95 protein-coding genes and 1 pseudogene are annotated in these 107707 nt (G+C 66.9%); 41 read left to right on the forward strand and 55 right to left on the reverse strand.

The genetic code is table 11. The annotated features are described in order from the left end of the window. Both ASD05_RS08575 and ASD05_RS08580 read left to right on the forward strand, forming a co-directional pair. A pseudogene (locus ASD05_RS08575) lies at nucleotides 1-609 on the forward strand (type II secretion system protein GspD); the annotation flags it as partial. 316 nt (nucleotides 610-925) lie between these two features. Next, nucleotides 926-1696 (forward strand): fumarylacetoacetate hydrolase family protein, encoded by a 771-nt coding sequence (locus ASD05_RS08580; protein WP_056590438.1) that lies wholly within the window; start codon nucleotides 926-928, stop codon nucleotides 1694-1696. On the opposite strand, the gene ASD05_RS08585 is transcribed toward ASD05_RS08580, so the two are convergent. Next, the gene (locus ASD05_RS08585) at nucleotides 1645-2607 is read right to left on the reverse strand and encodes a LysR substrate-binding domain-containing protein (RefSeq protein WP_056590441.1); all 963 of its coding nucleotides are present in this window, start codon (nucleotides 2605-2607) and stop codon (nucleotides 1645-1647) included. The genes ASD05_RS08580 and ASD05_RS08585 overlap by 52 nt on opposite strands. Before the next feature lie 91 nt (nucleotides 2608-2698). Between ASD05_RS08585 and ASD05_RS08590 the strand changes: the two genes are divergently transcribed. Beyond that, nucleotides 2699-3889: an MFS transporter gene (locus ASD05_RS08590; protein WP_056590445.1), complete on the forward strand. Its 1191-nt coding sequence runs from the start codon at nucleotides 2699-2701 to the stop codon at nucleotides 3887-3889. 26 nt (nucleotides 3890-3915) lie between these two features. On the opposite strand, the gene ASD05_RS08595 is transcribed toward ASD05_RS08590, so the two are convergent. Together ASD05_RS08595 and ASD05_RS08600 are read right to left on the reverse strand one after the other, a co-directional pair. Further along, nucleotides 3916-6693: a diguanylate cyclase domain-containing protein gene (locus ASD05_RS08595; protein ID WP_056590448.1), complete on the reverse strand. Its 2778-nt coding sequence runs from the start codon at nucleotides 6691-6693 to the stop codon at nucleotides 3916-3918. Nucleotides 6694-6826: 133 nt separating this feature from the next. Next, complete coding sequence (locus ASD05_RS08600) at nucleotides 6827-7567, reverse strand: FMN-dependent NADH-azoreductase (protein WP_056590451.1); 741 nt, start codon at nucleotides 7565-7567, stop codon at nucleotides 6827-6829. Nucleotides 7568-7675: 108 nt separating this feature from the next. On the opposite strand from ASD05_RS08600, the gene ASD05_RS08605 reads away from it, so the two are divergent. The 3 genes from ASD05_RS08605 to ASD05_RS08615 all read left to right on the forward strand — a co-directional run bounded on the left by ASD05_RS08605 (nucleotide 7676) and on the right by ASD05_RS08615 (nucleotide 10991). After that, nucleotides 7676-8617, forward strand: coding sequence for a LysR substrate-binding domain-containing protein (locus ASD05_RS08605; protein WP_056590454.1), 942 nt, complete (start codon nucleotides 7676-7678; stop codon nucleotides 8615-8617). A 305-nt stretch (nucleotides 8618-8922) separates the two neighbouring features. Next, nucleotides 8923-10275, forward strand: coding sequence for a serine hydrolase domain-containing protein (locus ASD05_RS08610; RefSeq protein ID WP_235507909.1), 1353 nt, complete (start codon nucleotides 8923-8925; stop codon nucleotides 10273-10275). After that, on the forward strand, nucleotides 10272-10991 hold the full coding sequence (locus ASD05_RS08615) for a hypothetical protein (RefSeq protein ID WP_056590460.1): 720 nt from the start codon (nucleotides 10272-10274) through the stop codon (nucleotides 10989-10991). The genes ASD05_RS08610 and ASD05_RS08615 overlap by 4 nt, the downstream gene beginning before the upstream one ends. A 3-nt stretch (nucleotides 10992-10994) precedes the next feature. On the opposite strand, the gene ASD05_RS08620 is transcribed toward ASD05_RS08615, so the two are convergent. The 3 genes from ASD05_RS08620 to ASD05_RS08630 all read right to left on the reverse strand — a co-directional run bounded on the left by ASD05_RS08620 (nucleotide 10995) and on the right by ASD05_RS08630 (nucleotide 12726). Next, a complete protein-coding gene (locus ASD05_RS08620) occupies nucleotides 10995-11210 on the reverse strand; it encodes a general secretion pathway protein GspL (RefSeq protein WP_082572017.1) in 216 nt (71 codons plus the stop codon). A 75-nt stretch (nucleotides 11211-11285) separates the two neighbouring features. Further along, the gene (locus ASD05_RS08625) at nucleotides 11286-11531 is read right to left on the reverse strand and encodes a hypothetical protein (RefSeq protein ID WP_007832741.1); all 246 of its coding nucleotides are present in this window, start codon (nucleotides 11529-11531) and stop codon (nucleotides 11286-11288) included. 289 nt (nucleotides 11532-11820) lie between these two features. Then, nucleotides 11821-12726, reverse strand: a complete 906-nt coding sequence (locus ASD05_RS08630) for an SDR family oxidoreductase (RefSeq protein ID WP_056590467.1) — start codon at nucleotides 12724-12726, stop codon at nucleotides 11821-11823. A gap of 157 nt (nucleotides 12727-12883) precedes the next feature. Between ASD05_RS08630 and ASD05_RS08635 the strand changes: the two genes are divergently transcribed. Both ASD05_RS08635 and ASD05_RS08640 read left to right on the forward strand, forming a co-directional pair. Then, nucleotides 12884-13045, forward strand: a complete 162-nt coding sequence (locus ASD05_RS08635) for a hypothetical protein (RefSeq protein WP_235507910.1) — start codon at nucleotides 12884-12886, stop codon at nucleotides 13043-13045. After that, nucleotides 13042-13506: a hypothetical protein gene (locus tag ASD05_RS08640; RefSeq protein WP_056590475.1), complete on the forward strand. Its 465-nt coding sequence runs from the start codon at nucleotides 13042-13044 to the stop codon at nucleotides 13504-13506. Before ASD05_RS08635 ends, ASD05_RS08640 begins: the two co-directional genes overlap by 4 nt. A gap of 30 nt (nucleotides 13507-13536) precedes the next feature. On the opposite strand, the gene ASD05_RS08645 is transcribed toward ASD05_RS08640, so the two are convergent. The 18 genes from ASD05_RS08645 to ASD05_RS08730 all read right to left on the reverse strand — a co-directional run bounded on the left by ASD05_RS08645 (nucleotide 13537) and on the right by ASD05_RS08730 (nucleotide 34839). After that, a complete protein-coding gene (locus tag ASD05_RS08645; protein ID WP_056590477.1) occupies nucleotides 13537-14475 on the reverse strand; it encodes a glutathione S-transferase family protein in 939 nt (312 codons plus the stop codon). A 30-nt stretch (nucleotides 14476-14505) separates the two neighbouring features. Then, on the reverse strand, nucleotides 14506-16146 hold the full coding sequence (locus ASD05_RS08650; RefSeq protein WP_056590480.1) for an isovaleryl-CoA dehydrogenase: 1641 nt from the start codon (nucleotides 16144-16146) through the stop codon (nucleotides 14506-14508). Nucleotides 16147-16187: 41 nt separating this feature from the next. After that, nucleotides 16188-17204 carry an NADP-dependent oxidoreductase gene (locus ASD05_RS08655; protein WP_056590483.1) on the reverse strand — a complete coding sequence of 339 codons (1017 nt, stop codon included), beginning with the start codon at nucleotides 17202-17204 and terminating at the stop codon, nucleotides 16188-16190. A 28-nt stretch (nucleotides 17205-17232) separates the two neighbouring features. Beyond that, the gene (locus tag ASD05_RS08660) at nucleotides 17233-17700 is read right to left on the reverse strand and encodes a PaaI family thioesterase (protein WP_007832732.1); all 468 of its coding nucleotides are present in this window, start codon (nucleotides 17698-17700) and stop codon (nucleotides 17233-17235) included. Nucleotide 17701: 1 nt separating this feature from the next. After that, nucleotides 17702-18499: an SDR family oxidoreductase gene (locus ASD05_RS08665; RefSeq protein WP_056590485.1), complete on the reverse strand. Its 798-nt coding sequence runs from the start codon at nucleotides 18497-18499 to the stop codon at nucleotides 17702-17704. A gap of 141 nt (nucleotides 18500-18640) precedes the next feature. Continuing rightward, the gene (locus ASD05_RS08670; protein WP_056590488.1) at nucleotides 18641-18943 is read right to left on the reverse strand and encodes a Dabb family protein; all 303 of its coding nucleotides are present in this window, start codon (nucleotides 18941-18943) and stop codon (nucleotides 18641-18643) included. Nucleotides 18944-18954: 11 nt separating this feature from the next. Next, the gene (locus tag ASD05_RS08675) at nucleotides 18955-19221 is read right to left on the reverse strand and encodes a hypothetical protein (RefSeq protein ID WP_056590491.1); all 267 of its coding nucleotides are present in this window, start codon (nucleotides 19219-19221) and stop codon (nucleotides 18955-18957) included. Continuing rightward, nucleotides 19221-21074, reverse strand: coding sequence for an acyl-CoA dehydrogenase (locus ASD05_RS08680; protein WP_056590494.1), 1854 nt, complete (start codon nucleotides 21072-21074; stop codon nucleotides 19221-19223). Before ASD05_RS08680 ends, ASD05_RS08675 begins: the two co-directional genes overlap by 1 nt. Before the next feature lie 137 nt (nucleotides 21075-21211). Beyond that, nucleotides 21212-22387 carry an acetyl-CoA C-acyltransferase gene (locus tag ASD05_RS08685; protein ID WP_056590497.1) on the reverse strand — a complete coding sequence of 392 codons (1176 nt, stop codon included), beginning with the start codon at nucleotides 22385-22387 and terminating at the stop codon, nucleotides 21212-21214. 46 nt (nucleotides 22388-22433) lie between these two features. Next, complete coding sequence (locus tag ASD05_RS08690; RefSeq protein WP_056590500.1) at nucleotides 22434-23909, reverse strand: M20 family peptidase; 1476 nt, start codon at nucleotides 23907-23909, stop codon at nucleotides 22434-22436. 25 nt (nucleotides 23910-23934) lie between these two features. Beyond that, complete coding sequence (locus ASD05_RS08695) at nucleotides 23935-26040, reverse strand: 3-hydroxyacyl-CoA dehydrogenase NAD-binding domain-containing protein (RefSeq protein ID WP_056590503.1); 2106 nt, start codon at nucleotides 26038-26040, stop codon at nucleotides 23935-23937. A 239-nt stretch (nucleotides 26041-26279) separates the two neighbouring features. Then, nucleotides 26280-26975, reverse strand: a complete 696-nt coding sequence (locus tag ASD05_RS08700; RefSeq protein WP_056590506.1) for an ABC transporter ATP-binding protein — start codon at nucleotides 26973-26975, stop codon at nucleotides 26280-26282. Nucleotides 26976-27181: 206 nt separating this feature from the next. Continuing rightward, nucleotides 27182-28021 (reverse strand): ABC transporter ATP-binding protein, encoded by an 840-nt coding sequence (locus ASD05_RS08705; protein WP_235507911.1) that lies wholly within the window; start codon nucleotides 28019-28021, stop codon nucleotides 27182-27184. Then, nucleotides 28018-29355 (reverse strand): branched-chain amino acid ABC transporter permease, encoded by a 1338-nt coding sequence (locus ASD05_RS08710; RefSeq protein ID WP_056590509.1) that lies wholly within the window; start codon nucleotides 29353-29355, stop codon nucleotides 28018-28020. Before ASD05_RS08710 ends, ASD05_RS08705 begins: the two co-directional genes overlap by 4 nt. A gap of 4 nt (nucleotides 29356-29359) precedes the next feature. Continuing rightward, on the reverse strand, nucleotides 29360-30313 hold the full coding sequence (locus tag ASD05_RS08715) for a branched-chain amino acid ABC transporter permease (RefSeq protein ID WP_056590513.1): 954 nt from the start codon (nucleotides 30311-30313) through the stop codon (nucleotides 29360-29362). 80 nt (nucleotides 30314-30393) lie between these two features. Next, nucleotides 30394-31626, reverse strand: coding sequence for a branched-chain amino acid ABC transporter substrate-binding protein (locus ASD05_RS08720; RefSeq protein WP_056590516.1), 1233 nt, complete (start codon nucleotides 31624-31626; stop codon nucleotides 30394-30396). A 199-nt stretch (nucleotides 31627-31825) separates the two neighbouring features. Next, on the reverse strand, nucleotides 31826-33055 hold the full coding sequence (locus ASD05_RS08725) for a branched-chain amino acid ABC transporter substrate-binding protein (RefSeq protein ID WP_056590519.1): 1230 nt from the start codon (nucleotides 33053-33055) through the stop codon (nucleotides 31826-31828). A gap of 140 nt (nucleotides 33056-33195) precedes the next feature. After that, nucleotides 33196-34839: a 3-(methylthio)propionyl-CoA ligase gene (locus ASD05_RS08730; RefSeq protein ID WP_056590523.1), complete on the reverse strand. Its 1644-nt coding sequence runs from the start codon at nucleotides 34837-34839 to the stop codon at nucleotides 33196-33198. Between the two features lie 231 nt (nucleotides 34840-35070). On the opposite strand from ASD05_RS08730, the gene ASD05_RS08735 reads away from it, so the two are divergent. From ASD05_RS08735 to ASD05_RS08760, 6 genes are all read left to right on the forward strand, one after another. After that, nucleotides 35071-36150 (forward strand): AraC family transcriptional regulator, encoded by a 1080-nt coding sequence (locus ASD05_RS08735; RefSeq protein ID WP_082572019.1) that lies wholly within the window; start codon nucleotides 35071-35073, stop codon nucleotides 36148-36150. Between the two features lie 63 nt (nucleotides 36151-36213). Next, nucleotides 36214-37695: a protein adenylyltransferase SelO gene (locus ASD05_RS08740; protein WP_056590526.1), complete on the forward strand. Its 1482-nt coding sequence runs from the start codon at nucleotides 36214-36216 to the stop codon at nucleotides 37693-37695. Then, nucleotides 37692-38102, forward strand: coding sequence for a peptide-methionine (R)-S-oxide reductase MsrB (gene msrB, locus ASD05_RS08745; RefSeq protein WP_007837799.1), 411 nt, complete (start codon nucleotides 37692-37694; stop codon nucleotides 38100-38102). Before ASD05_RS08740 ends, msrB begins: the two co-directional genes overlap by 4 nt. After that, a complete protein-coding gene (locus tag ASD05_RS08750) occupies nucleotides 38099-38641 on the forward strand; it encodes a septation protein A (RefSeq protein ID WP_007837800.1) in 543 nt (180 codons plus the stop codon). The genes msrB and ASD05_RS08750 overlap by 4 nt, the downstream gene beginning before the upstream one ends. Then, nucleotides 38641-38913, forward strand: a complete 273-nt coding sequence (locus tag ASD05_RS08755; RefSeq protein WP_056590529.1) for a BolA family protein — start codon at nucleotides 38641-38643, stop codon at nucleotides 38911-38913. Before ASD05_RS08750 ends, ASD05_RS08755 begins: the two co-directional genes overlap by 1 nt. A 71-nt stretch (nucleotides 38914-38984) precedes the next feature. Then, complete coding sequence (locus ASD05_RS08760; RefSeq protein ID WP_056590532.1) at nucleotides 38985-39770, forward strand: peptidylprolyl isomerase; 786 nt, start codon at nucleotides 38985-38987, stop codon at nucleotides 39768-39770. A gap of 79 nt (nucleotides 39771-39849) precedes the next feature. Here the strand turns inward: ASD05_RS08760 and purL are convergent, their stop codons facing one another. Continuing rightward, nucleotides 39850-43818, reverse strand: a complete 3969-nt coding sequence (gene purL / locus ASD05_RS08765; protein ID WP_056590535.1) for a phosphoribosylformylglycinamidine synthase — start codon at nucleotides 43816-43818, stop codon at nucleotides 39850-39852. Between the two features lie 239 nt (nucleotides 43819-44057). Between purL and map the strand changes: the two genes are divergently transcribed. Genes map through ASD05_RS08780 form a run of 3 tightly spaced genes read left to right on the forward strand, consistent with a single transcriptional unit; the run spans nucleotide 44058 to nucleotide 48592 of the window. Beyond that, a complete protein-coding gene (gene map, locus ASD05_RS08770) occupies nucleotides 44058-44882 on the forward strand; it encodes a type I methionyl aminopeptidase (RefSeq protein WP_056590539.1) in 825 nt (274 codons plus the stop codon). Nucleotides 44883-44904: 22 nt separating this feature from the next. After that, nucleotides 44905-47511, forward strand: a complete 2607-nt coding sequence (locus ASD05_RS08775) for a [protein-PII] uridylyltransferase (RefSeq protein ID WP_056590542.1) — start codon at nucleotides 44905-44907, stop codon at nucleotides 47509-47511. A gap of 43 nt (nucleotides 47512-47554) precedes the next feature. Beyond that, nucleotides 47555-48592: a sensor domain-containing diguanylate cyclase gene (locus ASD05_RS08780; RefSeq protein ID WP_056590669.1), complete on the forward strand. Its 1038-nt coding sequence runs from the start codon at nucleotides 47555-47557 to the stop codon at nucleotides 48590-48592. A gap of 19 nt (nucleotides 48593-48611) precedes the next feature. On the opposite strand, the gene ASD05_RS08785 is transcribed toward ASD05_RS08780, so the two are convergent. Next, nucleotides 48612-49961, reverse strand: coding sequence for a putative bifunctional diguanylate cyclase/phosphodiesterase (locus tag ASD05_RS08785; RefSeq protein WP_056590544.1), 1350 nt, complete (start codon nucleotides 49959-49961; stop codon nucleotides 48612-48614). Nucleotides 49962-50085: 124 nt separating this feature from the next. Next, a complete protein-coding gene (locus ASD05_RS08790; protein ID WP_056590547.1) occupies nucleotides 50086-50430 on the reverse strand; it encodes a hypothetical protein in 345 nt (114 codons plus the stop codon). 187 nt (nucleotides 50431-50617) lie between these two features. On the opposite strand from ASD05_RS08790, the gene ASD05_RS08795 reads away from it, so the two are divergent. Next, the gene (locus ASD05_RS08795) at nucleotides 50618-51295 is read left to right on the forward strand and encodes an HAD family hydrolase (RefSeq protein ID WP_056590671.1); all 678 of its coding nucleotides are present in this window, start codon (nucleotides 50618-50620) and stop codon (nucleotides 51293-51295) included. Continuing rightward, the gene (gene pgm / locus ASD05_RS08800) at nucleotides 51292-52947 is read left to right on the forward strand and encodes a phosphoglucomutase (alpha-D-glucose-1,6-bisphosphate-dependent) (RefSeq protein ID WP_056590550.1); all 1656 of its coding nucleotides are present in this window, start codon (nucleotides 51292-51294) and stop codon (nucleotides 52945-52947) included. Before ASD05_RS08795 ends, pgm begins: the two co-directional genes overlap by 4 nt. 49 nt (nucleotides 52948-52996) lie before the next feature. Here the strand turns inward: pgm and ASD05_RS08805 are convergent, their stop codons facing one another. The 4 genes from ASD05_RS08805 to ASD05_RS08820 all read right to left on the reverse strand — a co-directional run bounded on the left by ASD05_RS08805 (nucleotide 52997) and on the right by ASD05_RS08820 (nucleotide 57711). Next, nucleotides 52997-54358 (reverse strand): homoserine dehydrogenase, encoded by a 1362-nt coding sequence (locus ASD05_RS08805; protein ID WP_056590553.1) that lies wholly within the window; start codon nucleotides 54356-54358, stop codon nucleotides 52997-52999. Nucleotides 54359-54629: 271 nt separating this feature from the next. After that, nucleotides 54630-55685, reverse strand: a complete 1056-nt coding sequence (locus ASD05_RS08810) for an amino acid ABC transporter permease (RefSeq protein ID WP_056590556.1) — start codon at nucleotides 55683-55685, stop codon at nucleotides 54630-54632. Continuing rightward, nucleotides 55682-56680 (reverse strand): amino acid ABC transporter permease, encoded by a 999-nt coding sequence (locus ASD05_RS08815; RefSeq protein WP_056590559.1) that lies wholly within the window; start codon nucleotides 56678-56680, stop codon nucleotides 55682-55684. Before ASD05_RS08815 ends, ASD05_RS08810 begins: the two co-directional genes overlap by 4 nt. Further along, the gene (locus ASD05_RS08820; RefSeq protein ID WP_056590562.1) at nucleotides 56677-57711 is read right to left on the reverse strand and encodes an amino acid ABC transporter substrate-binding protein; all 1035 of its coding nucleotides are present in this window, start codon (nucleotides 57709-57711) and stop codon (nucleotides 56677-56679) included. The genes ASD05_RS08815 and ASD05_RS08820 overlap by 4 nt, the downstream gene beginning before the upstream one ends. A 173-nt stretch (nucleotides 57712-57884) precedes the next feature. Between ASD05_RS08820 and ASD05_RS08825 the strand changes: the two genes are divergently transcribed. Then, the gene (locus ASD05_RS08825; RefSeq protein WP_056590565.1) at nucleotides 57885-58280 is read left to right on the forward strand and encodes a DoxX family protein; all 396 of its coding nucleotides are present in this window, start codon (nucleotides 57885-57887) and stop codon (nucleotides 58278-58280) included. 6 nt (nucleotides 58281-58286) lie between these two features. Here the strand turns inward: ASD05_RS08825 and def are convergent, their stop codons facing one another. The 5 genes from def to smc form a co-directional block, all read right to left on the reverse strand. Continuing rightward, complete coding sequence (gene def / locus ASD05_RS08830) at nucleotides 58287-58826, reverse strand: peptide deformylase (protein ID WP_056590568.1); 540 nt, start codon at nucleotides 58824-58826, stop codon at nucleotides 58287-58289. A 36-nt stretch (nucleotides 58827-58862) separates the two neighbouring features. Next, on the reverse strand, nucleotides 58863-59294 hold the full coding sequence (locus ASD05_RS29415) for a hypothetical protein (RefSeq protein ID WP_082572018.1): 432 nt from the start codon (nucleotides 59292-59294) through the stop codon (nucleotides 58863-58865). A gap of 115 nt (nucleotides 59295-59409) precedes the next feature. Continuing rightward, nucleotides 59410-61497 carry an NAD-dependent DNA ligase LigA gene (gene ligA, locus ASD05_RS08835; RefSeq protein ID WP_056590571.1) on the reverse strand — a complete coding sequence of 696 codons (2088 nt, stop codon included), beginning with the start codon at nucleotides 61495-61497 and terminating at the stop codon, nucleotides 59410-59412. Between the two features lie 25 nt (nucleotides 61498-61522). Further along, on the reverse strand, nucleotides 61523-62626 hold the full coding sequence (locus tag ASD05_RS08840) for a cell division protein ZipA C-terminal FtsZ-binding domain-containing protein (RefSeq protein ID WP_056590574.1): 1104 nt from the start codon (nucleotides 62624-62626) through the stop codon (nucleotides 61523-61525). Between the two features lie 14 nt (nucleotides 62627-62640). Further along, complete coding sequence (smc, locus tag ASD05_RS08845) at nucleotides 62641-66156, reverse strand: chromosome segregation protein SMC (RefSeq protein WP_056590577.1); 3516 nt, start codon at nucleotides 66154-66156, stop codon at nucleotides 62641-62643. Between the two features lie 173 nt (nucleotides 66157-66329). On the opposite strand from smc, the gene ASD05_RS08850 reads away from it, so the two are divergent. From ASD05_RS08850 to ASD05_RS08865, 4 genes are all read left to right on the forward strand, one after another. Next, a complete protein-coding gene (locus ASD05_RS08850) occupies nucleotides 66330-67040 on the forward strand; it encodes a hypothetical protein (RefSeq protein ID WP_235507913.1) in 711 nt (236 codons plus the stop codon). A gap of 72 nt (nucleotides 67041-67112) precedes the next feature. Continuing rightward, the gene (locus tag ASD05_RS08855) at nucleotides 67113-67427 is read left to right on the forward strand and encodes a helix-turn-helix domain-containing protein (protein ID WP_056590583.1); all 315 of its coding nucleotides are present in this window, start codon (nucleotides 67113-67115) and stop codon (nucleotides 67425-67427) included. Then, nucleotides 67424-68716, forward strand: coding sequence for a type II toxin-antitoxin system HipA family toxin (locus ASD05_RS08860; RefSeq protein ID WP_056590586.1), 1293 nt, complete (start codon nucleotides 67424-67426; stop codon nucleotides 68714-68716). Before ASD05_RS08855 ends, ASD05_RS08860 begins: the two co-directional genes overlap by 4 nt. Before the next feature lie 64 nt (nucleotides 68717-68780). Further along, complete coding sequence (locus ASD05_RS08865; RefSeq protein ID WP_007837844.1) at nucleotides 68781-69473, forward strand: hypothetical protein; 693 nt, start codon at nucleotides 68781-68783, stop codon at nucleotides 69471-69473. A gap of 24 nt (nucleotides 69474-69497) precedes the next feature. Here the strand turns inward: ASD05_RS08865 and fabG are convergent, their stop codons facing one another. From fabG to ASD05_RS08915, 10 genes are all read right to left on the reverse strand, one after another. Beyond that, nucleotides 69498-70229 carry a 3-oxoacyl-ACP reductase FabG gene (fabG, locus tag ASD05_RS08870; RefSeq protein WP_056590589.1) on the reverse strand — a complete coding sequence of 244 codons (732 nt, stop codon included), beginning with the start codon at nucleotides 70227-70229 and terminating at the stop codon, nucleotides 69498-69500. Next, nucleotides 70226-70699 carry a hypothetical protein gene (locus ASD05_RS08875; protein WP_056590593.1) on the reverse strand — a complete coding sequence of 158 codons (474 nt, stop codon included), beginning with the start codon at nucleotides 70697-70699 and terminating at the stop codon, nucleotides 70226-70228. Before ASD05_RS08875 ends, fabG begins: the two co-directional genes overlap by 4 nt. Beyond that, nucleotides 70696-71463, reverse strand: a complete 768-nt coding sequence (locus ASD05_RS08880; protein WP_056590596.1) for a class I SAM-dependent methyltransferase — start codon at nucleotides 71461-71463, stop codon at nucleotides 70696-70698. The genes ASD05_RS08875 and ASD05_RS08880 overlap by 4 nt, the downstream gene beginning before the upstream one ends. Further along, nucleotides 71460-72299 (reverse strand): polysaccharide deacetylase family protein, encoded by an 840-nt coding sequence (locus ASD05_RS08885; RefSeq protein WP_056590599.1) that lies wholly within the window; start codon nucleotides 72297-72299, stop codon nucleotides 71460-71462. The genes ASD05_RS08880 and ASD05_RS08885 overlap by 4 nt, the downstream gene beginning before the upstream one ends. Beyond that, nucleotides 72299-74692 carry an MMPL family transporter gene (locus ASD05_RS08890; protein ID WP_056590602.1) on the reverse strand — a complete coding sequence of 798 codons (2394 nt, stop codon included), beginning with the start codon at nucleotides 74690-74692 and terminating at the stop codon, nucleotides 72299-72301. Before ASD05_RS08890 ends, ASD05_RS08885 begins: the two co-directional genes overlap by 1 nt. Then, on the reverse strand, nucleotides 74692-75318 hold the full coding sequence (locus ASD05_RS08895) for a LolA-related protein (RefSeq protein WP_056590605.1): 627 nt from the start codon (nucleotides 75316-75318) through the stop codon (nucleotides 74692-74694). The genes ASD05_RS08890 and ASD05_RS08895 overlap by 1 nt, the downstream gene beginning before the upstream one ends. Further along, nucleotides 75290-76312: a hypothetical protein gene (locus ASD05_RS08900; protein ID WP_056590608.1), complete on the reverse strand. Its 1023-nt coding sequence runs from the start codon at nucleotides 76310-76312 to the stop codon at nucleotides 75290-75292. The genes ASD05_RS08895 and ASD05_RS08900 overlap by 29 nt, the downstream gene beginning before the upstream one ends. Further along, complete coding sequence (locus tag ASD05_RS08905) at nucleotides 76312-78027, reverse strand: AMP-binding protein (protein ID WP_056590613.1); 1716 nt, start codon at nucleotides 78025-78027, stop codon at nucleotides 76312-76314. Before ASD05_RS08905 ends, ASD05_RS08900 begins: the two co-directional genes overlap by 1 nt. 16 nt (nucleotides 78028-78043) lie before the next feature. Beyond that, the gene (locus tag ASD05_RS08910) at nucleotides 78044-78622 is read right to left on the reverse strand and encodes a hypothetical protein (protein ID WP_235507914.1); all 579 of its coding nucleotides are present in this window, start codon (nucleotides 78620-78622) and stop codon (nucleotides 78044-78046) included. A 70-nt stretch (nucleotides 78623-78692) separates the two neighbouring features. Next, complete coding sequence (locus ASD05_RS08915; protein WP_007837856.1) at nucleotides 78693-79004, reverse strand: phosphopantetheine-binding protein; 312 nt, start codon at nucleotides 79002-79004, stop codon at nucleotides 78693-78695. 126 nt (nucleotides 79005-79130) lie between these two features. Between ASD05_RS08915 and ASD05_RS08920 the strand changes: the two genes are divergently transcribed. Then, complete coding sequence (locus ASD05_RS08920; protein WP_056590617.1) at nucleotides 79131-80645, forward strand: helicase HerA-like domain-containing protein; 1515 nt, start codon at nucleotides 79131-79133, stop codon at nucleotides 80643-80645. 19 nt (nucleotides 80646-80664) lie between these two features. On the opposite strand, the gene ASD05_RS08925 is transcribed toward ASD05_RS08920, so the two are convergent. Both ASD05_RS08925 and ASD05_RS08930 read right to left on the reverse strand, forming a co-directional pair. After that, nucleotides 80665-81306, reverse strand: coding sequence for an NrsF family protein (locus ASD05_RS08925; protein WP_056590621.1), 642 nt, complete (start codon nucleotides 81304-81306; stop codon nucleotides 80665-80667). Beyond that, on the reverse strand, nucleotides 81303-81893 hold the full coding sequence (locus ASD05_RS08930; RefSeq protein WP_056590623.1) for a sigma-70 family RNA polymerase sigma factor: 591 nt from the start codon (nucleotides 81891-81893) through the stop codon (nucleotides 81303-81305). The genes ASD05_RS08925 and ASD05_RS08930 overlap by 4 nt, the downstream gene beginning before the upstream one ends. 112 nt (nucleotides 81894-82005) lie before the next feature. On the opposite strand from ASD05_RS08930, the gene ASD05_RS08935 reads away from it, so the two are divergent. The 12 genes from ASD05_RS08935 to ASD05_RS08990 all read left to right on the forward strand — a co-directional run bounded on the left by ASD05_RS08935 (nucleotide 82006) and on the right by ASD05_RS08990 (nucleotide 96935). Then, nucleotides 82006-83316 (forward strand): GTP cyclohydrolase II, encoded by a 1311-nt coding sequence (locus tag ASD05_RS08935; RefSeq protein ID WP_007837869.1) that lies wholly within the window; start codon nucleotides 82006-82008, stop codon nucleotides 83314-83316. Further along, nucleotides 83313-84722, forward strand: coding sequence for a URC4/urg3 family protein (locus ASD05_RS08940; protein ID WP_056590626.1), 1410 nt, complete (start codon nucleotides 83313-83315; stop codon nucleotides 84720-84722). Before ASD05_RS08935 ends, ASD05_RS08940 begins: the two co-directional genes overlap by 4 nt. A 35-nt stretch (nucleotides 84723-84757) precedes the next feature. Next, the gene (gene upp, locus ASD05_RS08945; RefSeq protein ID WP_007837874.1) at nucleotides 84758-85387 is read left to right on the forward strand and encodes a uracil phosphoribosyltransferase; all 630 of its coding nucleotides are present in this window, start codon (nucleotides 84758-84760) and stop codon (nucleotides 85385-85387) included. Between the two features lie 151 nt (nucleotides 85388-85538). Then, nucleotides 85539-86540, forward strand: a complete 1002-nt coding sequence (locus tag ASD05_RS08950; RefSeq protein WP_056590629.1) for a BMP family protein — start codon at nucleotides 85539-85541, stop codon at nucleotides 86538-86540. 10 nt (nucleotides 86541-86550) lie between these two features. After that, nucleotides 86551-89364 (forward strand): polysaccharide deacetylase family protein, encoded by a 2814-nt coding sequence (locus tag ASD05_RS08955; RefSeq protein ID WP_056590633.1) that lies wholly within the window; start codon nucleotides 86551-86553, stop codon nucleotides 89362-89364. Beyond that, complete coding sequence (locus ASD05_RS08960) at nucleotides 89361-90332, forward strand: 5'-methylthioadenosine/S-adenosylhomocysteine nucleosidase (protein ID WP_200955409.1); 972 nt, start codon at nucleotides 89361-89363, stop codon at nucleotides 90330-90332. The genes ASD05_RS08955 and ASD05_RS08960 overlap by 4 nt, the downstream gene beginning before the upstream one ends. A gap of 127 nt (nucleotides 90333-90459) precedes the next feature. Then, on the forward strand, nucleotides 90460-92067 hold the full coding sequence (locus ASD05_RS08965) for an ABC transporter ATP-binding protein (RefSeq protein WP_056590635.1): 1608 nt from the start codon (nucleotides 90460-90462) through the stop codon (nucleotides 92065-92067). Beyond that, the gene (locus ASD05_RS08970) at nucleotides 92067-93128 is read left to right on the forward strand and encodes an ABC transporter permease (protein ID WP_200955411.1); all 1062 of its coding nucleotides are present in this window, start codon (nucleotides 92067-92069) and stop codon (nucleotides 93126-93128) included. Before ASD05_RS08965 ends, ASD05_RS08970 begins: the two co-directional genes overlap by 1 nt. A gap of 130 nt (nucleotides 93129-93258) precedes the next feature. Further along, the gene (locus ASD05_RS08975; protein ID WP_056590640.1) at nucleotides 93259-94182 is read left to right on the forward strand and encodes an ABC transporter permease; all 924 of its coding nucleotides are present in this window, start codon (nucleotides 93259-93261) and stop codon (nucleotides 94180-94182) included. After that, nucleotides 94182-94646: a hypothetical protein gene (locus tag ASD05_RS08980; RefSeq protein WP_056590643.1), complete on the forward strand. Its 465-nt coding sequence runs from the start codon at nucleotides 94182-94184 to the stop codon at nucleotides 94644-94646. Before ASD05_RS08975 ends, ASD05_RS08980 begins: the two co-directional genes overlap by 1 nt. A gap of 44 nt (nucleotides 94647-94690) precedes the next feature. Continuing rightward, complete coding sequence (locus tag ASD05_RS08985) at nucleotides 94691-95977, forward strand: amidohydrolase family protein (RefSeq protein WP_056590646.1); 1287 nt, start codon at nucleotides 94691-94693, stop codon at nucleotides 95975-95977. Between the two features lie 73 nt (nucleotides 95978-96050). Then, entirely contained in the window at nucleotides 96051-96935 is an 885-nt protein-coding gene (locus ASD05_RS08990) for an alpha/beta hydrolase (RefSeq protein WP_056590649.1), read from the forward strand. Here the strand turns inward: ASD05_RS08990 and ASD05_RS08995 are convergent. Beyond that, nucleotides 96932-97765 (reverse strand): NAD-dependent protein deacetylase, encoded by an 834-nt coding sequence (locus ASD05_RS08995; RefSeq protein WP_056590652.1) that lies wholly within the window; start codon nucleotides 97763-97765, stop codon nucleotides 96932-96934. The genes ASD05_RS08990 and ASD05_RS08995 overlap by 4 nt on opposite strands. Nucleotides 97766-97834: 69 nt before the next feature. Here ASD05_RS08995 and ASD05_RS09000 point away from each other — a divergent pair, with 69 nt between their 5' ends. Further along, nucleotides 97835-98812 (forward strand): Bug family tripartite tricarboxylate transporter substrate binding protein, encoded by a 978-nt coding sequence (locus ASD05_RS09000; RefSeq protein ID WP_056590655.1) that lies wholly within the window; start codon nucleotides 97835-97837, stop codon nucleotides 98810-98812. Between the two features lie 55 nt (nucleotides 98813-98867). Here ASD05_RS09000 and sbcB read toward each other — a convergent pair whose 3' ends face one another. From sbcB to icd, 5 genes are all read right to left on the reverse strand, one after another. After that, nucleotides 98868-100307 carry an exodeoxyribonuclease I gene (gene sbcB / locus ASD05_RS09005; protein ID WP_056590658.1) on the reverse strand — a complete coding sequence of 480 codons (1440 nt, stop codon included), beginning with the start codon at nucleotides 100305-100307 and terminating at the stop codon, nucleotides 98868-98870. Then, nucleotides 100308-101753 carry a cardiolipin synthase gene (gene cls, locus ASD05_RS09010; protein WP_056590661.1) on the reverse strand — a complete coding sequence of 482 codons (1446 nt, stop codon included), beginning with the start codon at nucleotides 101751-101753 and terminating at the stop codon, nucleotides 100308-100310. 105 nt (nucleotides 101754-101858) lie between these two features. Continuing rightward, entirely contained in the window at nucleotides 101859-104180 is a 2322-nt protein-coding gene (gene clpA, locus ASD05_RS09015) for an ATP-dependent Clp protease ATP-binding subunit ClpA (RefSeq protein WP_007838831.1), read from the reverse strand. Between the two features lie 67 nt (nucleotides 104181-104247). Continuing rightward, the gene (clpS, locus tag ASD05_RS09020) at nucleotides 104248-104607 is read right to left on the reverse strand and encodes an ATP-dependent Clp protease adapter ClpS (RefSeq protein ID WP_042674481.1); all 360 of its coding nucleotides are present in this window, start codon (nucleotides 104605-104607) and stop codon (nucleotides 104248-104250) included. A gap of 227 nt (nucleotides 104608-104834) precedes the next feature. Beyond that, on the reverse strand, nucleotides 104835-106094 hold the full coding sequence (gene icd / locus ASD05_RS09025) for an NADP-dependent isocitrate dehydrogenase (RefSeq protein ID WP_007838827.1): 1260 nt from the start codon (nucleotides 106092-106094) through the stop codon (nucleotides 104835-104837). A gap of 219 nt (nucleotides 106095-106313) precedes the next feature. On the opposite strand from icd, the gene ASD05_RS09030 reads away from it, so the two are divergent. The 3 genes from ASD05_RS09030 (at nucleotide 106314) to ASD05_RS09040 (ending at nucleotide 107542) form a co-directional block, all read left to right on the forward strand. Further along, nucleotides 106314-106637, forward strand: coding sequence for a hypothetical protein (locus ASD05_RS09030; RefSeq protein ID WP_007838825.1), 324 nt, complete (start codon nucleotides 106314-106316; stop codon nucleotides 106635-106637). Nucleotides 106638-106792: 155 nt separating this feature from the next. Next, nucleotides 106793-106993 (forward strand): hypothetical protein, encoded by a 201-nt coding sequence (locus ASD05_RS09035; protein WP_056590677.1) that lies wholly within the window; start codon nucleotides 106793-106795, stop codon nucleotides 106991-106993. 90 nt (nucleotides 106994-107083) lie between these two features. Then, nucleotides 107084-107542 carry a DUF192 domain-containing protein gene (locus ASD05_RS09040; RefSeq protein ID WP_056590664.1) on the forward strand — a complete coding sequence of 153 codons (459 nt, stop codon included), beginning with the start codon at nucleotides 107084-107086 and terminating at the stop codon, nucleotides 107540-107542. Between the two features lie 68 nt (nucleotides 107543-107610). On the opposite strand, the gene ASD05_RS30035 is transcribed toward ASD05_RS09040, so the two are convergent. Beyond that, on the reverse strand, nucleotides 107611-107707 hold a 97-nt coding region (locus tag ASD05_RS30035; protein WP_321165240.1), incomplete at its 5' end, for a Fe-Mn family superoxide dismutase.

Below are 107707 nucleotides of genomic sequence, written 5' to 3' on the forward strand. Positions count from 1 at the left end.
CCGTTCACCACCGTCGAGCGCAAGGACGTCGGCCTCACCCTGCGCGTGCGCCCGACCATCAACGAGAACGGCACGGTGCGGATGACGATCTTCCAGGARACCTCGACCGTCGACCAGAAYTCGCTGAGCAACCCCAACGGCCCGACCACCAACAAGCGCTCGATCGAGTCCAGCGTGCTGGTGGAAGACGGCGGCCTGGTCATGCTGGGCGGCCTGCTTTCGGACACCTACAACAACAACATCGAGAAGGTGCCGCTGGCCGGCGACATCCCGGTGCTCGGCAACCTGTTCAAGAACGAGAACCGCACGCGCAGCAAGAGCAACCTCATGATGTTCCTGCGACCCGCGGTGATGCGCGACGGCGCTTCGTCCGAGGCCTTCGCCTACGACCGYTACGACGAGATCCGCGGCCAGCAGCTGCAGACGCAGCCGAACACCGACAACGTCATGCTGCGCGGCGTGAACGCTGCACCGGTACTGCCCGACTCCGCACTGCAGCGCTCGAACAACCGCGGCAGCGGCAGCACCCGCATGGAAGGCACGCAGCTCATTCCGCCGCCGCAGCCGCCAGCCGATACGCGCGAACTCGCTCTGCCTGCAAGAAGCTGAGGGACTGCTTGAGGTCGCTCGGGGTGCGATCCCGCCGACGGGGTACCTTGCTCCGCGAATTTCCCCCGCCCTTCGGGCTCCTCCTTTATTTCGCTGCGCAAGGCACCCCGCCGTCGTGATCGATCAGAGCACTTGTCGATCGGCCGCGAACCAGCAGCGTGTCCCCGTGCACAGGACACCGGGTGCTCCCCGCAGCGAAATAAAGGAGGAGCCGAAGGCGGGGGACATTCGCGGAGGGGAGTACCCGGTGGCCTGTGCACGCACCCCGAACAAAAGCACCCGAACGCACCCAGCAGAAACTGAGAAGATCCAGAACATGACCCCATCCCAGACCGCCCTCACCGACGCACTCGTGACCGCGCGCCGCGGCAACCACACCCTCGATGCCACGCGCTGGACCGACGCGCTCGAAACCGACATCCAGGCCTATGAAGTGCAGAACGCCGTCGCGGCCGCGCTCGGCTGGTTCAACGCTCAGCCCGTGCCCGGCACGTGGAAGTCGGGCGGCGGTTCGCGCAGCGCGACGCTCACACATGCGCCACTGCCTCCCGCCGGTGTGCGCCAGGGCCCGGCGAACTTCAGCGACCTCGTGTTCCATGCGCCCGGCATCGAGGCCGAGATTGCCTTGCGGCTCGGACAGAACGTTACGCCGGCACAGGCCGCGCAGCTCGATCACGACAACACCGCATCGCTCATCGACGCCATGGCCGTGTCGGTCGAAATCGTCGACTCCCGCTGGCAAGACCTCGCCGCCACGCCCGCCCTGCTGCGCCTTGCCGATTCGCAGGTGCACGGCGCACTCGCGCTCGGCGAATGGACGCCTTACGCCGCCGTCGACTGGGCCTCGCAGCGCTGCGAAACGAAGGTCGGCAACGCAGAGACCGTGGTGCGCGAAGGCACGCATCCGCTGGCCGACCCCGCATGGCTGCTGCCGATCTGGCTGCGCCACCTGACCCGCCACGGCCAGACCGTTCCCGCGGGCACGGTGGTCACCACCGGCTCGTGGGTCGGCATCGTGCCCTGCCGGCGCGGCGATCAGGTGACGGTGGAGTTTGCCGACATAGGCGCCGTTCGCTTGATCGTGTAGCGCTCGCCGCCCACCCCCGAGCACGCCACCAGAAAGTCGAGCACCGCCCGAACCCGCGCGGGCAGCGTGCCGGCCTTGCCGATGTAGACCGCGTGGATCGGCTCCACCTCTCCCGGGTTGAACTCTTCGAGCAACGGCACGAGCCGACCGGCGTCGATGTCGTGCTGGATGTGATACAGCGACAGCCGCGCCACGCCAGCCCCCGCGATGGCCAGCCGGCGCAGCGTTTCGCCATCGCCCGCGCGCACCGGACCGGCCACGGGCAGCCACACCATGCGGCCGTCGACACGCAGCGGCCAGTCGGGCGAACTGCGCCGGTAGCTCCAGCCCAGTCGGTTGTGCGCCTCCAGCTCCTGCGGCGTGCGCGGCGTGCCGTACTTCGCGAGGTAGTCTGGCGCGGCGACGATGGACTGGCTGGTCCCACCGAGCCGACGCGCCACGAGATCGGACGACGGCAATTGGCCCCAGCGGATGGCGATGTCCGCGCGCTCATCCATCAAGTCGACGATGCGGTCGGTCAGCGCAATGTCGAGCGTGATCTGCGGATGCTGTTCGAGCAGGCGCGGCACCAATGGCACCAGCTTGTGGTGCCCGAACGAGACGCTGGCATTGATGCTCACGCGCCCGCGCGCCGCCGCACCGGCCGCCGCGCAGCGCTCGGCCTCGTCAATGTCGGCCAGCACGCGCAGGCTGCGTTCGTAGAACTCCGTGCCTTCGGGCGTGAGTTGCAGCTTGCGCGTGGAACGGTGCACGAGCTGGATGCCCAGGCGCAATTCAAGCCGCGCCACGAGCTTGCTCACGGCCGAAGGCGTCATGCTCAGCAGGCGCGCCGCCGCCGAGAACCCGCCAGACTCGACCACCTGCACGAAGGCTTCCATTTCGCCGGAACGGTTGACGTCGATGCGCGGCATGGCTCCTCCGGTCTATGAATTCAAGTCACAAGTATGTGTACCTGCGGCATTCTAGTCATCAGTGACTTTCGTCCGCACAGTACAGGGCATCATGCCAATCGCTCTAATCGCCCTCACCGCCGGTGCCTTCGGTATAGGCACCACCGAGTTCGTCATCATGGGCCTGCTGATGCAGGTCTCGACGGATCTTCACGTCTCCATCACGGCCGCCGGCCTGCTGATCTCGGGCTACGCGCTCGGGGTCGCGGTCGGCGCGCCGGTGCTCACCATCGCCACCCGCAAGCTGCCGCGCAAGACCGTGCTGCTCGCGCTCATGGGAATCTTCACGCTCGGCAATCTCGCCTGCGCCGTGGCGCCCAACTACGAGATGCTGATGGCCGCACGCGTCATCACCTCGCTGGCGCACGGCACCTTCTTCGGCGTCGGCTCGGTGGTGGCCACTGGCCTGGTGGCGCCCGAACGGCGCGCCTCGGCCATCGCGATCATGTTCACCGGCCTGACCGCCGCCACGCTGCTCGGCGTGCCGGCCGGCGCGTGGCTGGGCCTGCAGTTCGGCTGGCGCTCGGCTTTCTGGGCCGTGACGCTGATCGGCGTGCTGGCCTTCACGGTGCTCGCCGTGTTCGTGCCGCGCGCGAAGGGAGAGGCTGGGTCCGCGCCGCTGCGCGAAGAACTGGCCGTGCTGGCGCGCCCGCAGGTGCTGCTCGGCCTGGCGATGACGGTGCTCGGCTTTGCCGGCGTGTTCGTGGTGTTCACCTACATCCAGCCCTTGCTCACGCAGATCACCGGTCTGTCGGAGTCGGCCGTGTCGCCCATCCTGCTTGTGTTTGGCGGCGGGCTGGCCGTCGGCAATATCCTGGGCGGCAAGCTGGCCGACCGCGCGCCGATGGCCGCCGTGCTCGGTACGCTGGCGGCGCTGGCCGTCGTGCTGAGTGCGATGCAGTTCACCATCGGCACGCCGTTCACGGCGGTGGTGTTCGTCGGCCTGCTCGGCGTGGCTTCGTTCGCCACCGTGGCGCCGATGCAGTTGCGGGTACTGGAGAAGGCCTCGGGCGCGGGTCAGAACCTCGCGTCGAGCCTGAACATCGCTGCCTTCAACCTCGGCAACGCGCTCGGCGCGTGGGTCGGCGGCGTGGTCATCGACCATGGGCCGGGATTGCGCGCGCTGGGCTGGGCGGCGGCCCTGCTCACGCTGGTGGGCCTGATGATCGCGCTGTGGAGCCGCTCGCTCGACCGGCGCGAACCGCGCAATGTACTGGGGGACAGCGCTTCGGCGCGGGTTTGATTCACCGGCGGTCGCAGCCGCCGAACTCAGTGCTGCCGCGTGATCAGATCGCTGCGCGCCCCCTCAACAGGCATGAAGAACTCGAACCGATCGCGCCCCGCCGCCTTGGCGTTGTAGAGCGCCGTATCGGCCCGCGCCAGCAACTCCTCGGCAGTGACGGAGGAATCGGCCGCGCGGTGAAACGCGATGCCGACGCTGGTCGTCACCTTGATGCGCTGGCCGTCCACCGTAAAGGGCGGCGTGTGGATGCGCTCCACGATCTTTGCCGCGACAGTGGCCGCGGTGTCCGGTGCGGTCAGGCCTTCGAGCACGAGCACGAACTCGTCGCCCGCCAGCCGGGCCACCATATCGGTGCCGCGCACGCAGCCCAGAAGCCGCCGCGCATATTCGGTGAGCACCGCATCGCCCACCGCATGGCCCATCGTGTCGTTGATGGCCTTGAAATGGTCGATGTCGAGGAACATCAGCGCCATCGCATTGCCCGCGAGCCGCCCGCGCAGCACCGCCCCGGGCAGGTATTCGTTGAACGCCAGCCGGTTGGGCAGGCCGGTGAGCGTGTCGAGCCGTGCCAGCTCGATGAGCTTGTGCTCCACCACCTTCAGCGCCGTGATGTCGTGCGCCAGCGAGAAAATTCCGTGCGTCATGCCGTCTTCGCGCACGTCGGGCACGTAGGTGACCTGCGTGATGCGATCGAAGCCCTGGCGCTGCATACGGGCCTCGAACTCCGCCCGCTCCCCGCCCAGCGCCCGCGCGAGCATCGGCTGGCGCGACTCGTACACCTCGCGGCCCAGCACGTCCTGCACCTGGCGCCCCAGTACCTGGGCCGGGTCGAGCCCGAGCCATTCGCGGCTGGTGGCATTGGCGAAGGTGATCTTCTCGTCGCGGTCGATGTAGGTGATCAGCGCCGGCATGTTGTCGGTGATGGCGCGCAGGCGCAGTTCGCTCTCGGCCAGGCGCAGCTCCGCCTGCTTCAGCGCCGTGATGTTGAAGGACATGAGGTAGAAGCCGACGACCTCGCCGCGCAGGTTCTTGTCCGGCATCAGGTTGGCCTGGAAGTACCCCTCCCTGCCATGCATGGGAGCGCGAACCGGGAAACGCACCTTCTTGCCCGAGAACACGACGGGCAGGTAGGGCTTGAGCTGCGCATGCACCGCCTTGCCGAGAGCCGAGCGCAGGGTCGTTCCCTTCAGCGAAGCGCTCTGGTCCAGCCCCGCTGTCTGGCGCGCCCTGACGTTGGCGAACAGGCAGTTCTGCTCGCGGTCGAAGTAGCCGACCAGCGCCGGGATGTTGTCGGTCACGTCGCGCAGCCGCTTTTCCTGCTCGGTCAGGGCCCGGCGGATGTTCACGTCCTCGGTGATGTCGAAGGTCATCGAGAACACGCCGCGGACCACGCCGTCGGCATCGATGTCGGGAATGTAGTGGGCCTTGAACGTGCGGCCGCCAATGCCCAGCGCCGGGTCGCCGGACTTCTCGAGGATCACGGTCTCGCCGGCCAGCGCGCGCCGGAAGCTCGGCTCCACCAGCGCGAAATCCGCGGGGCCGCGCACTTCCGGCATCAGGCGGCCCACCAGCGTCTTGTCCTTGTGCAGGGCCCGCACGTGCGCATTGACGAAGGTGTAGCGCATCGACGCATCGACGTGCGACACCATCGCCGGGATGTTGTCGGCAATGATGCGTACCTGAGCCTCGCTGTGCGCAAGGCTGAGCTCGATGGCGCGCCGCTGCGCCATCAGTTCGTCGAAGGTGCGCGAGAGATCGCCGATCTCGTCGAAGGCGTAGGTGCGCGCCGCCGCGGTCCCGGTAGACGCCTCCTGGGTGGATTGCATGTGCTGGTGCAGTTCGGACAGCGGCTTCAGCTGCCGGCGCACCACTGCCAGGGCCAGCGCGCCCGCGGTCAGCGCCAGCGCCAGTGCCCCGAACCACGCACCGCGTTCGATGGCATTGATGCCCGCGAAGGCCTCGCTGCGCGGGTACATGGCACCGACGATCCAGTTCGCCTGCTCGGCGCGGTCGAAGGCATAGAGGCCGCGCACGCCGGCTTTGTTGACGCCCTCGCTCGAGCCCTGGAAGCCGGCCAGCGCGCGAAGGACCTCGGGGTCGCCGCCGCCGTTCGCCTGAATGTGGTTCAGGATGCGCGAGGTGTCCGGATGGTCGACCACGATGCCATCCGCGGTCGTCACGAACAGATAGCCGGTCTTGCCGAACTTGATGTCGGCGAGCGCACCCAGGATGTTGCGATCCTTCAGGTTGATGGCACCCGAGATCACGAACCTCACCTGTCCCGCGTTGTCGAGCACCGGCGCGGTGATGGCCACCTGTGCCAGCCCGTTGAGCCGGTTGCGGTACGGCTCGGATACGAGACCGGCCCGGGACGCAACCGTTCGCTGGAAATAGGGCCGATCCTTCACGTTCACGGTACCGATGCGGTTCGCACCGTTGAGGTTGGCCACGAGGTTGCCGTCCATGTCGAGGAAGGCGACGTTGTCGAAGGCCTGACGCAGCGAGGCGTGCCTTTCGAGGAAGGCCTGCAGCGGCACGGTGTCCTGGAAGTCCTGCGCTTCCACGCTATCGCCGAAGGTCTGCAGCAGGATCAGCCGGCTGCCGAATTTCTGGTCGATGGAGTCGGCGATGGCGGCCACGCGGGAGAGCTGCTCGGCCTCGATCGAGGCTCGCATGTTGCTCTTGACGAAGTGCAGAGCGAAGGTGGCAATCGCGAAGGTGGCCGTCAGGACCACCGCCATCACGCCGAGGCTCAGGCGTGTGTGCAAACCGAACCGGAATTTCGAGAAACCTGTTTGAGTCATTGAACTGTTCGGACCGGTACGTTGCCGGAGGGAATTTCCGGACAGTATCGGTGCGATCCACGCACCGGCAAAGGGCTTGGATGCAGGGCGCGGCGAACCGCTCCATGACTCGGGAAAAATGATCACCTTTGCCTTACTTTTGTTCGGACAAGGACCGGTCTGCCTGGCAAACATCTGTAGCCCCCGACCGCGCACGCGCACGCGGGGCGATCAGTGCATCGACGAGGCTGTCCGCGCGCTGCTCCGCGCGCCGCATCGAATCCGCAAGCTGCTCGCCGCCGAATTCGTCGGACTCCACCGCCGCCTCGAACACTTCGGTGATGCCGATATACCCGAGCGCCGAACGCACGCTGCTCTCAGTGTGGTTGAGGTGCGCGACGCGGCCGCCCGCGTCGTAGCCATGGTCGCCGCGCGCGCCCAGCAGCACCACGCGCTTGCCCGCGTCCGCCAGCAGTGGCCAGTACGGCACCGCGCCGCGCGAACGGTCGAAGCCGAAGGTGCGGCCCACGCGCACGATGTTGTCGATCCAGGCCTTGAACTGCGCGGGCACGCTGAAGTTGTACATGGGCAGGCCGATCACGACCACGTCGGCGGCAACGAGCTGGTCGACGAGCCGGTCGCTCTCGGCGAGCGCCTCGGCCATCCATGGCTCGCGCGCGGCCGGCGGCGTGAAGGCCGCGTGGATCCAGCGGCCGTCGACGTGCGCGGGTGGCTGCCGGCCCACGTCGAGGTAGTCGATGCGGTCGGCGGGCCGCGCCTTGCGCCAGCGCTCGACGAAACGCGCCGAGAGGCGGCGCGTGTGCGAGCCGTGGAGGTCGGTGTCGGAACGGCCCGGTCGGGCGCTGGCGTCGATGTGGAGGAGGTTCATGGTCATGGTCTTGATGGATGAATTGGTATCTTTCGTCCCGCGCGGCCGGAATGGTGCGCAGGCCTTGAATCTAGGTTCACGAGCCACTCATCACAAACGACGATTTCTCCACACATGAACGAGATTGGCTCATCCATCCGCCCTCTCCGGCGGCTGCCTCCCCTGCTGTCACTTCGCGCCTTCGAGGCTGCGGCCGCGCACCTGAGCTTTCAGCGCGCGGCGCTCGAACTGTCGGTCACGCCGTCGGCCATCAGCCACCAGGTGCGTGCGCTCGAAGACACGCTGGGCCAGCCGCTGTTCCGCCGGCTCACGCGGCAGCTCGCGCTGACGCCAGCGGGCCAGCGGCTGTTCGCCGACCTGCGCATGGGCTTCGACATGCTCGAAGCCGGCGTCGACAAGCTGCGCCGCCCGGCCGCGTCGCAGGCCGTCACCCTTACCACCAACACCGCATTCGCCGCGCGCTGGGTGCTGCCGCGCATGGAGGCGTTCCGCAGGGCCTGCCCCGGAGTCGAGCTGCGGCTGCATGCGAGCGACACCTTGGTCGACCTGGCGCGCGGCGACGCCGACATCGCTGTTCGCTCGGGCCACGGCAACTGGCCGGGGCTGGTGTCGCGCGAGCTGATGCCCGAGCGCTATGCGCCTTTGTGCAGCCCGATGCTGGGCCTCAAGCGCGCCGCAGACCTGCCGAGGCACCAGCTGATCCATTGCGACTGGCAGCCGCAGGCGCTCGCACCTGCCGTGTGGACGCGCTGGTTTCGCGAAGCCGGCATCGCGCCGCCGAGGGGGCGCGCGATGAAGGCCTCGGGCCTGTCGTTCTCCGACGAGACACACGCGACGCTGGCCGCGCTCGCAGGACATGGCGTGGCGCTGCTGAGCCTCACGCTGTCGGCCGAAGAGCTGCGCAGCGGCGCGCTGGTGCAGCCCTTCGGTCCTGCGCTCGACACCGGCAGCTACTTTCTGGCGGTCGCACGCGGCAGCGAGAACGAGCCGGCCGTGCGGGCAGTGTGGGAATGGATCGCGTCGCAGGCCGCACCGGAGCCGCAATCGCGAGGCTGAGGACAAGCTGGACGCAGAACTTTCAGGCTGTCGCAGTTCTCGTGGAGACTCGCGTTCCAACAACAAAGTGAGGAGAAGTCATGACGAGGTTTGCCCGCATCCCTCTTGCCATCGCAACAGGCGCGCTTCTTGTAATGGCTTTGGCTTCATGTGGAGGAGGCGGCGGGGGTGGCGGAGGCGCAGGCATCGGCATAGGGCTGGGTACGGGTTCTGGAGGAACGACACCGGTCACCGGCGCCCCCGAGCTACCTGCACGCGAGGCCCTCATCGCTCGCGCGAGAACCTTCGAACTCGACACGCCCTACGTGCCGCCACCCGGTGATCCGCTGGAGCACAACACCTCGGGCTACGCCAAGACGATGTGCTCCGCCGCATTCATCACCGGACTCGATCCCGGATTCGCCGTCGAGAGCGTGGGCTACTTCACAGGGCCCTACGACCAGCGCAAGAAGGTCGGCACGCCGGTGGTCGACCGCGACAAGAAGGAAGTCCGCATCGCCATGCCCAATGGGCCGACGCTGGTGGCGCGCTACTACGGTTCGCAGGGCTGCATCACGCTGCCAGCCGGCAACGACGGCGTGTTCTTCACGCCGGTGGCCGTCAAGAGCGCCCTGCCCGATCCCTCGACCCAGCCGTGGCCCATGGGCGACGTGACGCCCGCCGGTCCCGCGCCCGGCATCGACACGGCAAAGGTGGGCCAGGCAGTCGACGCGGCCTTCGAGCTGCCGGAGGCCTACACCGCAGCCTTCGTCGTCACGCACAAGGGACGCATCGTCGGCGAGCGCTACAGGAGCGGCATCACGGCGACCACGCCGCTCGAATCGTGGTCGATGGGCAAGAGCGTGACCGCGACGATGCTGGGCGTGCTGATGAAGCAGGGCGAATACCGGCTCGACCAGCGCGCGCCGATTCCCGAGTGGCAGGCCGCCGGCGACAAGCGCCAGGAGATCCGGATCGCGGACATCCTGCACATGTCGAGCGGGCTGCGCATCAAGGCACCCGATGACCCGGACTTCGACCCCAACGGCACCTACCCCGACCACACCTACCTCTACACCGGCCGCATCAACTCGTTCAACTACGCGGCCACCCGCCCGCAGCAGTGGCCGCCCAACACCGTCGGGCGCTATCGCAATACCGACCCGGTGCTGGCGAACTACCTGATCCGCCTTGCTGTCGAGAAGCGCGGCGAGGAGTACCTGTCGTTCCCGCAGAGAAACCTGTTCGACAAGATCGGCATCCGTACGATGACCCTGGAGACCGATCCGTATGGCAACTTCCTCGCGCAGGGCTATGACTTCATGTCGGCACGCGATTGGGCGCGCCTGGCCAACCTGTATCTGCAGGACGGCGTCTGGAATGGCGAGCGCATCCTGCCCGAAGGTTTCGTCAAGTTCGTGAGCACCCTTGCACCGGCCTGGGCGGCCGACAAGCGCCCGATCTACGGCGGGTTCTTCTGGTTGAACGGCACGAGCACGTGGCCGGTGCCGACCACGGCGTACTACATGCTGGGCGCGGGTGGGCAGACGGTGCTGATCGTTCCTTCGCACGACCTGGTGGTGGTGCGTCTGGGCCATGACAAGGGAGAGCGGGCATCGGCCACGAGCCTGCGAAAGGCGCTGTCGCTCTTGATGCAAGCCGTGCCCAGTTCGTCGTGAGCAACAGAGACCTCCTCGTTTCCCACTTCTGGAGCGGTGACGCCATCCGCAGCCGAAGCGTGAGCGATCTCGTGCTGACGAACACGCTCGACGTGCCCGCGCCACCTGCACGCCTGCTTGCGGATTGGGAGAGAGAGATTTCTTCGCACCTGTTGCTGGAACCCGGCGACGTCGAGCCGCTGCCCTTGGTCCGCGCGCGTGCACGCTGGCCGGACTACCGGCTCTGCGTGCAGGCCGTATCCGACTGGACGCGCACGCTCGGGCTGCCCGAGGTGCTTGCCTCCAGCGACGTCGCCCTCATGGCTTGCCGCGGCGCGAGGTACCACCATGACGGTGCGCAATACGGCGGCGCGGCCTTCTGCAATCTCTTCGTGAGCGAGGAGAAGGGGCTGGACTTGCACTTCCCCTTTGCAGGTCATCGAATCCCCCTTGTCCGGGGTACTGCCGTGATATTCGATACCGGCCAGCCTCATGCCGTCATTCGACGCGGCAGCAGCGGCTTCGATGTGGCCGACTTCGCGCCGGGCCAGGATTGCACGCAAATGTTCCTGACCTGGGAGCTTCCGATCGAAGACACCCATGTCGCGCGCGCTCTTCAGATCACTTTCGACGTCGACCCCTCGACCTCGTCACAACTGGAGGAAGAGCAGGTCCGGCTGAACGGCGAGCAGGCCGCCGTGTGCCCTAGTACCGGTCAGTGGCGCAGTGGCGAATGACCGTCAGCGGTTGACTGGAACAGCCCCGGCCGCCAGTTCCTTCAGGCACGCGCTGACCGCCTGGGGCGGTGCCTTTTCGTGACAGCGCGCTGCCGCCTCGCGGGCAACGGATTCGCTCAAGCGCCGCTCCCGCGCGGCCTCGACCTGGAATTCGACGACCCATTTCATGAGCATGGCCATCACGATCAGCAGTCCGATCAGGGCGGCCACCAGCGTCATGCGCCAGTCCTGAATGCGAAGGATCGACGCTGCGGACTTGCTCGCCGCGGGTGCTGTAGGTTCTTGCAAAGCCATTTAGCGCGGGAGGTCTGGAAAGACCCACATGCTCAACCCAAGAATCAGGCCGGCTCCCAGCGACACGATGGCCGCGGTCATGAGCATCGATGCCGCAACGATGTTGGGAACCCGAATGGCCCCGACCACGAAGGCAACGGCCGCCAGGATGCACAGGAGCACCGACAACCAGGCCATGTATGCCGGCCTGAGCTGGGTCGCCAAAGGTTCGTCCGGGCTGATGTCGGACAGGAACGGGGTGCGCATGAATTGCCTCCTCTTGCAAGATGTCGCGGCGGATCGGCTCAGGTTGACCTTGGGTCAAGCCCCTTCGGATCCGCTTGCAACTGCCCCTGAACTTCACCAAGAAAGTTACAGGGAGAGGTTATGAAAAATATGCGCCCTGGCTAAGGGAGTAGTTCGCAAACATCGCGCATGAAGAGCCGGTGCAGGCAGAAAGCTCGAGTGCCTGAGCAATATTTGACATATGTCAAAACCCGGCTCGTCCGCGTCGAAGCGCGGCGAGTTGCAGGCTTCTTGAAAAAGAAGCTCGAGGTCAGGCCGAGCGAAGCTGCTCGCGCAGCTTCTGCCCGATCTCCGGGCGTTCCAGGAATGGGTCGGCCGGATTCGTGATGGAGACGATGTTCTCCATGCGGCTCTTCACGTTGCCCAGCGCCTTCGGATGGCTGAACACGTAGAACTGGTTGGCGCTGATGGCGTCGAACACCTTGGCCGCCACTTCGGCCGCCGTGATCTTGCCGCTGCTCACCGCCTTGTTGCTCATGGCCTGGCCGATGAGCTGGCTCTTGGTGAGCTCGCTGTCCTTCGGTGCATTGGGCCGGTTGCGCTCGCTGCTGGTGATGCCCGTGGGCACGAAGTACGGGCACAGCAGGCTCGCGCCGATCTGGTCGGTGACGAGGTTCAGGTCCTGGTACATCGTCTCCGTAAGGCTCACGACTGCGGCCTTGGCCGCGTTGTAGATGCCCATGTTGGGTGGCGTCAGCAGGCCGGCCATGCTCGCGGTGTTGGTGATGTGGCCGCGATAGCCCGGGTCCTTGGCTGCCGCTTCGAGCATCATCGGCGTGAACAGGCGCACGCCGTGGATCACGCCCCACAGGTCCACGCCCAGCACCCATTCCCAGTCGGCCACGGTGTTCTCCCACACCAGGCCGCCAGCGCCCACGCCCGCGTTGTTGAACACGAAGTGCGGCGCGCCGAAGCGCTCCTTCACGGCCGCGGCCAGCGCTTCCATCTGTGCCGCGTTCGACACGTCGACCTTGCGCGCCAGCACCTGAGCGCCAGCGGCTTCCATTTCTGCCTGGGCCTTGTCGAGCGCATCCTGCTGCACGTCGACCAGCACGAGGTTCATGCCGCGGGCGGCGCCGATGCGCGCGCACTCCAGGCCGAAGCCCGAGCCCGCGCCGGTGAGAACGGCGGTCTTGCCCTTGAAGTCCTGAATCATTGGGTGCTTTCCTTTGGTTGACTCTGCATCGGCTATTGGAACGCTTTGCCCAGTGGTTGGCTGTCGTTCGTGTGACGCGCGCCGCGAGCGGTTTGTGGCGGATCCAAGCCGGGACCCCGCTCCCAGCATCCGTGACGGGGACTCGAAGCTCCTGACGTTGATTCACGAAGTCACGCACTTCGACGACACCTTCAGCTCATTCGATACCTGGTACGGCACGAAAAACGCAAGGGATCACGCTGAAGACCCGAGGTCCCGCGTCAACGCCGACAGCATCGCCGGCTACATTCTTGGTGTTGTGGCGAAGGCATCCATATGAAATACATCTTCAGGCCTTTGCTCGTCGCCGCCGTGCTGGCGAGCTCGAGCGCCATGGCCTGCAAACCTGTCGTGGTGACAAGGCTTACTTTCGCCGAGGGCTCCGCCGACCTTGAGCCGGCTCAGATCGCGAAGCTGGCGAATTTCGTTGACCGAGCGAACTCGACCTTCACCAAATACCTCGAGGTTTCGATCGATGGAGGGGCCACCGTCAAGACTCCGGGCAGGACGCCCGATGAAGCGGCCCGACTGGCAGAACAGCGAGCCCGAAAGGTGACCCAGGCATACAGGCAGTTCCAGCCGAACGAGATCAAGCTGGAAACCACTTCGAATATTTATGAAGACAACAGGATGTCGAGGGAAGCAGGCAACGACTTTGTCGTAGTCCAGTTTCACCCCGACTACGAGGCGCTGAAGCTGCCCGACTGCTCTCCAGTCCCGATCCCGGGATTCAAGCGTTAGGCAGAGCGTCGCCAGCCACGGCGAACGCCTCTAGGCATCAGCCTTCTTCAGCACATACCCGATGCGCGGAAAGTGCACGTGCACCGTGCCCACTCGCTCGTGGCTGCGCTCCAGCGTGTAGTGCGTGCGCGTGGCCGCGACCAACGTGCCCGGCGTTTCTTCCAACCCGAAGCTCTCGGCGCGGACGGTGACGTCGCTGCCGAGCGGAATGCCGTGGTCGTCCTGGAAAGTGCTGTCGGTCAGCAGCGTGTGCGGCGTCGCAGCCTTGGCGACTGCAATGGCCTCGTCGCTCGTGAACTTCTCGGGCACACCATGGCCGATGGCGGCCATGCGGTCCATCCAGTCGATCACCGCCGGCGTCAGGTCGAGGATGGTGCGCACCGACTCGATGCGGCGCGTGTACCAGAGCGGGTGATAGGCCGAGAAGTCGGCGATGGTGGGCACCTCGCCCAGCAGGTAGGGCTTCTCGTCGAGCATGTCCGACAGGCGGCGCAGGTACGACTTGTAGGCGCTGGCGGCATCGGCCGGGCGCAGGCGGGTCATGTTGCCCGCGCTCATCTTGCCGCGGTCTTCGCCGAAGGCCTTCGCGGCTTCGGGCGGCGCCTTGGCGAACACCTCGGCCGCGCCCTTGGGCTGCAGGCTCCAGGCCATGGCGGACCAGAACAGCGTGGTGTCGGCCCACTGCGCGAGGATGCGCGACATGCCTTTCTCAGGCTCCGGGTACAGCGTGGGTTCGGGTTGCAGATGTTCCAGCACGTCGGCGATGAGCGCGCTGTCGCAGTACATGTCGGCGCCGATCTGCAGGAACGGCGTCTTGCGGTAGCCACCGGTGAGCACCTCCACGTCGGGCTTGGGCATGATCGGCGGGATGAAGACCGATTTCCACGGCAGCTTCTTGGCGCCGAGGATCAGGCGCACCTTCTCCGAGAACGGCGAGGTCAGGTAGTGGTGGAGGATCAGGTCGGCCATGGTGTTTCCTGTGGGACTGTCGTTGTGTGTTCAGCGAGGTTGCGCGCGCTGGATGATCGAATCGAAATCGGTGCCCGCGGCCAGCGTGCCGAAGACATTGCCCCAGTCGCCGCCAAGGCGCGAAGCACAGAAGGCGCCGACGACGGCGGGGGGCGCGGTCTGCGCGAGCAGCGCGCCCTGCACGGCCAGCGCCACGTCCTGCGCGAGGCGTCGGGCCTCGGCTTCGGAGGCCATCGCTTCGATGCGCGCCGGCAGTGCGTCGGCGAGCCGGTCGAGCGCGGCGTGCTGGCCGCGCGCGGGTGCCAGCTCCTTCGCCAGCGCGGCCACTGCATCGCCCTTGCGCAGGCCGCGCAGCAGGTCGAGCGCCATGATGTTGCCAGCGCCTTCCCAGATGGAGTTGAGCGGCATCTCGCGGTAGATGCGGGCCATGATGCCTTCGCCGCCCTCTTCCACATAGCCGTTGCCGCCGAGGCACTCCATGGCTTCCTGCGCGAAATGGCTGCCGCGCTTGCAGATCCAGAACTTGGCGACAGGCGTGAGCAGGCGGGCCATCAGGCGCTCATGCTCGTCGGTCTGTTGGTCGAAGGCCCTGGCAAGGCGGATGGCGAGCGCGGTGGCGGCTTCGCTTTCGAGCGCGAGGTCGGCCAGCACGTTCTTCATCAAGGGTTGCTCGATCAGCGGCTTGCCGAAGGCGTCGCGCTGCGCCGCGTGGTTGAGCGCGATGCCCAGCGACTGGCGCATGAGGCCGCTGGTGCCCAGCGCGCAGTCGAGCCGCGTCATCGTGCCCATCTCGAGGATCTGCGGAATGCCGCGGCCCTCCTCGCCCACGAGCCATGCGCTTGCGCCCTGGAACTCGACTTCGGAACTCGCATTGGCCTTGTTGCCGAGCTTGTCCTTCAGGCGCTGGATCTGGATGCCGTTGCGCGTGCCGTCGGGCAGCACGCGCGGCAGGAAGAAGCAGCTGAGCCCGGCCGGCGCCTGCGCCAGTACCAGGAAGGCATCGCACATCGGCGCCGAGAAGAACCACTTGTGTCCGGTGATCGCATAGCGCTCGCCCCATGCGTCGCTGCCGTCGCGCACGGCCCGGGTGGTGTTGGCCCGCACGTCGGAGCCGCCCTGCTTCTCGGTCATGCCCATGCCCATGGTCACGCCGGGCTTGTCCTTGAAAAGCTTCAGCGCCGGGTCGTACCAGAGGCTGCCGAGCTTCGGTCCCCAGTCGGCGTACACCCCTGCATTGCTGCGCAGCGCGGGCGTGGCCGCATAGGTCATGGAGACGGGGCAAAGAATCGAAGGCTCCAGCTCGGTGAAGAGCATGAAGCCCGCCGCGCGCAGCACGTGCGGCGAGGCCGAGGTGCCGGTCCACGGCGTACCGTGCAGGCCCGCGCCCACCGCGGCGGTCATCAACGCGTGGTAGCTCGGATGGAACTCCACCTCGTCGATGCGCCGCCCGAAGCGGTCGTGCGTGTGCAGCTCGGGCGCGTGGATGTTGGCGAGCCGTGCATGCGCCTGCATGCCGGCTGTGCCGAGAGTGGCGCCCAGTTCGTGCAGCTGCGTGGTCTGCAGCGCGGGCGCGTTGAACTTCAGCGCATCGCGCAGGGGCCGGTTGGTGTCGAAGAGGTTGTAGTCCACCAGCGGCGTGGGCTGGTTGAACACCTCGTGCGTTGTTGCCATGACCGGCCTCCTTTGCCGCGCGTTCAGTTCATCGGGGGCAATCAGATCAGCTTGACCAGTTGCTTGCCGAAGTTCCGGCCCTTGAGCAGGCCCAGGAAGGCTTCAGGCGCAGCTTCGATGCCCTGCGCGATCGACTCGCGTGGCTTGAGCTTGCCGGTGCCAACCAGTGTGCCCAGCTCCGTCAGCGCCTCGGGCCACACTTCCATGTGCTCGCTGACGATGAAGCCTTCGATCTTCATGCGGTTGATGAGGATCAGCGCGGGGTTTGCCAGCGGCAACGGCTGGCCATCGTAGCCAGCGATCATTCCGCACAACGCCACGCGGGCGAAGGCGTTGGCGCGCAGCAGCACGGCGTCGAAGATGTAGCCGCCGACGTTCTCGAAGTAGCCGTCGATACCGTTCGGGCAAGCTTCCTTGAGCGCGGCGCTCATGGTCTTCACGTCGGGGTGCACGCGGTAGTCGATGCAGGCGTCGAAACCAAGCTCGTCGGTCACGTACTTGCACTTGTCGGGGCCGCCGGCAATGCCGACCACGCGGCAGCCGCGCGCCTTGGCCAGCGCACCGAAGGCGCTGCCGACCGCGCCGCTGGCGGCGGTGATGACCACCGTTTCACCGGCCTTGGGCGCAATGATCTTCACCAGTCCGTACCAGGCGGTAACGCCGGGCATGCCGACCGCGCCGAGGTAGTGCGACAGCGGCACATGCGTGGTGTCGACCTTCTTCAGCGCGCCGGGCTGCGAGGCGTCGACCACGCTGTATTCCTGCCAGCCGCCGAAGCCGACCACCTTGTCGCCCACGGCATACCGGGGGTGCTTGCTTTCGACCACTTCGCCGACGGTGCCGCCCTGCATGGTCTGGCCCAGCGGTTGCGGCTGCGCGTAGCTCTTCGAGTCGTTCATGCGCCCGCGCATGTACGGGTCGAGGCTCATGTAGTGGTGGCGCACGAGCACCTGGTTGTCCGCGAGCGCGGGGGTCTCGGCGGTCACGAGCTTGAAGTTGCCCGCCACGGCTTCGCCGTCAGGGCGGTTGTCGAGATGGATCTGCTTGTTGGTAGGCATGAAAAAAGTCTCCGGGAATGTGGTCGTGTCAGTCGGTCGATGGCGGTCGCATCTCGTTGACGCTCGAGGGGCCGGTAGGCAGCCGGCGCTTCACGTACTTGAAGGTGCCGGTGGCGTGGGCGCAAACGCGCTCCTGTTCGTCGTAGATTTTGGCCTCGGTGAAAGCCAGCGTCGCCGTCCGGTGAATGAGCGTGCCGCGCGCGTGCAGCGGGCCCACTGAAGGCTGCATGAAGCTGGTCTTCATCTCGATGGTGACCACGCCGGTCTCGGGCGCCACGCTGCGCGCTGCGGCCGCCATGGTGATGTCGAGCAGCGTCATGCAGGCGCCGCCGTGCGTCACGTCGAAAGTGTTCAGGTGCTCGGGCTTGGCGGTGTAGCAGATCTCGGACTCGCCGCCCTCGAACTTCGTCAGAGAAAAGCCCAGGTGGCGCGCGAACGGAATCTGGCTCGTGTACGAGCGGATGTTGATGTCGCTGGAATCGGAAGAAGAAGACATGTCAGGCAGCACCCAGCACGACGCTCACGCCGCCGTCGACAGCCAGCCATTGGCCGGTGATGTGCTTGCCGGCATCGCTCGCGTAAAGCAGCGTCAGGCCCTTCAGGTCTTCGTCGTCGCCCAGGCGGCCGAGCGGCGCCTGCGCGGCCATCTTCTCTTCGCCCAGCGACTTGATGAGGCCGGCCGCCATCTTCGTCATGAAGAAGCCCGGGCAGATCGCGTTCACGGTGATGTTGTACCTGCCCCATTCGGCAGCCAGCGTGCGCGTGAAGCCGATCACCGCGGTCTTCGAGGTGTTGTAGGCCAGCGTCTGCATCTCGGGCGGGTTGCCGTTCAGCCCGGCGATCGAGGCGATGTTGATGATGCGGCCGGTCTTCTTCGGGATCATGTAGCCGTTGGCGATCTGCTGCGACAGGATGAAGTAGCCGCGCACGTTGAGATTCATCACCTTGTCCCAGGCCTCGACCGGGTGGCTCTCGGCCGGCGCGCCCCAGCTGGCGCCCGCGTTGTTGATGAGGATGTCGACCGCGCCCATGCGCTGCAGCGTCTCGTCGGCCAGGCGGCGGGTGTCTTCTTCCTTCGAGCAGTCGGCGGCGATCCAGCGCGCGTCGATGCCCGCGGCCTGCAGTTCGGCGGCGGCCTGCTCCAGGTCGTCGGCCTTGCGCGAACTCAGCATGATCTTCGCGCCGGCTTCGCCCAATGCGTGTGCCATCTGCAGGCCCAGGCCGCGCGAGCCACCGGTGATGAGGGCGGTCTTGCCGGTGAGGTCGAAGAGTTGCTGGGTGGTGCGTGCGGTCATGGTGCGGTGTCTCCGTTAGGCGTTGGATTTGTCTTTGTCAGTCCGGGAAATGCCGCGGAACCGGCTTTGCCGGGCCGCAGGCGTTTTCCCCTGCAAGGGGGTTGGCGAAGCGACACGAAGTGCGCGCAGCCTGGGGGTGAGTCAAACCATGTAGTCCATGCATTGGCGGGCTTCGCGCACTGCGCCGATGAAGGGCTTCAACGCCACGTGCTGCGGGTGATCCGCATAGGCCGCAAGCGCGGCAGCGTCGGTGAATTCCGAGTACAGGATCAGGTCGTAGGTGGCTTCGAGCCCGGGTTGGGCAATGGCCACCTCGAAGCGCAGCGTGCCGGGCGACAGCTTGGCGCAGGCGTCGAGCAAGGCCTTGGCTTTCAACAGGTTGGTCGCCTTGTCGGTGCCTTCGGCGTGTTCCTTGAACTTCCACATCACGATGTGCTTGAGCATGGTGGGCCTCGTTACTTGCTGGTGGGGTTGTCGTTGGGCAGGCGCGAGCGCACGTAGATCAGCGCAAAGCCGATCAGCGCCACGACGCCGCCAGGCACGGCGATGGACCAGCCCAGCGCGGCGTCGGTGCGGCCGGTGGCGATGCCCACGATCACGACGAACAGGCCGCCGTAGATCAGGATCCAGATCCACTTCTCGAGCCGCGCGTGCGGCTTGGGAGGCTTGACGGAAGGGGTGTTGTTGCTGGGGTTGGCGTTCGGCGAATTGGTAGTGGCCATCAAAAGGCGTCCTCGGGCAAAGCGGTACAGGTCGGGTCGCGGGTTTCGACCACGTTGAGCCATGCGCCGATTTTCGGCAGCTCGTAGTGGAAGAAGTAGTCCGTGGCGCCGATCTTGCCAGCTGTTACCGCCCTCGCCTTTTCCGCGTCGATCTGCAGGGCCTTCAGGGCCACGTCGAGCCAGATCCAGGCCAGTACCGTGTGGCCGAAAGCCTGCATGTACGGCACCGCATTGGCCAGCGCATCGGCCGGGTCGCCGGTGGACCAGGCGGCCTCGGTGGCGCTGCCGATGCGCTGCAGCGCGGCGCCCAGCGCCTCGGCGTGCGCCGCCAGCGCCGGCACCTTGGCCGCTCGGACGATGGTGTCTGCCATGCGCCCGGCCAGCAGCTGCAGGCCGCGGCCCTTCTCCATCAGCACCTTGCGGCCCAGCAGGTCGGCGGCCTGGATGCCGTGGGTGCCCTCGTGGATCATGTTCAGGCGGTTGTCGCGCCAGTACTGCTCCACCGGAAAGTCGCGCGTATAGCCGTAGCCGCCGTGCACCTGGATGGCCAGCGAATTGGCCTCCAGGCACCACTCGCTGGGCCAGCTCTTGGCGATGGGCGTGAGCACTTCGAGCAGCAGGCGGGCGTCGTCGGCAGCCTGTGCATCGCCGGTCTTCTGCTCGTCGACCAGCCGGGCGCAGTACAGCTCCAGCGCCAGCGCGCCTTCGCAGTACGCCTTCTGGGCGAGCAGCATGCGGCGCACGTCGGCGTGCTCGATGATGCGCACCTGCGGCGCGGCCGAGTCTTTCGCAACCGCGGCGCCGGCGGCGTCCGGCTTCTTCACCAGGCGGCCCTGCGGCCGGCTCCTGGCGTATTCGAGCGAGGCGTGGTAGCCCGCCATGCCCAGCATGGTGGCCGCCGTGCCGACGCCGATGCGCGCCTCGTTCATCATGTGGAACATGCAGTGCAGGCCCTTGCCGGGTTCGCCGACGAGGTAGCCCACCGCGCCGGCCTTGCCGCCGACCGGGTACTTGCCCTCGCCGAAGTTCAGCAGCGTGTTGGTGGTGCCGCGCCAGCCCAGCTTGTGGTTGAGGCCCGCGAGCGCCACGTCGTTGCGCTCGCCCGTGAGTTCGCCCTGCGTGTCCACCATGCGCTTGGGCACGATGAACAGCGAGATACCGCGCGTGCCGGGCACCAGCTTGCCGTTCTCGTCCGGGATCTTGGCCAGCACGATGTGCACGATGTTCTCGGTCAGCTCGTGGTCGCCCGCCGAGATCCACATCTTGTTGCCCGTGAGGCGGTAGCGCGGGCCCAGCGGATCTTGTTGAAAGTCGTCGCCGTCGGGCACGGCGCGCGTGGCCACGTCGCTCAGCGACGAACCTGCCTGCGGTTCCGACAGGCACATGGTGCCGGCCCAGCGTCCGGAAAATTCATTCTTCGCGAACACCTCTTTCTGCATCTCGGTGCCGTGCACCATCAGCAGGTTGGCGTTGCCGCTCGTGAGCATGTTGGAGCCGATGCTCACCGAGGCCATCGCGAAGAAGCTGTTGGCCGCCGCCTGCATCGTGTAGGGCAGCTGCATGCCGCCGATGTCGTAGTCCTGCGCCGCGCTCATCATTCCCGATTCGACGAAGGCCTTGTGCGCGTCGTGCGTGGCCTGCGGCAGGATGACCTTCTCGCCGTCGAAATGCGGCTCCTGCGTGTCCACCGTCCGGTTGAACGGCGCGTACTTCTCGCGCGCGATGCGCTCGCAGGTGTCGAGCACCGCGTCGAAGGTTTCGCGCGAGTGGTCGGCGAAGCGTTCACGCTGGTTGAGCGACTCGGCGTCGAGCCAGTCGTAGAGCAGGAAGTCGAGGGTGGGACGAAGGCTCATGGCTGGATCTCGGTGTGAATGAACGCGCGGGTTCTGCGCCAGGAACACCGCGGAACCGGCTCAGCCGGGCCGCTGGTGTTGCCCCCGGAAGGGGGTGGGCGGAGGCGACACGCAGTGCGCCGCAGCCTGGGGGAGAGTCAAATGATTTCGAACACGCCCGCGGCACCCATGCCGCCGCCAATGCACATCGTGACCACGACCTTCTTCGCGCCACGGCGCTTGCCTTCGATGAGCGCGTGGCCCGTCAGGCGCTGGCCGCTCACGCCGTAGGGGTGGCCCACGGCGATGGCGCCGCCGTCAACGTTCAGGCGGTCGGCCGGAATGCCGAGCTTGTCGCGGCAATAGATCACCTGCACGGCGAAGGCTTCGTTCAACTCCCACAGGTCGATGTCGTTGACCGTGAGGCCCAGGCGCTTGAGCACCTTCGGGATCGCGAAGACGGGGCCGATGCCCATTTCGTCGGGCTCGCAGCCAGCCACGGCAAAGCCGAGGAAGCGGCCGAGCGGCTTCAGGCCCTTCTGCTGCGCGTACTTCTCGTCGACCACCACGCAGGCGCCGCCGCCGTCCGAGAACTGGCTGGCGTTGCCGGCCGAGATCAGGCCGCCAGGCATGGCCGAGCGGATGCCGCTGATGCCTTCCTTGGTGGTGCCCGGGCGGATGCCTTCGTCGTTCTCGACGGTGACTTCCTTGGTGCGCAGGCCCATCACGGGGTCGGCCACGCCAGCCAGCACGGTGATGGGGGCGATCTCGTCCTTGAAGCGGCCGGCTTCCAGCGCGGCGGTGGCCTTCTGCTGGCTGGCGGCGCCGTATTCGTCCATGGCGTCGCGGCCGATGTTGTAGCGCTTGGCGACCTGCTCGGCCGTCTGCAGCATGTTCCAGTAGATCTCGGGCTTGTGCTTCACGAGCCACGGGTCGGCCAGCATGTGCTTGTTGGCTTCGTTCTGCACGCACGAGATGCTCTCGACGCCGCCGGCCACGTACACGTCGCCCTCGCCCGCGATGATGCGCTGGGCGGCGGTGGCGATGGTCTGCAGGCCCGAGGAGCAGAAGCGGTTGATGGTCATGCCCGAGGTGGTGATCGGCAGGCCGGCGCGCAGCGCGATCTGGCGCGCGATGTTGGAGCCGGTCGCGCCTTCGGGCGTGGCACAGCCCATGATGACGTCATCGACCGAGGCGGGGTCGATGCCGGCGCGCTGCACGGCGTGCTGCACCGCGTGGCCGCCGAGCGTGGCGCCGTGCGTCATGTTGAAGGCACCCTTCCAGCTCTTCGCGAGCGGCGTGCGGGCGGTGGAAACGATGACGGCGCTGGTCATGGTGAGGTCCTTTGAAGCAGATGGAAGGAAAAAGAGAGAGCTGTCGTCATTGCGCCGGAGCAGCGTTGGTGTTGCTCAGGAGCTGGTGATAGAAGCCGATCATCTCGCCGTAGTTCGAGATGGCCAGGCGTTCGTTGTTGCCGTGGAAGCGGGCCAGGTCTTCGCTCTTCACGCGGAACGGCGAAAAGCGGAAGACGGCATCGCTCACGAGACTGAAGTGGCGCGAGTCGGTGGCAGCGGTCATGAGGCCGGGGGCCACCACCGCATCGGGAAAGCTCTGGCGCACGGCCTGCTGGATCGCGCGGTAGCCGGTGCTGTCGGTCGGCGACACCGGCGACGGCTCGGAGTTGCCCGGGTAGGCCTTGATCTTGATGTCGTCGTTGCCCAGCGCCTTGCGCAGGTGCGCCTCGGTGCTGGCCAAGGTGTCGCCCGGCAGCACGCGGAAGTTGACGGCGGCCTCGGCGCGGCCGGGCAGCACGTTGTCCTTGTTGCCGGCGCGAACGATGGTCAGCGCGGTGGTGGTGCGCAGCATGGCGTTGCTGCTCGGGCTCTTCTCGAGCTGGCCGCGCACCAGCGGCTCGGTGAGCCACAGGTTGGACAGCATCACGCGGTTGACGCCGCTCATTTCGGGCGCCAGCGCGCCGAACATCTGGCCGGCCACGCCGCGGATGCCGCCGGGCATCGGATTGGCCTCGAGCCGCGCGAGCGCCGCGCTCATGCTGCCGATCGCGCTGTGCTGCGGCGGCATCGACGAATGGCCGGGCGCGGTGTCAAGCGACAGGAAGAATGTGCCGTAGCCCTTCTCCGCCAGGCCGATGAGCGCTGCGGGCTTGCTCAGGCCCGGCAGCACGCCGTCGAGCACGAGCAGGCCTTCGTCGAGCACCCAGTCCAGGCGCACGTTGCGCGACTTGAGCAGTTCGGCAATGGGCAGCGCGCCGCGCAGTCCGCTCACCTCTTCGTCGTCGCCCATCACGAGGTAGACGGTCTGCCTGGGCTTGAAGCCGGCACCGATGAGCAGCTCGACGGCTTCCATCTGCGCGAACAGGTTGCTCTTGTCGTCGAGCGTGCCGCGGCCCCAGACGAAGCCGTCCTTGATCTCGCCGGCGAACGGGTCGACCGTCCACGCCTTCTCGGTGCCCGGTGCGATGGGCACCATGTCCTGGTGCGCCATCAGCGCGATGGGCCTGGCGCTCGGGTCGGTGCCGGCCCAGGTGTAGAGCAGCGCCTTGTTGCCGACCACTTCCTTCTTGAGAGTGGCATGCACCTTGGGGAACTGCTGTTCGAGGAATGCGTGCAGCTTGTCGAACTCGGCCGCGTTGGCGGCCGGGTCGTCCAGGCTCGACACCGTGCGGAACGTGATCGCCGTGGACAGCCGCTTGGCGGCCGCCTGCAGGTCGATGTTCAGCTTCGGCGCGGGCGCCACCGCCAGCTGCTGCGATGGCGTGGTCCAGGTCTTGACCGCCACGGCGGCTGCCAGCAGGACGATTGCCAGCAGCAGCCCGAGGAAGATGCGTTTCAACATGAGCGGTCTTGACCCCTGTTCAGTTTCAGCTGAACTGCTTGCCTTCGGCAACGAGCTTCTGGATCAGCGGCGCGGGCTGCCAGAACTCGCCGTCGTCGCGCGGGTTCTTCGCGAAGCGCTTCATCGTCTCGGCCACGTTGTAGAGGCCGACCTGCGATGCGTAGTGCATCGGGCCGCCGCGCCAGATCGGGAAGCCGTAGCCCGTGAGGTACACCATGTCGATGTCGCCCGACTTCGAGGCAATGCCGTCTTCGAGGATGTGCGCGCCTTCGTTGACCAGGGCGAACACCAGGCGCTGCACGATCTCTTCATCGGAAATCTTGCGCGGCGTGATGCCCAGTTCCTTGCGGTGGTCCTCGATCATCTTGTTGACGAGCTCGGACGGAATCGCGTCGCGCTTGCCGGCCTGGTAGTCGTACCACCCTGCCCCGGTCTTCTGGCCGAAGCGGCCCAGTTCGCAGAGCTTGTCGGCCGTGCCGCTGTACTTCATGTCGGCGCGCTCGACGGCACGGCGCTTGCGGATCGCCCAGCCGATGTCGTTGCCTGCGAGGTCGCCCATGCGGAACGGACCCATGGCAAAGCCGAACTTCTCGACGGCCTTGTCGACCTGCTGCGGCGTGGCGCCTTCGTCCAGCAGAAAGCCGGCCTGGCGGCTGTACTGCTCGATCATGCGGTTGCCGATGAAGCCGTCGCACACGCCCGAAACCACCGAGGTCTTCTTGATCTTCTTGCCGATGGCCATGACCGTGGCGAGCACGTCCTTGGCGGTGGCCTTGCCACGCACCACTTCGAGCAGCTTCATCACGTTGGCCGGGCTGAAGAAGTGCATGCCGACCACGTCCTGCGGACGCTCGGTGAACGATGCGATCTTGTCGACGTCGAGCGTGGAGGTGTTCGATGCCAGGATTGCACCCTTCTTGGCGACGCGGTCCAGTTCCTTGAAGACCTTTTCCTTCACGCCGATTTCTTCGAACACAGCCTCGATGATGAGGTCGGCGTCCTTCAGGTCGTCGTAGCTCAGCGTGGTGCTCAGGAGCGCCATGCGCTGCTCGTACTTGTCCTGCTTGAGCTTGCCTTTCTTGACCTGGGCTTCGTAGTTCTTCTTGATGGTGGCGACGCCGCGGTCGAGCGCCTCCTGCTTCATCTCGAGAATCTTCACGGGGATGCCCGCGTTCAGGAAGTTCATCGAGATGCCGCCGCCCATGGTGCCGGCGCCGATCACGCCCACGGCCTTGATCTCGCGCTTGGGCGTGTCTTCGGGCACGTCGGGGATCTTGCTCGCGGCGCGCTCGGCCATGAACAGGTGGCGCAGGGCCAGCGATTCGGGCGTGAACATCAGCGAGGTGAAGATGCGACGTTCTTCGGCCATGCCGGCGTCGAACTTCATCTTGGTGGCGGCCTGCACGGCGTCCACGCATTGCAGCGGCGCGGGGTAGTTCTTCGACATGCCGCCGACCATGTTCTTGGCGAACTGGAAGTAGGCGTCGCCCTGCGGGTGCTTGCACGGCAGGTTGCGCACCAGCGGCAGTGCGTCGCCGGTCTTGCCGGCCACGCTCTTGGCGAAAGCCACGGCTTCGTCGAACACAGACTCAGGCGAGTCGGCCAGCTTGTCGAACAGCTTCTGGCCGGGCAGGCTCGCGAGCAGTTCGCTCTTCACGGGTTCGCCGCCGACGATCATGTTCAGTGCGGTTTCCACGCCCAACACGCGCGGCAGGCGCTGCGTGCCGCCAGCGCCCGGGATCAGGCCGAGCTTGACTTCGGGCAGCGCGATGCTGGTGCCCGGTGCGGCCACACGATAGTGGCAACCCAGGGCCAGCTCGAGGCCGCCGCCCATGCACACCGAATGGATGGCCGCGACGATGGGCTTGGCCGAGGCTTCGAGCGCGAGGATCACGCTCAGCAAGTTGGGCTCCTGCAGCGCCTTGGGCGTGCCGAATTCCTTGATGTCCGCGCCGCCCGAGAACGCCTTGCCGGCGCCGGTGATGACGATGGCCTTGACGGCGTCGTCGGCGTTGGCCTTCGACAGGCCATCGGTGATGCCGATGCGCGTCGAGAAGCCGAGACCGTTGACCGGAGGGTTGGTCATGGTGATCACGGCGACATCGCCGAGCACTTTGTATTCAGCCGTCATGCTGCGTTCCTTGGTGTGAGAAGAAAAAGAAGAAAAAGCACGAGTGTTCTTTTTCGGGGGATTCTAGGCGTTTCGCGCGACCTAACAATGGCTCGCAGTCGCTGTAGAGACAAGGCCTTCCATGAGGAGGGCAGGACTTTCGGGAAACACCGCGGAACCGGCTTTGCCGGGCCGCAGGTGTTGCCCCCTGCAAGGGGGTTGGCGCAGCGACGCGAAGTGCGCGAAGCCTGGGGGTTTGCCTAAACCTCCAACCACTCTTTGCGAGTTGTCGCGTCAGCGCGCAGGCTGTCGGGCGTGCCGTCGAACACGATGCTGCCGTGGCCCATGACGAGCGCGCGGTCGGAGATCTGCATCGCGATGGTGAGCTTCTGCTCGATCAGCAGCACCGAGATGCCCTTGTCCTTCAGCGTGCGCAGGTACTGCCCCACCAGCTCGACGATCTTGGGCGCCAGGCCCTCGGTCGGCTCGTCGATGATGATGAGGTCGGGGTCGCCCATCAGCGTGCGGCACAGCGTGAGCATCTGCTGCTCGCCGCCGGAGAGCACGCCGGCCTCGGTGTGCTGGCGTTCCTTCAGGCGAGGGAACATGCCGTACATGTCGTCGAACGACCAGCGGCTGCCCTTGCCCGAGCCCTTCTGCCCCAGCAGCAGGTTCTGGTGCACCGTGAGCTTGGGGAAGATGTCGCGGTTCTCGGGCACGTAGCCGATGCCGAAGTGCGCGATCTCGTAGGCCTTTCGGCGCAGGATGTCCTGCCCCTTCCAGTGCAGGTCGCCTTCGGCGTGCACCAGGCCCATGATGGCCTTGGCGGTGGTCGAGCGGCCCGAGCCGTTGCGGCCCAGCAGCGCGACGATTTCGCCGGGGTTCACGTCGAAGGAAACGCCATGCAGCACATGGCTCTTGCCGTAGTAGGCGTGGATGTCGTGAAGCTTCAGCATGTCAGTTGGCTCGCGGCGCGTTGTGTTGCGGGTTGCTGGTGTTCGAGCGCTCTTGTTCAGGGCGTGTGCACAGGCCACCGGGTGCTCCCCTCCGCGAATGTCCCCCGGCTTCGCCTCCTCCTTTATTTCGCTGCGGGGAGCACCCGATGCCCTGTGCACGATGGGCACTCTGCTTGTGCCGGCAGTTCAACCGCTCTGCTGAACGATCACGCCGATGGGGTGCCTTGCGCAGCGAAATAAAGGAGGAGGCCGAAGGCCGGGGGACATTCGCGGAGCAAGGTACCCCGTCGGCGTGATCGTGCGACCGAAGACCCCAGATAGGCCTCCTGCACCCGCGCATTGGCGCGAACGGCGGCCGGCGTGTCGAAGGCAATGACTTCGCCATACACCACCACCGCGATCTTGTCGGCCAGTCCGAACACCACGCCCATGTCGTGCTCCACCGTCAGCAGCGTCTTGCCGACAGTCACGTACTTGATGAGCGAGATGAAATGCGAAGTCTCGGTCTTGCTCATGCCGGCCGTGGGTTCGTCCAGCAGGATCACGCTGGCGCCGCCCGCGATGGTCACGCCGATCTCCAGTGCGCGCTGCTCGGCGTAGGTGAGGTTCACCGCGTGCACGTCGCGCTTCTTCTCCAGGCCGATCTGCTTGATGAGTTCCTCGGTGCGCTCGTTGGCATCGTCGAGGTTCGAGAGGAAGCGCAGGAAGGTGTACTTGTAGCCCAGGCTCCACAGCACACCGCAGCGCAAGTTCTCGAAGACCGTGAGCTTCGGAAAGATGTTGGTGATCTGGAAGCTGCGCGACAGCCCGAGCCGGTTGATCTCGTAGGGCTGCTTGCCGTCGATGCGCTGGCCGTTGAGCAGCACCTCGCCGCTGGTGGGCGCGAGCCGACCGCTGATCAGGTTGAACAGCGTGGACTTGCCCGCACCGTTCGGCCCGATGATGGCGATGCGCTCGCCCGCCGTCACGGCCAGGTCGACGCCACGAATGATGTCGGTCTTGCCGAAGCTCTTGCGCAGGTTCTTGAGCTCGAGTGAATAGGTCATGCCGTCTCCCGCCGCTTGATCTCGGCTTCGATTTCTTCCTGCGCGTGGCCCCAGAGCTTCGCGAAGCGCCGGCGGAACACCTCGAACACACCCAGTCCCACCGCCAGCAAGGCCATCGCGACGACCCAGCTCGTGGCCGATGAGGTGTCGAGTTGCAGGCCCGCGAACGGCACCATGGGCCCGAGCGCCGCGTTGAGCTGCATGTGATAGATCATCTCGACAATGGCCGCCGCGCCCGCGAGCATGATGGCCGCACCGACGAACAGGCCCACGTACAGCAGGTAGAAGCGCTTGATCTTGCCGAACAGCGCCACGCGCACGTTCATCATGATCAGGCTGGCCACGCCGCCCGGCGCGAACATCACCATCAGCAGGAACACCAGGCCCACATACAGCAGCCAGGCCTTGCTGAGTTCCGACAGCAGCACCAGCGCGAACACCAGCAGCGCCGCGCCGATGATCGGCCCGAAGAAGAAGGTCGCGCCGCCGAGGAAGGTGAACAGCAGGTAGCTGCCCGAGCGCAGCCCGTTCAGGCTGTCGGCCGCGTTCACGATCTCGAAGTTGATGGCCGCCAGCCCGCCGCCGATGCCCGCGAAGAAGCCCGCGATGATGAAGGCGTAGTAGCGCACGCGCTGCGTGTTGTAGCCAATGAACTCCACGCGCTCGGGGTTGTCGCGCACCGCGTTCAGCATGCGCCCGAGCGGCGTGCCGGTGAAGGCGAACATCAGCCCGGTGCAGATGAAGCAATACACGGCGATCAAGTAGTACACCTGGTTCTGCGGCCCGAAGTTGATGCCGAAGAACGAGGCGCCGTACACGCGGTTGGTGGTGATGCCGCCCTCGCCGCCGAAGAAACTCGGGAACATCAGCGCCATGGCGGCCACCAGTTCGCCGAGGCCAAGCGTGATCATCGCGAAGGTGGTGCCCGACTTCTTGGTCGACACATAGCCGAACACCATGGCGAAGAACATGCCGCCGAGGCCGCCCACGAGCGGAATGAACACCAGCGGAATCGGCAGCTTGCCGGCACCGGCCAGGTTCATCGCGTGGATGGCGATGAAGGAGCCCAGGCCCACGTACACGGCGTGTCCGAAGCTGAGCATGCCACCCTGCCCCAGCAGCATGTTGTAGCTCAGGCAGATGATGATGAGATAGCCGATCTGCGACAGCATGGTCAGCGCCAGGCTGCTGGTGAAGATCATCGGCGCCACGATCAGCAGCAGCGCGAAGAACGACCAGATCAGGATGCGGCCGATGTTCAGCGGCTTGAAGCGGTAGTACCGGGTCGGCGCCTTGGCCGAAGCGGTTGGTGTGGTTGTCGTTGCGGTGTTCATGGCGTCAGTCCTCCCGCGTTCCGAGAAGACCCTTGGGCCTGAAGATGAGGATCAGCACCAGGAACAGGTACGGAAGAATGGGCGCCACCTGCGAGATGGTGAGCTTCAGCAGCTCGTAGCCGAAGGTCTGGTCGCTCACTGCCACGCCAAAGGCCTGCAAGCCGGTCGCGAGCGACTGGTCCATGGCCACGGCGAAGGTCTGCACGATGCCGATGATCAGCGAGGCCAGGAAGGCACCCGCCAGCGACCCCATGCCGCCGACCACCACCACCACGAAGATGATGGAGCCGACCGAACCCGCCATGGCAGGCTCGGTGACGTAGGTGTTGCCGCCGACCACGCCCGCGAGGCCCGCCAGCGCGGCGCCGCCGCCGAACACCAGCATGAACACGCGCGGCACGTTGTGGCCCAGCGCCTCGACCATGTCGGGGTGCTTCAGCGCCGCCTGGATGACCAGGCCGATGCGCGTGCGCGTGAGCAGCAGCCACACCGACACCAGCATCAGCACCGCCACCAGCATGATGAATGAGCGTGACTTGGGAAACTGCGTGCCGTAGAGCGTGAAGAGCGGCCCCTGCAGCGCCGACGGCAGGCCGTACGGCACCGTGGAGCGGCCCCACACCAGTTGCACCAGTTCGAGGATGAGGTACGAAAGGCCGAAGGTCACCAGCAGCTCGGGCACGTGGCCGAACTTGTGGACCCGGCGCAGGCAGTAGCGCTCGAAGGCCGCACCCAGCGCGAACACCAGCAGCGGCGCGATGAAGAGCGCAGGCCAGAAGCCGACGATGTTCGACAGCGTGTAGGCGAAGTAGGCGCCCAGCATGTAGAAACTGGCGTGCGCGAAATTGAGCACGCCCATCATGCTGAAGATCAGCGTGAGGCCGGAGCTCAGCATGAACAACAGCAAGCCGTAGCTCACGCCGTTGAGCAGCGAGATGACGAAGAATTCGACGTTCATCGGTCTTTCGTGTCAGGTGAAAAAAGAAAAAGGCCCGAGTGTTGAAGTCGGGCCTCGACCGCTTTGGCGCGTTCCCGTACTCAGGAGGGACGCTTCATCTGGCACGAGGTCGGCGTGCTGGCCACGTAGGCGTCGTAGAACTTCACGGGCGCCAGCGTGTAGCCGGTGTTCTCCGGGCTGTACGGATACTTGGTGCTGGCCTTCTCCCATTTGCTGATGTACAGGCCCTGCTGCGCCTGGTGGTCGGTCTTGCGCAGCTCGATCTCGCCGTTGAAGCTCTTGAACTTCAGCCCTTCCATCGCGGCCGCCACCTTGACGGGGTCGGTCGACTTGGTCTTCACGAAGGCTTCAGTCAGGGCCTGGAACACGGTGTAGATGTCGCTGGTGTAGAGGTCGTCGTTGAACTTCTTCTTGAACTCTTCGGCGTACTTCTGCATGTCGCCGCCCATGTTGTAGTGGGCATAGCTGACCTGGTACACCTTGCCGTCGGACGCGGCGCCCATGGCGGTCGGCGTGCCGGTGGTCACGGCGTAGTAGGTGTAGAACTTGACGTTCAGGCCCGAATCGTTGGCCGACTTGATCAGCAGCGCGAGGTCGGAGCCCCAGTTGCCGGTGATGACGGTGTCGGCGCCCGAGGCCTTGATCTTGGCGACGTAGGGCGCGAAGTCGCGCACCTGGGCCAGCGGGTGCAGGTCGTCGCCGACGATCTGGATGTCCGGGCGCTTGTGCTTCAGGTCTTCCTTGGCGAACTTGGAAACCTGCTGGCCATGCGCGTAGTTCTGGTTGAGCAGGTAGACCTTCTTGATCTCCGGCTGATCCTTCATGTAGGTGGTCAGCGCTTCCATCTTCATCGACGTGTCGGCGTCGAAGCGGTACTGCCAGTAGCTGCACTTGCTGTTGGTCAGGTCGGGGTCGACGGCCGCGTAGTTGAGGTACAGCGCTTCCTTGCCGGGATTGCGCGCGTTGTTCTTCTCGAGCGCATCGATGATGGCCAGTGCGGGGCCGGAGCCGTTGCCCTGCACGATGTAGCGTGCGCCCTGGTCGAGGGCCGAGCGCAGTGCGCTGGTGGTTTCCTGTGGGCTGAGCTTGTTGTCGATGCCGATGATCTCGAACTTCACGCCCGCCGCGTTCTTCTTGTTGAATTCTTCGGCGAAGAACTGGAAGGTCTTGAGCTGGTTCGTACCGACCGCAGCCATGAGGCCCGACAGCGGGTCGAGCCATGCGATCTTGACGGTTTCACCCTTCTGGGCAAGGGCGCCGGTGGCGGTTGCCGCGATGACGGCTGCGGCGGCGATTTTCAGAGCGAAATTCAATCTATATCTCCTGGTCAAACCGATTCGAAACGCCGCACGAGAGTACAAGCGTTTGCAGCCCCTCCCCTCAGGGAATGCCCGTAAGAGGGGTGCCGCAAAGGCCCGTTTCTATCGCGCATGCGACACCGCGTTTCCCCAAGCTGCTACCCATGGGTAGACATCTGCTACCCGCGGGTAGGAAACGCGCTCGCAAAGACGCTCAGGGGCGCTTCATCTGGCAGGTGGTGGGCGTGCTCGCCACGTACGACTCGTAGTACTTCACGGGAACATTCGTGTAGCCGGTGTTCTCCGCGTCGTAGGGGTACTTGGCGCTTGCCTTTTCCCAGCGCGAGATGTACAGGCCCTGCTGCAGTTGGTGGTCGGCCTTGCGCACCTCGACCTCGCCGTTGAAGCTCTTGATCTTCATGCCCTCCAGCGCCGCGGCCACCTTGACGGGGTCGGTCGACTTGGTGGCAACGAAGGCAGCGTCGAGCAGCGCGAACACGTGATAGATCGACGGCTGCGTGAGGTCGTCGTTCATCCGCTTCTTGTAGCCGGCGAGCAGCTTCTGGATCTCGCCGCCCATGTTGTAGTGGGCGTAGGCGACGGTGTAGACCTTGCCGTCCGAGGTGGCGCCCATCGCCGTGGGCGTGCCGGCGCCCGGCGCGTAGTAGGTCAGGAACTTGACGTTCAGGCCCGAGTCGTTGGCGGCCTTGATGAGCAGCGACAGGTCGGAGCCCCAGTTGCCGGTGATGACGGTGTCGGCGCCCGAGGCCTTGATCTTGGCGATATAGGGAGAGAAGTCGCGCACCTGCGCAAGCGGATGCAGGTCGTCGCCCACGATCTGGATGTCGGGGCGCTTGACCTTCAGGTCTTCCTTGGCGAACTTGGAAACCTGCACGCCGTGGGCGTAGTTCTGGCCGAGGATGTAGACCTTCTTGATGTCCGGCTGGTCCTTCATCCAGGTGGTGAGCGCCTCCATCTTCATGGAGGTGTCGGCGTCGAGCCGGAAGTGCCAGTAGCTGCACTTGCTGTTGGTCAGGTCGGGGTCGACGGCCGCGTAGTTCATGTACAGCAGCTCCTTGCCCGGATTGCGCGCGTTGTTCTTCTCGATGGCGTCGATGATCGCGAGCGCGGGGCCGGAGCCGTTGCCCTGCATGATGTAGCGCGCGCCCTGGTCTTGCGCCGAGCGCAGCGCGGCGGTGGTTTCCTGCGGGCTGAGCTTGTTGTCGAGCGCGATGATCTCGAACTTCACGCCCGACTGGTTCTTCTTGTTGAACTCTTCGGCAAGGAATTGCGTGGTCTTGAGCTGGTTGGTGCCGACCGCGGCCATGAGGCCGGAAAGCGGGTCGAGCCAGGCGATCTTGACCGTCTCGCCCTTCTGGGCGAATGCGGCAGTCAGGCTCACCAACATTGCACAGGCAGCTACTGACTTGATAGCAAATTGCATGAAGAGTCTCCAGTTTGTAAGGCGGAGTGCCAGCCTACAAGCGCCCTTTTTTTCGCCGCACAGGGATTGCCCGCAAGCCTGGCCGCCGAGGCGGCATTCCTATCGCCTGCGCGACAGCGCGGCAGGGCTCGCGCAGGTCTTCAAAGGGTCGGCAGCTTGTAGTCCTTGAGCAGTTCGCGCAGCCTGGTCTTCAAAATCTTGCCGGTGGCGCCGATGGGGATGGCTTCGACGAACACCACGTCGTCCGGGATCTGCCACTTGGCGGTCTTGCCCTCATAGAACTTCAGCAGTTCCTCGCGCGTGACTTCGGCGTTGGGCTTCTTCACGACCGCGATGATCGGCCGTTCGTCCCACTTGGGATGGAACACGCCGATGCACGCGGCCATGGCCACGGCCGGGTGCGCAACGGCGATGTTCTCGATCTCGATGGAGCTGATCCACTCGCCGCCGGACTTGATCACGTCCTTGCTGCGGTCGGTGATCTGCAGGTAGCCCTCGGCGTCGATGGTGGCGACGTCGCCCGTGGGGAACCAGCCGCGATTGCGCGCATCGGGGATGAGCGGGTTGCCGCCCTCGCCCTTGAAGTATTCCTTGACGATCCACGGGCCCTTGACCAGCAGGTCGCCGTAGGCCTTGCCGTCCCACGGCAGCTCGTTGCCGTCGCCATCGACGATCTTCATGTCGACGCCGAAAATGGCACGGCCCTGCTTCATGCGGATCTGCAGCTGCGCGTCGGCCGGCAACGACAGGTGCTTGTTCTTGAGGGTGCACAGCGTGCCCAGCGGGCTCATCTCGGTCATGCCCCAGGCGTGCAGCACCTCGACGTCGTAGATGTCCTGGAACGCCCTGATCATGGCCGGAGGGCAGGCCGAGCCGCCGATGACGGTGCGGTTGAGCTTCGAGAACTTCAGGCCGTTCGCCTGCATGTGGCCCAGCATCATCTGCCACACGGTGGGCACGCCGGCCGCGAAGGTCACGCCTTCGGATTCGATCAGCTCGTACACGGACTTGCCATCCAGCGCCGGGCCGGGAAACACGATCTTGCAGCCCACCAGCGCGGCCGAATACGGAATGCCCCAGGCGTTGACGTGGAACATCGGCACCACCGGCAGCACCGAGTCGCGCGCCGACAGGCGCATCACGTCCGGCAGGGCCGCGGCATAGGCATGCAGCATGGTCGAGCGGTGGCTGTAGAGCGCGGCCTTCGGATTGCCCGTGGTGCCGCTCGTGTAGCACATGCTCGACGCGGAGTTCTCGTCGAAGGTCGGCCATTCGTAGTCGGTGGACTGCGCGCCCATCCAGCCCTCGTAGCTCACGAGGTTGGGAATCCCGCTGTCGGCGGGCAGCTTGTCGGCATCACAGAGTGCAATCCATTTCCGGATCGTGGGGCACTTGGCATGCACCGCCTGCACCAGCGGAAGGAAGCTCAGGTCGAAGCACAGGATCTGGTCTTCGGCATGGTTGGCGATCCACGCGATCTGGTCGGGGTGCAGGCGCGGGTTGATGGTGTGCAGCACGCGGCCACTGCCGCTGACGCCGTAGTAGAGCTCCAGATGGCGGTAGCCGTTCCAGGCCAGAGTGGCGATGCGGTCGCTGAACAGCAGCTGCTCGCCGTCCAGCGCATTGGCCACCTGCCGGGCACGCGATGCGATACCGCCCCACGTCGTGCGGTGGATGTCGCCCTCGACCCTGCGCGAGACGATTTCGCCGTCGCCGTTGTGGCGCTCGGCAAACTCGATCAGCGACGAGATCAAAAGCGGTTGGTCTTGCATCAAACCCAGCATCTACGGACTCCTGAAAGAAATGACTTCATGAACTTGCGGACAACGGATTCACGCAAGCTTCGGCGACTTTCACAATGACACAAACCCGCACTGCGGAATCTGGCCTCGAATTCCCGGCCTGGTGCGCGACCCCGCATACTTCCGGCCGCCGAGCACGCGGAAAATTCTAGGAACCGGCGCCGTTTTCACCCCTATCGCAAGGAAGCCAAACGAATGACTTCAGGAGCCTCCGTGCCGCACCGCCAGCGCGGGCCGCAACGCCGGCCGGCCGGCATCCCGCAACCGGAGCTGCGCACCAGCTCGGCCGCGTGGCTCGAAGGCGTGCTCTCGATGTTCGAGGCCGAGGGGCTGGACGTGCCCTCGCTGCTGCGCGACGCCGGCTTCGATCCCGATTCGCTGCACCGGCAGAACACACGCATCCCGGTCGACGAGGTCACGGTGATGTGGCAGCTCGCGGTAGCCCGCGCCGGCAAGCCCACGCTGGGCCTGCGACGCGAGCTGGCCGCCACGCACAGCAAGCTGGGAACGGTGGGGCATGCGATGTCGTGCAGCGCCACGCTCGGGGCGGCGCTCGCGCGGCTGGCGCGCTACATGGCGGTGATCTCGGATGCGACCGGCTTCTCGCTGCACCCTGAGCCGCGCGGCTGCTGGCTGTCCATGGAACACACCGGCGGCAGCCTGCCGATTCCGCGCCAGCGCGTCGAATACGCCCTGCTGACCACGCTGATGCAGTGCCAGTGGCTCACGCGGCGCGAACTGCAGCCGCTGGCAATGGAGTTCGTCTACCCCGCGCCGGCCAGCGACCGGCTGCACCGGGAGGCCTTCGGCTGCGAGGTGCGCTTCAATGCAGCGGCCAACCGCCTGCTGCTGTCGAGCGCCGACATGGCGATTCCGCTGCCCACCTACCACGAGACGCTCGGCGAGATGCAGGAGCATCTGCTGGACGAGCAACTCGACCTGCTGGGCCGGGCCACCACCAGCAGCCTGGTGTGCGCCGAGATCGCGCGCCGGCTCCAGCACGGCGAGCCGCGCCGGCAGGACGTGGCCTCGGGTCTGGGCCTGGCCGAGCGCACGCTGCAGCGGCGGCTGCAGGAGGAGTCGGTGTCGTTCCAGTCGCTGCTCGACCGCACCCGTCGCGAGCTGGCGCAGCAGTACCTCGCCGACGACCGCCACACATTGACCGAAGTAGCCGACAGGCTGGGCTTCGTCGACAGCAGCAACTTTTTTCGCGCCTGCAAGCGCTGGTTCGGCGTGCCGCCGGCGCAATACCGGGCGCGCATCTGGGACGGGCCTGCCGCACTCGCGGCCTGAGGGCGCGCGGGCCGCGATGGCCCGTTCGGCAAGGGGTTACGCGCTGTGCCGGACAATCCGGGCATGAGCTTGCTTGCTGAAGACACCGAGGTCGCGGACCTGGGGTTGCGCTGGAAACCCGGTTTCGCCGCCTTGGGCCCGGCATTTTTCACTGAACTGAGGCCGACGCCCCTGCCCGATCCGTACTGGGTGGGCCGCAGCGAAGCCGTAGCACGCGAACTCGGGCTACCGGCCGGCTGGCATTCGTCGGACGGCACGCTCGCCGCCCTGACCGGCAACCTGCCCGTCGCCGGCACCCGACCCTTCGCGACGGTCTACAGCGGCCACCAGTTCGGCGTGTGGGCAGGCCAGCTCGGCGACGGGCGTGCGATCTCGATCGGCGAGACCGAAGGCGGGCTCGAAGTGCAGCTGAAGGGCGCGGGCCGCACGCCTTACTCGCGCGGCGGCGACGGCCGCGCGGTGCTGCGCTCCAGCATCCGGGAGTTTCTCTGCAGCGAGGCCATGCACGGCCTCGGCATCCCGACCACCCGCGCGCTGTGCGTGACGGGCTCCGACGCCCGCGTGTACCGCGAAGAGCCGGAAAGCGCGGCCGTCGTGACCCGCGTCGCACCGAGCTTCATCCGCTTCGGCCACTTCGAGCACTTCGCGGCCAACCAGCGCGAAGATGAGTTGCGCGCGCTGGCCGACTACGTCATCGACCGCTACTACCCGGCCTGCCGCACCACCGGGCGCTTCAACGGCAACGCGTATGCCGCCTTCCTCGAAGCCGTGAGCGAGCGCACCGCCGCCCTGCTCGCCCGATGGCAGGCCGTGGGCTTCTGCCACGGGGTGATGAACACCGACAACATGAGCATCCTCGGGCTCACCATCGACTACGGCCCGTTCCAGTTCCTCGATGGCTTCGACCCGCGCCACATCTGCAACCACAGTGACACCAGCGGGCGCTACGCCTTCAACCAGCAGCCCAACGTGGCCTACTGGAACCTGTTCTGCCTCGCGCAGGCGCTGCTGCCGCTGATCGGCGACCAGGAAGTCGCGGTGGCCGCCCTGGAGTCGTACAAGACCGCGTTCCCGAACGAGTTCGAGGGCCGCATGCGCGCCAAGCTCGGACTCGCGAGCCCGGCCGAAGGCGACCGCGCGCTGATCGAAGGCGTGCTCAAGCTGCTGGCCGCCGGCAAGGTCGACTACACGATCTTCTGGCGCCGGCTCTCGAACCACATGGCCGACGGCAACGTCGAGCCGGTGCGCGACCTGTTCCTGGACCGCGAGGGCTTCGATGCGTGGCTGCTAGCGTTTTCAGAGCGCCATACGACCGCTGGACGCACGCAAGCCGCCGATCTGATGCTCAAATCCAACCCCAGGTTCGTGCTGCGCAACCACCTGGGGCAGCAAGCGATCGAAGCAAGTCAGCAAAAAGACCACTCGGCTGTGGCAACCTTGCTGGCTGTGCTCGAGACCCCATTTGAAGAACATCCCGACGCCGACGCACTCGCCGGCTTCCCGCCCGACTGGGCCTCCACGATCGAAATCAGCTGCTCATCATGACCACTCCCGTACAGAAAACCGACGCCGAATGGAAAGCCCTGCTCGCTGAAAAAGGCGCCGAGCCCGCGGCCTTCGAGGTGACGCGCCACGCGGCCACCGAACGCCCCTTCACCGGCAAGTACGAAGCGCACTGGGACGACGGCACCTACCACTGCGTGTGCTGCGGCGCCAAGCTGTTCGAGTCATCGACCAAGTTCGATGCCGGCTGCGGCTGGCCCAGCTTCTCCGAAGAAGCGGTGCCCGGCGCCATCAGGAACATCGTCGACCGATCGCACGGCATGGTGCGCACCGAGAACGTGTGCGCCAATTGCGGCGCCCACCTGGGCCACGTGTTCCCCGACGGCCCGACCGAAACCGGCCTGCGCTACTGCATGAACTCGGCGTCGCTCGACTTCCATAAAAAATGAAACTGCTCCTCGACTTCTTCCCCATCCTCCTGTTCTTCGGCGCCTACAAGCTCGCCGACATCTACACCGCCACCGGCGTGCTCATGGCCGCCACCGTGGTGCAGATGGCCATCATCTATGCCATGGAGCGCAAGCTGCAGGCGATGCAGAAGGCCACGCTGGTGCTGATCCTGCTGTTCGGCACGCTCACACTGGTGCTGCACGACGACCGCTTCATCAAGTGGAAGCCTACGGTGTTGTACGGCGCGATGGCCATCGCGCTGGCGGTGGCGCTCTGGGCGCTGAAGAAGAACTTCCTGAAGATGCTGCTGGGCTCGCAGCTCGAGCTGCCCGACCGCATCTGGGGCCGGCTCAACGTGGCGTGGATCGGCTACTGCCTCTTCATGGCGCTGATCAACGGCTACGTGGCGGCGTACTTCACGACCGAGGCCTGGGTCAACTTCAAGCTCTGGGGCTATGTGTTCCCGATCGTCTTCCTGGTGGCGCAGGGTCTCTACATCGCGCCGCACATCAAGGGCGACGACAAGCCGACCGCCTGATGCGCACCGACTCCCTCCCCACCGCCGCCGACCTCGAAGCCGCACTGCGCGAGGCGCTGGCCCCGACGCAGCTCGAAGTAATCGACGAAAGCAGCGCCCACGCGGGCCACGCCGGTGCCAATGCGCAAGGACGAGGCAGCCATTTCCGAGTGCGCATCGCCTCGCCGCTGTTCGCCGGAAAGCCCCGCGTGGCGCGGCATCGGCTTGTGTATGATGCCCTCCAGGTTTTTATCGCGCAGGGCCTTCACGCCATCGCCATCGAGGTGCTTTGAGCCCTCTGTCCGCTTTCTTTCACGCGCCTATTCCTACACGCGCATTTCTTGTCCAGCCTGATATTCATTTCATGAAAAAACACATCTTGCAGGCCGTTGCGGCCGCAGCGTTGATCGGTGCCATTCCGGTGGCGGCTCTGGCGCAGAACGCAGCCATCGTGAACGGCAAGCCGGTGCCCAAGGCACGCATGGACGTTCTGGCGCAGCAGCTGGCCGCCGCAGGACGCCCGGTGACGCCCGAGATGCAGAGCCAGCTGCGTGAGGAAATCGTGGCGCGCGAAGTGTTCATGCAGGAAGCCCAGAAGCAAGGCCTGGACGCCAGCGAGGACTACAAGAATCAGCTCGAACTCGCCCGCCAGGCCATCCTGATCCGCGCGCTGTTCGAGAACTACCGCAAGACCAACCCCATCTCGGACGCCGACGTGAAGGCCGAGTACGACAAGTTCGTTGCTGCCAACGGCGGCAAGGAATACAAGGCGCGCCACATCCTGGTCGAGACCGAAGACCAGGCCAAGAAGATCATGGCCGACCTGAAGAAGGGCGCCAAGTTCGAAGACATCGCCAAGAAGCAGAGCAAGGACCCGGGCTCGGGCGCCAACGGCGGCGACCTCGACTGGGCCAACCCCGCAGGCTTCGTTCCCGAGTTCTCGGAAGCGATGATCAAGCTCAAGAAGGGCGAGACCACCCCCGCTCCGATCAAGACCCAGTTCGGCTGGCACATCATCCGCGTCGACGACATCCGCCAGGCCCAGCTGCCGAAGCTGGAAGAGGTGAAGCCGCAGATCACGCAGCAGCTGCAGCAGCAACGCCTGCAGAAGTACCAGGAAGAACTGCGCGCGAAGGCAAAAGTCGAGTAAGCCTCAGACTTTCTCTTTCATAAAAAAACGGCCCTCGGGCCGTTTTTTTATGGGCCGCCGAAGCGACCTCGGGCGGCGGTCAACCCACCCACTTGCGCGCGTTGCGCCAGATCTGCATCCACGGGCTCAGCTCGCTGCGGTCGCCCGGCGTCCAGCTCATCTGGATGTTGCGGAACACGCGCTCGGGGTGAGGCATCACCGCGGTGAAGCGGCCATCGGGCGTGGTCACAGAGGTCAGGCCGCCCGCGCTGCCGTTCGGGTTGAACGGATACTGCTCGGTCGGTTGGCCGTGGTTGTCCACGAAGCGCATTGCGCCGATGGCCTTGGCGGCGTCGCCGCGGTGCTTGAAGTTGGCATAGCCCTCGCCGTGCGCCACCGCGATCGGCAGGCGGCTGCCGGCCATGCCCTGGAAGAAGATGCTCGGCGATTCGAGCACCTCGACCATCGACAGGCGCGCCTCGAAGCGCTCGCTCTGGTTGGTGGTGAAGCGCGGCCAGGCTTCGGCACCCGGAATGATGTCGGCCAGCTCGGCGAACATCTGGCAGCCGTTGCACACGCCCAGGCCGAAGGTGTCGGCGCGGCCGAAGAAGGTCTTGAACTGCTCGGCCAGCTTCGGGTTGAAGGTGATGCTGCGCGCCCAGCCGATGCCGGCGCCCAGCGTGTCGCCATAGCTGAAGCCGCCGCAGGCGACCACGCCCTTGAAATTGGCGAGGTCCGCCCTGCCCGTCTGCAGGTCGGTCATGTGGACGTCGAAGGCTTCGAAACCGGCTTCGGTGAAGGCGTAGGCCATCTCGACGTGCGAGTTGACGCCTTGTTCGCGAAGGATGGCGACCTTGGGGCGCGATTGCAGGATGGCCGGCGCCGCGGGCTGCGCATTCGGCAGGAACACATGCATGCCGGGGTCCGAAGGCACGCCTGCCGCCGCGTGCTCGGCATCGGCGCAGGCGGGGTTGTCGCGCTCGCGGGCGATCGTCCAGCTGACCGAGTCCCACACCTGGTGCAGGTCGTGCAGGCTCGCGCTGAACACCGACTTGGCATCGCGCCAGACTTCGAGCTTGCCCTTGCCGGCATCCATCGTGGAGCTCGCAGGCCGGGTCTTGCCGACGAAGTGGCTGTGGGTGCTCAGGCCGTGCGAGCGCAGCACCTGCATCACGTCGTTGCGCTCGGCCGTGCGCACCTGCAGCACCATGCCCAGCTCCTCGTTGAACAGCGCCTTGAGCGTGAGCTCTTCGCGCCGCGCGCTGACCTGCTGCGCCCAGTTCTTGGCGTCGCCGGTTTCCATGCGGCTGTCGGAAATGCCATCGCCTTCGGTAACGAGCATGTCGACGTTCAGCGCCACGCCGACATGGCCGGCGAAGGCCATTTCGCAAGCGGTGGCGAACAGGCCGCCGTCGCTGCGGTCGTGCATCGCGAGGATCTTGCCCTCGGCGCGCAGCGCGTTCACAGCATCGACCAGCGCCACGAGTTGCGCCGGGTCGTCGAGGTCAGGCACCTCATCGCCGCTCTGGTTGAGCGTCTGCGACAGGATGCTGCCGGCTATGCGGTGCTGGCCGCGGCCCAGGTCGATCAGCACCAGCGTGGTGTCGGCTTCTTCGGCGTCGAGCTGCGGCGTGAGCGTGCCGCGCACATCGGCCAGCGAGGCGAAGGCGGTGACGATCAGGCTCACGGGCGAGGTGACCTTCCTGGCTTCGCCGTTGTCCTTCCACTGCGTGCGCATCGACAGCGAATCCTTGCCGACCGGAATCGACACGCCCAGCGCCGGGCACAGCTCCAGGCCCACGGCCTTCACGGTCTCGTACAGCGCGGCGTCTTCGCCGGGTTCGCCGCAGGCCGCCATCCAGTTGGCCGAGAGCTTGACGCGCGAAAGTTCGATCGGCGCGGCCAGCAGGTTGGTGATGGCCTCGGCCACGGCCATGCGGCCCGAAGCCGGCGCGTCGAGCGCAGCCAGCGGCGTGCGCTCGCCCATGCTCATGGCTTCGCCGGCAAAGCCCTTGTAGTCGGCCAGCGTCACGGCGCAGTCGGCCACAGGCACCTGCCACGGGCCGACCATCTGGTCGCGGTGGCTCATGCCGCCCACGGTGCGGTCGCCGATGGTGATCAGGAAGCGCTTGGAGGCGACGGTCGGGTGCGAGAGCACATCGATGGCGGCCTTCTGCAGGTCGACGCCTGTCAGGTCGAGCGGTTTGAACGTGCGCGCCACGCTCTTCACGTCGCGGTGCATCTTGGGCGGCTTGCCGAGCAGCACGTCCATCGGCATGTCGACGGGCTGCACCTCGGCGCCTTCGTCGGCCACCAGCAGCTGGCGCTCTTCGGTCGCCACGCCGACCACCGAGAACGGGCAGCGCTCGCGCTCGCAGAAAGCCTTGAACTGCTCGAGCGATTCCGGCGCAATGGCCAGCACGTAGCGCTCCTGGCTTTCGTTGCACCAGATTTCCTTGGGGGCCATGCCCGACTCTTCGAGCGGCACGGCGCGCAGGTCGAAGCGCGCGCCGCGGCCGGCGTCGTTGGTCAGTTCGGGGAAGGCGTTGCTCAGGCCGCCCGCGCCCACGTCGTGGATCGCCAGGATCGGGTTGGCCGCGCCCTGCTGCCAGCAGTGGTTGATGACCTCCTGCGCGCGGCGCTCGATCTCGGGATTGCCGCGCTGCACCGAGTCGAAGTCGAGCTCGGCCGCGTTGGCGCCGGTGGCCATCGAGCTGGCGGCGCTGCCGCCCATGCCGATGCGCATGCCGGGGCCGCCGAGCTGGATCAGCAGCGAGCCGGCCGGGAACTGGATCTTCTTGGTCTGCGTGGCGTCGATGCTGCCGAGGCCACCCGCGATCATGATGGGCTTGTGATAGCCGCGCTGCACAGTGTCGAGGTCGCTCGCCACGGTCTGCTCGTACTCGCGGAAGTAGCCCAACAGGTTGGGCCGGCCGAATTCGTTGTTGAACGCGGCGCCGCCCAGCGGGCCCTCGGTCATGATCTGCAGCGGGCTCGCGATGTGCTCGGGCTTGCCGTAGTGGCCATCCTCCGGCCAGAGCTTCGACACGGTGAAGCCCGTCAGGCCCGCCTTGGGCTTGGAGCCGCGGCCGGTGGCGCCTTCGTCGCGGATCTCGCCGCCCGCGCCGGTCGAGGCGCCCGGGAATGGGGAAATCGCGGTCGGGTGGTTGTGCGTCTCGACCTTCATCAGCACGTGGTTCAGGGCGCTATCTTTTTGATAGCTCTGCGAGCCGTGGGCGGGAATGAAGCGCTCGATGGTCGCGCCTTCCATCACCGAGGCGTTGTCGGCATAGGCGATGACCGTGTGCTGCGGGTTTTGCTTCTCGGTGTGGCGAATCATCGAGAACAGGCTCTGGGGCTGCGCCTTGCCGTCGATGGTGAACTGGGCGTTGAAGATCTTGTGGCGGCAGTGCTCGCTGTTGGCCTGCGCGAACATCATCAGTTCGACGTCGCTGGGGTTGCGTCCGAGGCGGGTGAAGGCGTCGACCAGATAGTCGATCTCGTCCTCGGCCAGCGCCAGGCCGAAACCCGTGTTGGCGGCCACCAGCGCGGCGCGGCCGCCGGCCTGCACATCGACCTGCGCCATCGGCTGGGCCGGCAGCTCGCTGAAGAGGCTGGCCGCCTGCTCGACGGTGGCCAGCACCGATTCGGTCATGCGGTCATGCAGCGGGCCGGCCACCGCGGCGAGCGTGTCGCCCTCGATCACGGCCGCCTTGCCGATCAACGGGGCCTTGAGCTTCAGGTGGTACTGCGTGACGCGCTCGACCCGGCGCAATGCCAGGCCGCAGTTGTGGGCGATGTCGGTGGCCTTGGAAGCCCAGGGCGACACGGTGCCCAGGCGCGGCGTGACCACCACCGAGGTGCCCGCCTTGGCCGGCGCCTCGAAGGGCTCGCCGTAGGTCAGCAGCGCCGCAAAGCGCTCGCGGCCGGCCGCATCCAGCGCCGCGTCGGTGACCACGAGGTGCACGAACCGGGCCGAAATGCCCTCGATGCGCGGCTCGATGGCCTGCAGCTTCGGCAGCAGCTGCCGCGCGCGGAAGTCGCTGAGCGCGCTGCCGCCCTCGAACATGGTTACGACAGGAAGGGCTTGAGGTGCGGGCTGCGTCACGGTCGATGGGGGCCTCGAGGGCCGCGTTGGAATTCAAGGAAACGAGGCGGACGGCCGCTGACTGGGGTCATCCGCGTTAACCCGGAATTTTAGGCTAACGCCGGGCCGCCCCAAGTTGGCCATCCCCCTTGGGGGGCAGCGGGAACACGAAGTGCCCCGCGTCGGGGGCAGGTTCATTTGCTGGATGGGATAATTCGGGCATGAGCATTAACTACAAAGACGCTGCGGGCATCGAAGCCATGCGGGTCGCCTGCCGCCTTGGCTCCGAGGTGCTGGACTACCTCACCCCTTTCATCAAGCCCGGCATCACCACGAACGATGTCGACCGGCTGGCCGCCGAGTACATGGTCAAGCAGGGCACCACCTCCGCCACGGTGGGCTACATGGGCGCGAGCAGCGTCCCGTTCCCGAAGTCGCTCTGCACCTCGGTGAACCACGTGGTGTGCCACGGCATTCCCAATGACAAGCCCCTGAAGAAGGGCGACATCATGAACGTCGACGTGACCGTCATCAAGGACGGCTGGTTCGGCGACAACAGCCGCATGTTCGTGATCGGCGACGCCTCCATCGCCGCCAAGCGCCTGTGCAGCATCACCTACGAAGCCATGTGGCACGGCATCCTGCAGGTGCGCCCCGGTGCGCATCTGGGCGACGTGGGCCATGCGATCCAGCGGTTCGCCGAGGGCCAGGGCTTCTCGATCGTGCGCGAGTTCTGCGGCCATGGCGTGGGCCAGCGCTTCCACGAAGAACCCCAGGTGCTGCACTATGGCCGCCCGGGCACGATGGAAGAACTCAAGCCCGGCATGATCTTCACCATCGAGCCGATGATCAATGCCGGCAAGCGCGACGTGAAGGAAGACTTCAAGGGCGGCCAATACGACGGCTGGACCATCGTCACGCGCGACCATTCGCTGTCGGCCCAGTGGGAACACACGGTGCTCGTCACCGAGACCGGCTACGAGGTGTTGACGCTGTCCGCGGGCAGCCCGCCGCCGCCCTCCTTCGTCACCTCGACCAAAACCTGACGCGCGCACGCGCTCCCCGGCCGTGATCGAAGCAGCCAAGATCGACGTAGCGATGCTGCGCGAAGCCTACCGCGCCAAGAAGCTCGCCCTGTTCGACACCCTGCGCTTTGCGCGCGCCCCGACCCGCAGCGTGCACGCGGTGCTGCGCCAGCTCTCGGCGCTGGCCGACGAAACGCTCTGCACGCTGTGGCGCGAGGCCGGCTTCGGCGACTCGCTCACGCTGGCCGCCGTGGGCGGTTTCGGGCGCGGCGAGCTGTTTCCGTATTCCGACGTCGACGTGCTCCTGCTGCTGCCGCCGGAGGGCCACGAGAGCGCAATCGACCCGGCCCGCATCGAGGCCTTCATCGGCCATTGCTGGGACGCGGGCCTCGAGATCGGCTCCAGCGTGCGCACGGTCGAGGAATGCCTGGCCGAGGCCGAGAAGGACGTCACCGTCCAGACCTCGCTGCTCGAAGCACGCCTGATCGTGGGCGACAAGAAGCTCTTCACCGCGTTCCGCCGCCGCTTCACCCGCGCCATCGACCCGCAGGCCTTCTTCGTGGCCAAGTCGCAGGAAATGCGGCACCGCCACCAGAAGTTCGACAACACGCCCTACGCACTGGAGCCCAACTGCAAGGAATCGCCGGGTGGCCTGCGCGACCTGCAGACCATCCTCTGGATGACCAAGGCCGCCGGCTACGGCGGCCGCTGGGACGACCTCGCCAAGAACGGCCTGGCCACCCCGTTCGAGGCGCAGCAGATCAAGCGCAACGAGGCCCTGCTCTCGCTGATCCGCGCCCGGCTGCACGTGATTGCCAACCGGCGCGAAGACAGGCTGGTGTTCGACCTGCAGACGGCCGTGGCGGCAAGCTTCGGCTACGAAGGCGAGTCGCAGCGCAAGTCGAGCGAGGCGCTGATGCGGCGCTACTACTGGGCGGCCAAGGCGGTGTCGCAGCTCAACCAGATCCTGCTGCTCAACATTGCCGAGCGCTTGCAGCCCATCGACGAGCAGCACACGCCGATCAACGAGCGCTTCTACGAGCGTGCCGGCCTGATCGAGATCGCCAGCGACGACCTGTACGAACGCGAGCCGCATGCGGTGCTCGAAACCTTCCTGCTGTACCAGAAGACCATCGGCGTGCAGGGCCTGTCGGCGCGCACGCTGCGCGCGCTCTACAACGCGCGCCACGTGATGGACAGCAAGTTCCGCAACGACCCGGTCAACCACGACACGTTCATGCGGATCCTGATGCAGCCCTACGGCATCACGCATGCGTTCCGGCTGATGAACCAGACCTCGGTGCTGGGGCGCTACCTGCGGGTGTTCCGCAGCATCGTGGGGCAGATGCAGCACGACCTGTTCCACGTCTACACGGTGGACCAGCACATCCTGATGGTGCTGCGCAACGTGCGGCGCTTCTTCATCGCCGAGCATGCGCACGAATACCCGTTCTGCTCGCAGCTGGCGGCCGGCTGGGACAAGCCCTGGATCCTGTACGTGGCCGCCCTCTTCCACGACATCGCCAAGGGCCGCGGCGGCGACCACTCCACGCTCGGCGCGCGCGATGTTCAGCGTTTCTGCAAGCAGCACGGCATCGCCCGCGAAGATTCCAGGCTCATCGAGTTTCTGGTGGCCGAGCACCTGGTGATGAGCCAGGTCGCGCAGAAGCAGGACCTGAGCGACCCCGAGGTGATCGGCGCCTTCGCCAAGCGAGTGGGCAACGAGCGCTACCTGACGGCGCTCTACCTGCTGACCGTCGCCGACATCCGCGGCACCTCCCCGCGCGTGTGGAATGCCTGGAAAGGCAAGCTGCTCGAAGACCTGTACCGCTACACGCTGCGCGCGCTGGGCGGACGCATGCCCGACCCGGACGCCGAGGTCGAGTCGCGCAAGCGCGAGGCGCTGGTGCAGCTGGCCCTGCACGCGCAGCGCTTCGAGGCGCACAAGGCGCTGTGGGACACGCTCGACGTGGGCTATTTCATGCGCCACGATGCCACCGAGATCGCCTGGCATGCCAAGCAGCTCTCGCGCTTCGTGCCGCCCAAGAACGTGCCGGTCGACCCGAAGGCCCCGCCTGTGGTGCGCGCACACCTGTCTCCGGTAGGCGAAGGCCTGCAGGTGGTGGTCTACACGCCCGACCAGCCCGACCTGTTCGCGCGCATCTGCGGCTACTTCGACCAGGCGTCCTTCAGCATCCTGGACGCCAAGGTGCACACCGCGAGCAACGGCTACGCACTCGACACCTTCCAGGTGGTGACCACCTTCGTGCCCGACCACTACCGCGACCTGATCAGCATGGTCGAGTCGGGCCTGGCGCAGACACTCACCGAGGCCGGCGCCCTGCCCCCGCCCAGCATGGGCCGGGTCTCGCGCCGGGTGCGCAGCTTTCCGATCAAGCCGCGCATCAGCCTGTTGCCGGATGACAAGGCGCAGCGCTGGCTGCTCAACATCTCGGCCAGCGACCGTGCCGGCCTGCTGTACTCGGTGGCCCGGGTGCTGGCGCGCCATCACCTGAACCTGCAGCTCGCCAAGGTCACGACGCTGGGCGAGCGGGTGGAAGACACCTTCCTGATCAGCGGCCCTGAACTCCAGGGCCAAAAGACGCAACTGGCCATCGAAACCGAATTGATGGAAGCCCTGGCTTCTTGAAATTGCCCTCCCGAAAGCAACCGATGCCATCAGAATGTCGGCCATGGAATCCTTGATCGAACAGCTATCCGACTCCGTCTCCTCGGCCAAGACGCTGGAAGACCTCGCACGCCCGATGCTCGAAATGCTCGAGGCGGCGACGGGCCTGGAGTCGGCTTACCTCACGACCATCGACCTCGAGAAGGGCCGACAGCGCATCTTGTTCGCCCACAACGCCGGTGAATTGTCCCTGCCCGAGGGTGCGCCGGTGCCGTGGGCCGACACGCTCTGCCGGCACGCCCTGGAGGAAGGCCGCATCTACACGGACGACGCCGGCGGTTGCTGGGGCAATGCCGACGCCGCCCGCCGGCTCGGCATCCAGACCTGCGTGAGCGCACCGGTGACGGCCGGAAACGGCGACCTCTTCGGTGTCCTGTGCGGTGCCAGCTCACAACAGCTGCCGCTGCCGCCCCATGCAGAGCCGGTGCTGCGGCTTTTCGCGCGGCTGATCGGCCAGCAGGCGGAGCGCGAGCTGCTCGTCGCAAAGCTCAAGAAAGCCCAGGCCCAGCTCGCCACGCACGCCGCGACCGACGCACTCACCGGCCTGCCCAACCGCCGCGCGCTCACCGACGAACTGCAGCGCATGCTGGCGCAGGGCGCGCGCAGCGGCCAGAGCGTGCTGGTCGGCTACATCGACATGGACGATTTCAAGAAGATCAACGACACGCACGGCCACGAGACCGGCGACGAGTTCCTGTCGGCCATGGCGAAACAGCTCTCGGCCTCGGTGCGCGCAAGCGACATGCTGGCGCGCTTCGGCTCCGACGAATTCGTGGTGATCGGCCTCGGGCCCGCGCTGGACGAATCGCCGCGCACGGGAGCGCGGGCCATGGCCGACCGACTGGCGGAAAACACCATCTTCGAGCTGAAGCTGCGGAACCTGACGATCGACTACAGCGGCGCCAGTGTCGGCGTGGTGGCCGTCGACCCGCGCACGGTCTCCGCCGAGGCCGCCCTGCGCCAGGCCGACACCGCGATGCGCGCCGTCAAGCAAAGCCGCCGGGCCATGGTCCGCGACGCCGTAGTCTCCGCGTCCAGCTGAACGGACACCGCCGCAGCGCTCAGGCGCCGGGCAGCGCCGCCGCGTGGGTACCCCAAAGGGGGGCCCGCTCGTACTGCGCCACCCATTGCACGATGTCCTTGGCCGCCATCGGCATGGCAATGCCGTAGCCCTGGGCGAGCGTGCAGCCCAGGGCGAGCAGCTCTTCGCCCTGCTTCACCGTTTCGACGCCTTCGGCCACCGCCGTGAGCCCGAGCGCGTGGAGCAGCGCGATGATGCCCTGCACGATGGCGTGGTCCTGGCCGTTGTCGAGCATGCCGCGCACGAACGACTGGTCGATCTTCACGGTCGACACCGGCAGCTGGCGCAGGTAGGTGAGCGAGGAGTAGCCGGTGCCGAAGTCGTCGATGGTCACGCCCACGCCCAGCGTCTTGCAGGCTTCGACGAACAGCGCGACGTTCGCGAACTGGCTGATGGCCGTGGTTTCCAGGATCTCGAGCTCCAGCATGCCCGCACCCAGCTTCGGAAACTGCGCCAGGTGCCGCGCGAGCCGTTCGACGAAGTCCCAGCGCATCATGTGGCGCGGCGCCACATTCACGCTCACCGACATCTGCAGGCCCGCCAGGCGCCACTGGTGCGCCTGCCAAAGAGCCGTGGCGATGGCCCAGTCGCCGATCTGCTCGACCAGCGCGTCGTCTTCGATCAGCGGCACGAACTGGGCCGGCGGCAGCAGGCCGCGCTCGGGGTGCTGCCAACGCAGCAGCGCCTCGACGCCGACCACCACGCCGCGCTGCATGTCGACCTTGGGCTGGTAGACCAGGAAGAACTCGCCCTGCAGCAGGCCTTCCTGGATCCGCTGGCGCTCGCGCACCACCTGCTCGTCGGCGCGCGCCTGCGGCGCGTCGAAGTAATGCACCTTGCCATCGGCCGCGCGCTTGGCGAAGAAGGCGGCGTGCTGCGCCTGGCGCAGCGCGGTTTCAGGGGGCGGGCCATTGCTGTCGAGCAGCATGGCACCGATGCTCGCGTCAATGCTGCCCGCCTGGTCATGCCAGCTCCAGGGCTCGGCAAGGGAAGCCTGGATGCGCTCCAGCACCTGGGTGCACTGCGAGGTTCCGAGGCCGGCGAACAGGGCCGCGAATTCGTCGCCGCCCACGCGGGCCATCACGCTCTCGCGCGGCAGCTGAGCCTTGATGCGGCGGGCCACCTCCTTGAGGGCGACATTGCCCGCCACCATGCCAAGGCGGTCATTCAGCGAGGCAAAGCGGTCCACGTCGATGTAGCAGACGGCAGCCAGGCGCTTGCCTGCACGAGCCCAGTCGTCCATCAACGGGCGCAGCACCTCGTCCGGCGGGAGACGTGCCGACCCGTCGTAGTACGACGGCAAAGAGACTGTGGGTTGCTTGTTCGACAAAAGACTGGGCTCCGGAGGTCGCGGGCTATTGTTCCCCCAATTGGGGCGATTGCGTGTGTGGTAGCTAATATTAGTTACATGAGCGCTGTATTCGCGCAACACCCGAGCCCCCGCGCCTCGTCTTCTAGCCGCAATAGGCACCGACCACGCGGCCGGTCGGTTCGACCTGCACATTGAGCCTCGCCGTGTCCTGCACCGGATCGGCTTTTTCCGTGGCGGGCACCGTACGTGCCAGGCGGGCGCCGGCGCGCTGGCGCATCTCTTCCAGCAACTGCTGGCTGACGCGCAGGCCCAGGCCAAACCGCACGGCAGCAGCCTGGCAGGTTTCAGGCGGCGTGACGAAGCTCGGGGGTTCGGGGACTTCCGATGTCAGGGGCCGGTCGGCCGGTGGCGTCTGGCAGCCAGCCAGCAAAAGGCCCATGGCCACGGCCGGCAGACCGATCCAGTGGCGACCGTTGGTGATGCGCATCTGTCTTGCTCCTTCTTCAAACTGCAACCTGAGCAGGAGCTTATTCAATTCCGAGGGGCGATCCCCTGCACGGATCAAGGCAATGGATCTCGGAGCCTCGACAAAATCACGCTGCGGCCGTTCGGAGTCGCATTCGAGGCGTATGCTGGAAGCGACGCGCGCAGTTCAGGCCCACCCGCCACACACCATGACACCGCCCCCTGCCACCGTTTTTCTGATCGACGTCGACAACACCCTGCTCGACAACGACGGCATCATCGCCGACCTTCGCACCCATCTCGAACAGTCCTTCGGCGCCGAAAGCGCCAGCCGCTACTGGACGGCCTTCGAGCAATTGCGCAACGAGCTCGGCTATGTCGACTACCTCGGCGCCCTGCAACGCTACCGCGCCGAGGAAAGCAGCCGCGGCATGAGCAATTCGCGGCTGCTGCTGATGTCGGAATTTCTCATCGACTACCCCTTTGCCGACCGGCTCTACCCCGGCGCGCTGGAGACGCTGAAGCACCTGCGCGAGCGCGGGCCCACGGTGATCCTGTCCGACGGCGACGTCGTGTTCCAGCCGCGCAAGGTGCAACGCTCCGGCCTTTGGGACGCCACAGAGGGCCGCGTGCTGATCTACGTGCACAAGGAACAGATGCTCGACGCCGTCGAGCAGTGCTACCCCGCGCGGCACTACGTGATGATCGACGACAAGCTGCGCATCCTCTCAGCCATGAAGGCCATCTGGGGATCGCGCCTGACGACGGTCTTTGTGCGGCAGGGGCACTATGCGCTCGACACGCAGGCCAACGCCGCATATGCGCCCGCCGACATCGCCATCGAGCGCATCGGCGACATCGTCAACCTCGACTTTCCACCCGCATGAGCCAAGCAACCAACCCTCTCGCGGGAAAGCCCGCACCCATCGAACTGCTGGTCAACGTACCGCGCCTGATCTCCGCCTACTACACCGGACGGCCCGATCCGTCGGTGCCGAGCCAGCGCGTGGCCTTCGGCACCTCGGGGCACCGCGGCTCCTCGTTCGACGATGCGTTCAACGAATGGCACGTGCTGGCGATCAGCCAGGCGATCTGCGACTACCGCAAGCAGAAAGGCATCGACGGGCCGCTGTTCCTCGGGATCGACACGCACGCGCTGTCGACACCTGCCTTCAACAGCGCCGTCGAGGTACTCGCGGCCAACGGGGTCGAGCTGATGATCTCGAAGGATGACGAATACACGCCGACGCCGGCCGTGTCGCACGCCATCCTGGCCTTCAACCGCGGGCGCACGACGGGACTCGCCGACGGCATCGTCATCACCCCTTCGCACAACCCACCCGAGAGCGGCGGCTTCAAGTACAACCCGCCGAACGGTGGACCGGCGGGCACCGACATCACCTCGGCCGTCGAGGCGGCCGCCAACAGGATGCTGGCCAACGGGCTCGAAGGTGTGAAGCGCATGCCGCTCGCGCAGGCGCTACGCGCCTCGACCACGCACCGGCACGACTACCTGAACACCTATGTCGAAGACCTGGCGCAGGTGCTCGATATGGATGCCATTCGCGGCGTCGACATCGACCTGGGCGTCGACCCGCTGGGCGGCGCAGGCGTGCGCTACTGGCCCGCGATTGCCGAGCGCTACAAGCTCGCGCGGCTGAACGTACTGAGCCAGGAGGTCGACCCGACCTTCCGCTTCATGTCGCTCGACTGGGACGGCCGCATCCGCATGGACCCGTCGTCGCCCGACGCCATGCACAAGCTGATCGAACTGCAGGGCCGCTTCGGCATCGCCTTCGCCTGCGACACCGACCATGACCGCCACGGCATCGTGGCGGGCAGCACGGGCCTGATGCAGCCCAACAGCTACCTCGCGGTGATGATCGACTACCTCTACACGCACCGCCCGCAATGGCCGGCGCAGGCGGCCGTCGGCAAGACGGTGGTCAGCAGCCAGATGATCGACCGCGTGACGGCGCGGCTAGTGCGCAGGCTGTACGAGGTTCCGGTGGGCTTCAAGTGGTTCGTCGACGGGCTGGTCGATGCGTCGCTGGCTTTCGGCGGCGAAGAAAGCGCGGGCGCGACCTTCCTGCGCAAGGACGGCTCGGTGTGGACCACCGACAAGGACGGCCTCGTGCCCGCCCTGCTCTCGGCCGAGATCGCCGCGCGCACCGGGCGCGACCCTGGCGAGCGCTATGCCAAACTGACGCAGGCGCTGGGCCAGCCGGTGTCCGATCGCGTGGATGCCGCAGCTACGGTGGAGCAGAAGAAGCGGTTGTCGAGCCTGTCGCCCGAGCAGATCCGCTCGACCGAACTGGCGGGCGACCGGATCGTCAACGTGCTGAGCCATGCGCCGGGCAATGGCGCGGCCATCGGTGGCGTGAAGGTCGTGACCGAGAGCGGCTGGTTCGCGGCGCGGCCCTCCGGCACCGAGAACATCTACAAGATCTACGGCGAGAGCTTCAAGGGCAAAGACCACCTCGCGCGCATTCTTGAAGAAGCGCAGCACGTGGTGGACGGGGCACTCTCTGCGCCCTGAAGGAATGCAGGCGCTGATGCTTCGGCCGACCCCGGGCGGCGTTCGTGGCTTAACCCTCCAGCAGCTCCACGCACAGCGTCGCCACCGCGCCTGCCACCTCGGAACGCGCCTGCAACGCGTGCACGGCAAGGTCCAGCGTGCCCTGCGCCACCGGCCCCGTCAGCACCAGCACCTGCGGGCCGACGCCGGGGCGTTCAGCCGCCAGCGCGACCTGGCGCACCGGCACCTTCTGCTCCGCGAGGCAGGCCGTGACCGCCTGGATCTGGCTGACGGCGCACACCGGCACCCGCAGGTAGTGCGAGGTGTGCACGGCGGCACGCGGCAACACCGCCAGGGCGTTCGTCGCGTGCTCATGCACACCGAGGTGCGGCACGTGCTGCGCGGCATTCACGCCGTCGAGCCGCGCCACATCCACGAGATCGGCGATCACCGCCGAGGCCGTCTGCTCCGAACCGGCGCCCGCACCGTAGTACATCGTCAGGCCCGCCGCATCGCTCTTGACCATGACGGCGTTCATCGAACCGTTCACCTGTGCCATCAGATGCGTGGCGGGCACGAGCGCGGGCTCCACGCGAAGCTCGACGCCCGACGCCTGCCGGCGCGCCACGCCCAGCAGCTTGATGCGGTAGCCCAGTTGCTCGGCGCAGGCCACGTCCAGTCCTTGCAGGGCGGTGATGCCCTCCACTTGCACATCGGCGAAGCGCAGCGGCATGCCGAAGGCGTTGGCGGCCAGCAAAGACAGCTTGTGCGCGGCGTCGATGCCTTCGATGTCGAAGCTCGGGTCGGCCTCCGCATAGCCCAGCGCCTGGGCCTGCGCGAGCGCGGCGGCGAAGTCGAGGCCTTCATCGCGCATCTTGCTCAGGATGAAATTGGTGGTGCCGTTGATGATGCCGGCCACCCACTCGATGCGGTTGGCCGCCAGGCCTTCACGCAGCGCCTTGACGATGGGAATGCTCACGGCCACCGCCCCCTCGTAGGCCACGGTCACGCCCTGTTTTCGCGCGGCGGCGAAGATCTCGGCGCCGTGCACCGCGAGCAATGCCTTGTTGGCCGTGACCACATGCTTGCCGTGCGCAATGGCGGCCAGCACCCAGTCGCGCGCGGGACCGGTGCCGCCGGCCACCTCCACGACCACGTCGACGTCGGGATGCGCGGCAACCTGCATCGGGTCGGCCGTGAGCGCAACGCCCTCTCCCACGATGCTGGCGGCGCGCTCCAGGTTGCGCGCGGCAACGATCACAAGTTCGATAGCCCGGCCGGCCCGCGCCGCGATGTCGGCCTGGTTGCGCACGAGCACGCGGAAGGTGCCCGAACCCACGGTTCCGATACCGATCATCCCCACGCGCAGGGTACGGTTCAGCGCAGGGCGGCTGTGCAGGGGCTCGAGGGATTCAACGGGGTCGCGGTACATGGACATCTCCAGACGAAAAAACAAAACCCAGCTGCCAGAGCTGGGTTCATTCGTTCGGGGAGAGAGCGATACACCAGGTGGCTGCCGGAACGGCCACCTGCGCGTGCTCAGGTGGCCGCGGTGGTAATGGTGGTAATCATTCGAGCAACGACCATCGCCTGCGCGGAGGCAGGCGGCATCATGCGAGCCATCAGGGCTGCATCGGATGCGGGGTGGAAATCGTGGCTCGACATGAAGGCCCGGAGTGTACAGGACCCCGGCCGTGCCCGGCTCAGCGCGCGGCCGACAGCCGCTTTTCGAGCCACACGCTGTAGCGCGAGAGCCCGAAGCACAGCACCCAGTACACAGCCGCGATGAAGAGATAGCCCTCAAGATAGAACGGCCGCCACGTCGGATCACCGCCCAGCGCCAGGCCCAGCGCGCCCGTCAACTCGAACAGGCCGACCACGGTGACGAGCGAGGTGTCTTTCAGCGTACCGACCACGCTGTTGGTCAGTGCGGGCACCACGAGGCGCAGCGCCTGCGGCAGCACGATGTCGCGCTGCACCGGCCAGCGGCCGAAGCCCAGCGCCATCGCCACTTCGGTCTGCCCGCGCGGCACGGCCTGCAGGCCGCCGCGGATGATCTCGGCCAGGTACGCCGCCACGAACAGCGTCAGCCCCGCGAGCACGCGCACCAGCACGTCGGGCTGCCATCCGGCCGGCCACAGCAGCGGCAACAGGAACGAGGCCATGAACAGCACCGAAATCAGCGGCACGCCGCGCACCAGTTCGATGTAGCTCGCACTCAGCGTGCGCACCACGGGCCAACCCGAGCGGCGGCCCAGCGCCAGCAACAAGGCCAGCGGAAAGGCCAGCGCCAGCCCCACCACCGCGAGCCCGATGGTCAGCGGCAGGCCGCCCCAGCGGCTCGTCGGCACATGGCTCAGTCCCAGGACGCCGCCACGCATCAGCAGCACGAACAGCAGCAGCGCGCCGATCCACAGCGGCACGAGCCACCAGCGCCAGCTCCGCGGCCAGGCGCTGAGCACGGTGACGGCGGACAGCACGACGACCGCGATGGCCGGGCGCCATTGCTCTTCATACGGAAAGCGCCCGAACAGCATCGGCCGCCACTTCTCTGCCACCACGCCCCAACAGGCGCCGTGCCGCACGGCCCGGCAGGCCTCGGCGTCGGGCCGGAACACCGCATGCACGATGCCCCACTCGACGGCGTGGAAGCCGCCCCACGCGAGCAGCGCAAGCAACAGCACCGTCGCCAGCGCCCGCAGCGGCGAACCCCAGAGTTCGCTGCGCCACGCGACGGGTTCCTGCGTGACGCGCCTCATTGCCAGCCTCGCAATGCAACGCGCGCGTTGTAGCGGTTCATGCCGAACGAGATCAGCAGTGACAACAGCAGATAGACCGCCATGATGATCGCGATGCACTCGAAGGCCCGGCCATTCGAACCGATGGTGGTGTTGGCCACCGACACCAGTTCCGGATAGCCCACGGCCACAGCGAGCGACGAGTTCTTGGTGAGGCTCAGCAGCTGGTTGGTGAGCGAAGGCACGATCACCCGCAGCGCCTGCGGCAGGATCACGATGCGAAGCTGCTGCACCGGCGACAGGCCCAGCGCCTGCCCCGCGAGCACCTGCCCCTGCGAGACCGACAGGATGCCTGCGCGCACGATCTCCGCCACGAACGCGGCCGAATAAAAGGTCAGGCCCGCCACGATGGTCACGTACTCGGGGCTCAATGCAGCGCCGCCACTCACGCCGAAGTCGCCACGCTCGGGAAACTCGAAATGCGTGGGCCACCAGCCGCCCTCGCCTGCCACGGGCCATGGCACGCTGAGGCCGCCCTTGCTGAGCCACACGCCGGGCAGCAACCGAACAGGCTCCGTCGGGTCGGGCAGCAGGTTGGCCATCGCGAAGGCCAGCATCAGCAACTGCACCAGCAGCGGCACGTTGCGCAGCAACTCGACGTATGCGGTGCAGATGCCGCGCAGCAGCACGTGCGGCGCCAGTCGGCCGATGCCGATGAGCGTGCCGAGCACGACCGAGAAGATGGCCGCCGGCACCGCCGCGCGCACCGTGTTGATCAGGCCCGCGAGAAACGCGCGCCAGAACGGCTGGTTCGCGTCGAAGTCCAGCCAGCCTTCGCTGATCGAGAAGCCCGCGGGCTCGGTGAGAAAGTCGAAGCCGGAGCGCACGCCGCGTGCACGCAGCACCTCGAGCGCATGGTGAACCACCCAGACCGCGCCGGCCACGACGGCCAGCACCAGCAGCGCCTGGACGGCCCATGCCAGCCAGACCCCGCGGCGCGAGGCCCTGGCGCTCATCGAACCGGGGGTGCGTAGATCAGGCCGCCCTTGTTCCAGAGGTTGTTGGAGCCGCGCGGCAGCTTGAGCACCGACTTCGGCCCGACGTTGCGCTCGAACATCTCACCGTAGTTGCCCACGGCCTTGATCGCGCGGAACGACCAGTCCTTGTCGAGGCCCAGCAGCTTGCCGAGGTCTTCGCCGGTGCCGACCAGGCGCTGCTGCGCCGGGTCCTTGCTGCTGGCCTTGAGCTCGTCGGCATTGGCCTGCGTGACGCCGAACTCCTCGGCCTCGATGAGCGCATTGGGCACCCACTTGGCGATGGCGAACCATTCGTCGTCGCCACGGCGCACCAGCGGCGCGAGCGGCTCCTTGGAGATCAGCTCGGGCAGGATGACGTAGTCGTCGGGGTTCGGCGCTTCCTTGTTGCGCAGGCCGGCCAACGCCGAGGCGTCGGTCGTGAAGGCCTGGCAGCGGCCCGAGAAGAAAGCCTTGAACGAAGCCTCGAAGCTTTCGAAGACGACGGTCTTCACCGGGATGTTCTGCGCGCGGAAGTAGTCCGACACGTTCTTCTCGTTGGTGGTGCCCGACTGCGTGCAGATGGTCGCGTTCTTGAGTTGCTTGGCGCTCGTTACCTTGAGCTTCTTCGGCACCAGGAAGCCCTGGCCGTCGTAGTAGGTGATGGTGGTGAAGTTGAAGCCCAGCGAGGCATCGCGCGTGAGCGTCCATGTCGTGTTGCGCGCGAGGATGTCGATCTCGCCGGCCTGCAGGGCCGAGAAGCGCTGCTGCGAATTGAGCGGCACGAAGTCGACCTTCTTGCCGTCGCCAAGCACGGCGGCCGCGATGGCGCGGCAGGTGTCGACGTCGAGGCCCGACCAGTTGCCCTGGGTGTCCGGTGCGGAAAAGCCCGCCACGCCGTTGGTCACGCCGCACTTGACGGTGCCGCGCTGCTTGACCGCATCGAGCGTCTTGCCGGCGAAGGCCGGCGCAGCAGCGGCGAGCACGATGACGGAGGCTGCGGCAAGCAATGCCGGACGGAAACGATTGTTCATTGGTGTTCTCCTCAACAGTAGGCAAAAGGCAGTGTACGGGCCGACACGAGACTCTGCCAAAGAACCACGGGTTTGATGCATATGCCCGTAGCCCGACGCAAATCCGGTGCCCGAAGACGCTGCAGGTTCACTACCATACGGCCCTCGAATCACTACAACTGGAATCCACACAAATGGTCAAATCCGACGACACCGGCAAGTTCATCCTGCGCGTCGCGCTTGGCGTCCTGATCCTGCTGCACGGCATCGCCAAGCTCCAGGGCGGCGTCGGCTTCATTTCCGGCATGCTGGCCCAGCATGGTCTGCCGGGCGGGCTGGCCTACCTGGTCTATATCGGTGAAGTGGTGGCGCCCGTGCTGCTTATCGTCGGTCTCTACACGCGGCCTGCGGCATGGATCGTCGCGATCAACATGCTCGTGGCTTTCACGCTGGTCCACATGAAGGACCTGACCTCGCTCGGCAAGCAAGGCGGCTGGGCACTGGAAATGCAAGGCATGTTCCTGTTCGCGGCACTCGCCATCGCCCTCATGGGCGGCGGCCGCTTCGCGCTCAGCAGCAAATACAACTGAACCGGCTCAATCGTCGTCTGCCGCGTCGAGGCCCGGAAACAGGACCTCGGTGTAGCCGAAGCGCGAGAAATCGCGCACCCGCATCGGGTACAGCTTGCCCAGCAGATGATCGACTTCATGCTGCACCACGCGCGCATGAAAGCCGGTGGCGACCCGGTCGATCGGGTCGCCGTAGGGGTCGAACCCGGTATAGCGGATGTTGGCGAAGCGCGGCACCACGCCGCGCAGGCCCGGCACCGACAGGCATCCTTCCCACCCCTCTTCCTCCTCGTCGTCCAGCGGCGTGATGACGGGATTGAGCAGCACGGTGCGCGGCACCGGTGGCGCATCGGGATAGCGGGGATTCACGACATCGGTGCCGAAGATCACGAGTTGCTGGTCCACGCCGATCTGCGGTGCGGCAAGGCCGGCACCGTTGACCGCATGCATGGTTTCGAACATGTCGCGCACCAGCAGGTGCAGTTCGTCGGTGTCGAAGGCGGCCACGGGCTGCGCGATGCGCAGCAGCCGGGGGTCGCCCATTTTCAGGATTTCGCGGATGGCCATGGCGGGATTATCGCGACAGGCCCGCAGCCGCCGCGATCAGGGAGGCGTCTGGGTCTTGGAGTCCGGCGAAGTCCACAGGCGCGCATTGCCGCGCGGCGGTGTCGGGATGGAGCCTGGTCCTCCACCGGTAACGGGCGGACGCGGTGCGACGCCCGGTCGGCCAGCGCCCCAATTGCCTGACGGGCGTCCGACCACGCCGGGATTCGGATAGACAGGGCGCGCGGCCGGATAGCCTGGCCGGCCGTAGTACGGACGGTCGTAGTAGTACGGACGCCGCTGCTCGTAGTAGCCGCCACCCTGGATGTAGACCGGCGCGGGTGAAACGACCACGGGCGACGGTTCGCTGTAGTAAGGCCCCGACGAGTAGCCGCCGCCATAGTAGGGATCGGCGGGCACGCCCACGCAGCCGCTCAGCAACGCAACGCCGCCGAGCGCGGCGCAAGCACCAAGAACACGAATTTTTTGCATGAGGGACTCCTTGTGGCCTTCGATTAGTTTTCAACGCCAGGTTGTAGACCCTGTTGACTGCGTTCCGATGAAGTCGCGTAACGACCGGTAAAGGGCCTGTCGGCACCTCTGCGGCTTACTCCGCCGGAACACCGTTGGCGAGTATCTCCAGCATACGCGCCTCATCGATGATCTCGACGCCGTTTTCACGCGCCTTGTCGAGCTTGCTCCCGGCCTCTTCACCGGCCACGAGGTAATGGGTCTTCTTGCTGACCGAGCCGGAAACCTTGGCTCCGGCTGCCTCCAATTTATCCTTCGCTTCGTCGCGGCTCAGCGTAGGAAGCGTGCCGGTGATGACGAAGGTCAGACCCGCCAAAGGCTTCGGCGCCCTGGCGGCGGGCTCGCCCTCTTCCCAGTTCAGGCCGCAGGCGCGCAATTGCTCGACCACTTCGCGGTTGTGCGGCTGATCGAAGAAGGTGCGCAGGCTTTGCGCCACCACCGGTCCCACGTCGTTCACTTCGAGCAGTTGCTCCTCGCTCGCGTCCATGATCGCGTCGAGCTTGCCGAAGTGCTTGGCCAGGTCCTTCGCGGTGGTTTCGCCCACGTGGCGGATGCCAAGGCCGAACAGGAAGCGCGGCAGCGTAGTCTTCTTCGAGGCCTCGAGCGCGTCGACAAGGTTCTTCGCCGACTTCTCGGCCATGCGGTCCAGCCCGGCCAGCGTGGTGAAACCCAGTTTGTAGAGATCAGGCAAGGTGCGGATCAGGTTGGCGTCGACCAGTTGCTCGACCAGCTTGTCGCCCAGTCCGTCGACATCCACCGCACGCCGCGCCGCGAAGTGCAGGATGGCTTCCTTGCGCTGCGCCGCGCAGAACAGGCCGCCGCTGCAGCGGTAATCGACCTCGCCCTCCTCGCGCACGGCTTCCGAATCGCACACGGGGCACTTGTGCGGCATGGTGAAAACTGCGCCGCGCTGATCGTCGGGCTTGGCCAGGCTGTCAGGCGCCACGCCGACCACTTCGGGAATCACATCGCCGGCACGGCGCACGATCACCGTGTCGCCCACGCGCACGTCCTTGCGGCGCGCCTCGTCTTCGTTGTGCAGCGTGGCATTGGTCACGGTCACGCCGCCGACGAACACCGGCGCGAGCTTGGCGACCGGCGTGAGCTTGCCGGTGCGTCCGACCTGGATCTCGATGCCGACCACCTCGGTCAGTTGCTCCTGCGCCGGGTACTTGTGGGCCACGGCCCAGCGCGGCTCGCGCGAGACAAAGCCCAGTTGCCGCTGCAGCTCGATGCTGTCGACCTTGTAGACCACGCCGTCGATGTCATAGGGCAAGGCGTCGCGTTGGCGGCCGATGTTCTCGTGGAAAGCTATGAGTTCAATCGCACCTGTCGCGCGCGCCGTCTGCCTGGCCACGGGAAAGCCCCAGGCATCGAACTGCTGCAGCCAGTCGAATTGCGTCGGGCAGTCGGGTCCGCCCTCGGCCGCTGGCGTCACCTCGCCCAGCCCGTAGGCAAAGAAGCTCAGCGGCCGCGCCGCGGCAATCGCCGGGTCGAGTTGGCGCACCGCGCCGGCAGCGGCATTGCGCGGATTGACGAACACCTTCTCGTTCTTCTGCCCGTCCGCGATCTTCTGGCGCTGGCGCTCGTTGAGCGCGTCGAAATCGGCGCGCTTCATGTAGACCTCGCCGCGCACCTCGACCACCGGCGGCGCCGTACCGTTGAGGCGCAACGGAATCTCGCGCACGGTGCGGATGTTCTGCGTGACGTCTTCGCCCACCTCGCCGTCGCCGCGCGTGGCGGCCTGCACCAGCACGCCGTTCTCGTAGCGCAGGTTCATGGCAAGGCCGTCGAACTTCAGCTCGCAGACGTAGGCGACCTGTGGTCCGTCCTCGGACAGGCCCAGCTCCTTGCGCACGCGCGCATCGAAGGCGCTCGCGCCGGCGGGCGTGATGTCGGTCTCGGTGCGGATCGACAGCATCGGCACCTTGTGGCGCACCTTGACGAAACCGTCGAGCACCTTGCCGCCCACGCGCTGCGTCGGTGAATCGGGCGTGCGCAGGTCGGGAAACTCGGTTTCGATGGCCTGAAGGCGCTGGAAGAGCCTGTCGTACTCGGCGTCCGGCAGTTCGGGCGTGTCGAGCACGTAGTAGAGATGGGCGTGGCGGTGGAGCTGTTCGCTCAGTGCGGCGGCTTCGCGTGCCGCTTCGTCGCGCGTCGTCATGGGTGTCTCCCGGAGGTCGGAGTTGTTAGCTGAAGAGGCGCCGTGCCAGCGGCGAGCCCGCAGCGAGGTCGCGCGCATCGAGCGTGTCGTAGAGCTGCTCGAGGTCGGCGCCGATCACGTCCATTGTCTCGTCGCGCAGCAGCTGGCCGTCGCTGTCGGTGACCACGCCGTCCATCTCGCGCGCCAGCGTGGCGGCGGCTTCGCGCATGCGGCGGAACGGCTCTTCGCCACGGTCGACCTGCGGCACGTCGAGGCTCAGGCTGAGTTCGCGGATGGCCGACTGGGCCGGGTCGTCGGCCAGCGCGGCCTGCGTGTCGAAGGCCAGCCCGAGGATCGGTGGCAGGCCGGCTTCACTGGTGGGTAGCACCATGCGCCCCGGGATGATGCCGGCCACGAAGCCGAGCCGCGCCGCGTTCTGCTGCACATAGCCAGGACTCCAGGCCGCATGCAATGCGCGCAGGACAAAACCCAGTTGCGCGTCGTGCGCACTAGCGAACTGATCGAGCTCGCGGGCGCGCGCCACTTCGTCGAGCATCTCGGGAAACTCGGGCGCGCCGTTGACGGCGTCGGCAAAGGCCTGGGCCTTGACCACGAATTCGGAGTACTCGATCTCGTTGAGCGCACCCGTGCGGTTGGCCAGCTGCACGCCGACCTGGAAAGCGCTGTAGCGCTGGCCGGCCACCGGCGGCTCCCACTGGCCGGTGTGTTCATTCAGGCCTTCGATGGCCACCGGCTTGCTGCCCGCGCGCCGTGTCGGCGGCATGGCGGCGATGGCGGCATCGCCCGAGGCGAGGCCATCGAGCGAGATCGGTGCGATCACGTCGATCAGCGGGTCGAGCCCGCCGCGGCGTTCGCCGGTCGCCACGGGCACGCCGCTGGGCGCCGGCAGGTCGGGGTCGAACAGGGGTTCATGGCGGTCTGCCCCCTGTATCTGGTGCGGATCGGCATGCAGCATCGGCTCCATGCCGCCGCCGCTCTCCGCCAATGCGCGCTCGGCTTCATCGAGCGCGATGTCGATCGCATCGGGCTGGCGCGGCGCATTGCGGCGCGACATCAACGTGTTGTAGGCAACGACGGCCGCGAGAACGAGGCCGCCGAGGATGGTCAGGGCGAGAGTGAGGCTGCTCATGGGTGCCGCTCGGCTTACGCGGCTTCGACCATCGAGACCGCCGACTCCATGTCGACCGCAACGATGCGCGACACGCCCTGCTCCTGCATCGTCACGCCGATCAGCTGCTCGGCCATTTCCATGGCGATCTTGTTGTGGCTGATGAAGAGGAACTGGGTTTCGCGGCTCATGGCTGTCACGAGTTTGGCATAGCGCTCGGTGTTCGCGTCGTCCAGCGGCGCATCCACTTCGTCGAGCAGGCAGAAAGGGGCCGGGTTGAGCTGGAAGATGGCGAACACGAGCGCAATGGCCGTGAGCGCCTTCTCGCCGCCCGAGAGCAGGTGGATGGTCTGGTTCTTCTTGCCCGGGGGCTGCGCCATCACCTGCACGCCGGAGTCGAGGATTTCGTCGCCCGTCATCATCAGCTTGGCGTTGCCGCCGCCGAACAGCTCGGGGAACATGCGGCTGAAGTGCTCGTTGACGACCTTGAAGGTGCCGCCCAGCAGGTCGCGCGTTTCGGCGTCGATCTTGCGGATGGCGTCTTCGAGCGTGCCGATGGCCTCGTTCAGGTCGGCCGACTGTGCGTCGAGGAAGGTCTTGCGTTCGCTCGCGATGGCGAGTTCGTCGAGCGCGGCCAGGTTCACCGCGCCGAGCGCGACCACCTCGCGGTTGAGCCGGTCGATTTCGCCTTGCAGGCCAGTGAGCTTGACCTTGTCGGTTTCGATCGACTGCTCGATGGCTTCGAGGTCGGCGCCGGCATCGTCGAGCAGCTGCTGGTACTGCTCGACGCCCAGACGCGCGGCCTGTTCCTTCAACTGGAACTCGGTGATGCGCTGGCGCAGCGGATCGAGTTCGCGTTCGAGCTGCAGGCGGCGCTCGTCGCTCGCGCGCAGCTTGAGCGTGAGGTCGTCGTACTGGCTGCGCGCCGAGCCCAGCGCGGCTTCGCGTTCGAGCTTGAGCGACAGGGCATCCTGCAGGCCGGCCTGCGCGGCGGCATCGGACAGCCGGGCCAGTTCGGCCCGGGCGCGCTCGTCTTCGTCGGTCAGTGCCACGGTCTGCTGCGCCGCGGTTTCGATGGAGCGATTGAGCTCCCCGCGGCGGGCTTCGAGCGTGCGCTGCGAGAAGGTCGCTTCCTGCGCCTGGCGCTCGAGGCTGCGGTGCTGCTCGCGGCTCGCGCTCAGCGCGCGGCCGGCTTCGATCACGCGCTCGTCGAGTTGCGCGTGGCGCTCCTGGCTGTCGGCCAGCTGCATGTCGAGCTCTTCGAATCGGCCTTCGGCGGCGATGCGCCTCTCCTGCAGTTCTTCGAGCTGCGCGTCGACTTCGCCGAGGTCGGCGGCCAGCTGCTGGCTGCGCGCGCGGGTCTGCTCGGCGAGCTGTGTCATGCGCAGGGTCTCGACCTGCAGTTCGTGCGCGCGCGACTGGGTCTCGGCGGCTTCGCGACGTGCGGTCACGAGGCGCTGCGCGGCGTCGGCGTAGGCGGCTTCGGCGCGGACCAGGGCCGTACGCGCTTCTTCGTTGATGAGTGTCTGGGCGCGCAGCTGGCGCTCCAGGTTTTCCATTTCCTGCTGGCGGGCCAGCAGGCCGGCCTGTTCGGAGTCGGGCGCGTAGAAGTTGACGCTGTGCGAAGACACGGCGTGGCCACTCTGCACGTAGATGACTTCGCCAGGCTGCAGTGTGGCGCGCTGGGCCAGCGCTTCCTCGAAGCTCGCAGCGGTGTAGCAGCCACGCAGCCAGCCGTTCAGCAGGGCCTGCTGGCCGGCATCGTTCAGGCGAAGCAGGCTGGACAGGCGCGGCAGCGCGGCCGAGCCTTCGGGCGCTCCGGCGGTGGGCGGGCTGTAGAAGGCAAGCTTGGCGGGCGGCGCATCGTTGCCGAAGGCGCGCACCATCTCCAGGCGGCTGACTTCGAGCGCACCCAGGCGTTCGCGCAGCGCGGCTTCGAGCGCGTTTTCCCATCCCTGCTCGACGTGGATGCGGCTCCACAGGCCTTGCAGGCCGTCGAGGCCGTGCTTGGCGAGCCAGGGCGCCAGCTTGCCGTCGGTCTTGACCTTTTCCTGCAGCGCGCGCAGCGCTTCGAGGCGGGCCGAGAACTCTGCATGGCGGGCGCCCTCGGTGTTGACGGCCTGCTGCTTCGCGCGGCGGTCGTCGTCGAGTTGCGGCACGGCTTCCTGCAGCTCATGCAGGCGGGCGTCGGCTTCGCTCGCGGCCTCTTGCGCCATGGCGTGCTGCTCCTGCATCTCGAGCAGGCGGGCTTCGTCGGGCGCGGCCAGCGCGTTCTGGTCGGCGCGCAGGCGCTCGCTGCGCTGCGTGAGCTGGCGGCTTTGTTCCTCGATGTTGCGCTGGTCGGCGGCCAGCACCTGGATCTGCTGCTGTACCTGCGACACGGTCGTGCGCTGGGCGTTGGCCTCGTCCTGGGCGCGCTGCACGGCTTCCTCGAGCTCGGGCATGCGCGCGTCGTGCTCTTCGAGCTGGGCGGCCAGCAAAATGGCCTGCTCCTCGGCGTCCACGCCGGCACCGGCCAGCGTTTCGATCTCGGCCTCGGCCTCTTCGCGGCGGCGGCCCCACTGGCCCATCTGCTCGCGCAGTTGCACCAGGCGCTGCTCGACGCGCTGGCGGCCTTCGACCACGAAGCGGATCTCGCCCTCGAGCCGGCCGACTTCGGCGCTCGCCTCGTACAGCTTGCCCTGCGCCTGGTTGACCTGGTCGCCGGCGCCGTAGTGGGCCTGGCGCACCGTTTCGAGTTCGGCCTCGATGTGGCGCAGGTCGGCGGTGCGCGATTCGAGGTCGTTGATCGCCTTTTCGGATTCGAACTTGATCTTGGCCTGGTCGGCGTTGCTTTCGCTGCGCTTCAAGAACCACAGCTGATGCTGCTTCTTCGTAGCGTCGCCTTGCAGCGTGTTGTAGCGCGCAGCCACCTCGGCCTGCTTCTCGAGCTTTTCGAGATTGGCGTTGAGCTCGCGAAGAATGTCCTCGACCCGCGTGAGGTTCTCGCGCGTGTCGCCCAGGCGGTTCTCGGTTTCGCGGCGGCGTTCCTTGTACTTGGACACGCCAGCGGCTTCTTCGAGGAACAGGCGCAGCTCTTCGGGCTTGGACTCGATGATCCGGCTGATGGTGCCCTGGCCGATGATGGCGTAGGCACGCGGCCCGAGACCGGTGCCGAGGAACACGTCCTGCACGTCGCGGCGGCGCACCGGCTGGTTGTTGATGTAGTAGCTGCTGGTGCCGTCGCGCGTGAGCACGCGGCGCACGGCGATTTCGCCGAACTGGTTCCATTGGCCGCCGGCGCGGTGGTCGGCGTTGTCGAACACCAGTTCCACGCTCGAACGGCTGGCCTGCTTGCGGGTGGTCGTGCCGTTGAAGATCACGTCCTGCATCGACTCGCCGCGCAACTCCGACGCACGCGACTCGCCGAGCACCCAGCGCACCGCGTCCATGATGTTCGACTTGCCACAACCGTTCGGCCCGACGACGCCCACCAGTTGGCCCGGCAGCAGGAAGTTGGTGGGTTCGGCGAACGACTTGAAGCCCGAAAGCTTGATGGAATTAAGACGCACGACTTGTCGGCCTGCTTGGCTCTAGCGCCAAGGTATTGATTTGTAAGGAAAATTGCACGGGCCTGCAGCTTGCAGCAGGCCGCCGCCCCAGCCGTGGATGATAACGTCAGGGCATGAGCGATTCCCTGGTTTCTCCCCTCGCCATGCGACGTACCTGCCTCCTTGGAGGCATCTTGGCGGGCACGGCTGTTCTGCTTGGCCTTGCAGGCTGCTCGTCGACGCGCGACACCCAGCGCGCCGAGCCCTACAGCAGCCACGAATGGATGCAGTCCGGCGCCAACCGCATCGCCAACCTGTCGCTGCGCGACAACCTGCAGTCGGTGCGTCGCGTGCAAAGCACACTCTACAAGCGCAACCCGCGCGAATGGCGCAAGTCGGCGGCCAGCATGGACGAGGCCACCCAGCGCGCCTGGGACGCCGTGCTCAAGGGCCCACCCCTGCCCGAATTGAAGGGCGCCACCGGCATCGATGCGATCCGCCTGGCCTTCGATACCGGGCCGCAGGGCTACCAGGGCGACCGTGTCGCGGCGCTGGTGTACGGCTGGGCCACCATGCTCAAGCAGGCCAACGGCGACACCTGGGACCAGACCATGATCGACGGCATCAATGCCGAGAACAGCTTCAGGGCCGCGCGCAACTTCGAGATCTCGCTCTGGCTCATTTCCTCCAAGACCGGCCCCGACGGCCAGCCACTGCTGCTGGCGACCGAAATCAGCGACCGCGGCCGCAACCTCGTGGCCGACCGCGAACTGTCGAAGGTCGTGGCGCGGCTCGACCTGCTGGCTGCGCAGGCCGACGAGAAGTACCGCCGGGCAGCGCTCGATTTCGGCCAGAACTGGGTGATGGGCGTGGTCATGCCCTTCTTCACGCTGATACCCAAGTGAAAGCGATGGAATAAGCAGCGAAGGTTTTAGGAAAGATATTTCCTAAAACCTCATTTGCGGTAATATATTTCCGTGAACAAGCAGGAACTCATCACCGCCCTGGCCGCTCGCCGCGATGCCGCCGGCATCTCGAATGCCGAGATCGCGCTGCGCTCGGGACTTACCGAGCGCTCCGTGCGCAACGCCCTGAGCCTGCGGGGCAACCCGCAGCTGTCGTCCCTGCTGGCGCTGGTCGATGCACTTGGGCTCGAACTGCAGCTTGCGCCGAAGGGCTTCGGCGAAACCACGGCCACCGATCCCGGCTATCGCCCCGTCGCCACACGCGTGGGCCATGCAGTGGCGCAGGCGCCCGGCGCGCCCCACAACAAGCGCCGCTCGCCTCCATGAACGTCAAGATCCTCGAGATTTCGCTCGGCACACGCCGCTTCGGCAAGCTGTTCCAGTACGCAGACCTGTGCCGCTTCGTCGCGGAGCCCGAGCTGGTCGCCAATCCGCCAGCCGAAGTGCTGTCGCTCTCGATGGTGGCGAGCGACCCGGCGGCCCAGTCGGCGCTCTGGAGCGACGTCAAGAACCCGCTGTTCAACGCCCAGGGTGGCCAGCTGCCGGGGTTTTTCCAGAACCTGCTGCCCGAAGGCGTGCTGCGCAGCCATATCGCGCAGCTGCGCGGCTGCCGCGAGAACGATCATTTCGAATTGCTCGCTGCATGCGGCGGCGACCTGCCCGGCGCAGTGAGCGCCCGGCCCGTGTCGGTGGACCGCGGCACGCTGCAGCGCCTCATCACGCAGGACCAGGATGCGCTGGAGATGTCCGTGGTCGAACTGCCGATGCCGCAAGGCATTTCGGTCTCTGGCGTGCAGCCCAAGCTGGGCCTGCGCCGCCAGGGCGGGCGGTACGTGGCCCGCACGCGGGCCGGCGCAAGCACCCGGGTGATCGCCAAGCTGCCGGTCGCCGGCCGGCCGCACATGCCGCAGCTCGAGATGCTGTCGCTGCAGATGGCCGGCGCGGCGGGCGTAGAGGTTTGCCATGCGGAACTCGCCCCGCTCTCGGCCATTGCCGCGGAGCACAGCTATGCGCTGCCCGACGAGCCCGAATTCCTGGCGGTTACGCGCTTCGACCGCGACGGCGCGCGCCGCATCCATTTCGAAGACTTCGCTCAGGTGCTGGCGATCGACCCGATGCGCAAGTACAGCGGCAGCTACCTCGACATGGCGCTCGCGATGCGCGCGTTTCCGTCGCTGGGCGACGATGCGGTGCTCGAGCTCCTGCGGCGGCTCGTGGTGAACGACCTGCTCGGCAACCCCGACGCGCATCTCAAGAACTTCGGCGTGCTGTATCCCGACGGCGTTGCGCCGCGATTCGCGCCGGCCTACGACATCGTCGCGTACGCCGCGCTGCAGGGTGTCGACGGCCACGCGCTGCCGCTGTTGCCCGAATCCACGGTCTCGGCCCGGCGCACCGCCCTGTTCACGCCCGCCAACGTACGCGCCTTCTGCTTCTCGACCGGGCTGCACGAGCCGCTGGTGCGCCGTGTCGTCGCCGACACAGCACGGCTCGCCCGCGACAAGTGGCCCGCAATGATCGACGCCTCGGCGCTGCCGGCGCCGTGGAAGAAGCGGCTGCAGCAGCGCTTGCAGGCACATCCCTTGCTGCAAGCCATGGCAAAACGCGGCAGGTAGAAAAACTGGCCCCTAGAATGAATCCGCCCTCCACCCCTCAACCCATTCGAGGCAGCAGCAACTCATGAGCTCCATCAATTTCATCGGCGGCGAAAAAGGCGGTGTCGGCAAGTCGGTCACGGCGCGCGTGCTGGCGCAGTACTTCATCGACCACAGCCGCCCTTTCACGGGCTTCGACACCGACCGCTCGCACAGCTCGTTCACCCGCTTCTACGAAGGCTTCGCCTCGCAGGTGGTGGTCGACAGCTTCGAAGGGCTCGACACGGTCGTCAACGGCTTCGAGACCAACCCGCAGCAAAGCGTGATCGTCGACCTTGCCGCGCAAACGCTGGCACCGCTGTCGCGCTGGATCAAGGAGTCGGACCTGTTCGACGTGTTCGCCGACATCGGCGTCACCGTCAATTTCTGGCACGTGCTGGACGACGGCAAGGACTCGACCGACCTGCTCGGCGCGCTGATCGACACCTTCGGCAACCGGCCCAACTACATCGTGGTGCAGAACTACGGCCGCGGCAGCGACTTCGGGATGCTGCTGGCCTCGCAATCGCTCTCGAAGGCGACGGCGAACGGCGCACGCGTGATCACCCTGCCCCGCCTGCACGACGCGAGCATGCGCAAGATCGATGCGCAGAACACGAGCTTCTGGAAGGCCGTGAACGACCGCGAAGGCCCGCATGCGCTCGGGTTGCTGGAACGGCAGCGCGTGAAGTCCTGGCTGGCTACGGCCTACGCGGCGTTCGACACCTTGCCGCTGTAAAAGAAATCCCGGCGGCGGATCTCTTCAGATCATCCCGCCGTTGATCGAGATCACCTGGCCCGTGATGTAGGCCGCCTCGTCACTCGCCAGGAAGGCGGCCAGCGCTGCCACTTCCTGCGGCGTCCCCGCGCGTTTCACCGGCACCATCTGGTTGACGATCGCGGGATCGAACACCGCATCCGCCATCGGCGATGCAATGATTCCGGGTGCAATCGCGTTCACCGTCACGCCGCGCGACGCCACCTCGAGCGACAGCGCCTTGGTCGCGCTGTTCAGCGCGCCCTTGGCCGCGGCGTAGTTGACCTGCCCCCGGTTGCCCGCAATCGCGGCTACGGAAGAGATATTCAGGATGCGCCCCCACCGCGTGCGCATCATGGGCAGCAGCAGCGGCTGTGTGACGCGGAAGAAGCCGTTGAGCGATACGTCGATCACCTTGTGCCACTGCTCTGCGCGCATGCCCGGCAGCACGGCGTCGTCGTGCACGCCGGCGTTGTTGACGAGGATCTGGACCGGCCCGCCTTCCAGGATGCGCGCGCACGCCGCCGCCGAGGCTTCGTCGCTGCACAGGTCGAACACGTGGCACTCCGCCTTGCCGCCCGCCGCCGTGATCGATGCAGCCAGTTGCTCGACCGCCTCGGGCCGCGCATTGGCGTGCAGCAGGACCGTGGCGCCGTCCCGCGCGAGGCGTTCGGCCATGGCAGCGCCGAGCGCGCCGCTGGCGCCCGTGATCAGCGCGCGTTTTCCTTCGAGACTCATGGCGATGTCATGCTTTCTGCAGCTAGCGGTGTGTTCAGGACCACCACGGCGCGGCCTTCGGCCAGCATGCGGCCGTCGTCCGCCTTCACCGTGAATTCATAGAGGATCTGGCGGTCGTCGCCCGACAGGCGCCGGGCTCCCACCTGCAACGCGCCGGGCACGTCGTCGAGACGCGCCACCGCCAGTTTCACGTTGCGCGCGCTCGCCAGGAAACCCGCCGACGGCGTGCTGCCCTCGGCAGCCAGCAGGCCGCCATGCAACGCCATGGCCTGCGCCGCGTATTCGATGGCATTGGGCGCGAGCAGTCCGCTCTCGGTGCGCAACGGGTTGTCGGCCTGTGCGTGCGTGGTCGTGCTGCAGTGAATGGCCTCGGCGTCCCAGCTCTCGAGCCGTTCCAGCAGGCACATGCTGCCGCTGTGCGGAATGCGCCGGGCAATGCCGGCGCGGTCGAGCGTCTGCGGCGCCGTCACGCGGCCCCTTCCAGGTCGGCCACCAGCAGCACGTTGGCGAAGGGCGTGCCCGCGCTCATCGGAATGCTCTGCACGCGGAAGCCCAGGCGCCGCAGCAGCGCCGTCCAGTCGGCCAACGGCCGGCCCCAGGTCGGCGAGACCTTGTGGCCACGGATGCGCGTGACCGTGCGGTCGACCCACTGGCTGATCGCGAAGCCGCGGCGGCTCGACGCGTCGCCCACGCGCAGCAGCAGCCGCGCCTGCGGGTTGGCGCCACGGCGCAGCGCGTCGCGCACGCGCTGCAGCACGCCTTCCTGCGCTTCAAGGTTCACGTAGTGCAGCACGTCGAGGATCACGACAAGGTCGCAGTCCGGCAAGGCGGCCGAGCACATGTCGGCGCAGACCAGCTTCGGCGCGGGCTGCAGATGGCCGATGGAGGCTTCGGCGCGCGCCACGTCCTTCGGCATCAGCTCGATGCCGGTGTAGTCTGCGCCGTGCGTCGTGGCGTGCCATGACGACGGCCAGCGGCCCTGCTTCTGCATCGTGCTCATCGACGCCAGCAGGCTTGCGAACAGGCCCTGGCCGCAGCCGATGTCGACCACGCGGCTGTGCTGCGCGCCGACCAGCCGATGTTCGAGCAAGCCGCGAAACACCGGATCGCGTCCCAGCTTGCCGCGCGCGAAGTGCCAGGCGAAGCTGCCGCTCTTCCGGTAGGGAACGGTCGCGGCCTCATGCAGCTCGCGCCAGGCGTTGTCGGTCGACGACGAGGGCATCACCGCGCTCATGCTTTGAGGCCCTCGGGCAAGGTAACAGCGCGCAATCCATCGGCGCGCAGGCGTTCGAGCAACAAGGGCAATACCTCCAGCAAAACGGGTTGTCCTTTGGCGGTGCGCGCGGCATTGCCGTCGTGCAGCAACAGGATGTCGCGCGCCTGCAGGTTGTGGCTCAGGCGCGCCATCACCTTGGCGGCGTCGCCTTCGCGCGTGTCGAAGCCGCGCCGCGTCCAGCTCACCAGCGAGAGGCCGAGGCGGTGCAGCACGGGTTCGAGGAACGGGTTGCGCAAGCCGGCCGGCGCGCGGAAACAGGTCGGGCGCTGGCCGACGGTGTCGGCGAGGATGTCCTGCGCCCGCGCAATTTCGGCTGCAAAGCCGCGCGGCCCGAGAAAAGAGAAGTTGTGCCGGTGCTGCGCCGTGTGGTTCTGGATGCTGTGGCCGCGCGCGACGATCTCGCGCGCCAGTTCGGGATGCGCCAGCACGCGTTCGGCGATGCAGAAGAACGTGGCGCGCTGGCCGTGCGCATCGAGCAGATCGAGCACTTGCGGTGTCACCTCGGGCTCCGGCCCGTCGTCGATGGTGATCGCCACTTCGCGGCGCGCGGCAGCCGCTTCGGGCAGCCGCGTGACGTTGGGGCCCAGCAGGCTGCTGCGCGGCGTGAGGCCGGCGCCGGTGATCAACGCATGGTTCAGCACGATCGCGCCGATGGCCCACGGCAACGCACCCGGCACCAGCACGCCCGCGCCGATGGCCGCGACATGCCATGCCGCGCTGGCGCGGATGGCCGGCGGCCAGGGCCAGGATTCGGTGGACGCAGGAGCGGAAGACATGGGGGTCGATTTTCCCATCAGCGGCGCGCCGCTTTCGCAGGCGCCACGCTCCGCGCAAACGCCGCCGACAGCAGCAGCGCCAGCAGCGCGCCCGGCGCAACCACGCGACCAATGGACGACAACGCCGGAATGTCCGAAATCGCGATCAGCCCGAACGACACCACCGTCGTCAGGTTGGCCAGCATCAGGGACGCCAGCGTGTCTTCGTCGGCCCGCCCAGTCGTGCGCAGCTGGTCGAAGAACAGCGCGTAGTTCGACCCCACCGCCACGATCAGCAGCAGCCCCACCAAATGCAGGATGCCGAGCGCCGCCTGCAGCAAGGCCATGCCGCCGAGCGTGAGCACCACCGCGAACAGCAGCGGCTGGCACACGGCCAGCAGCCGACGCCACGAGCGCAGGTAGATGCCGAGCAGCACCACCACCGCCAGCGCGCCGAGCAGCACCTGCACGAAGGCCTCGTGCAAGTAGCGCTGGTACAGGCCCGCGAGTTCGCGGCCGACGTCGACCACCTGCACTTCGGGCACGCCAGCCAAGGCTGCTTCGAGGCGGCCCTGGTCGAACTTGGTGCCGGGGTGCAGCACGACCAGCGTGCCCCATCCGCCGCCCGGGCGTTGATACATGAGCGTGTTCAGGATCGAACCGAGCGGCCCACCGGCCAGTTCGGCGCGCTCCACCGGCGGCAGCTTGCGTGCCGCCTCGATGTCGGCCAGGAACGGCCCGAGCCGCGATGCCGGCAGCGGCATGCCCTTGGTCGCCTCGGCCAGATTGGTGCGCAGCGTTTCGGCGTTCGGCAGGCTCGCGATGCGCGCCGTCTGCACCGCCACGCTCGGCAGCACGCGCGTCACGGTTTCGTAGCCGACGAGTTCGCCCTGCTCCACCAGCGCATCGAGCCGCGCCGCGGCCGCCTCGGTGTTGCGAAGCGCGGCCTGTTCGTCGTCGCCGAATGCAACCACCAGCACGCCGCCGTCGCTCGCGCCGATGTCGTTGCGCAGCATTTCGTCGAGCTGCTGGGCCGCCTTGGGCACCGGGCTCATCGCGCCCAGGTCGGCGCGCCACAGGTGGCCGCCCTGCCACAGCACCAGCGCCAGCGCGGCCACGCCCAGCGCCGCCAGCGGCCAGCGCAGGCGCGGCAGGCCGCGCACCAGTGCGCCGGCCATTTGCGCCATGTACCTGCGCATGCCCATGCCGGTGGCGCCGTCGGGCGCCAGCACCGGCAGCACGTAGCGCGTGGCCAGCGCGGCCGCGACGAGGCCGGCGATGGAGAACACGCCCAGCTGCGCCAGTCCCGGAAAGCCCGAGAACACCAGCGCCGCAAAGCCGCACACCGAGGTCAGCAGGCCGAGCCGCACGGTCGGCCAGTTCAGGTCGCGCCAGCGCTGCCAGCCGGTGCCGGCCACGGCCGCGCCCCGCGCCTGAATGAGGTAGTAGATGGCGTAGTCGACCGTCTCGCCGATCAGCGTGCTGCCGAAGCCCAGCGTGAGGCCATGCACCGAACCGAACACGAGGCTCACGCTCGCCGTGCCGATCACCACGCCCGTGGCCACGGGCAGGAAGGCGATGACCAGCGCACGCGGCGAGGCGAACGCCAGCAACAGCAGCCCGCCCATGACGATGCCGCCCACCACCGCGAGATGGAGCGCTTCGGTCTTGATCTTGTCGCGGCTCATCACCGAGAACACCGGCGGCCCGCTGAGCAGCAGCTTCGGCGCCGTTGCGCCCATGTCGCGCGTGGCGGCCTCGTAGGCGGCGTGCACGCGTGCGATGGCCACGGCCTGCGCGTCGAGGTCGCTGCCGGCGGCGCGCGTGGTGGCGATCATCAGCGCGCGCGGCGCGGCGCGCGACATCCACACGCCGTCTTCGCTGCGCGGCGCGCTGGCGGGCACCAGTTCCATGGCAATGCGCTGTGTCTCGCCGGTCGGGTCGCGGTCGAGAAACGGCTTGATCACGTTGCCGGCCGGCGTGCCGAGCATCGACAGGGTTTCGTTGATGGCGTCGCGCAGACCCTCGGCGGTGAACTGCCCAGGCACTACGCCTGGCGACAGCTGATAGCGGTGCTGCAGCACCCAGGCTCCCGCCTCGCTCCAGTCGCCGACGTCGCCGTTCTGGACCAGATCGAACAGCTTGCTCTCGCGCATGTCTTTGGCGACCGCACGCGACACGGCGGCACGCTGCTCGGTACTGCCGCCCTCGATGCCCAGCATCAGCGTGCGCGAGGCGACGCCGCTTTGCAGCTGCTCGATCAGCACGCGCTGGCGCACGTCCGGGCTCTTGGGAAGGAAGGCGGAAAGATCTGCGCCGATCTGCGTGCGCGCAATGACGACGGCACCGCACAGCAGCACCAGCAGCCACGCCAGCAGCACGACCGCTCTGCGCCGCCAGCCCGGCGGACCGCCTGCCTGCTGTTGCGGCATCACGGCGTGGTGCGTCCGGGCGCGCTGGATGGAGCCGCGTTGCCCGGTGTGATGTTCATGACCGAGCGGTCACCGCCGACGAACTCCATCTCGAGCCCCAGCACGTCGCTCGCGCGGCCGTTGATGCGCATGCTGCGCACCTGCGCCGCCAATCGGCTGTCCATCGGGACGAGGTCGAGCGTCCACTTGGCAGCCGAGCCCGACACGGTGCTGCGGAAATAGCGCTGCAGCGTGACACCGTCGCCGGTGAGCGTGCCGCGCATGGCTTCGACCAGGCCGAGCAGCTCGGGCATGCTGTCCAGCGCCAGCGTGCGGGTGCGGCCGCCGCGCGAAAGCGTCAGCGTGTTGCCCTCGACAGCCATGGTCTCGATGCGCGGCGACAGCGTGCGGCGCACCAGCTTGTCGGGTGCGTCGAAGCTCAGCGTGCCGCTGGCGTCGAGCGGACCTTCGAGGCCGTGCACGAAGCGTTGTTCGGTGAAGCGAGCCTCCCCGCTCTTCTGCTTGGCCAGCAGCGTCATCAGCTCGGGCAGGTCGAACGCCGCCCAGGCCGGCACGGCAAAGAAGGCCAGCGCGAGCACGCAGGCCCTGCAAAGCCAGTCAAGCCGCATCTTCGAGCCAGAAATCATGGAAATTGAACCAGTTGTAGGGATACGCGCGGCACAGCGCTTCCAGGCGTGCCACATAGGCTTCGACGGCCGCGCGGATGCGCTTTTCGCGCTCCGCGGGGCTGCAGACCGCCTCGCCGAAGTCGGCCAGCGGATCGAACCGGACATCGTAGCGAGCACCGCCGCCGTAGAGCCCGGCCATGAAGAACACCTTGCGGCGCAGCAGGGCCGCCAGACGGAAGGGACCATCGTTGAAAACCGCCGGCTGCCCGAGGAATGGCAGCACGATGTTGTTGCCGCGCTGGTGCACGGGCTGGTCTTCGCTGCCCGGCAGCGTACGGTCGGCCAGCATGCCGCCCAGGCCGCCGCCGTCGAGCCAGTCGCGCAATTCGAGCATCGAATGCGGCCGGCCCAGCGCGATGACGTGCGGCCGCAGTTCAGGCACCGCAATGGCGTTGAGGATGGCCGTGATGCGCTGCGCGTTGTCCGGGTACATCAGCATCGCCAGGCGCAGGTTACGCTGGTGCGTCTGCTGCTTGCAGGCGCCAAGCGCCTCGAAGCTGCCGACGTGGGCGCCGAGCAGGAAGGCGCCCCGCCCTTGTGCGATCTCGGACTCGATCGGCACATTGCCCTCGATGCCGACCTTGAACAGGTCCATGCGCCCGCGCAGGAAGTAGACGCGGTCGAGCACCGTCGACGCGAAGGCGTGCAGCAGGCGGAAACCGTCGACCCAGCCCGCCTGCGGGCCGATGGCCCTGAACAGATAGCGCTTGATGTGCCGGCGCTGCGCCGGTGCGAACAGCAGGAAGTAGAGCGCGATGGGCGGCAGCAGCAGGCGCGTGACGTGGCGCCCACACACCAGCGCCATCGCGACGATGAAACGCAGCGCAAGCATGTTGCTGCGCTCTGGCGCATGCGCCCAGCCGCCACTTTCACCGCGCTCGCCATTCGGTGCCGCCTGCCCTGCCCGGTCAGCCTCTTTCAAGGCGCGCGCTTCAACGTCGGCGTGTTTCATCACGCGGACTCTTGCACGGCCGTCCAGCGACCGGTGACGGCCACCACGCCGTCGCAGCGAACGTCGAAACGTACGCCGCGGCCAGGTCCGGCCTCCGGATGCAGCTCGATCGACAGCGCGGCGCCCGGGCGCACCGGCGACAGGAACTTTGCCGCGGCGAGCGTGGGATGTGCGCCCAGCCGCGCCACCAGGGCCGGCACGCGCCGGATCGACTCCATGACCTCGGCCAGCACCAGCGCGCCAGGCAGCAGGGGCTGGCCCGGAAAATGGCCGGCGAATACGGGGTGATCCGCCGGCACCATGTGCGCCATCTGCACTGGCGTGTCGTCTTCCGCGAGCTGTGCCAGCGCGAATTCGCGCAGCGCACGCACCGTGAGCTTGCCCGTGCCTTCGCGTGGAAACGCCTTGACCTGCACCACCCTGCGCGGCACGAACACGGGTTCGAGCCGCTGCCGCAGGGCCGCGATGATGTCGCCCGCCGAGAGCTCTGGCGCGACCACGAAGGCCACCGGCCGCACGACCCCGTCGGCCACCTCGTCGGGCAGCCAGAAGGCGCCGTCGTTCACGCCGGGAATGCTGTTGAGATGGAAGTTCAGGTGCGCCAGCGAGCTGCGCCGGCCCGCCACGTGAATCAGGTCGTTGGCGCGGCCGAACAGGCGGAAGCGGCGTTCGTCCAGCAGTTCGAGCACGTCGGCCATCGGCGTGGGCTCGGGCATGAAGTCGCCGCTGAAGATGAAGCGCTCGGGGCCGCCGTCGGCCGAGGGCTCGGCGTGCACGCGGATCTCGCCGAAGGTCTCCCAGATTTCACTGTCGGTGGTGCGGCGCGTGGCAACCTGGCCCGACTCGGTGCTGCCGTAGATTTCGAGCAGCACGCCCCCCATGGCCTGCTCGGCCTGCTGCGCAAGCTGCGGCGACAGTGGCGCGGTGGCCGAAAGGATCAGGTCGACCGCTGGCAGCTCGATGCCCGAGAGCAGCAATGTCTTGAGATGGAACGGCGTGGTGACCAGCGCACGCGGCCGTGGCACCGAGGCCAGCGTTTTCGCAACATCAGCCGGAAAGAACGGCCGGCCGCTTTCGAATGCTGCGCCGCCGAGCATTGCGAGCAGCACCGACGATTCGAGCCCGTAGCTGTGCTGCACCGGCACGGTCGCGACCAGCGTGAGGCCTTCGAGCGAGGGACGCTCCAGCACCCGGCACAGGCGCTTGACGGCCACCGCCACGTCGCCCACCAGCGTGCGCCAGGTCTTGGCGTGCGGCTGCGGTACGCCGGTCGAGCCCGAGGTGAGCAGGCTGGCCGCGTGCATGGCCGCGTCGATCGCGGGCACCGCGCCATCGGGATCGGCACCCCCGCCGGGACTCGCGCGGTTTTCGAACAGCACGCGCTGCATCCCCGGGGCCTGCAGCTTCGGGTCATCGGTGAGCGCAAAAAGATGCGAGCCGCCGGATTCGAGCAGGCGCGCGAGCGTGTCGGGCCGCGCGTCGGGCGGCAGCAGGCTGGCATGGCCGCGCACCAGCGCCGCGCCCAGGCTCACGGCGAAGGCGTATCGGTCGGCGCAAAGATTGACGGCCGGCCCCTCGCCCGGAAGCCCGGGTGCGAAGCGGGCCACGTCGGCCAGGAACTGCCGCGCACTCACGGGAACACCGGCGCGCCAGGCAAGGGGGGCATCGGGGTCTCGGTCCGCGAGCAGCGGCAGGAAGCGAAGGTCTGTCGTCACGCTGGCAGCGCCTGTGTCATTGGCCGCCGGGGCTGGTGTCCACCGACGATGTGCCATAGAACGCGCGCACCGCATCCACAAGGCGCGTACGTTCGAATTCGGGATGCAGCCGGTAGCGCAGCAGGTGTTCGCCGACGAACAGCAGCGTCACCATGACCGGCGACAGCACATTGGCGAACAGCGACCACTCGGAAAACGGCCGCGTCAGGTAGATGAGGATCGACGCCAGCACCGTCAGCGCGAAGAAGCCGGTCCAGATGCGCGTGAGCTGCGTGGTGTAGGCCAGCATGTGGCCCTTGAGCGGATGCACGCGCTGCGCGAACTGCGTGATCAGCGGCAGGCCGCGGCCGCGCAGTGTCGAGCCGAACCAGCCGCACAAGGCTGCGTTGATGGCCACGTGCTGCAGCACGTACAGCCGGTTGGGATCGCCCGCCTCACCGAGGAAGACGAGCGAAAAACCGCCAATGCCCAGCACGGCCACGGCGGCAAGGCCCCAGCGGCCGAACCAGCTGGCGGCCAGGCCCATGGCGGCGAGCCAGAGCGGGCCGAGCAGCACCACCACCGCCCATGGCTCCGTGGCGTGGAACAGCGTCATCCAGTGAGAGAGGCCGGCATATGCAACCCCCACCACCAACAGGAGTGCTATTCGCCATCGCGACATGTGATCAGGAAGCCACGCGATGCTGGGCGACGTGGGTCGCGAGCGTGCGCAGCGACTGGAAAATCTGCTGGTTGCGTTCGTCGTCCGAACGCAGCTGGAACCCATAGCGACGCGAGACTTCGAGCGCCACTTCGAGGATGTCGATGGAGTCGAGTCCCAGGCCTTCGCCATAGAGCGGTTCGGTCGGCACGATGTCCTCGGGGGCCACTTCGAGATTCAGCGCGCTCACGAGCAGCACGGCCAGCTCTTTTTCGATCGGCGACTGTTCGGAGGCATCGCCAGTGGCGGGAATGGGGGGCTGAGCAGTCGATGACAAAAAAACCTCCTGAAACTTTTTCCTGAACTACCGTGCGGGTCGTGGATTATAGGAGGGCCGCTTAGGGCCTGTTCGCCCTGTGCAAGGGCCCTAGACTACCCGCTTCGATACGACCCGGAGCGCCCCATGGCCGACCCCCTTCTGATCGCACGGCATGACGCCATCGAGTGCAATCTTCTCCCCAGCCTGGCCAACCGCCACGGCCTGATCACCGGTGCCACCGGCACCGGCAAGACCGTCACCCTGCAAACCATCGCGGAGAAGCTCTCCAGCATCGGCGTGCCGGTGTTCATGGCCGACGTCAAGGGCGACCTGACGGGTATCAGCCAAAAGGGCACTATCGGCGACAAGCTGGCCGCCACGCTGAAAGAACGCGGCATCGACCTGCCCGAGCCCTCCGCCTGCCCCGTCACGCTGTGGGACGTGTTCGGCGAACAGGGCCACCCGGTGCGCGCCACCATCTCCGACATGGGTCCGCTGCTGCTGGCCCGCATGCTCGACCTGAACGAAACACAGGCCGGCGTGCTGAACCTGGTGTTCAAGATCGCCGACGACAACGGCCTGCTGCTGCTCGACCTGAAAGACCTGCGCGCCATGCTGCAGTACGTGGGCGAGAACGCGAGCCAGTTCACTACGCAGTACGGCAACATCAGCGCCGCTAGCGTGGGCGCCATCCAGCGCGGCCTGCTGCAGATCGAGACCCAGGGCGGCGACAAGTTCTTCGGCGAGCCGATGCTCAACATCGCCGACTTCATGCAGACCGTGGGCGGCAAGGGGGTCATCAACGTCCTCGCAGCCGACAAGCTCATGAACTCGCCGCGCCTGTACGCCACCTTCCTGCTGTGGATGCTGTCGGAGCTGTTCGAGCAGCTGCCCGAAATCGGCGATCCCGAGCAGCCCAAGCTGGCCTTCTTCTTCGACGAGGCCCACCTGCTGTTCAACGAGGCACCCAAGGCGCTGGTGGAACGCATCGAGCTGGTGGTGCGCCTGGTGCGCTCCAAGGGCGTGGGCGTGTATTTCGTCACGCAGAACCCGCTGGACATTCCCGATACGGTGCTGGCCCAGTTGGGCAACCGCGTGCAGCACGCGCTGCGCGCTTTCACCCCGCGCGACCAGAAGGCCGTGAAGGCGGCCGCCAGCACCATGCGCCAGAAGCCGGGCCTCGACATCGAAACCGCCATCACCGAACTCGCGGTCGGCGAGGCGCTCGTGAGCTTCCTCGACGAAAAGGGCCGTCCGAGCGTGACCGAACGCGTGTTCGTGCTGCCGCCGGGCAGCCAGCTCGGCCCGATCACGCCCGACCAGCGCAAGGCACTGGTCGCCGGCTCGCTGGTCGCGGGCGTCTACGAGAAGACGGTGGACCGCGAATCGGCCTACGAAAAGCTCAAGGGCCGCGCCGAGAGCGCACCCGACGCGCCCGCGGTTGGCACGGGTGGCAAGCCCGCGGCCGAATCGTCCGGCTCCGGCATGGGCGGCATGCTCAACGACATGCTCTTCGGCACCACCGGCCCGCGCGGCGCGAAGCACGACGGGCTGGTGCAGACCATGGCCAAGTCGGCGGTGCGCACGATGGGCACCTCGGTGGGCAAGGAGATCCTGCGCGGGGTGCTGGGCGGGATCTTCGGCAGCAAGAAGCGCTGAGGAGGAAAAACCGGGCCGACTACCAGCGCAGCAGGCGCGGCCCCAGCGCGGCGCCGGCCAGCACAGGCACCGCGATCCCGCTCACGTACCAGACTGCGAGAAACGGCGCGGTGAGTTCCATGCAGTGCAGCGCATAGATCGCGGCACCAACGCCTCCGGCCAGCGCCCCGGCCGCGGCCCCCGCCAGCGCCGGCCGCGTGGGCGCCATCCCCTTGAGCGCCACCAGCGTGGCCGCGAACACCGGCAGCGCCATCAGCCCGATGCTCAGCGCGCAGATGCGCCATGACTGCCCCATCAGCGAGGGCATGCGCTCTTCCATCGGCAGGGTGAACCAGGCGGCCACCGCCAGCGCCCACACCCCGAGCACCGGCACCGCCGCGCCGACCCAGGCGCGCCGCGGCGCCACACCCGGCCGCGCAAGCCGCTCCACGGCCACGAAGCCGGCCGCTGCGATGCACAGCGGAAACAGCACCTTGACCCAGAACATCGGCCAGAACATGGCCTGCACGATGTCGTACCGCACGCCGTACCCGACGAACAGGATCGCGAACGAGAGCGGCAGGCCTATCAGCACCGCCAGCCCGATGCGCCAGCCGGCGCGGCGGCGCGGCGCGGCCACCTCGCCATTCGCAAGCATCGCGACGAGATCGTCAGTCTTCATGCCGCACTTCCCCAATTGCTGCCACACCGGGCCGCCAGCGCCTTGAGCCCGCGGTGGATGCCGACCTTCACGGCCGACTCCGACATGCCGGTCAGGCTCGCGGTTTCCGCCACCGACAGGCCTTCGATCTTCACGTGCACGATCGGGAGGCGCTGGCGCTCGGGCAGGGTTTCGAGCAGGCCGCCGAGGTCGCGCTTCGCATCGCTGGCCTCCTCGGCCGATTCGGTGAACACGGCCAGGTCGTCGTCCAGCGGGTCATGCAGGTCTTCGCGGACCGACTTGGCGCGCAGCAGGTCGATCATCTTGTAGCGCGCAATCGCATGCACCCACGCCGTCAGCGGCTGGTCGCTCTGATAGGTGTGGCGCTGGTTGTGCATGGCGAGCAGGCATTCCTGGACGAGGTCTTCCACTTCATCGGGCCAGCCAAAGAGGCGCTTGCCCAGAAAGGCGCGCAGGTGCGCGCTGAGTCGCTGCAGGAAGTCGCGGTAGGCCTTCGCGTCGCCGTCGAGGCCGCGAAGGAACAGGCTGCGCAGCGCCGCTTCCGCGTCGCTCGGGTTCATCCTGCTGCCTATTGTGTTTCGTGCCATCGGGCCGGCCGGTTACAGCCGCATCGAAAAAAGATTCCGGCTGATTGTGCCCAAGCCACCCGCTTGCAAGCGCCACACGCCATCGGTACATTGTGTTTTTTGAGGGCCTCCAATGTCTGCAGACAGTACAACGATCCCTTCCGTCCCCGGCGGCGTCACGCCCCTCCCCCCGCTCCATCCCTCGACGTCGACCGGCCACATCCGGCTCACCTCGCACGCCGGTGGCTTCGGTGCCCTGCCCATCCAGTGGGGCGCGGCCACCGCCACCGAACGAGGGCCGGTCGTCGGCACCACCACCAAGCGCGCGCACCGCAACGTCATCGGCACGCACAGCGGTTCCTACAGCGTGTACCGCGCACTCGCGGTGGCGGCCGGGGCGCTCAAGCGCGAGCACAAGGCCGACCTGACCAACACCGCGCCGACCGACGTGATCGGCCCGTATCCGCAGTGGAGCGATCCGGGCCGCATCGTGTCGCTCGACCCGTGGGGCGCGCTGGTGGCCGATGTGTTTTCTGCAGAACTCGCGGCGGGCTACGACATCCGCCCGACCATCGCGATCACGAAGGCCCATGTGATCCTGCCCGAGGTGATCGAGGCGCTGCAAAGCGGCCGCCTCAAGGCCGATGGCAAGTTCCTCACCGCCGGCGGCGCAGCGATGGTGACCAAAGCTGCGATCGAACCCGTGTGGTACCTGCCCGAAGTGGCGCGCCGCTTCGGCTGCTCCGAGACCGACCTGCGCCGCACGCTGTTCGAAGAGACTGGCGGCATGTACCCCGAGCTGGTCACGCGCTCCGACCTCGAAGTGTTCCTGCCGCCCATCGGTGGGCAGACGCTCTACATCTTCGGCAATCCGCGCGACCTGGCCAATCCCGACGTGGAACTCACGGCGCGCATTCATGACGAGTGCAACGGCTCCGACGTGTTCGGCTCCGACATCTGCACCTGCCGGCCCTACCTCACGCACGCCATCGAGGAGTGCATCCAGGGTGCGCAGCGCGGCGGCGTCGGCCTGATCGCCTACTCGCGCAAGGAAGGCCGCGCGCTCGGCGAAGTGACCAAGTTCCTGGTCTACAACGCCCGCAAGCGCCAGGTCGGCGGCGACACGGCCGACCAGTATTTCGCGCGCACCGAGTGCGTGGCCGGCGTGCAGGACATGCGCTTCCAGGAGCTGATGCCCGACGTCTTCCACTGGCTCGGCATCAAGAAGATCCATCGGCTCGTGTCCATGAGCAACATGAAGTTCGACGCGATCACCGGCTCGGGCATCGAGATCGGCGAGCGGGTGAACATTCCCGACGAGCTGATTCCGGCGGACGCCCGCGTCGAGATGGACGCGAAGATGGCCGCCGGCTATTTCACGCCCGGTCCGGTGCCGGACGCCGACGAACTCAAGAAGGCCAAAGGCCGGGGACTCGCCGAATGAGCAACAGCCACGACAAATTCGACAACATGCCGGTCGACGGATCGGGCAGCTTGCCGCCGGGCGGCGCGGGCGAGATCGACCCGTCCATCGAATTCACGGCCGACACTGCGCACCCCGCCGGCGCGGCCAGCCTGCTGCGCACCACAGCCGCCATCCGGCAGCGCGCGGGCGCCCTGCTGGCGCGCGCGCGCCGAGGCGAATCGCAGTGGTTCCGCATCGGCGGCGACGACACGCTCGAAGACGCCGCGCGCACCGTCGCGGAGGTCACGCGCGAGCGCTATCCGTGGGACACCATCCCGTACCACAGCCGCTGGCGCCATTTCGAAGCGGGGGGCGTCGACCGGCTGAAGCAGCTGGACGAGTTGCTCGGTCCGCGCATCGATGCACGGCAGCGCGCCCGCGCGCACATCGACCTCGTCCTGGTGAGCGTGCTGCTCGACGCCGGCGCAGGCCCCGACTGGGGCTACACCGAGCCGGCCACGGGCGCGCGCTTCACGCGTTCCGAAGGGCTGGGCGTGGCGAGCTTCCACGCCTTCACCAGCGGGCTTTTTTCGTCGAACCCCGACCATCCCTGCCAGGCCGATGCGGCCGGCCTGCGCGGCCTCGTCACCGACCGGCTCGGCGACGCGTTCCAGGTCAGCGAAGTCAATCCGCTGATGGGCCTCGCGGGCCGCGCGGTGCTGCTGCGCCGGCTTGGCGAAGCGATGAGCGAGCAGCCCGAGACCTTCGGCGAGGACGGCCGCCCCGCCGGCATGTTCGACGCCCTCGTGGCCCCCTTCGGCGCCGCCACGCCGCCCACCGCCGAGATCACTGCGCACCAGATTCTTTCGCTGCTGCTGGAGACGCTCTCGCGCATCTGGCCGGCGGCCAACGCGGTCGACAGCATTGCCGCCGACGGCAGCGACAGCGCAGGCGGCATCGGCTCGGGCGACCCGGCGCTGGCGCTGGGGGACTGCTGGCGGCACAGCGCGGTGCGCGGGCCCGGCCTCACCAACGGCTGGATGCCCTTCCACAAGCTTTCGCAGTGGCTCACGTACTCGCTGCTCGAGCCCTTCGAGTGGGCAGGCGTGAAGGTGCGGCACCTCGACGCGCTCACGGCCCTGCCCGAATACCGCAACGGCGGCCTGCTGATCGACAGCGGCGTGATCGTGCCGAAGGACCCCGCCTTCCTCGAACGCCGCTGGAAGGTGGGCGACGAATTCATCGTCGAATGGCGCGCGCTGACCGTCGCGCTGCTCGACGAGGTGGCGCCGCGCGTGCGCAAGGTGCTCGACCGCACCGAGGAAGAACTGCCGCTGGCCTGCGTTCTGGAAGGCGGCACCTGGGCGGCGGGCCGGGCTCTGGCACAGCGCTTGCGTGACGGTGCTCCGCCTCTGCTGATCGAGAGCGACGGCACTGTCTTCTAGACTCCCGGTTTTCAGCAACGATAGAAAAAATTCCAATGAGCAACGTCCACCTCGTCAACCACCCCCTCGTCCAGCACAAGCTCACCCTGATGCGCCGCAAGGACGCGTCCACCAACAGCTTCCGCCGGCTCCTCAATGAAATCAGCATGCTGATGGCCTATGAGGTCACGCGCGACATGCCGATGCAGGACATCGAGGTCGAGACCCCGCTCGAGACCATGCAGGCCAAGGTCATCGACGGCAAGAAGCTGGTGCTGGTGTCGATCCTGCGTGCCGGCACCGGCATCCTGGACGGCATGCTGACCGTGGTGCCGGGCGCGCGCGTCGGCCACATCGGCCTGTACCGCGACCCCAAGACGCTGACGGCCGTGGAGTACTACTTCAAGATGCCGGGCGAGATGGAAAACCGCGACGTGATCGTGGTCGACCCGATGCTGGCCACCGGCAATTCGGCCGTGGCCGCGGTCGAGCGCCTGAAAGAGCTGAACCCCAAGTCGATCAAGTTCGTCTGCCTGCTGACCTGCCCCGAAGGCGTCGCGACCATGCAGAAGGCCCATCCCGACGTGCCGATCTACACGGCCGCGATCGACCGCGAGCTGAACAGCCACGGGTACATCCTGCCCGGCCTCGGCGACGCGGGCGACCGGATCTTCGGCACGAAGTAAGGCTCGCCCCCAGGCTGCGCGCACTTCGTGTCGCTTCGCCTTCCCCCTACCGGGGGCAACACCAGCGGCCCGGCGAAACCGGTTCCGCGGTGTTCCCCGAACAGATGTGCCATCGAGGCCACGTTTTTTTCATAGACCGAGGAGAAGCACCGTGACAGCACGCCGTCAGTTGATCATTCGTTCCGTCGCCATCGCCGCAGCGCTTGCGGCGGGCGCGCCCGGCCTTGCGCTTGCGCAGGCCAAGCTGAAGGTGGCGGCGGTGTACACCGTGCCTTTCGAGCAGCAATGGGTTGGCCGCATCCACAAGGCGCTGAAGGCGGCCGAGGCGCGCGGCGAGATCGAATACAAGGCCACCGAGAACGTCAGCAACGCCGACTACGAACGTGTGATGCGCGAGTACGCCACCGGCGGCAACCAGCTGATCCTGGGCGAGGTGTTCGGGGTGGAAGCGGCTGCACGCAAAGTGGCCAAGGACTTTCCCAAGGTGGCCTTCCTGATGGGCTCGTCGCTCAAGCCGCAGGCGCCCAACTTCAGCGTGTTCGACAACTACATCCAGGAGCCGGCCTACCTGAGCGGCATGGTCGCGGGCGGCATGACGAAGAGCAACCGCATCGGCATGGTCGGCGGCTTCCCCATTCCCGAGGTCAACCGCCTGATGAACGCCTTCATGGCGGGCGCCAGGGAAACGAACCCCAAGGTCGAGTTCAGCGTGAGCTTCATCAACAGCTGGTTCGATCCGCCGAAAGCCAAGGAAGCAGCCTTCGCCATGATCGACAAAGGCGCCGACGTGATGTACGCCGAGCGCTTCGGCGTCTCGGACGCGGCCAAGGAAAAGGGCAAGCTTGCCATCGGCAACGTGATCGACACGCAGGGCCAGTACCCCGATACGGTGGTCGCCTCCGCCCTGTGGAACTTCGAGCCCGCTGCCGACCGCGCGATCAAGCTCGTGAAGGAAGGCAAGTTCGCGGCCGAGGACTATGGCGTGTACGCACAGATGAAGCACAAGGGCTCCGAGCTCGCGCCGCTGGGCACCTTCGAGAAAAAGGTGCCGGCAGACATCGTCGCCAAGGTGAAGGCCAGGCAGGCCGACATTCTTTCGGGCAAGTTCACGGTGAAGGTGGACGACAGCCAGCCCAAGTCCACCGCAAAGTAGGCATCGTCGAATGCAAATGAATCGTGTGCGGTGGCAAGCCGCAAGCCAGGCCGTGGCTGTCGCGGCCTTGTCGCTCGGCCTCGCCGCGTGCCAGCGTGAGCAACCCGTGGCTGCGGCGGCGCCCGCCGCAGTGGCCGCGACCCCTGCGATGACCGCATCGGCGGCAGCACCTCCGGTGGCCGCGGCGCCGGTCGGCATCCCGCCCCAGCTGCAGGAGCGTGCCGATGCCCTGCTCGCCGCCCACCGGCAGATGATCGTGCTGATGACCGGCGAGCGCACGCTCGACGCGGCCGAGAAGCGCGCGGTCGGCGCGGTTGGGCAACTGCTGTTCCACGACATGCAGGAGCGCCAGCGCGCACTGGTCGCCCAGGCCGGCGAGGACTCCGACCCGGCCACGGTGCCCGCATTGAACGCGCTGCTGGACCGCATCGAAAGCGAGCCGAGCTGGTTCGATGCCGACCGCCTCGCATTCAAGGAATTCCTCGGCGAGCTGAGCACGCGCTACGGCCAGGCGCAGTCGCTGTCCGGCCTCAAGCTCGGTCGCCGCGCGAGCGAAGACCTGGCCGTGCTCGCCGAGATCGAGCAGGCCTACGACCGTGAACTGAAGGACGTGTTCGGCCGCTTCGCGCAGCGCGGCATCGAGCCCAAGCGGGAAAAATGGGCCGACTACGTGGCCAAGCTCCAGGGCATCTATTCGCGCGAGAAGATCCTCAAGGACTTCGGCGCCATCGTCCCCTACACCCAGCCCGCGGGCAGCGCCAAGGAAAGCGCCGCTGATTCGCGCGAGATCTTCGGCACCTCGCTGCCCCCCAAGACCGTGGTGCTGACCTTCGACGACGGCCCGCACGCCAAGCACACGGACGAGATCCTCGAGATCCTCAAGCGCTACGACGCGCCGGCCATCTTCTTCGAGCTCGGCCAGAACCTCGGCAAGCTCGACGCCCAGGGCAAGGCCCAACTCGGCGCCAATGGCGCCGTGGCCAAGCGCGTGCTGGCCGCGGGGCATGTGCTGGCGAACCACAGCTTCAGCCACGGCATGATGGCGAAGATGAGCGACGACGCGGTGCGCACCGAGGCCACCGAGACCGAGGCCTTGCTCGACGTCACCGGCCGCCCGCAATCCACGCTGTTTCGCTTTCCCTACGGCGCGCGCAACGAAGACAAGCTCAGCGCGGTCGAGGCGCTCAAGCTGCGCTCGATGCTGTGGACCGTCGACTCCATGGACTGGGCCGACCCGGTGCCCAAGTCGATCGCCGACCGCGTGCTGGCCGAGGTCGACAAGGCCAAGCGCGGCGTGATCCTGTTCCACGACATCCAGGGCCGCACTGTGCAGGCGCTGCCGACGGTGCTCGACCAACTGGTGGCCGACGGCTACCGCTTCGCCACCTGGCGCGACGGCAAGTTCATCGTCAATGCACCCAAGCGCGCGGCACCGGACGACGGCATTGCCGCCGCCGCTGCCGGCGACACGCTCTACCGCGAAAGCTACGCGCTGGTGATCGGCATCGACAAGTACGCCAAGTGGCCCGGCCTGCATCACGCGGTGCTCGACGGCAAGGCCATGGAACAGGCACTGGTCACGCGCTTCGGCTTCAAGCCCGAGAACGTCACGGCGCTGTACGACGGCGACGCCACGCGCGCCAACATCCTGCGCACACTCAACGACAAGCTGACCGACAGCAAGCGCGTGAAACGCGACGACCGCGTGCTGGTGTTCTTCGCCGGCCACGGCAGCACCCGCAAGCTCGCGAGCGGGCGCGACGTCGGCTACATCATCCCGGTCGATGCATCGCTCGACGACCTGGCAGCCGATGCCATCTCCATGCCGCAGCTGCAGGAAGTGGCCGAAGCGCTGTCGGCCAAGCATGTGCTGTTCATGGTGGATGCCTGCTACTCGGGCCTGGGCCTCACGCGGGGCGGCGGGCCGCGCGGCAGCAAGAACTTCCTGAGCGACAACGCGCGCCGCATCGGCCGCCAGATGATCACCGCCGGCGGCGCCGACCAGCAGGTGGCCGACGACGGCCCCGGCGGCCATTCGGTGTTCACCTGGACGGTGCTGCAGGCGCTGTCGGGCAAGGCCGACCTCAATGGCGACGGCGTCATCACCGGCACCGAGCTCGCGGCCTACGTGGCGCCTGCCGTCTCGGCCATCGCGCGGCAGACGCCGGCCTTCGGCAGCCTGCCGGGCTCGGAGGGCGGTGAGTTTGTGTTTGCACTGCCGACCGAGCGCGAAGGCCTCAGCGGCGACGTTGTGCAGCTCGATGCCGCGGCCAGCCAGGTCAACAAGCGCATCGACGAGGCCAACGAGCAGGCCGTGCATGCCGCCGCCGCAACGCCCAAGGCCGCCGCGGCTATCGAGGTGGTGGTGAAGAACCTGGACGGCGCCGAAGCCAAGCTGACGATGCCGGCCGCCGCGCCGGTGCCGCCGCGCGTGGCGGCCCAGCGCGCCAACGACCGCGGGCTGCAGCTGTACCGCGAGCGCCGCTACGACGAGGCCGAGGCCGCCTTCACCGAAGCGCTCAAGCAGCAGCCGCGCTTCGCGCTGGCGGCCAACAACCTCGGCTTCCTGTACTTCAAGCGCGGCAAGCCGGTCGAGGCTGCGCGCTGGTTCGAGCAGGCCATCGACATGGACGGCAGCCGCGCCCTCGCCTACCTGAACCTCGGCGATGCGCAGCTGCAGGCCGGCAACGACGCCAAGGCGCTCGCCGCCTACACCACCTTCGTCGGCCTGGCGCCGAAGCACCCGCGCGTTCCGGCGCTGCAGGCCTGGATCGCCGCGCCCGATGCCGCGCATCGCCCTGCACTACCACCCACCAACTCATGACGACCCACCACACTTCATTGCTGCAACGCCTGCGGGGTCCGGTGCTTGCCGCCACGCTCGGCCTCGTGCTCTCGGGTTGCGTCGGCGTCTACAGGTCGCCCGATGTCGTCAGTACCAACAGCAGCACGCGCCTGGACGACACGCCGCGCATCGCAGTGCTCTCGGCCTTCGAACCCGAGCTCAAGCTGCTGCTGACGCGCCTGCAAGGCCCGGTGAAGCACAGCGTGAATGGCGTGGAATTCACCACCGGCACACTCGAAGGCAAGCCCGTGGTGCTGTTCCTGTCGGGCATCAGCATGACGAACGCGACGATGAACACACAGCTCGTGCTCGACCGATTCCGTGTCACGAACATCGTGTTCAGCGGTATCGCGGGCGGCGTGAATCCGTCGTTGCACGTCGGCGACGTCACGGTGCCGGCCCAGTGGGGCCAGTACCTCGAAGTGCTGATGGCGCGCGAAACCGCGCCCGGCAAGTTCACGGCGCCGCCCTTCATCACCGACGCCACACTGCCGAACTTCGGCATGATGCATCCGCGCCCAGTGGAGGTGCGCTCGGCGGCGCATCCGCAGATCGTGCGCAAGTTCTGGTTCGAGGCCGACCCGAAAATGCTCGACGTGGCGCGCGGCATCCGCAGCGTAGACCTTGCCAACTGCAGCGCCGGCAAGTGCCTGCCGCGCAAGCCGCAGCTGGTGGTCGGCGGCAACGGCGTCTCGGGCCAGGCCTTCATGGACAACAAGGCCTACCGCGAATACACCTACAAGACCTTCCAGGCCAACGTGCTCGACATGGAAACCGCGGCCGTGGGCATGGTCGCCTATGCCAATGGCGTGCCCTACATCGCCTTCCGCTCGCTCAGCGACCTCGCGGGCGGCGGCGACGGCGAGAACGAGATGGGCACCTTCATGGGCATTGCGGCGGACAACTCCGCAAAGGTCATGCTGGCGTTCCTCGCTGCGTGGAAGTGATCCCGCGTCCTCTCCCCGGGGAGGGTCGGGGTGGGGGCACGCGGCGCTCGATCGATCGCGGGGGTCTGGCAGGCGCCGCTTGCCCCCATCCCAGCCTTCCCCCGAAAGGGGAAGGAGCAAGACCTTCATGAACACCACGACCGTTCTCCGCCTCCAGGGCATCACCAAGCGCTTCGGTTCCCTTGTCGCGAACGACGCCATCTCCCTCGACCTGCAGGCGGGCGAGGTGCTCGCGCTGCTTGGCGAGAACGGCGCCGGCAAGTCGACGCTGATGTCCATCCTGTTCGGCCACTACGTCGCCGACGAAGGCAGCATCGAAGTCTTCGGTGCACCGCTGCCGGCGGGCAACCCGAAGGCGGCGCTCGCAGCCGGCGTGGGCATGGTGCACCAGCATTTCACGCTGGCCGACAACCTCAGCGTGCTCGACAACGTGATGATGGGCACCGAGCCGCTGTGGCACCCGGTGTCGCGCCGCGCCGCCGCACGCACCAGGCTGCTCGAGGTGGCCCGGCGCTTCGGCCTGCCGGTGCAGCCTGATGCGCAGATCGGCAGCCTCTCGGTCGGCGAGCGCCAGCGCGTGGAAATCCTCAAGGCGCTGTACCGCGGCGCGCGCATCCTGATCCTCGACGAGCCGACCGCCGTGCTCACGCCGCAGGAAAGCGAGGCGTTGTTCGCCACGCTCGCGCAGATGGTGGCGCAGGGCCTGTCGGTGATCTTCATCAGCCACAAGCTCGGCGAGGTGCTGCGCGTGTCGCACCGCATTGCCGTGCTGCGCGGCGGCAAGCTGGTGGCGCAGGCGCGCACCGCCGACACCACGCAGGCGCAGCTCGCGCTGTGGATGGTCGGGCATGCGGTCGAGGCGCCGCAACGGCGGCCGGCCAAGTCAGTGGGCGATGCGGTCTGTGTGCTCGATCACGTGAGCACCGCATCGGACAAGGACGGCGCGCAGGACCATTCGGCCGGCCTTCGCGAGGTATCGCTGACGCTGCGCGCCGGCGAGATCACCGCCATTGCGGGCGTCTCCGGCAACGGCCAGGTGGCGCTCGCCGAGTTGCTGAGCGGCACGCGCCGCGCAACGGCCGGCACGGCGCAGTTGATGGGACGCGCATTGCCGCCCTCGCCCGCCCGGCTGGTGCAGCGCGGCGTTGCGCGCATTCCGGAAGACCGGCATGCCGTCGGCGTGGTCGGCGATCTGCCGGTCTGGGAGAACGCGGTATCGGAACGGCTGCGCAGTCCGGTGTTCTCGCGCTGGTCGTGGCTCGTGAAACGCACCGCCGCCCGGCTGCATGCGCGGCGCATCGAGAAGGCATTCGACGTGCGCGGCGCCGGCCTGATGGCGCCGGCCCGTTCGCTCTCCGGCGGGAATATGCAGAAACTGATCCTGGGGCGTGCACTGCTCCCGCCTGAGCAGCCCGAAGCTGCCAAAGGCGACGACAACAGGAAGCATCCGAACCGCGCACCGCGCCTGATCGTCGCGCACCAGCCGACCTGGGGTCTCGACATCGGCGCGGTGGCCTATGTGCAGCAGCAACTGATTGCGGCGCGCGACGCAGGCGCGGCCGTGCTGCTGATCTCCGATGACCTCGACGAAGTGCTCGCGCTCGGCGACCGCGTGGCCGTGATGCATGGCGGCCACCTGGGCGAAGCCCGTCCGGCCGCCGCGTGGACGCGCGAGGCCATCGGGCTGGCCATGGCCGGCGCGACGGCGCCTCCATCCAAAGGAGCCGCAACATGATGCGGGTCGAACGACGCCACGAGACCTCGCGCGCCTCGCTGGTGCTTGCCCCCATCGGCGCGGTCGTCTTCACCATGGCGGTCAGTGCGCTGCTGGTGCTGTGGGCCGGCGCTCCGGTCGGTCGCACCTATGCGCTGCTGCTCCAGGGCGGCTTCGGCTCGGTGTTCGCGTGGAGCGAGACGCTGACGCGCGCGATCCCGCTGATCCTCACCGGGCTGGCGGCCACGGTCGCATTCAAGGCGCGGCTGTTCAACATCGGCGCCGAGGGCCAGCTTTACGCGGGTGCACTGGCCGCCGTGGCGGTGGGCGGTATGCATGGCGGCACCGGGTTCGAGCTGTCGCCTTGGCTGCTGTTTCCGCTGATGATGCTGGCGGCAGCAGCGGCCGGCGCGCTGATGCTGCTGGGCCCGGCGCTGATGAAGAACAAGCTCGGCGTGGACGAGGTCGTCACCACGCTGCTGATCAACTTCATCGTTCTGCTCGGCGTCTCGGCGCTGCTCGACGGGCCGATGAAAGACCCGAGCGCCATGGGCTGGCCGCAGAGCGTGTCGCTGCAGTCCGACCTCGAACTGGGCAAGCTCGTCGCGCAGACGCGCGTGCACACCGGACTGCTGTGGGCCGTGTCGCTCGCCGTGACGGTGTGGGCTGTCTTCAAGTACACGGTGCTGGGTTTCGACATTCGCGCCGTGGGTGCGAATGCGCGCGCCGCGGCCTTCACCGGCGTGCCGGTGACGCGCACCGTGGTGATGGTGGCGCTGCTCTCGGGCGCGCTGGCCGGGCTGGCGGGCGCGATCGAGGTGGCGGGCCGCACGAGCTACGTCACGCTCGACATGTCGCCGGGCTACGGCTACACGGGCATCGTGATCGCGATGCTGGCGGGGCTGCATCCGCTGGGCGTGATCGCAGCCGGCGTGTTCGTGGCGGGCGTGCTGGTCGGCGCCGACACCATGAGCCGCGCGGTCGGCGTACCGACCTACATTGCGGACGTGATCGTCGCGGCCTCGCTGATCGCGGTGCTGGTGGCAACGCTGCTGACGCAATACCGGGTGCGATTCAAATGACAGCATGTCCCACTCCGGTCTTGCCCCTTCCCCTTCCGGGGGAAGGCTGGGATGGGGGCGTCGGCCTCCCCTTCGAGCGCCGCGTGCCCCCACCCCAACCCTCCCCAAAAGGTGGAGGGAGAAACTATCCATGACCGACCTCCTCGACATCCTCGCCAACCCGGCCTTCTGGGTCGCGGTGCTGCGCATCGCCACGCCGCTGATTCTCGGCACGCTCGGCGTGCTGCTGTGCGAGCGCGCAGGCGTGCTCAACCTCGGCATCGAAGGAATCATGGTCGCGGGCGCCTTCACCGGCTGGCTCGCGGTGTATGCAGGCGCGCCGCTGTGGGTGGGCGTGGGCGTGGCCGCGCTGACGGGCCTGGTGTTCGGGCTGCTGCACGCCTTTCTCACCGTAGGCCTGGCGCTCTCGCAGCATGTCTCGGGGCTGGGCATCACGCTGCTTGCGACCGCGCTCAGCTACTTCGGCTACCGCGTGAGCTTTCCGAAGGTCAACACACCGCCGACCATCACGCCCTTTGCGCCGATGGACTGGCTGCCCATCCCGATCCTCAATGCCCAGACCGCGCTCACGCTGTTCGCGCTGCTGCTGCTGCCCATCATCGGCTGGGTGCTGTACCGCACCCCGCTCGGCCTCGCGTTGCGCATGGTCGGCGAGAACCCGCAGGCGGCCGAGAGCCAGGGCGTGTCGGTCGCGGCCACGCGCACCGGCGCCATCGTCGCGGGCTCGGCGCTGATGGGGGTGGCGGGCTCGTTCCTCACGCTGTCTGCCTTCAACGCCTTCTTCTTCAACATGGTGAACGGCCGCGGCTGGATCTGCGTGGCGCTGGTGGTGTTCGCCTCGTGGCGTCCGGGCAAGGCGCTGGTCGGCGCGCTGCTGTTCGCGTTCTTCGACGCGCTGCAGCTGCGGCTGCAACAATCGGGCGATGCCGTGCTGCCCTACCAGCTGTACCTGATGCTGCCGTACCTGCTGTCGATCCTGGCGCTGGTGCTGGTGGCGCGCAAGGCCAGCTATCCGCAGGCGCTGATGAAACCGTATCGCAAGGGGGAACGCTGATGACCACCAGGACCGCCACCGCCATGCGAGGCGCACTGCTAGCGGCATTGCTGACACTGGGTGGCAAAGGGGCTCATGCGCTGGGCATGAACTACGGCTACGAGGCCTTCAGCACGGCCGACGCCGTGACCTGGGTGCAGATGTGCGGCACCTGGGGCAAGGACCACCACGGCACCTACCGCGTCGTGCACGCCGAGCAATACGCGCAGTCCTTCCTCTACGTGCAGTGGATGACGCGCGACGCCAACGGCAGCCTGCGCGCAGAGCACACGGTGGCGATCGCTGAACTCGACAACGACCACGCCGAAATCTCGCTGTCCGACCTCACCTGCCGCGCCACGCCGCGCGGCATCGTGGTGACGGCCAAGGCCGATTCGGGGCACGATGAGAAGCTGCGCCGAGTGACCATCGAGGTCGGGCCGGCGCCGGGGCAGTACCGGTATCGGGCGCAGAACACGCGCTGAAGTGCCGGCGCTCGATCGAAACAGAACACGCAAAGGCCGCCACGATGCTCGACCTACTCATCACCAACGCCGCCCTCCCCGATGGCCGCACCGGCATGTCGATCGCCGTGCAGGGCGGGCGCATCGCCGAAGTCACCGCGGGCCTCGACGCACCGGCGCACGAGAAGCTCGATGCGCAGGGCCTCCTGCTCGCGCCCCATTTCGTCGACCCGCACTTCCACATGGACGCTACGCTGAGCTACGGCCTGCCGCGCGTCAACGAGAGCGGCACGCTGCTCGAAGGCATCGCGCTGTGGGGCGAGCTGAAGCCGCTGCTCACGGCCGACGCGCTCATCGAGCGCGCCCTGGCCTACTGCGACTGGGCCGTGGCCAAGGGGCTGCTGGCCATTCGCTCTCACGTCGACACCAGCGATCCGAGCCTGCTCGCAGTCGATGCGCTGCTCGAAGTCAAGCGCAAGGTGGCGCCCTACCTCGACCTGCAGCTGGTCGCCTTCCCGCAGGACGGGGTGCTGCGCTCGCACGGCGGCGTCGGAAACCTGGAGCGCGCGCTCGACAAGGGCGTGGACGTGGTCGGCGGCATTCCGCATTTCGAGCGCACCATGGCCGATGGCGCGGCCAGCGTGAAGCTTCTGTGCGAGATCGCCGCCCAGCGCGGCAAGCTGGTCGACATGCATTGCGACGAGTCGGACGACCCGCTCTCGCGCCACATCGAGACGCTGGCCTTCGAGGCGCAGCGCCTCGGCATGCAGGGCCGCGTGACGGGCTCGCACTGTACGTCGATGCACTCGATGGACAACTACTACGTGAGCAAGCTGCTGCCGCTGATCGCGCAGAGCGGCGTGGCCGTCGTCGCCAATCCGCTCATCAACATTACGCTGCAGGGCCGCCACGACACCTACCCCAAGCGCCGCGGCATGACGCGCGTGCCCGAGCTGATGGCCGCCGGCGTGAACGTCGCCTTCGGCCACGACTGCGTGATGGACCCGTGGTACGGCATGGGCTCGGGCGACATGCTCGAAGTGGCGCACATGGGCCTGCACGTGGCGCAGATGACGAGCCAGGACGGCATCCGCCAGTGCTTCGAAGCGGTGACGACCAATGCCGCGCGCGTGATGCACCTGCAGGGCTACGGCATCGAGGTCGGCTGCGACGCGAGCTTCGTGCTGCTGCAGGCGCGCGATGCGGTCGAGGCGATCCGGCTGCGCGCCGCGCGGCTCAAGGTGTTCCGCAAGGGCCGTCTGCTGGCCGAAACGCCTGCCGCCACGGCCAGCCTGCACCTCCCGGGCCGGGATGCATCGACGAGTTGGATGGCGCCGAAGCACGCCGGCTGAGCGCGGCGGTCAGCCCGGCAACAGGGCTGCAGCGCGAAAATCCGGCCTTCATCGGTTCACCAGGAGCCCTCTCATGAAACGTCTTGCACGGATCTGCGCGGCCTGGCTGCTGGCGCTGGCGTTCTCGCCGGCCATCGCGCAGCAACCCGGCGGCGAAACGGCCACGCCGCCCGCCGGCGTGCGCCTGCTGGCCAACCAGCCCTACGGCCCCGATCCGCGCCAGCGCATGGACGTCTACCTGCCGCCGAACGTGCAGCAAGGTGCGCCGGTGCTCGTGATGGTCCACGGCGGGGCCTGGATGTTCGGCGACAAGGCGGCCGCGTCGGTGGTGAACCAGAAGATCGAACACTGGGTGCGCGGACAAGGCTTCATCCTCGTTTCGGTGAGCTACCGCTTCGTGCCGCAGGTCGACGTGATGCAGCAGGCGCAGGACGTGGCGCGTGCCATCGCCACCGCGCAGGCGAGCGCGTCGTCGTGGGGCGGCGACGCCGGCCGCTTCGTGCTCATGGGCCATTCGGCCGGCGCGCACCTTGTCGCATTGCTCAGCGCATCGCTTTCCATCGCCCGGCGGCAAGGTGCCCGCCCCTGGCTCGGCGCCGTGGCACTCGACAGCGCCGCGCTCGACACGGTCGGACTGATGCGGCGCCGCCACATGCCCTTCTACGACCGCGTGTTCGGCAACGATCCCGCCTTCTGGCGCACCGTGTCGCCTACCGATGCCCTTGCGCCCGGCGCGCCGCCGATGCTGCTGGTGTGCTCCACCCAGCGCCGCGACGGCTCGTGCACGCAGGCCCGGCAGTTCGCGGTGCGCATCGCCGCAACCGGTGGCCGTGCGGAAGTGGCGCCGGAAGATCTTTCGCATGCACAGATCAATTCCGAACTGGGGCTGCCCGGCGCCTACACCGCGGAGGTGGATGCCTTCGTCCGCTCCCTGATCAGCACGTCCAGCCGGAGCTAGGCAAGCTGCTGCGCCAGCGCCGTCAGCGCCTCGCCGACGGGGCGCTCGACCTTCAGCGAAAGCAGCGCGTCGGCCCGCGTGCGCCCCAGGTTCACCGCCGCCACCGGCTTGCCCGCCGCGGCCGCCGCCTGCACGAAGCGGAAGCCCGAATAGACCATCAGCGACGAGCCGGCCACGAGCACCGCGTCGGCCTCTTCCAGCGCGGCGAAGGCGGCGGTGACGCGCTCCTTCGGCACGCTCTCGCCGAAGAACACCACGTCGGGCTTGAGCAGGCCGCCGCAGTGCGAGCAGGCGGGCACGTCGAAGTTGGAGAAATCGCGGCCTTCGAGGTCGGCGTCGCCGTCCGGCGCGGCGCGGGCTTCCAGTTCGGCCCAGCGCGGATTGCGGCGCCGCAGTTCGAGCTGCAGTTCTGCGCGCGGCGTGCGCCGCTCGCAGCCCATACAGCGCACGGTGTCGATGCGCCCATGCAGGTCGATGGCGCCCTGGCTGCCGGCTGCTTCATGCAGGCCATCGACGTTCTGCGTGAGCAGCAGGCCCACGCGGCCCGCGTCTCCGAGCCGTGCCAATGCGCGGTGCGCTGCGCCGGGCCGTGCTCCCGCCATGGTCGGCCAGCCGATCAGGCTGCGCGCCCAGTAGCGCTTTCGCGTGGATTCCTCGCCCATGAAGGCCTGGTAGGTGACGGGTGACGGGCGCTTCCATTCGCCATCCACGTCGCGGTAGTCGGGTATGCCCGAATCGGTGCTGCAGCCCGCGCCGGTGAGCACGAAGAGCTTGCGGTGGCGTGTGGCGAAGTCGGCGAGCGCATCGTGCGCGGCTGGGGTGGAGGGCATGCGGCCAGCATAAGCCGGCGGCCCGATTCCTGCTAAAGGCCTCATTCTTATCCGTCAGCGGAGAACGCCATGCCACACCTTCATCCCACGCGCCGCGGCGCGCTGCAGATTCTTGCCGCAGGCGTCGCCTCGGCCGCCCTTCCCGCCTTCGCCCAATGGCCCGACAGGGCGATCAAGATCATCGTGACCTTTCCGCCGGGCGGCTCCAGCGACGTGCTGGCGCGCGTGATGGCCGAGCAGCTCGCGAAGAAGCTCGGGCAGCCCGTGGTGGTCGACAACAAGCCGGGTGCCGGCGGCACCATCGGCGGCGCGCAGGTGGCGGCGTCGCCGGCCGATGGCTACACGCTGATGCTCTCGAACACCACGCCGATCGCGCTCGGACCGTTCACGCTCGACAAGCTGCCCTACGACCCGGTGACGGGCTTCACGCACGTGGCCTACCTGGGCGCGGCGCCACTGGTGATCATGGCGAGCAAGCAGTCGGGCCTGAAGAGCTATGCCGACCTGGAGGCGATGGCACGCAAGGAAGGCCGCCTGGACTTCGGCTCGGGCGGCCCGGGCTCCATCGGTCACATCCACGGCGAGCTGCTGAAGAAGATCACCGGGCTCAACATGGTGCACGTGCCCTATCGCGGCGGTGCACCGATGAGCACCGACCTGATCGCCAACACCATTCCGGTGGGCATCGACGTCATCACCTCGTACGTGCCCTTCTTCAAGGGTGGCCAGCTGGTGCCGCTCGCGGTGACGGGCGCGCAGCGCTCGCCGCTGATGCCCGATGTGCCGACGATGGTCGAGCTGCATCAGCCGAAGCTGGTGCTCGAGAACTTCTTCGGCCTGTCGGGCCCCGCCAAGCTGCCGGCGGACGTTGTGACCCGGCTCAACGCCGCCTGCAACGAAGTGCTGGTCATGCCCGAAATCCAGAAGAAGCTGACCGAGCTGGGCATCGTCGCCAAGCCGGAATCGGTGGCCGCGTTCAACGGCTTCGTCAAGGAACAGGTCGATGTGCTGGGGCCGACGGTCAAGGCCGCCGGCATCAAGCTCTAGAGCAGAGTTCGGTGTTGTTCGTCAGGCTCATGGGCTGTGCGCTCGGGTGTTTAGCTCAGGCCTCGGGCGCGATGGCCTCGGCATATTCGTAGAGCGCGCCGAGGATTTCCTCTCCGCGCTCGTCGGCGTTTTCGGAGAGCGCGTCAACCTCGCTGAACAGCATCTCGATGGTGCGCGCCCCGCCCTCGCCCTTGAAGAGCTTGGCCACGCGCAGGGCCTCCCAGCGCTCGGCTTCTTCCTCGTTCAGCAGTTCGGGCCAGTTGCGCGCACGGTAGCGGAAAAGGATCTCGTCGAGCCGGCCGTCATCGAAGCCCGTGCGGTCCTTGGCCAGCTCTTCGGGGGACAGATTGCGTAGCTGGTTCAGGCGCCGGCGGTCGGCGTTGCCGACGAAGCCGCCGTAGAGGTCTTCGTCGACGTCGGGCGTGGCCTCCTTGGGCCGGGCGTAAACCTGCGACCAGATGGCGCTCATGTCGGGCAGGTCGCGTGCGATCGCGGCGTGGCGCATGGCAGTGTCGAGATCGACGCCCCAGCGCCCCGCCATGGCCGGCGCGAGCGTGCGCAGGTTGCCGACCACCATCGGCGACTTGTTGAGGTGGATGCCCTTCACGGGCAGGCGCACCACGCCTTCGGGCAGGTCGGCCGTGCGGGTGAAGAGGCGCAGCCGCAGGGTCTCGACGTCGATGTCGCGCAGCTCGCTCGGGTCGTGGGCCAGGTCCCAGGCCAGCAGTTCGTTCTTGTTGGTGGGATGGCTGGCCAGCGGCCACATCACGGCCAGGCAGCCGCGCTCGACCGGGAACATGCCCGACACGTGCAGGAAGGGCTTTGCCGTCTCGCGCATCGCGGGCAGGCCGAGTTCGCTGGCGACGCGGTCCTTCTTGTGCAGGCCGAAGGCGAAGTCGAACAGCTTGGGTTGCTTGTCGCGGATCAGCCGGGCCAACGCGATGGTGGCGCGCACGTCGGACAGCGCATCGTGCGCCGATTCGTGCAGCAGGCCGTTGGCGCGCGCCAGGTCTTCGAGCTTGAAGCTGGGCTTGCCGTCTTCCTTCTTCGGCCACTCGATGCCGTCGGGGCGCAGCGCGTAGGTGAGGCGCACCACGTCGAGCAGGTCCCAGCGGCCGCAATCGTTCTGCCATTCGCGCGCGTACGGGTCGATCAGGTTGCGCCAGAACAGGAAGCGCGTGACCTCATCGTCGAAACGGATGGTGTTGTAGCCCACGCCGATGGTGCCGGGCTGCGAGAAGGCGCGCTCGATGTGCGCGGCGAATTCATGCTCGGGAATGCCGCGTTCCAGGCACACCTGCGGCGTGATGCCGGTGATCAGGCAGGCCTCGGGGCTGGGCAGGTAGTCCGGCGCGGGCTTGCAATAGATCATCAGCGGCTCGCCGACTTCGTTGAGTTCGGCATCGGTGCGGATGGCCGCGAACTGCGAGGGACGGTCGCGGCGCGGCACCGCGCCGAAGGTTTCGTAGTCGTGCCAGAGAAAGGTGTGGTTCATTCAGAGCAAGGGTGAAAACAGGCGGGCGATGGCGTCGCCGAGGCGAATCCAGAAATTCTGTGGCCGGTGGGCGCGCACACCACCGGAGCTGTGCAGGTCGGTCTCGAACTGCGCCGCCAGCGGCCGGGCCAGTTCCGGACCATAAACCACCGCGCACACCTCGAAGTTGAGGCGGAAGCTGCGGTTGTCGAAATTCGCGGTGCCGATCATCGCGCAATGGTCGTCGACCACCAGGGTCTTGGAGTGCAGCATGCGCGCCTTGTACTCCCACACCTTCACGCCGGCTGCGATCAGTTCGTCGAAATACGAGCGCGCCGCCGCACTCACGATGGCCGAGTCGCTGCGGCGCGGCACCAGCAGGCGCACGTCGACGCCGCGCAGCGCGGCGCTGGTGAGCGCCATCAGCGCGGGCTCGCCCGGCACGAAGTACGGCGTGGTGAGCCACGCGCGGTGCGTGGCCGAATGGATGGCCTCGACGTGCATGCGGTGGATGGCCTCCATTGCGTTGTCGGGGCCGCTGGTGACGATCTGCACCGGGATGTTGCCAGCCTCCAGCTGCGGCAACATGGCGTTCATGACATCGTCCATGCCACGCGGGTCTTCGCCGGTGGCGTAGGTCCAGTCTTCGAGGAAGGTGGTCTGCAGCCAGCGCACGGCACTGCCCTCGATGCGCAGGTGCACGTCGTGGTACGCATCGGGCCGGGTGCGCTTGTCTTCCTCATCGGTGATGTTCACGCCACCCGTGAAGCCCACGCGACCGTCGCACACCACGATCTTGCGGTGGGTGCGGTAGTTGGTCACGGGGCGCAGGCGGCGGCCGATCTTGGTGTCGTGGAACAGCGCCACCTTGACACCCGCCTCGTGCAGCGGCGCCATGAACTTGCGGCCGACGCGCTTGGAGCCCAGTGCATCGATCAGCAGGCGCACCGTCACGCCCTGCTTCGCGCGCTCGACCAGCAGGTCGCGCAACGCGGTGCCGATCCTGTCGGGCTCGAAGATGTAGTACTCGAGGTGGACGTGGTTCCGTGCGGCGCGTACGGCCTCGAAGATCGCATCGAAGGTGCGCGCCCCGCCCGAGAGCAGTTCGACATCGACCGCGCTCGACACCGGCAGCCCGCAGGTCGCCGTGCCGAGCTTCGCCATCTGCTGCAGGGCCGGCGGTGCGTTCTGCGCCGCATCGCGCAGCCGCGCCACGTCGGCCTGGGCGAAGGCGCTGGCGCGGCTGCGCAGGCGCTTGAGCCGCTGCTTTCGCAGGCGCTGCGGTCCCAGGAAGTAATAGATGACGAAGCCCGCGAACGGCAGCAGCGCGAGCGACAGGATCCAGCTCATCGTCGACACCGGCGCGCGCTTCTGCATCACGATCCAGATCGACAGCACCGCGATGTAGCCGCTCCACGCGAGGGAGAGGCCGGTTTTCCATTCGTGGCTGAGTTCGGGGAGGATCAAGGCGAAAAAGCGGTTGGAATGGCTGTGCGATATGGCTGGCCCAAAAGAAAAAGGCCGGTAGCGATGCTACCGGCCTTTGACTTCATTCCTGGAACCGCAGTGGGCTCAGCCTGCTGCTGCTTCCTCTGCTTCGGGCTTCTGCTTGCCTTCCTTCTTCGGAAGCGGCTGGATGTCGAGCAGCACTTCGTCCTTGTCGTCGAGGTCGACTTCGAGGCGACCGCCGTCGGTCAGGCGACCGAACAGCAGTTCGTCGGCCAGTGCACGACGGATCGTGTCCTGGATCAGGCGCTGCATCGGACGTGCGCCCATCAACGGATCGAAGCCCTTCTTCGCCAGGTGCTTGCGCAGCTTGTCGCTGAAGGTGACTTCCACCTTCTTCTCGCTGAGCTGCGTTTCCAGCTGGAGCAGGAACTTGTCGACCACGCGCAGGATGATGTTCTCATCGAGCGCCTTGAAGTTGACGATGGCATCCAGCCGGTTGCGGAATTCGGGCGAGAACAGGCGCTTGATGTCGCCCATTTCGTCGCCCGCCTGGCGCGGGTTGGTGAAGCCGATGGTCGCCTTGTTCATGGTCTCGGCGCCCGCATTCGTCGTCATGATGATGATGACGTTGCGGAAGTCGGCCTTGCGCCCGTTGTTGTCCGTCAGCGTACCGTGGTCCATGACCTGCAGCAGCACGTTGAAGATGTCCGGGTGCGCCTTCTCGATTTCGTCGAGCAGCAGCACCGAGTGCGGCTTCTTCGTGACGGCCTCGGTCAGCAGGCCACCCTGGTCGAACCCGACGTAGCCCGGAGGCGCGCCGATCAGGCGGCTCACCGCATGACGCTCCATGTACTCCGACATGTCGAAGCGGATCAGCTCGATGCCCATGATGTAGGCGAGCTGCTTCGCGGCTTCGGTCTTGCCGACGCCCGTGGGGCCGGAGAACAGGAACGAGCCGATCGGCTTGTCGCCCTTGCCCAGGCCCGAACGCGCCATCTTGACCGCCGAGGCGAGCACTTCGAGCGCCTTGTCCTGGCCGAACACCACGCTCTTGAGGTCGCGCTCGATGGTCTGCAGCTTGCCGCGGTCGTCGTTGCTGACGTTGGCCGGGGGAATGCGCGCGATCTTTGCCACGATTTCCTCGACTTCCGTCTTGCTGATCGTCTTCTTGCGCTTGCTCGGCGGCAGGATGCGCTGGGCAGCACCGGCTTCGTCGATGACGTCGATCGCCTTGTCGGGCAAGTGACGGTCATTGATGTACTTGGCGCTGAGCTCGGCCGCAGCCTGCAGGGCCGCCACGGCGTACTTCACGCCATGGTGCTCCTCGAAACGCGACTTCAGGCCCTTGAGGATGTCGACGGTTTCCTGCACCGACGGCTCGACCACGTCGACCTTCTGGAAACGGCGCGACAGGGCCGCGTCTTTCTCGAAGATACCGCGGTATTCCGTGAAGGTGGTCGCGCCGATGCACTTGAGCTGGCCGCTGGAGAGCGCCGGCTTCAGCAGGTTTGACGCATCGAGCGTGCCGCCCGAAGCCGCACCCGCACCGATCAGGGTGTGGATTTCATCGATGAAGAGGATGGCGTTCGGCTTGTCCTTGAGCGACTTGAGCACGCCCTTCAGGCGCTGCTCGAAATCGCCGCGGTACTTGGTGCCGGCCAGCAGCGCGCCCATGTCGAGCGAGAACACGTTCGACTCGGCCAGGATCTCGGGCACGTCGCCCTGCGTGATGCGCCATGCCAGGCCCTCGGCAATGGCCGTCTTGCCCACGCCGGCCTCGCCGACCAGGAGCGGGTTGTTCTTGCGCCGGCGGCACAGGATCTGGATGACGCGCTCGACCTCGTACTCGCGACCGATCAGCGGATCGATCTTGCCGTCCTTCGCCATCTGGTTGAGGTTCTGCGTGAACTGCTCGAGCGGCGATGCCTTCTCGTTGCGTTCGCCGCCGCCCTCCTCGCCCTCGCCCGAGGGTGCTTCACCGCTGCCCTTGACGGCTTCCGGCGGATCGCTCTTCTTGATGCCGTGGGCAATGAAATTGACCACGTCGAGGCGGGTGACGCCCTGCTGGTGCAGGTAGTACACGGCATGCGAGTCCTTCTCGCCGAAGATCGCGACCAGCACGTTGGCGCCGGTGACTTCCTTCTTGCCGTTGCCGGTGGACTGCACATGCATGATGGCGCGCTGGATCACGCGCTGGAAACCCAGCGTGGGCTGGGTGTCTACATCGTCGGTACCCGCCACCTGGGGCGTGTTGTCCTTGATGAAGTTGGTGAGCGACGCCCGCAGGTCGTCGACGTTGGCCGAGCAGGCGCGCAGAACTTCCGCGGCGCTCGGGTTGTCCAGCAAAGCGAGCAGCAGATGCTCCACGGTGATGAACTCGTGGCGCTGCTGCCGGGCCTCGACGAAGGCCATGTGCAAGCTGACTTCCAGTTCTTGGGCAATCATGTGATTTCCTTTTGCCTTGCTGTAAATAAGTTCTCAGATGGGTTGGAGCTTGCGCAATTCAACTGGTTCATGCAACAGGTTCACTGACGCATTGGAGTGGATGCCCGGCCTGCTGTGCGGCTTCCATCACCTGGTTGACCTTGGTGGCCGCCATGTCGCGGGAATAAACCCCACAGACGCCTCGGCCATCGAGGTGGATCTTGAGCATGATCTGGGTCGCGGTTTCGCGATCCTTGCTGAAATATTCCTGCAGCACGACGATCACGAACTCCATGGGCGTGTAGTCGTCGTTCAGCATCACCACCTGGTACATCTGGGGCGGCGCAGTTTTTTGCGGCCGGCGCTCCAGGACGACCGAATCCCCGTCATCCCCGGCCGGTTTTTGCGCCGGGGGGGTGCTGGGAGTTTTTGGAATTCTCGTTGCCATGAAAATGATTCTATAGAGCGTGCAAGCGCCGTGCCGGCGCAGGAAGACTTGGTGACGTGTATTCGACAAATCAAGGGTCTTGCACCGTGAATGACGACGGAATTTCCGGAGAATTCGCAGGAAACGAGCTCAGGCGAGCGCATGAATGAAAAAGCCCCTGAACGCCTTTCGGCGGCTCAGGGGCTTGATGCTCGACGCCGGCAGGCATCGACGAGCAACCATGGCAATTACATGTGGTCGATCATCACCTGCCCGAACCCCGAGCAGCTCACTTGCGTGGCGCCGTCCATCAGGCGCGCGAAGTCATAGGTGACTTTCTTGCTGGCGATCGATTTCTCCATCGAGCTGATGATGAGGTCGGCGGCTTCCTTCCAGCCCATGTGGCGCAGCATCATTTCGGCCGAGAGGATTTCGGAACCAGGGTTCACGTAGTCCTTGCCAGCGTACTTGGGTGCCGTGCCGTGGGTGGCTTCGAACATGGCGACGGTGTCGCTGAGGTTGGCGCCCGGGGCGATGCCGATGCCGCCGACCTGCGCGGCCAGTGCGTCGGACACATAGTCGCCGTTCAGGTTGAGCGTGGCGATCACGCTGTACTCGGCAGGACGCAGCAGGATCTGCTGAAGGAAGGCGTCGGCAATGCTGTCCTTGACGGTGATTTCCTTGCCCGTCTTTGGGTTCTTGAACTTCATCCACGGCCCGCCGTCGATCAGTTCAGCGCCGAATTCCTTGGCGGCGAGGCCATAGCCCCAGTCACGGAAGCCACCTTCGGTGAACTTCATGATGTTGCCCTTGTGCACCAGGGTGACGCTGGGCTTGTCGTTGTCGATGGCGTACTGGAACGCCTTGCGCACGAGACGCTCGGTACCCTCCCTCGACACGGGCTTGACGCCGATGCCCGAGGTATTGGGAAAGCGGATCTTCTTGACGCCCATTTCGTCCTGCAGGAACTTGATGAGCTTCTTCGCCTTGTCGCTCTCGGCTTCGAATTCGATGCCGGCGTAGATGTCCTCCGAGTTCTCGCGGAAGATCACCATATTGGTCTTGTGCGGCTCGCGCACCGGGCTGGGCACGCCCTCGAAGTACTGGATGGGGCGCAGGCAGACATACAGGTCGAGTTCCTGGCGCAGCGCGACGTTCAGAGAGCGGATGCCGCCGCCGACGGGCGTGGTCAGCGGGCCCTTGATGGAAACCACATAGTCACGCACGGCGTGCAGCGTTTCCTCGGGGAGCCAGACGTCGGGACCGTAGACCTTGGTCGACTTCTCGCCGGCATAGACCTCCATCCAGTGGATCTTTTTCTTGCCGCCATAAGCCTTGGCCACCGCCGCATCCACCACTTTCAACATCACCGGGGTGATGTCCAGGCCCGTGCCGTCGCCTTCGATGAAGGGAATGACCGGTTGGTCAGGCACATTGAGCGAGTTGTCGGCGTTGACCGTGATCTTCTGGCCGTCGGTCGGGACTTTGATGTGCTGATAACTGGTCATGAGAGGGGATGGCTCCGGAATTGACGTAATTTTTGACGACTGTCAGCGAATTCAGACACGGGGTGGATTCGCTGTACAGCCTGTGAACAAATCGCTGTACATTTTAGACGCAGCCCATCAGCAAGCGTTTGTCAACCGGCGAGCCAATGGGCTCGTTAGTGGCTGACCTTCTGCTCGCCGGGAGGCGTTTCCAACCAATTCTCGATAGAGGAATCATCAATGAGCAAAATTCTCGCAGTCATGATCGCTGGCCTGTTCGCCGCTGGCGCCTACGCCCAAAACCCGGCCGGTACGACGCCCGAACAAGGTAACGCCACCAACAGCAAGTCGCAACAACGTGCTGAAGCCAAGAAGGCTGCCAAGCCCGCTGGCCAGGTCAAGGCTGCTGGCGGCGACGAAGCCAAGACGCCCGAAGGCGGCGCCATCGGTGCCGACAAGGCTGCTGCCTCTGGCGAGAAGCGCGCTGAAACCCGCGACCAGCGTCGTCGCAACAAGGACGGCAGCATCAAGCGCAAGTCGACCCAAGGCGGCACCCCGCAGTAATTCGGCCTGCCTCCCAAAAAAAAAGCGCTCTTCCGAGCGCTTTTTTTTTGATCGAGGCAGCTGCGTGGCTGTCAACCGCGCGAAACGGCTTTCGTTGAATGTCTACCTTCCGCAGGGAGGGCAATCCAGATCAACGAATTTCAAAGGATATGTTCATGAACAAGCTGCTCGCAGCCCTGGTCGCCGGTCTCTTCGCCGTCGGTGCTTTCGCTCAACAAGCCGAACCCACGGCCGCTCCCGCCGCAGCCGCTCCCAAGGTGGCCAAGCACGCGCCCGCCAAGAAGCACGCCGCTGCCAAGAAGCACAAGGTTCGCCACGTGGCCAAGGCCCACACGGCTGCCGCCAAGAAGGTGTAAGCTTTCAAGCTCACCGGCAATGCCCGCATCAGCGGGCATTTTTATTGGTTACGGGCTGGGCTTCGCCCCGCTCTGAAAGAGTTGTCCCCGATGTTCCAGCGTCTCGCCGCCCTGCTCCTCGCGTCTGCGCCCTTCTTGATGCCGGCTCATGCCCAGCAGCAATCCCAGACCGATTTGCCACGCACGCAGTTGTCGGTCGGTCTGTACAAGATCGACGCGCAGATCGCGCAAACGCCCCTGCAGCGCGAAATCGGCCTGATGTTCCGCAAGGAAATGCCGCAAGCTGAAGGCATGATCTTCGTGTTCGAGCAGCCTGCAACGCAATGCTTCTGGATGCGCAACACGATCCTGCCGCTGACCGCTGCGTTCGTGGCCGAGGACGGCCGCATCGTCAACCTGGTCGACATGCAGCCCATGACCGAGAACTCGCATTGCTCGCTGGAGCCTGTGCGCTACGTGCTCGAAATGAACCAGGGCTGGTTCGCCAAGAAGAACATCAAGAAGGGAGCCAAGCTCGGCGGCGAGTTGTTCGCAGCCGGCAAGCGCTGAGCATCTACCGTCTCAAGCCCTCAAAAAAGCCGACCCTTGGGTCGGCTTTTTGCTGGAGGAACCCGGGTTCAGCCGAAGTTCTTCGCCGCGAAGTCCCAGTTCGCCAGCTTGGCCAGGAAGGTCTCGACGAACTTCGGGCGCAGGTTGCGGTAGTCGATGTAGTAG

Source organism: Variovorax sp. Root434 (assembly GCF_001426595.1).
In the GTDB taxonomy this organism is placed as follows: Bacteria; Pseudomonadota; Gammaproteobacteria; order Burkholderiales; family Burkholderiaceae_C; genus Variovorax.

Coding starts and splice junctions, on each gene's coding strand:
- ASD05_RS08580 (WP_056590438.1), top strand. CDS start 926: ATGACCCCATCCCAGACCGCCCTCACCGACGCACTCGTGACCGCGCGC.
- ASD05_RS08585 (WP_056590441.1), bottom strand. CDS start 2,607: ATGCCGCGCATCGACGTCAACCGTTCCGGCGAAATGGAAGCCTTCGTG.
- ASD05_RS08590 (WP_056590445.1), top strand. CDS start 2,699: ATGCCAATCGCTCTAATCGCCCTCACCGCCGGTGCCTTCGGTATAGGC.
- ASD05_RS08595 (WP_056590448.1), bottom strand. CDS start 6,693: ATGACTCAAACAGGTTTCTCGAAATTCCGGTTCGGTTTGCACACACGC.
- ASD05_RS08600 (WP_056590451.1), bottom strand. CDS start 7,567: ATGACCATGAACCTCCTCCACATCGACGCCAGCGCCCGACCGGGCCGT.
- ASD05_RS08605 (WP_056590454.1), top strand. CDS start 7,676: ATGAACGAGATTGGCTCATCCATCCGCCCTCTCCGGCGGCTGCCTCCC.
- ASD05_RS08620 (WP_082572017.1), bottom strand. CDS start 11,210: ATGACGCTGGTGGCCGCCCTGATCGGACTGCTGATCGTGATGGCCATG.
- ASD05_RS08625 (WP_007832741.1), bottom strand. CDS start 11,531: ATGCGCACCCCGTTCCTGTCCGACATCAGCCCGGACGAACCTTTGGCG.
- ASD05_RS08630 (WP_056590467.1), bottom strand. CDS start 12,726: ATGATTCAGGACTTCAAGGGCAAGACCGCCGTTCTCACCGGCGCGGGC.
- ASD05_RS08640 (WP_056590475.1), top strand. CDS start 13,042: ATGAAATACATCTTCAGGCCTTTGCTCGTCGCCGCCGTGCTGGCGAGC.
- ASD05_RS08645 (WP_056590477.1), bottom strand. CDS start 14,475: ATGGCCGACCTGATCCTCCACCACTACCTGACCTCGCCGTTCTCGGAG.
- ASD05_RS08650 (WP_056590480.1), bottom strand. CDS start 16,146: ATGGCAACAACGCACGAGGTGTTCAACCAGCCCACGCCGCTGGTGGAC.
- ASD05_RS08655 (WP_056590483.1), bottom strand. CDS start 17,204: ATGCCTACCAACAAGCAGATCCATCTCGACAACCGCCCTGACGGCGAA.
- ASD05_RS08660 (WP_007832732.1), bottom strand. CDS start 17,700: ATGTCTTCTTCTTCCGATTCCAGCGACATCAACATCCGCTCGTACACG.
- ASD05_RS08665 (WP_056590485.1), bottom strand. CDS start 18,499: ATGACCGCACGCACCACCCAGCAACTCTTCGACCTCACCGGCAAGACC.
- ASD05_RS08670 (WP_056590488.1), bottom strand. CDS start 18,943: ATGCTCAAGCACATCGTGATGTGGAAGTTCAAGGAACACGCCGAAGGC.
- ASD05_RS08675 (WP_056590491.1), bottom strand. CDS start 19,221: ATGGCCACTACCAATTCGCCGAACGCCAACCCCAGCAACAACACCCCT.
- ASD05_RS08680 (WP_056590494.1), bottom strand. CDS start 21,074: ATGAGCCTTCGTCCCACCCTCGACTTCCTGCTCTACGACTGGCTCGAC.
- ASD05_RS08685 (WP_056590497.1), bottom strand. CDS start 22,387: ATGACCAGCGCCGTCATCGTTTCCACCGCCCGCACGCCGCTCGCGAAG.
- ASD05_RS08690 (WP_056590500.1), bottom strand. CDS start 23,909: ATGTTGAAACGCATCTTCCTCGGGCTGCTGCTGGCAATCGTCCTGCTG.
- ASD05_RS08695 (WP_056590503.1), bottom strand. CDS start 26,040: ATGACGGCTGAATACAAAGTGCTCGGCGATGTCGCCGTGATCACCATG.
- ASD05_RS08700 (WP_056590506.1), bottom strand. CDS start 26,975: ATGCTGAAGCTTCACGACATCCACGCCTACTACGGCAAGAGCCATGTG.
- ASD05_RS08705 (WP_235507911.1), bottom strand. CDS start 28,021: ATGACCTATTCACTCGAGCTCAAGAACCTGCGCAAGAGCTTCGGCAAG.
- ASD05_RS08710 (WP_056590509.1), bottom strand. CDS start 29,355: ATGAACACCGCAACGACAACCACACCAACCGCTTCGGCCAAGGCGCCG.
- ASD05_RS08715 (WP_056590513.1), bottom strand. CDS start 30,313: ATGAACGTCGAATTCTTCGTCATCTCGCTGCTCAACGGCGTGAGCTAC.
- ASD05_RS08725 (WP_056590519.1), bottom strand. CDS start 33,055: ATGCAATTTGCTATCAAGTCAGTAGCTGCCTGTGCAATGTTGGTGAGC.
- ASD05_RS08730 (WP_056590523.1), bottom strand. CDS start 34,839: ATGCTGGGTTTGATGCAAGACCAACCGCTTTTGATCTCGTCGCTGATC.
- ASD05_RS08740 (WP_056590526.1), top strand. CDS start 36,214: ATGAGCTTGCTTGCTGAAGACACCGAGGTCGCGGACCTGGGGTTGCGC.
- msrB (WP_007837799.1), top strand. CDS start 37,692: ATGACCACTCCCGTACAGAAAACCGACGCCGAATGGAAAGCCCTGCTC.
- ASD05_RS08750 (WP_007837800.1), top strand. CDS start 38,099: ATGAAACTGCTCCTCGACTTCTTCCCCATCCTCCTGTTCTTCGGCGCC.
- ASD05_RS08755 (WP_056590529.1), top strand. CDS start 38,641: ATGCGCACCGACTCCCTCCCCACCGCCGCCGACCTCGAAGCCGCACTG.
- ASD05_RS08760 (WP_056590532.1), top strand. CDS start 38,985: ATGAAAAAACACATCTTGCAGGCCGTTGCGGCCGCAGCGTTGATCGGT.
- purL (WP_056590535.1), bottom strand. CDS start 43,818: ATGTTCGAGGGCGGCAGCGCGCTCAGCGACTTCCGCGCGCGGCAGCTG.
- map (WP_056590539.1), top strand. CDS start 44,058: ATGAGCATTAACTACAAAGACGCTGCGGGCATCGAAGCCATGCGGGTC.
- ASD05_RS08780 (WP_056590669.1), top strand. CDS start 47,555: ATGGAATCCTTGATCGAACAGCTATCCGACTCCGTCTCCTCGGCCAAG.
- ASD05_RS08790 (WP_056590547.1), bottom strand. CDS start 50,430: ATGCGCATCACCAACGGTCGCCACTGGATCGGTCTGCCGGCCGTGGCC.
- ASD05_RS08795 (WP_056590671.1), top strand. CDS start 50,618: ATGACACCGCCCCCTGCCACCGTTTTTCTGATCGACGTCGACAACACC.
- pgm (WP_056590550.1), top strand. CDS start 51,292: ATGAGCCAAGCAACCAACCCTCTCGCGGGAAAGCCCGCACCCATCGAA.
- ASD05_RS08805 (WP_056590553.1), bottom strand. CDS start 54,358: ATGTACCGCGACCCCGTTGAATCCCTCGAGCCCCTGCACAGCCGCCCT.
- ASD05_RS08810 (WP_056590556.1), bottom strand. CDS start 55,685: ATGAGGCGCGTCACGCAGGAACCCGTCGCGTGGCGCAGCGAACTCTGG.
- ASD05_RS08815 (WP_056590559.1), bottom strand. CDS start 56,680: ATGAGCGCCAGGGCCTCGCGCCGCGGGGTCTGGCTGGCATGGGCCGTC.
- ASD05_RS08820 (WP_056590562.1), bottom strand. CDS start 57,711: ATGAACAATCGTTTCCGTCCGGCATTGCTTGCCGCAGCCTCCGTCATC.
- ASD05_RS08825 (WP_056590565.1), top strand. CDS start 57,885: ATGGTCAAATCCGACGACACCGGCAAGTTCATCCTGCGCGTCGCGCTT.
- def (WP_056590568.1), bottom strand. CDS start 58,826: ATGGCCATCCGCGAAATCCTGAAAATGGGCGACCCCCGGCTGCTGCGC.
- ASD05_RS29415 (WP_082572018.1), bottom strand. CDS start 59,294: ATGCAAAAAATTCGTGTTCTTGGTGCTTGCGCCGCGCTCGGCGGCGTT.
- ligA (WP_056590571.1), bottom strand. CDS start 61,497: ATGACGACGCGCGACGAAGCGGCACGCGAAGCCGCCGCACTGAGCGAA.
- ASD05_RS08840 (WP_056590574.1), bottom strand. CDS start 62,626: ATGAGCAGCCTCACTCTCGCCCTGACCATCCTCGGCGGCCTCGTTCTC.
- ASD05_RS08860 (WP_056590586.1), top strand. CDS start 67,424: ATGAACGTCAAGATCCTCGAGATTTCGCTCGGCACACGCCGCTTCGGC.
- ASD05_RS08865 (WP_007837844.1), top strand. CDS start 68,781: ATGAGCTCCATCAATTTCATCGGCGGCGAAAAAGGCGGTGTCGGCAAG.
- fabG (WP_056590589.1), bottom strand. CDS start 70,229: ATGAGTCTCGAAGGAAAACGCGCGCTGATCACGGGCGCCAGCGGCGCG.
- ASD05_RS08880 (WP_056590596.1), bottom strand. CDS start 71,463: ATGAGCGCGGTGATGCCCTCGTCGTCGACCGACAACGCCTGGCGCGAG.
- ASD05_RS08885 (WP_056590599.1), bottom strand. CDS start 72,299: ATGGGAAAATCGACCCCCATGTCTTCCGCTCCTGCGTCCACCGAATCC.
- ASD05_RS08890 (WP_056590602.1), bottom strand. CDS start 74,692: ATGCCGCAACAGCAGGCAGGCGGTCCGCCGGGCTGGCGGCGCAGAGCG.
- ASD05_RS08895 (WP_056590605.1), bottom strand. CDS start 75,318: ATGATTTCTGGCTCGAAGATGCGGCTTGACTGGCTTTGCAGGGCCTGC.
- ASD05_RS08900 (WP_056590608.1), bottom strand. CDS start 76,312: ATGAAACACGCCGACGTTGAAGCGCGCGCCTTGAAAGAGGCTGACCGG.
- ASD05_RS08910 (WP_235507914.1), bottom strand. CDS start 78,622: ATGACGCTGTTCCACGCCACGGAGCCATGGGCGGTGGTGGTGCTGCTC.
- ASD05_RS08920 (WP_056590617.1), top strand. CDS start 79,131: ATGGCCGACCCCCTTCTGATCGCACGGCATGACGCCATCGAGTGCAAT.
- ASD05_RS08925 (WP_056590621.1), bottom strand. CDS start 81,306: ATGAAGACTGACGATCTCGTCGCGATGCTTGCGAATGGCGAGGTGGCC.
- ASD05_RS08930 (WP_056590623.1), bottom strand. CDS start 81,893: ATGGCACGAAACACAATAGGCAGCAGGATGAACCCGAGCGACGCGGAA.
- ASD05_RS08935 (WP_007837869.1), top strand. CDS start 82,006: ATGTCTGCAGACAGTACAACGATCCCTTCCGTCCCCGGCGGCGTCACG.
- ASD05_RS08940 (WP_056590626.1), top strand. CDS start 83,313: ATGAGCAACAGCCACGACAAATTCGACAACATGCCGGTCGACGGATCG.
- upp (WP_007837874.1), top strand. CDS start 84,758: ATGAGCAACGTCCACCTCGTCAACCACCCCCTCGTCCAGCACAAGCTC.
- ASD05_RS08955 (WP_056590633.1), top strand. CDS start 86,551: ATGCAAATGAATCGTGTGCGGTGGCAAGCCGCAAGCCAGGCCGTGGCT.
- ASD05_RS08960 (WP_200955409.1), top strand. CDS start 89,361: ATGACGACCCACCACACTTCATTGCTGCAACGCCTGCGGGGTCCGGTG.
- ASD05_RS08965 (WP_056590635.1), top strand. CDS start 90,460: ATGAACACCACGACCGTTCTCCGCCTCCAGGGCATCACCAAGCGCTTC.
- ASD05_RS08970 (WP_200955411.1), top strand. CDS start 92,067: ATGCGGGTCGAACGACGCCACGAGACCTCGCGCGCCTCGCTGGTGCTT.
- ASD05_RS08975 (WP_056590640.1), top strand. CDS start 93,259: ATGACCGACCTCCTCGACATCCTCGCCAACCCGGCCTTCTGGGTCGCG.
- ASD05_RS08980 (WP_056590643.1), top strand. CDS start 94,182: ATGACCACCAGGACCGCCACCGCCATGCGAGGCGCACTGCTAGCGGCA.
- ASD05_RS08985 (WP_056590646.1), top strand. CDS start 94,691: ATGCTCGACCTACTCATCACCAACGCCGCCCTCCCCGATGGCCGCACC.
- ASD05_RS08990 (WP_056590649.1), top strand. CDS start 96,051: ATGAAACGTCTTGCACGGATCTGCGCGGCCTGGCTGCTGGCGCTGGCG.
- ASD05_RS08995 (WP_056590652.1), bottom strand. CDS start 97,765: ATGCCCTCCACCCCAGCCGCGCACGATGCGCTCGCCGACTTCGCCACA.
- ASD05_RS09000 (WP_056590655.1), top strand. CDS start 97,835: ATGCCACACCTTCATCCCACGCGCCGCGGCGCGCTGCAGATTCTTGCC.
- sbcB (WP_056590658.1), bottom strand. CDS start 100,307: ATGAACCACACCTTTCTCTGGCACGACTACGAAACCTTCGGCGCGGTG.
- clpA (WP_007838831.1), bottom strand. CDS start 104,180: ATGATTGCCCAAGAACTGGAAGTCAGCTTGCACATGGCCTTCGTCGAG.
- clpS (WP_042674481.1), bottom strand. CDS start 104,607: ATGGCAACGAGAATTCCAAAAACTCCCAGCACCCCCCCGGCGCAAAAA.
- icd (WP_007838827.1), bottom strand. CDS start 106,094: ATGACCAGTTATCAGCACATCAAAGTCCCGACCGACGGCCAGAAGATC.
- ASD05_RS09030 (WP_007838825.1), top strand. CDS start 106,314: ATGAGCAAAATTCTCGCAGTCATGATCGCTGGCCTGTTCGCCGCTGGC.
- ASD05_RS09035 (WP_056590677.1), top strand. CDS start 106,793: ATGAACAAGCTGCTCGCAGCCCTGGTCGCCGGTCTCTTCGCCGTCGGT.
- ASD05_RS09040 (WP_056590664.1), top strand. CDS start 107,084: ATGTTCCAGCGTCTCGCCGCCCTGCTCCTCGCGTCTGCGCCCTTCTTG.